99 protein-coding genes, 2 tRNA genes and 1 pseudogene (2 of these 102 running past the window's edge) are annotated in these 115,343 nt (G+C 33.5%); 65 read left to right on the top strand and 37 right to left on the bottom strand.

Annotation, left to right across the window (positions count from 1 at the left end):
• Positions 1–245: the 3' end of an RNA polymerase sigma factor gene (locus ACQQ6V_RS08160; RefSeq protein WP_448845044.1), read on the top strand. The gene continues 313 nt to the left of window position 1, outside the view; only the last 245 of its 558 coding nucleotides appear in the window; its start codon lies beyond the left edge, outside the window; it ends in the stop codon at positions 243–245.
• A gap of 26 nt (positions 246–271) precedes the next feature.
• Positions 272–1,126 (top strand): lipoyl synthase, encoded by an 855-nt coding sequence (gene lipA / locus ACQQ6V_RS08155; protein ID WP_448845043.1) that lies wholly within the window; start codon positions 272–274, stop codon positions 1,124–1,126.
• Between the two features lie 46 nt (positions 1,127–1,172).
• Here the strand turns inward: lipA and ACQQ6V_RS08150 are convergent, their stop codons facing one another.
• Entirely contained in the window at positions 1,173–1,733 is a 561-nt protein-coding gene (locus ACQQ6V_RS08150) for a hypothetical protein (RefSeq protein WP_448845042.1), read from the bottom strand.
• 109 nt (positions 1,734–1,842) lie between these two features.
• Here ACQQ6V_RS08150 and pyrG point away from each other — a divergent pair, with 109 nt between their 5' ends.
• Both pyrG and yidC read left to right on the top strand, forming a co-directional pair.
• Complete coding sequence (gene pyrG, locus ACQQ6V_RS08145) at positions 1,843–3,456, top strand: CTP synthase (protein WP_448845041.1); 1,614 nt, start codon at positions 1,843–1,845, stop codon at positions 3,454–3,456.
• A gap of 207 nt (positions 3,457–3,663) precedes the next feature.
• A complete protein-coding gene (gene yidC / locus ACQQ6V_RS08140; RefSeq protein WP_448845040.1) occupies positions 3,664–5,451 on the top strand; it encodes a membrane protein insertase YidC in 1,788 nt (595 codons plus the stop codon).
• A gap of 415 nt (positions 5,452–5,866) precedes the next feature.
• Here yidC and ACQQ6V_RS08135 read toward each other — a convergent pair whose 3' ends face one another.
• Positions 5,867–6,499 carry a response regulator gene (locus ACQQ6V_RS08135; protein ID WP_448845039.1) on the bottom strand — a complete coding sequence of 211 codons (633 nt, stop codon included), beginning with the start codon at positions 6,497–6,499 and terminating at the stop codon, positions 5,867–5,869.
• Between the two features lie 4 nt (positions 6,500–6,503).
• Entirely contained in the window at positions 6,504–8,255 is a 1,752-nt protein-coding gene (locus ACQQ6V_RS08130; RefSeq protein WP_448845038.1) for a sensor histidine kinase, read from the bottom strand.
• Between the two features lie 302 nt (positions 8,256–8,557).
• Between ACQQ6V_RS08130 and ACQQ6V_RS08125 the strand changes: the two genes are divergently transcribed.
• A complete protein-coding gene (locus ACQQ6V_RS08125; RefSeq protein WP_448845037.1) occupies positions 8,558–9,214 on the top strand; it encodes a TrmH family RNA methyltransferase in 657 nt (218 codons plus the stop codon).
• 1 nt (position 9,215) lies between these two features.
• Here the strand turns inward: ACQQ6V_RS08125 and ACQQ6V_RS08120 are convergent, their stop codons facing one another.
• The gene (locus tag ACQQ6V_RS08120; protein WP_448845036.1) at positions 9,216–9,914 is read right to left on the bottom strand and encodes an RsmE family RNA methyltransferase; all 699 of its coding nucleotides are present in this window, start codon (positions 9,912–9,914) and stop codon (positions 9,216–9,218) included.
• Between the two features lie 105 nt (positions 9,915–10,019).
• Positions 10,020–11,036 carry a tRNA (adenosine(37)-N6)-threonylcarbamoyltransferase complex transferase subunit TsaD gene (gene tsaD, locus ACQQ6V_RS08115; protein ID WP_448845035.1) on the bottom strand — a complete coding sequence of 339 codons (1,017 nt, stop codon included), beginning with the start codon at positions 11,034–11,036 and terminating at the stop codon, positions 10,020–10,022.
• A 3-nt stretch (positions 11,037–11,039) separates the two neighbouring features.
• On the opposite strand from tsaD, the gene ACQQ6V_RS08110 reads away from it, so the two are divergent.
• The 3 genes from ACQQ6V_RS08110 to ACQQ6V_RS08100 all read left to right on the top strand — a co-directional run bounded on the left by ACQQ6V_RS08110 (position 11,040) and on the right by ACQQ6V_RS08100 (position 16,751).
• A complete protein-coding gene (locus ACQQ6V_RS08110) occupies positions 11,040–15,701 on the top strand; it encodes a translocation/assembly module TamB domain-containing protein (RefSeq protein ID WP_448845034.1) in 4,662 nt (1,553 codons plus the stop codon).
• A 132-nt stretch (positions 15,702–15,833) separates the two neighbouring features.
• Positions 15,834–16,304: an Lrp/AsnC family transcriptional regulator gene (locus ACQQ6V_RS08105; RefSeq protein WP_448845033.1), complete on the top strand. Its 471-nt coding sequence runs from the start codon at positions 15,834–15,836 to the stop codon at positions 16,302–16,304.
• Between the two features lie 66 nt (positions 16,305–16,370).
• Complete coding sequence (locus ACQQ6V_RS08100; RefSeq protein WP_448845032.1) at positions 16,371–16,751, top strand: hypothetical protein; 381 nt, start codon at positions 16,371–16,373, stop codon at positions 16,749–16,751.
• Here ACQQ6V_RS08100 and ACQQ6V_RS08095 read toward each other — a convergent pair.
• Together ACQQ6V_RS08095 and lnt are read right to left on the bottom strand one after the other, a co-directional pair.
• Positions 16,744–17,586 (bottom strand): hypothetical protein, encoded by an 843-nt coding sequence (locus ACQQ6V_RS08095; protein WP_448845031.1) that lies wholly within the window; start codon positions 17,584–17,586, stop codon positions 16,744–16,746. The genes ACQQ6V_RS08100 and ACQQ6V_RS08095 overlap by 8 nt on opposite strands.
• A gap of 5 nt (positions 17,587–17,591) precedes the next feature.
• Positions 17,592–19,253: an apolipoprotein N-acyltransferase gene (lnt, locus tag ACQQ6V_RS08090; protein WP_448845030.1), complete on the bottom strand. Its 1,662-nt coding sequence runs from the start codon at positions 19,251–19,253 to the stop codon at positions 17,592–17,594.
• A gap of 88 nt (positions 19,254–19,341) precedes the next feature.
• Between lnt and ACQQ6V_RS08085 the strand changes: the two genes are divergently transcribed.
• Entirely contained in the window at positions 19,342–19,770 is a 429-nt protein-coding gene (locus tag ACQQ6V_RS08085) for a VanZ family protein (RefSeq protein WP_448846187.1), read from the top strand.
• On the opposite strand, the gene proC is transcribed toward ACQQ6V_RS08085, so the two are convergent.
• The 8 genes from proC to ACQQ6V_RS08045 all read right to left on the bottom strand — a co-directional run bounded on the left by proC (position 19,760) and on the right by ACQQ6V_RS08045 (position 30,280).
• Positions 19,760–20,563, bottom strand: coding sequence for a pyrroline-5-carboxylate reductase (gene proC, locus ACQQ6V_RS08080; protein ID WP_448845029.1), 804 nt, complete (start codon positions 20,561–20,563; stop codon positions 19,760–19,762). The genes ACQQ6V_RS08085 and proC overlap by 11 nt on opposite strands.
• A gap of 98 nt (positions 20,564–20,661) precedes the next feature.
• Positions 20,662–21,810 carry a cytochrome-c peroxidase gene (locus ACQQ6V_RS08075; protein WP_448845028.1) on the bottom strand — a complete coding sequence of 383 codons (1,149 nt, stop codon included), beginning with the start codon at positions 21,808–21,810 and terminating at the stop codon, positions 20,662–20,664.
• Between the two features lie 4 nt (positions 21,811–21,814).
• Positions 21,815–23,335 carry a DUF6850 family outer membrane beta-barrel protein gene (locus ACQQ6V_RS08070; RefSeq protein ID WP_448845027.1) on the bottom strand — a complete coding sequence of 507 codons (1,521 nt, stop codon included), beginning with the start codon at positions 23,333–23,335 and terminating at the stop codon, positions 21,815–21,817.
• Between the two features lie 39 nt (positions 23,336–23,374).
• Positions 23,375–24,604 carry a DUF4876 domain-containing protein gene (locus ACQQ6V_RS08065; RefSeq protein WP_448845026.1) on the bottom strand — a complete coding sequence of 410 codons (1,230 nt, stop codon included), beginning with the start codon at positions 24,602–24,604 and terminating at the stop codon, positions 23,375–23,377.
• Between the two features lie 27 nt (positions 24,605–24,631).
• Positions 24,632–27,373: a TonB-dependent receptor gene (locus tag ACQQ6V_RS08060; protein ID WP_448845025.1), complete on the bottom strand. Its 2,742-nt coding sequence runs from the start codon at positions 27,371–27,373 to the stop codon at positions 24,632–24,634.
• Between the two features lie 167 nt (positions 27,374–27,540).
• Positions 27,541–28,557, bottom strand: coding sequence for a UDP-N-acetylmuramate dehydrogenase (gene murB / locus ACQQ6V_RS08055; protein ID WP_448845024.1), 1,017 nt, complete (start codon positions 28,555–28,557; stop codon positions 27,541–27,543).
• A 56-nt stretch (positions 28,558–28,613) separates the two neighbouring features.
• A complete protein-coding gene (locus ACQQ6V_RS08050) occupies positions 28,614–29,063 on the bottom strand; it encodes a hypothetical protein (protein ID WP_448845023.1) in 450 nt (149 codons plus the stop codon).
• An 11-nt stretch (positions 29,064–29,074) separates the two neighbouring features.
• Positions 29,075–30,280 (bottom strand): pyridoxal phosphate-dependent aminotransferase, encoded by a 1,206-nt coding sequence (locus tag ACQQ6V_RS08045; protein WP_448845022.1) that lies wholly within the window; start codon positions 30,278–30,280, stop codon positions 29,075–29,077.
• A gap of 270 nt (positions 30,281–30,550) precedes the next feature.
• Between ACQQ6V_RS08045 and ACQQ6V_RS08040 the strand changes: the two genes are divergently transcribed.
• Complete coding sequence (locus tag ACQQ6V_RS08040; RefSeq protein ID WP_448845021.1) at positions 30,551–31,120, top strand: YiiX/YebB-like N1pC/P60 family cysteine hydrolase; 570 nt, start codon at positions 30,551–30,553, stop codon at positions 31,118–31,120.
• Between the two features lies 1 nt (position 31,121).
• Here the strand turns inward: ACQQ6V_RS08040 and ACQQ6V_RS08035 are convergent, their stop codons facing one another.
• Complete coding sequence (locus ACQQ6V_RS08035) at positions 31,122–31,637, bottom strand: DUF4833 domain-containing protein (protein WP_448845020.1); 516 nt, start codon at positions 31,635–31,637, stop codon at positions 31,122–31,124.
• A gap of 103 nt (positions 31,638–31,740) precedes the next feature.
• Here ACQQ6V_RS08035 and ACQQ6V_RS08030 point away from each other — a divergent pair, with 103 nt between their 5' ends.
• From ACQQ6V_RS08030 to ACQQ6V_RS08020, 3 genes are all read left to right on the top strand, one after another.
• Complete coding sequence (locus ACQQ6V_RS08030) at positions 31,741–32,295, top strand: LemA family protein (RefSeq protein WP_448845019.1); 555 nt, start codon at positions 31,741–31,743, stop codon at positions 32,293–32,295.
• A gap of 4 nt (positions 32,296–32,299) precedes the next feature.
• The gene (locus ACQQ6V_RS08025; RefSeq protein ID WP_448845018.1) at positions 32,300–34,243 is read left to right on the top strand and encodes a DUF2207 domain-containing protein; all 1,944 of its coding nucleotides are present in this window, start codon (positions 32,300–32,302) and stop codon (positions 34,241–34,243) included.
• 125 nt (positions 34,244–34,368) lie between these two features.
• Positions 34,369–35,280, top strand: coding sequence for an IS982 family transposase (locus ACQQ6V_RS08020; RefSeq protein WP_448843791.1), 912 nt, complete (start codon positions 34,369–34,371; stop codon positions 35,278–35,280).
• 80 nt (positions 35,281–35,360) lie between these two features.
• On the opposite strand, the gene ACQQ6V_RS08015 is transcribed toward ACQQ6V_RS08020, so the two are convergent.
• Positions 35,361–35,912, bottom strand: coding sequence for an NADPH-dependent FMN reductase (locus tag ACQQ6V_RS08015; protein WP_448845017.1), 552 nt, complete (start codon positions 35,910–35,912; stop codon positions 35,361–35,363).
• A gap of 300 nt (positions 35,913–36,212) precedes the next feature.
• Here ACQQ6V_RS08015 and ACQQ6V_RS08010 point away from each other — a divergent pair, with 300 nt between their 5' ends.
• Together ACQQ6V_RS08010 and ACQQ6V_RS08005 are read left to right on the top strand one after the other, a co-directional pair.
• Positions 36,213–36,794, top strand: coding sequence for a hypothetical protein (locus ACQQ6V_RS08010; protein ID WP_448845016.1), 582 nt, complete (start codon positions 36,213–36,215; stop codon positions 36,792–36,794).
• A 1-nt stretch (position 36,795) separates the two neighbouring features.
• Positions 36,796–37,086 carry a hypothetical protein gene (locus tag ACQQ6V_RS08005; RefSeq protein ID WP_448845015.1) on the top strand — a complete coding sequence of 97 codons (291 nt, stop codon included), beginning with the start codon at positions 36,796–36,798 and terminating at the stop codon, positions 37,084–37,086.
• Between the two features lie 182 nt (positions 37,087–37,268).
• On the opposite strand, the gene murA is transcribed toward ACQQ6V_RS08005, so the two are convergent.
• The 3 genes from murA to ACQQ6V_RS07990 form a co-directional block, all read right to left on the bottom strand.
• On the bottom strand, positions 37,269–38,576 hold the full coding sequence (gene murA / locus ACQQ6V_RS08000) for a UDP-N-acetylglucosamine 1-carboxyvinyltransferase (RefSeq protein WP_448845014.1): 1,308 nt from the start codon (positions 38,574–38,576) through the stop codon (positions 37,269–37,271).
• Positions 38,576–39,253 (bottom strand): DUF4290 domain-containing protein, encoded by a 678-nt coding sequence (locus ACQQ6V_RS07995; RefSeq protein WP_448845013.1) that lies wholly within the window; start codon positions 39,251–39,253, stop codon positions 38,576–38,578. The genes murA and ACQQ6V_RS07995 overlap by 1 nt, the downstream gene beginning before the upstream one ends.
• A 91-nt stretch (positions 39,254–39,344) precedes the next feature.
• On the bottom strand, positions 39,345–39,764 hold the full coding sequence (locus tag ACQQ6V_RS07990) for a thiol-disulfide oxidoreductase DCC family protein (protein WP_448845012.1): 420 nt from the start codon (positions 39,762–39,764) through the stop codon (positions 39,345–39,347).
• Positions 39,765–40,537: 773 nt separating this feature from the next.
• Between ACQQ6V_RS07990 and der the strand changes: the two genes are divergently transcribed.
• The 3 genes from der (at position 40,538) to upp (ending at position 42,966) form a co-directional block, all read left to right on the top strand.
• Positions 40,538–41,845, top strand: coding sequence for a ribosome biogenesis GTPase Der (der, locus tag ACQQ6V_RS07985; protein WP_448845011.1), 1,308 nt, complete (start codon positions 40,538–40,540; stop codon positions 41,843–41,845).
• 58 nt (positions 41,846–41,903) lie between these two features.
• On the top strand, positions 41,904–42,248 hold the full coding sequence (locus tag ACQQ6V_RS07980; RefSeq protein ID WP_448845010.1) for a four helix bundle protein: 345 nt from the start codon (positions 41,904–41,906) through the stop codon (positions 42,246–42,248).
• 67 nt (positions 42,249–42,315) lie between these two features.
• On the top strand, positions 42,316–42,966 hold the full coding sequence (gene upp, locus ACQQ6V_RS07975; protein WP_448845009.1) for a uracil phosphoribosyltransferase: 651 nt from the start codon (positions 42,316–42,318) through the stop codon (positions 42,964–42,966).
• Here upp and ACQQ6V_RS07970 read toward each other — a convergent pair.
• Positions 42,963–43,619 (bottom strand): ComF family protein, encoded by a 657-nt coding sequence (locus tag ACQQ6V_RS07970; RefSeq protein WP_448845008.1) that lies wholly within the window; start codon positions 43,617–43,619, stop codon positions 42,963–42,965. The genes upp and ACQQ6V_RS07970 overlap by 4 nt on opposite strands.
• Before the next feature lie 472 nt (positions 43,620–44,091).
• Between ACQQ6V_RS07970 and ACQQ6V_RS07965 the strand changes: the two genes are divergently transcribed.
• From ACQQ6V_RS07965 to ACQQ6V_RS07860, 22 genes and pseudogenes are all read left to right on the top strand, one after another.
• Complete coding sequence (locus tag ACQQ6V_RS07965; RefSeq protein WP_448845007.1) at positions 44,092–49,923, top strand: RemA C-terminal-like gliding motility protein; 5,832 nt, start codon at positions 44,092–44,094, stop codon at positions 49,921–49,923.
• A gap of 74 nt (positions 49,924–49,997) precedes the next feature.
• Positions 49,998–50,249, top strand: coding sequence for a hypothetical protein (locus ACQQ6V_RS07960; protein WP_448845006.1), 252 nt, complete (start codon positions 49,998–50,000; stop codon positions 50,247–50,249).
• Between the two features lie 48 nt (positions 50,250–50,297).
• Positions 50,298–50,903, top strand: coding sequence for a sugar transferase (locus ACQQ6V_RS07955; RefSeq protein ID WP_448845005.1), 606 nt, complete (start codon positions 50,298–50,300; stop codon positions 50,901–50,903).
• Entirely contained in the window at positions 50,896–51,510 is a 615-nt protein-coding gene (locus ACQQ6V_RS07950) for an acetyltransferase (protein ID WP_448845004.1), read from the top strand. Before ACQQ6V_RS07955 ends, ACQQ6V_RS07950 begins: the two co-directional genes overlap by 8 nt.
• On the top strand, positions 51,500–52,060 hold the full coding sequence (locus ACQQ6V_RS07945; protein ID WP_448845003.1) for a sugar transferase: 561 nt from the start codon (positions 51,500–51,502) through the stop codon (positions 52,058–52,060). The genes ACQQ6V_RS07950 and ACQQ6V_RS07945 overlap by 11 nt, the downstream gene beginning before the upstream one ends.
• Before the next feature lie 162 nt (positions 52,061–52,222).
• Positions 52,223–53,376 (top strand): annotated as a pseudogene (locus ACQQ6V_RS07940) (DegT/DnrJ/EryC1/StrS family aminotransferase).
• Positions 53,377–53,495: 119 nt separating this feature from the next.
• A complete protein-coding gene (locus ACQQ6V_RS07935) occupies positions 53,496–55,430 on the top strand; it encodes a polysaccharide biosynthesis protein (RefSeq protein WP_448845002.1) in 1,935 nt (644 codons plus the stop codon).
• A gap of 41 nt (positions 55,431–55,471) precedes the next feature.
• Entirely contained in the window at positions 55,472–56,278 is an 807-nt protein-coding gene (locus tag ACQQ6V_RS07930) for a polysaccharide biosynthesis/export family protein (RefSeq protein WP_448845001.1), read from the top strand.
• Positions 56,279–56,683: 405 nt separating this feature from the next.
• The gene (locus ACQQ6V_RS07925; RefSeq protein ID WP_448845000.1) at positions 56,684–59,041 is read left to right on the top strand and encodes a GumC family protein; all 2,358 of its coding nucleotides are present in this window, start codon (positions 56,684–56,686) and stop codon (positions 59,039–59,041) included.
• A 140-nt stretch (positions 59,042–59,181) separates the two neighbouring features.
• Positions 59,182–60,474: an oligosaccharide flippase family protein gene (locus ACQQ6V_RS07920; protein WP_448844999.1), complete on the top strand. Its 1,293-nt coding sequence runs from the start codon at positions 59,182–59,184 to the stop codon at positions 60,472–60,474.
• Between the two features lie 2 nt (positions 60,475–60,476).
• On the top strand, positions 60,477–61,637 hold the full coding sequence (gene wecB / locus ACQQ6V_RS07915; protein WP_448846186.1) for a non-hydrolyzing UDP-N-acetylglucosamine 2-epimerase: 1,161 nt from the start codon (positions 60,477–60,479) through the stop codon (positions 61,635–61,637).
• Between the two features lie 92 nt (positions 61,638–61,729).
• The gene (locus tag ACQQ6V_RS07910) at positions 61,730–62,992 is read left to right on the top strand and encodes a hypothetical protein (RefSeq protein ID WP_448844998.1); all 1,263 of its coding nucleotides are present in this window, start codon (positions 61,730–61,732) and stop codon (positions 62,990–62,992) included.
• 64 nt (positions 62,993–63,056) lie between these two features.
• Entirely contained in the window at positions 63,057–64,181 is a 1,125-nt protein-coding gene (locus tag ACQQ6V_RS07905; protein WP_448844997.1) for a glycosyltransferase family protein, read from the top strand.
• Between the two features lie 26 nt (positions 64,182–64,207).
• Positions 64,208–65,335 carry a glycosyltransferase gene (locus ACQQ6V_RS07900; RefSeq protein WP_448844996.1) on the top strand — a complete coding sequence of 376 codons (1,128 nt, stop codon included), beginning with the start codon at positions 64,208–64,210 and terminating at the stop codon, positions 65,333–65,335.
• Positions 65,336–65,354: 19 nt separating this feature from the next.
• Positions 65,355–66,179 carry a glycosyltransferase family 2 protein gene (locus tag ACQQ6V_RS07895; RefSeq protein ID WP_448844995.1) on the top strand — a complete coding sequence of 275 codons (825 nt, stop codon included), beginning with the start codon at positions 65,355–65,357 and terminating at the stop codon, positions 66,177–66,179.
• On the top strand, positions 66,176–67,078 hold the full coding sequence (locus tag ACQQ6V_RS07890) for an NAD-dependent epimerase/dehydratase family protein (RefSeq protein WP_448844994.1): 903 nt from the start codon (positions 66,176–66,178) through the stop codon (positions 67,076–67,078). The genes ACQQ6V_RS07895 and ACQQ6V_RS07890 overlap by 4 nt, the downstream gene beginning before the upstream one ends.
• A gap of 2 nt (positions 67,079–67,080) precedes the next feature.
• Positions 67,081–68,040, top strand: coding sequence for an MraY family glycosyltransferase (locus ACQQ6V_RS07885; protein ID WP_448844993.1), 960 nt, complete (start codon positions 67,081–67,083; stop codon positions 68,038–68,040).
• Between the two features lie 27 nt (positions 68,041–68,067).
• Positions 68,068–68,613, top strand: coding sequence for a dTDP-4-dehydrorhamnose 3,5-epimerase (rfbC, locus tag ACQQ6V_RS07880; protein ID WP_448844992.1), 546 nt, complete (start codon positions 68,068–68,070; stop codon positions 68,611–68,613).
• A gap of 85 nt (positions 68,614–68,698) precedes the next feature.
• Entirely contained in the window at positions 68,699–70,003 is a 1,305-nt protein-coding gene (gene rimO / locus ACQQ6V_RS07875; protein ID WP_448844991.1) for a 30S ribosomal protein S12 methylthiotransferase RimO, read from the top strand.
• 531 nt (positions 70,004–70,534) lie between these two features.
• Positions 70,535–70,903, top strand: coding sequence for a septal ring lytic transglycosylase RlpA family protein (locus ACQQ6V_RS07870; RefSeq protein WP_448844990.1), 369 nt, complete (start codon positions 70,535–70,537; stop codon positions 70,901–70,903).
• Between the two features lie 88 nt (positions 70,904–70,991).
• A complete protein-coding gene (locus ACQQ6V_RS07865) occupies positions 70,992–71,210 on the top strand; it encodes a hypothetical protein (protein WP_448844989.1) in 219 nt (72 codons plus the stop codon).
• Between the two features lie 128 nt (positions 71,211–71,338).
• The gene (locus ACQQ6V_RS07860) at positions 71,339–73,420 is read left to right on the top strand and encodes an outer membrane beta-barrel protein (protein ID WP_448844988.1); all 2,082 of its coding nucleotides are present in this window, start codon (positions 71,339–71,341) and stop codon (positions 73,418–73,420) included.
• 23 nt (positions 73,421–73,443) lie between these two features.
• On the opposite strand, the gene ACQQ6V_RS07855 is transcribed toward ACQQ6V_RS07860, so the two are convergent.
• The 7 genes from ACQQ6V_RS07855 to ACQQ6V_RS07825 all read right to left on the bottom strand — a co-directional run bounded on the left by ACQQ6V_RS07855 (position 73,444) and on the right by ACQQ6V_RS07825 (position 79,878).
• A complete protein-coding gene (locus ACQQ6V_RS07855) occupies positions 73,444–74,253 on the bottom strand; it encodes a sensor histidine kinase (RefSeq protein ID WP_448844987.1) in 810 nt (269 codons plus the stop codon).
• A 584-nt stretch (positions 74,254–74,837) separates the two neighbouring features.
• Entirely contained in the window at positions 74,838–75,548 is a 711-nt protein-coding gene (locus ACQQ6V_RS07850) for a hypothetical protein (RefSeq protein WP_448844986.1), read from the bottom strand.
• Between the two features lie 4 nt (positions 75,549–75,552).
• A complete protein-coding gene (locus ACQQ6V_RS07845) occupies positions 75,553–76,185 on the bottom strand; it encodes a response regulator (protein ID WP_448844985.1) in 633 nt (210 codons plus the stop codon).
• Between the two features lie 332 nt (positions 76,186–76,517).
• Positions 76,518–76,590, bottom strand: a tRNA-Phe gene (locus ACQQ6V_RS07840).
• Positions 76,591–76,623: 33 nt separating this feature from the next.
• Positions 76,624–76,696: transfer RNA gene (locus tag ACQQ6V_RS07835), tRNA-Phe, on the bottom strand.
• 97 nt (positions 76,697–76,793) lie between these two features.
• Complete coding sequence (locus ACQQ6V_RS07830) at positions 76,794–78,638, bottom strand: bifunctional lysophospholipid acyltransferase family protein/GNAT family N-acetyltransferase (protein ID WP_448844984.1); 1,845 nt, start codon at positions 78,636–78,638, stop codon at positions 76,794–76,796.
• A 1-nt stretch (position 78,639) separates the two neighbouring features.
• On the bottom strand, positions 78,640–79,878 hold the full coding sequence (locus ACQQ6V_RS07825) for an aspartate kinase (protein WP_448844983.1): 1,239 nt from the start codon (positions 79,876–79,878) through the stop codon (positions 78,640–78,642).
• A gap of 366 nt (positions 79,879–80,244) precedes the next feature.
• Between ACQQ6V_RS07825 and fbp the strand changes: the two genes are divergently transcribed.
• The 7 genes from fbp (at position 80,245) to ACQQ6V_RS07790 (ending at position 88,196) form a co-directional block, all read left to right on the top strand.
• Complete coding sequence (fbp, locus tag ACQQ6V_RS07820; protein WP_448844982.1) at positions 80,245–81,264, top strand: class 1 fructose-bisphosphatase; 1,020 nt, start codon at positions 80,245–80,247, stop codon at positions 81,262–81,264.
• 62 nt (positions 81,265–81,326) lie between these two features.
• Positions 81,327–82,334 (top strand): o-succinylbenzoate synthase, encoded by a 1,008-nt coding sequence (locus ACQQ6V_RS07815; protein ID WP_448844981.1) that lies wholly within the window; start codon positions 81,327–81,329, stop codon positions 82,332–82,334.
• A gap of 133 nt (positions 82,335–82,467) precedes the next feature.
• Complete coding sequence (locus ACQQ6V_RS07810; RefSeq protein ID WP_448844980.1) at positions 82,468–82,746, top strand: co-chaperone GroES; 279 nt, start codon at positions 82,468–82,470, stop codon at positions 82,744–82,746.
• Between the two features lie 115 nt (positions 82,747–82,861).
• Positions 82,862–84,487, top strand: a complete 1,626-nt coding sequence (groL, locus tag ACQQ6V_RS07805) for a chaperonin GroEL (RefSeq protein ID WP_448844979.1) — start codon at positions 82,862–82,864, stop codon at positions 84,485–84,487.
• A gap of 275 nt (positions 84,488–84,762) precedes the next feature.
• Positions 84,763–86,166: an aspartate ammonia-lyase gene (gene aspA, locus ACQQ6V_RS07800; RefSeq protein WP_448844978.1), complete on the top strand. Its 1,404-nt coding sequence runs from the start codon at positions 84,763–84,765 to the stop codon at positions 86,164–86,166.
• Between the two features lie 104 nt (positions 86,167–86,270).
• Positions 86,271–87,113 (top strand): glycosyltransferase family 2 protein, encoded by an 843-nt coding sequence (locus tag ACQQ6V_RS07795; RefSeq protein ID WP_448844977.1) that lies wholly within the window; start codon positions 86,271–86,273, stop codon positions 87,111–87,113.
• A gap of 36 nt (positions 87,114–87,149) precedes the next feature.
• A complete protein-coding gene (locus tag ACQQ6V_RS07790; RefSeq protein WP_448844976.1) occupies positions 87,150–88,196 on the top strand; it encodes a hypothetical protein in 1,047 nt (348 codons plus the stop codon).
• 42 nt (positions 88,197–88,238) lie between these two features.
• On the opposite strand, the gene ACQQ6V_RS07785 is transcribed toward ACQQ6V_RS07790, so the two are convergent.
• Positions 88,239–89,927 carry a CotH kinase family protein gene (locus tag ACQQ6V_RS07785; RefSeq protein WP_448844975.1) on the bottom strand — a complete coding sequence of 563 codons (1,689 nt, stop codon included), beginning with the start codon at positions 89,925–89,927 and terminating at the stop codon, positions 88,239–88,241.
• A 137-nt stretch (positions 89,928–90,064) separates the two neighbouring features.
• On the opposite strand from ACQQ6V_RS07785, the gene ACQQ6V_RS07780 reads away from it, so the two are divergent.
• From ACQQ6V_RS07780 to ACQQ6V_RS07725, 12 genes are all read left to right on the top strand, one after another.
• A complete protein-coding gene (locus ACQQ6V_RS07780) occupies positions 90,065–92,398 on the top strand; it encodes an ATP-dependent helicase (RefSeq protein ID WP_448844974.1) in 2,334 nt (777 codons plus the stop codon).
• A 16-nt stretch (positions 92,399–92,414) separates the two neighbouring features.
• Positions 92,415–93,080 (top strand): ABC transporter ATP-binding protein, encoded by a 666-nt coding sequence (locus ACQQ6V_RS07775; protein WP_448844973.1) that lies wholly within the window; start codon positions 92,415–92,417, stop codon positions 93,078–93,080.
• A 16-nt stretch (positions 93,081–93,096) separates the two neighbouring features.
• Positions 93,097–93,774 carry a RadC family protein gene (gene radC, locus ACQQ6V_RS07770; protein ID WP_448844972.1) on the top strand — a complete coding sequence of 226 codons (678 nt, stop codon included), beginning with the start codon at positions 93,097–93,099 and terminating at the stop codon, positions 93,772–93,774.
• A gap of 2 nt (positions 93,775–93,776) precedes the next feature.
• Entirely contained in the window at positions 93,777–94,679 is a 903-nt protein-coding gene (locus ACQQ6V_RS07765) for a hypothetical protein (protein WP_448844971.1), read from the top strand.
• A 119-nt stretch (positions 94,680–94,798) separates the two neighbouring features.
• Positions 94,799–95,308 carry a DUF7935 family protein gene (locus ACQQ6V_RS07760; RefSeq protein WP_448844970.1) on the top strand — a complete coding sequence of 170 codons (510 nt, stop codon included), beginning with the start codon at positions 94,799–94,801 and terminating at the stop codon, positions 95,306–95,308.
• 21 nt (positions 95,309–95,329) lie between these two features.
• Entirely contained in the window at positions 95,330–95,941 is a 612-nt protein-coding gene (locus ACQQ6V_RS07755) for an inorganic pyrophosphatase (protein WP_448844969.1), read from the top strand.
• A gap of 127 nt (positions 95,942–96,068) precedes the next feature.
• Positions 96,069–97,151 carry a DNA polymerase III subunit gamma/tau gene (gene dnaX, locus ACQQ6V_RS07750; RefSeq protein ID WP_448844968.1) on the top strand — a complete coding sequence of 361 codons (1,083 nt, stop codon included), beginning with the start codon at positions 96,069–96,071 and terminating at the stop codon, positions 97,149–97,151.
• Positions 97,152–97,375: 224 nt separating this feature from the next.
• On the top strand, positions 97,376–97,762 hold the full coding sequence (locus tag ACQQ6V_RS07745) for a DUF8439 domain-containing protein (protein WP_448844967.1): 387 nt from the start codon (positions 97,376–97,378) through the stop codon (positions 97,760–97,762).
• A gap of 467 nt (positions 97,763–98,229) precedes the next feature.
• On the top strand, positions 98,230–99,306 hold the full coding sequence (locus ACQQ6V_RS07740) for a chorismate mutase (RefSeq protein ID WP_448844966.1): 1,077 nt from the start codon (positions 98,230–98,232) through the stop codon (positions 99,304–99,306).
• A 117-nt stretch (positions 99,307–99,423) separates the two neighbouring features.
• Positions 99,424–100,347 (top strand): ribosome small subunit-dependent GTPase A, encoded by a 924-nt coding sequence (gene rsgA / locus ACQQ6V_RS07735; RefSeq protein ID WP_448844965.1) that lies wholly within the window; start codon positions 99,424–99,426, stop codon positions 100,345–100,347.
• A gap of 38 nt (positions 100,348–100,385) precedes the next feature.
• Positions 100,386–100,739 carry a DUF805 domain-containing protein gene (locus tag ACQQ6V_RS07730; RefSeq protein WP_448844964.1) on the top strand — a complete coding sequence of 118 codons (354 nt, stop codon included), beginning with the start codon at positions 100,386–100,388 and terminating at the stop codon, positions 100,737–100,739.
• A gap of 193 nt (positions 100,740–100,932) precedes the next feature.
• Positions 100,933–101,352 (top strand): nucleoside-diphosphate kinase, encoded by a 420-nt coding sequence (locus ACQQ6V_RS07725; protein WP_448844963.1) that lies wholly within the window; start codon positions 100,933–100,935, stop codon positions 101,350–101,352.
• 86 nt (positions 101,353–101,438) lie between these two features.
• On the opposite strand, the gene rpe is transcribed toward ACQQ6V_RS07725, so the two are convergent.
• Both rpe and chrP read right to left on the bottom strand, forming a co-directional pair.
• Positions 101,439–102,089, bottom strand: a complete 651-nt coding sequence (gene rpe / locus ACQQ6V_RS07720; RefSeq protein ID WP_448844962.1) for a ribulose-phosphate 3-epimerase — start codon at positions 102,087–102,089, stop codon at positions 101,439–101,441.
• 98 nt (positions 102,090–102,187) lie between these two features.
• Entirely contained in the window at positions 102,188–103,264 is a 1,077-nt protein-coding gene (gene chrP, locus ACQQ6V_RS07715) for a chryseobasin maturation metalloprotease ChrP (protein ID WP_448844961.1), read from the bottom strand.
• A 56-nt stretch (positions 103,265–103,320) separates the two neighbouring features.
• Here chrP and ACQQ6V_RS07710 point away from each other — a divergent pair, with 56 nt between their 5' ends.
• Entirely contained in the window at positions 103,321–104,031 is a 711-nt protein-coding gene (locus ACQQ6V_RS07710; protein ID WP_448844960.1) for a DUF4294 domain-containing protein, read from the top strand.
• A 3-nt stretch (positions 104,032–104,034) separates the two neighbouring features.
• Here the strand turns inward: ACQQ6V_RS07710 and ACQQ6V_RS07705 are convergent, their stop codons facing one another.
• Both ACQQ6V_RS07705 and mnmC2 read right to left on the bottom strand, forming a co-directional pair.
• Positions 104,035–104,445 (bottom strand): NUDIX domain-containing protein, encoded by a 411-nt coding sequence (locus ACQQ6V_RS07705; RefSeq protein ID WP_448844959.1) that lies wholly within the window; start codon positions 104,443–104,445, stop codon positions 104,035–104,037.
• Between the two features lie 57 nt (positions 104,446–104,502).
• Positions 104,503–105,177, bottom strand: coding sequence for a tRNA (5-methylaminomethyl-2-thiouridine)(34)-methyltransferase MnmC2 (gene mnmC2, locus ACQQ6V_RS07700; protein ID WP_448844958.1), 675 nt, complete (start codon positions 105,175–105,177; stop codon positions 104,503–104,505).
• A gap of 84 nt (positions 105,178–105,261) precedes the next feature.
• On the opposite strand from mnmC2, the gene ACQQ6V_RS07695 reads away from it, so the two are divergent.
• From ACQQ6V_RS07695 to ACQQ6V_RS07685, 3 genes are all read left to right on the top strand, one after another.
• Positions 105,262–106,329 carry a branched-chain amino acid aminotransferase gene (locus ACQQ6V_RS07695; RefSeq protein ID WP_448844957.1) on the top strand — a complete coding sequence of 356 codons (1,068 nt, stop codon included), beginning with the start codon at positions 105,262–105,264 and terminating at the stop codon, positions 106,327–106,329.
• 104 nt (positions 106,330–106,433) lie between these two features.
• Positions 106,434–106,943, top strand: a complete 510-nt coding sequence (locus ACQQ6V_RS07690; protein ID WP_448844956.1) for an FKBP-type peptidyl-prolyl cis-trans isomerase — start codon at positions 106,434–106,436, stop codon at positions 106,941–106,943.
• Positions 106,944–106,955: 12 nt separating this feature from the next.
• Complete coding sequence (locus ACQQ6V_RS07685) at positions 106,956–108,050, top strand: peptidylprolyl isomerase (RefSeq protein ID WP_448844955.1); 1,095 nt, start codon at positions 106,956–106,958, stop codon at positions 108,048–108,050.
• A gap of 90 nt (positions 108,051–108,140) precedes the next feature.
• On the opposite strand, the gene ACQQ6V_RS07680 is transcribed toward ACQQ6V_RS07685, so the two are convergent.
• From ACQQ6V_RS07680 to ACQQ6V_RS07665, 4 genes are all read right to left on the bottom strand, one after another.
• Complete coding sequence (locus ACQQ6V_RS07680) at positions 108,141–109,385, bottom strand: DUF1015 domain-containing protein (protein WP_448844954.1); 1,245 nt, start codon at positions 109,383–109,385, stop codon at positions 108,141–108,143.
• Entirely contained in the window at positions 109,385–110,344 is a 960-nt protein-coding gene (locus ACQQ6V_RS07675; RefSeq protein WP_448844953.1) for an NAD(P)-dependent oxidoreductase, read from the bottom strand. The genes ACQQ6V_RS07680 and ACQQ6V_RS07675 overlap by 1 nt, the downstream gene beginning before the upstream one ends.
• Before the next feature lie 176 nt (positions 110,345–110,520).
• Positions 110,521–111,576, bottom strand: coding sequence for a 3-phosphoserine/phosphohydroxythreonine transaminase (serC, locus tag ACQQ6V_RS07670; RefSeq protein ID WP_448844952.1), 1,056 nt, complete (start codon positions 111,574–111,576; stop codon positions 110,521–110,523).
• Positions 111,577–111,614: 38 nt separating this feature from the next.
• A complete protein-coding gene (locus ACQQ6V_RS07665; protein ID WP_448844951.1) occupies positions 111,615–111,965 on the bottom strand; it encodes a 4Fe-4S dicluster domain-containing protein in 351 nt (116 codons plus the stop codon).
• Positions 111,966–112,014: 49 nt separating this feature from the next.
• Between ACQQ6V_RS07665 and ACQQ6V_RS07660 the strand changes: the two genes are divergently transcribed.
• Together ACQQ6V_RS07660 and ACQQ6V_RS07655 are read left to right on the top strand one after the other, a co-directional pair.
• On the top strand, positions 112,015–113,052 hold the full coding sequence (locus tag ACQQ6V_RS07660) for an acyl-CoA reductase (RefSeq protein WP_448844950.1): 1,038 nt from the start codon (positions 112,015–112,017) through the stop codon (positions 113,050–113,052).
• Between the two features lie 290 nt (positions 113,053–113,342).
• Positions 113,343–115,343 carry the 5' portion of a M16 family metallopeptidase gene (locus tag ACQQ6V_RS07655; RefSeq protein ID WP_448844949.1) on the top strand. Its footprint extends 915 nt past the window's final position, so the window shows 2,001 of its 2,916 coding nt (coding positions 1–2,001); the start codon lies at positions 113,343–113,345; the stop codon falls past the right edge of the window.

Below are 115,343 nucleotides of genomic sequence, written 5' to 3'. Positions count from 1 at the left end.
ATGTCTATGCCAAATCGCCAGAAGAGCTTCTGATCTCCGCAGAAGAACAACAAAAAATTCTTCAGATTATTGCGACAATGGATGCGAAAAATCAAGATATTATAAGATTGAGATTTTTTGAGGAAAAAAGTATTAAAGAAATTGCAGAAGAGCTTAATCTTTCCGTGGCTAATACCAAAGTGAGGATTATGCGAGCCAAGAAAGTATTGGCAGAATTGCTTAAAGATAATGAAGCGGATTTCTAATCCCTATTTTAATTTTTTTAGATAAAATGGAAGATACAACGACACAAAAACCCAAGTGGATTCGTGTAAAATTACCAACCGGAAAAAATTACCGAGAGCTAAGAAGCTTGGTAGATAAATATAAACTGAATACCATCTGCCAAAGTGGAAGTTGTCCCAATATGGGAGAATGTTGGGGAGAAGGGACGGCAACCTTTATGATTCTGGGTAATATCTGTACCAGATCTTGTGGATTTTGCGGTGTAAAAACTGGGAAACCTCTGGATGTTAACTGGGATGAGCCTGAGAAAGTAGCCCGTTCTATCAAATTAATGAAGATTAAACATGCCGTATTAACTTCTGTAGATAGAGATGATCTTAAAGATATGGGATCTATCCTTTGGGCAGAGACGGTTAATGCTGTAAGAAGAATCTCTCCAGGAACGACGATAGAAACTCTTATTCCGGATTTTCAGGGGGTGACTAAGCATATCGATAGATTGATAGAAGTAGCACCAGAAGTTATTTCTCACAATATGGAAACCGTAAAGCGATTAACCAGAGAAGTGAGAATCCAAGCTAAATACGAGAAAAGTCTAGAAGTCTTACGTTATATGAAAGAAGCGGGACAACATCGTACCAAAACGGGATTAATGCTAGGATTGGGAGAAGAAAAAGATGAGGTTTTCCAGACGATTGAAGATATTAGAAACGCTAATGTTGATGTCATCACCATGGGACAATATCTGCAGCCAACCAAAAAACATTTGCCTGTAAAACGTTTTATTTCTCCAGAAGAATTTGATGAATATGGAGATTTTGCAAGAAGTCTAGGTTTCCGTCATGTAGAAAGTTCGCCGTTGGTAAGGAGTTCTTACCACGCAGAAAAACATATTCATTAATTATAAAGTAATGAAGAATCAAAAGCGCTCTAATCAGAGTGCTTTTTTATTGAGATAAAATGTTAATACATTCTTCTCGGATTTTCCATAATTCTTCTAAAGAGTAGGGGATTTCTGGATGTTGGTCAAGATAATCTTGCAAGAAGTTTTGATGAAATTTAACTTTAAAATCTGTGATTTGTTCTGGCTGAATTTCGATTTCCTTTAGAAGAAAAGGCTCGAAGTTCTCTTTGCGCCAAGTTGTGCTTGTGAAATCTATAATCTGATGATGCCATTTTAGATAATTGTGAGCTTCGGGGATTTCTGATAATTGATATTGATCTAATACAGATGCTACTTTAGGCGTATTATATCTGTTCATGGTGAAAATACCTAACATCAATTGGAAATCTGATTTTTGATTTTCATCTGCTAGACGTTTTAGCAAAGCATGTTTTGTGCTGCAAGTCCCGTAACCATCTTCCAAAACAGCAAGTGGATTGGTTTTGTCAGAATTTCGTTTGTAGTTTAGACTTTGTATATACGTTGCTGCTTGCCAGAAATTTTCTTTTTGAAGTTCTAAAAACACTGAAGAAATAGCTTTGTCCGATTGAATATCGAAATTCATGTTAAATATTTTCAGCTAAAATAGGCTATTACGAAGAATTATAAAATATTTAAGACTGCTAAATTGCTTATTAAGTCCGTATGTTTTAACTTTGCACAAACCTAATCTAATGAGTAAAAAAGAAACGAAGTACATCTTTGTAACAGGAGGTGTAACTTCTTCACTGGGTAAAGGAATCGTCTCCGCGTCGCTGGGACTTTTGTTAAAATCTCGCGGTTTTAACGTTACTATCCAAAAACTAGATCCTTATATCAACATAGATCCCGGGACGCTTAATCCTTATGAACATGGCGAATGTTATGTGACTGAAGATGGTGCAGAAACCGACCTTGATCTTGGACATTATGAAAGATTTTTGGACAGCCAAACTAGCCAAAACAATTCTGTAACCACAGGGAAAATTTACCAAACCGTTATCGATAAAGAACGCAAAGGCGAATTTCTAGGGAAAACCGTGCAGGTTATTCCGCATATTACCAATGAAATTAAGCGTCGTGTCAAGATTTTAGGAAAGAAAAATTATGACATTATTATTACAGAAATTGGTGGTACTGTTGGCGATATAGAGTCTTTGCCTTATATCGAAAGTGTAAGACAACTACAATGGGAGTTAGGTAAGAATAACTCTATGGTTATCCATCTTACGTTGTTGCCATATTTATCCGCAAGTGGAGAGCTGAAAACAAAACCATCTCAACATTCTGTTCGTCAATTGATGGAGAGTGGTATCCAGGCGGACGTTTTGGTTTGTAGAACCGAGCACAAGATTTCTAAAGATATCAAGTCGAAACTTGCACAATTCTGTAACGTTGCATTAGAAAATGTCATAGAATGTAAGGATATGGATACGATTTATGAAGTGCCAGTTGACTTGCAAAAACAGAACTTTGACGAAGTTGTTCTTAAAGAGCTTAATCTTCCTATTAATAAAGAAGCAGATCTTAAAGATTGGAAAAGCTTCCTTAAGAAATATAAAAACCCAAAACGAAGTGTGAATATTGCTTTGGTAGGGAAGTATGTATCGCTTCAGGATTCTTACAAATCTATTGCAGAAGCTTTTATCCATGCAGGCGCAGATCAAGAAACTGAAGTTAATGTAAAATGGGTATATAGTGGAGATCTAAACAAAGATAATCTAGCAGAAACATTTAATGATATTGACGGTATGTTGATCGCTCCAGGTTTTGGCGATCGTGGCATAGAAGGCAAAATCATTGCAGCTCAATATGCTAGAGAACATAAGATTCCTACATTAGGTATCTGTCTTGGGATGCAGATTATGACCGTAGAATTCGCGAGAACTGTTCTTGGGCATGAGAAAGCTAACAGTACAGAATTTGATACAGCAACGCCAGATCCAGTTATTTCTATCATGGAAGAACAGAAAAATGTTGTTGATAAAGGTGGAACCATGCGTCTTGGCGCTTGGAAATGTGCTCTGAAACCTAATTCTAAATTAGCAGAAATCTACGGCGCTAAAACTATTGCTGAGAGACACAGACATCGTTATGAATTTAATTCTGATTATAAAAAAGAATTCGAAGATCACGATATGATTATCTCTGGACAAAACCCGGAAACAGGTTTGGCAGAAACAATAGAATTGAAAGATCATCCTTTTTATATCGGCGTACAATATCATCCAGAATATAAGAGTACGGTTGCAACACCACATCCACTCTTTAAGGCATTGATATCTGCTGCTGCTAAAACTAAAAAGTAAAAACTAACACAATGACCTAAAGTAATTCTTTAGGTCATTCGTCTTATTATGAGGGTGATAAAGATTAGTGAAGTAAAGGTCTTTATCTGAAAAATAAATCTTATTTTTGTCATCTTAAAAATTTCAAATACTAAGTTTGATTTTGAATAATAAAATGGAGTGATATTCATTTTAAAATCCGAAATCTAAAATCTAAAATTCATATTAATGCAACAGAACAAAGGACTGGACAAAAATCAGCTTATAAGCTTCGGAGTATTGTCGATGATCTTGATTGGCTTTATGTTTTATTTTCAAAATAAGCAAGCTTCTACAGAACAAGAACAAATTGCCCAACAAGCGCATAAAACTGAACAAACTACCGCATCTAAGCCAAGTACGGCTACTAATCTTAATGATAATGTGTCGCCCAATGCGATCCAAAAAGTTAACCTTAACAATAATGAGCTTAGTCTTGAGTTTTCTAGCGTTGGAGGTCAGGTAACTTCTGTTAGACTTAATCAGTTTAACGCTTATGATAAAGTTAAAAAAGATAAACCTCTTTACCTTTTCAGTAATAATAATGCAGAATATGGTTTCGAGTTTAAAGATAAAACAGGTAAATTAATTAATACCAAAGACCTTGTTTTTACGCCAACGGTTGCAGGTAATACAGTAACATTATCTAGCCAGTTAAATGGTGCGGTTATCCAATTTATCTATACTCTGAATGCTAAATATGCTTTAGATTTTAAAGTAAGAACACAAGGTCTTGCTAATGTAACATCTGATAATAAAGCTACATTTAAGTGGAATTATAACGTTAGAGAGTCAGAAAAAGGTCGTGCACAAGAGCAGACACATACAGAGTTTGTTTATGCTTTCAATAATTATAAAAAATATGATTATGATGCACGTTCTGATATGGATGAGACTAAAGAAACGCTTAACTGGATTGGTGTAAAACAACAATTCTTTACAGCAGTGATAGAAGCGCAACATGGTTTTACGCAATCTAAAGGTTTTCAGGAAAATATTGAAGAAGGAGAATTCTTAAAGAAATTTAATTACGATGGTCAAGTTGCTTTCTCAGGCGGCGAGTTTAACCAAGATTTTACATGGTATTTTATGCCATTAGATCTTCCTTTACTTAAATCTTACAATAAGAATTTTGAAGAAATTTTACCATTAGGATGGTCATTAATAGGATCATTGAATAGACATGTTTTCATCCCGATGTATGATCTGATTTCATCTTGGGGGATTGCAGCAGGTTGGGTAATTTTCTTAATGACGATCTTTATTAAGTTGATATTGTCACCAATCATGTACAAGCAACATAAGCTAAGTGCAATGATGAAGGTGATCCGTCCAGAGATTGACGAGGTTAACAAAAAATATAAGGATGCAGATCCTATGAAAAAGCAGCAAGAAACAATGGCTGTCTACAGGAAAGCAGGTGTTAATCAATTGGCTGGATGTTTGCCGGCGTTGGTTCAGATTCCTTTATTCTATGCTTTATTCCGTTTCTTCCCGAATATGTTAGATCTTAGAGGGAAAAGCTTCTGGTTTGTAGATGATCTTACGGCTTATGATGACTTAATAAAATTACCATTTAATGTACCATTGTTGGGAGATCACTTAAGTGTTTTTGCAATTGCGTGTACGGTTGTTATTTTGATTTATACAATGATGACTGCTGGTAATATGCAGCAACCAACTCAAGAAGGGATGCCTAATATGAAGGTATTAATGTACATCTTCCCGATTACATTCTTATTCTTCTTAAATACGTCTGCTTCTGGTCTTTCTTGGTATTATTTTATCTCCAATGCAATTAACATTCTAATCATTTTGGTGATTAAATATTTTATCTTGGACGAAAAGAAAATCCATGCTCAGATCCAGGCAAATAAACAAAAGGCGCCTAAACCTGAAGGTAAATTCCAGAAACGTATGAGAGAGATGATGGAGCAAGCTCAGGAACAACAAAAGAAACAAGGTGGGAAAAAATAATTCCTAATCTTGATTATTCAAAAAATATAAAAAAGCGAAATCGAAAGGTTTCGCTTTTTTTAGTTAAGAATTTTATTTGAACTCAGATTGGATTGCTTATGGGCTAACGAAGTTATACATTGAATGAAAAGCAGAAGTCTTAAGTCAATCATTGTGTATCTAAAGTAAACTAAAAGTGAATACAAAAAAAATCCTGCGAAAAGTTTCGCAGGAATCGTTCCATCATTTGTGTTAGTAGAACCTTTATCAAGTGTTTGTGTTTTTAGAATCCGGACTAACGTATTGCTTTGTTAGACTTTTTCGATACTGCAAATTTATTAAGTTCTTGATAAAGTTTTATTATAAAACCTTTAGATAAATGTCGCGCGGTTTGTAGATATTTATCTACAATAATAAAAGGCTAATGACTGTTAGATTAGTGATGGTCTTTCATTAGATCGATAAGCTCTACAATATTATCGATATTTAATTTATCGAATATTCTTTTTTTGATGGTGCTTACCGTATTTTGTTTGATATTAAGGTTGTTTGCAATTTCTAGATTACCATAACCTTTGGCGTACATTTTCGCGATTTCTAGTTCTCTTTCTGTTAAGCTAAAAAGAGGATTTACAAGACTGCGATTTCTGATAGAATTCATGAGTAAGGATTGTACGGACGGCGAAATGTATTCTCCGTCTTCCTTCATCTTGAGAATGGCTTGCATGATTTCTTTTTCGTCGCTTAATTTACTGATAAAACCATTAGCCCCAGCATTAATATATTTAAGAGCTTGTGTGTTCTCATCAACTCCTGTAAACATCATGATTTTGATATCAGGTTTTATACGTCTAATTTCTGGTAATATGTTTAGGCTATTCCCATCCGGAAAATGGGCGTCAATAATAGCGATTTCTACGGGGTGTGTTGTTACAATTTCTAATAATTGTGATAGGTTAGAGGCGTGTAAAATATTACCTTTAAAACCAACATCTTCTATAAGAATTTCTATGCCTTGTCTTATTAGGCTGTGGTCATCAGCAAGTAAAAAAGTGGTAGTTTTATCCAAGTGACTAATTTTTAAGATTTAATTTAATAGAGAACGTTACAGTCGTTCCTTTGTTTGTTTTACTGGTTACAGATATTTTGCCAGCATATAATTCTACAATTTCTTTGCAAAGGCTTAAGCCTAATCCTGCGCCTAGATTTTCGATTTTATCAGACAATACGCCTTGATAATAAGGTTCGAAGATTTTTTCTAGATCAGACTCGGAGATTCCTACGCCTGTATCTGTGATTGTCGTATTGAGAGATATTGTAGAGGTATCAATTGTTTCGGTAGTTGTGGTGACAGAGATTTTTCCGTTTTCTGTAAATTTATTAGCATTCCCAATAATGTTCATAAAAACCTGATTAATCTTATTGTTGTCAGAAAATACAGTGATATTAGGATCTATATTGTCTATAATGATTAATTGATTATTTCTTGTTTCTATGTAAGGCTCTATGGATTTTAAAATAGATTCAATTTCATTTTTTAAATTGAATGTTACCGGAATTAATTTGTTCTCTATTTGTTGGTTTTTTGTGTATTCTAAAATTTGGTTAGCCTGTATCAGTAAGGTATTATTGGTGAAGCTAATTGACTTTAAATAATCTTTTATCGTGTTGTCTGTGGTTTTTTTATTAATTCTGTTGATGAAAATATCAATAATTTTAAGCGGTGATCTTAGCTCATGGCTTAACATACCCAAAATTCTATTTTTGAAATTAAGATTTTCTTTGATTTGTGCATTCGCTTCATCTTGGTTTTTCTCATAGATGAAAGCCATTCTGGTAAAATACATGATTAATATTGAAACAATAAACATCAATACAATCAACCCAATTGCAAGATACATTCTGATGGTATTATTAATAGAAGTCTGCTTGTTGTGTTCTTCTTCTAGATCAGATTTGGCTGTTTTAATCCCGAATTCATATAGATTCATGAGATTATTGGTGTAGAGTAGAAGGCTTATTGAGGCTTTATGAAAATTGTCGCTATTATTTTTATTTAGATTATTTAGGTTGTCTTGTTTTTGATTATTTTGTATTGTGACTTCTACTTTATTAACTTGCTTGGTATAATATTTATCAACCGAGTTAACGAGGCTATCTAGATCGCTTTTCATTTTAGAAGCATCTTTAGCTTTGTTCTGCTTCATTGTTATAACAGTACTGTCTTTTCTAACATTTTCTGTACCTGTTATAGCATCCTTCAACCTACCAAAAAGACCTTTTTTTTGTATTGTATCTTTATACGTTTCTGTTTTTATATCGTATTGATCTAGATCGTAATCAAAATGATATTTTTTTATTTTCGGTAATTGCTTCGGTTGACTTTTGGTTGTGTTTTGCGTGTAATTTTGCGTAGAATCAATAAGGTATTTAATCTGCTTTAGCCCGGAAGCATCTTTTCTTTGTACGATTAAAATTTTATTCAGCTCAGGATTTTTAAACTTAAAACTGTTAATACTATCCAAGCTTTTTGATAATTTGTTAACAGTATTAAAATAAGACTCCAGATATTTTTCGTCAGAGGTTGATAAGTATTTTTGGAAATATTCTTGAGAAATAAAAAGCTCATCTCTAGAGTTATCCGTAAGATGTTCTAAGGATTGTACATCTTTTAATTGATTTTGCAAAAAAGTTAGATTCTTTCTGCTGTCGAATTCTGTATAGATGAATCCTGCAATAGCTATTTGAATCAACAAAATACACAGTATTAGAGAATAATGTACTGTTTTTCTAATTTTGGGATCGAATAATTTAGAAACAATCATGCTTGGATTTTTCTTGATATTAAGATGGATAATTCTATTTGTAAGATTGTATTTAAGGCCAAATAATTAATCTTTTTTTATAGACGTAAATTTACAAAATCTATTATTATTATCGTGTAAAATTATAGATTTATAATAATGACTTTGATTGACTATGATGTTTTATTTTATATGAGATTTTTGTTTTCTGTTTCGCAATTATATTAAGATTTAGTTTGTTTTTTAGACTTTATTATTGATATTGATTTTGATATTTAGGCTTTAATATTTAGAGATTAAAGTCTAATCTTTATATTTGCAGTATGAATTTAGAAGCTACTTATCAGTATTTACAGCAATTTTTGACAGAAGAACGACTTACTAAGATTAATCATTTTTCATCAGAGAGTTCTGATTTTATTTTACCTGTCGTAGAAGATGTTTATCAATTTCGGAATGCTGCTGCAATTTTGAGATCTGTAGAAGCTTGTGGTTTTCATAAAGTAGTAGCTTTAGAAAAAGAAAATATTTTTGATCCTAATCTTCGCGTTACAAAAGGCGCAGACACGTGGGTGCAAGTAGAGAAAATGCCAAGAGAAATCGCATCTCTTCAAAAAGTAAGAGATAGAGGTTACAAGATTGTTGCTGTGTCGCCTGAGCGTAATGCCACGATGTTACCAGATTATCAACCTACAGAGCCACTAGCTTTGGTTTTTGGGACAGAGTGGGAAGGGACAACGGATGAATTATTGGATTTTGCAGACGAAACTTTAGCCATCCCAATGTATGGTTTTACACAAAGTTTTAATGTCTCTGTTGCGGCTGCAATTTGTATGTATGACCTCAAGCAAAAACTGATTAATTCTAATATTGATTATAAATTAAATCAAGAAAAATTACTACAAACCAGAATTAATTGGGCTGTTAATTCTATCAAAAGTGGCAAAGAAATCTTAGAACAATACCTTAAAGAGTCCTAGTTTACATCAAAGAATAATTCCATGCGGCAACAAAAACACCAGCGGTTTCTGTTCTCAATCGTTGATTGCCGAGTGACACAGCTTTGATATTTTTTTCGGCTAAAAGAGCAATTTCCTTTTCAGAAAAATCACCTTCGGGACCAATGAGAAAAGTGATGGATTTATGATTAAGATTTTTGATATCATTAAGGTTAATTCTCTCAAGATTCTCGTGGCAATGCGCTACGTAAGTGTTTTGTTGATCCAAAGAATTAATAAAATCAGAGAATTTTGTTAAATCATTAACTATGGGAAAATGAAATCTCAAGCTTTGTTTAGACGCCGCAATGCTTTGTTTTCTCAATTTGTCGATATTGATATTTTTACGTTCGGTCTTTTCTGTGTTGATTAGCGTAATCTCAGAAATACCCATTTCTGTTGCTTTTTCAATAAAAAATTCGATACGATCAATATTTTTAGTTGGCGCAATTGCAATATGAAGTTTCGGCGAAAAATCGGCTTGGTTTTCTTTAATCTCGATAACATTAAGATGGGCTTTTTTACCTTCTAATTTTAATGTTCCGAGGGCTAATTTTCCCTTTCCGTCCGTCACATAGATTTCTTCGCCGTCTTTTATACGAAGGACTTTGATGATATGTTGTTGCTCTTCATCATTGATGGTAACGGTGTTGTTGTCTATGGTTCCGAAGAAAAGTTTCATGGTTTAGAATTTATTTTTATTGAATTTTTTTAATGTTAAAAGAAGAGTAATTGAGTTTTTGACTTGGTGCAACTAATTATCAATCAAAAAGTCATCATATCAACTTTACAAATCATATTTAGACGTTGCTGTCGTTCTTAGATCTGTAAACTCGCCACGTTCGTATTTCAATTTGGCAACCATTGCGATCATTGCCGCGTTGTCGGTGGTGTATTCAAATTTCGGAATGTAGATATTCCAACCTAGCTTTTCATGATTGTCTTGCATCGCTTGTCGTAACGCCGAGTTGGCAGAAACGCCACCTGCAATCGCCACTTCTTTAATATCAAGATCTTTACTTGCTTTTTCTAACTTTAACATTAAAATTTCTATGATTGATTTTTGCACCGATGCACAAAGATCATTAAGATTTTCTTGGATGAAATCAGGATTTTTCTTCACTTCTTTTTGAATAAAATATAATACAGAAGTTTTAATCCCACTAAAAGAATAATCGTAGTTTTCTAATCTCGGTTTGTTGAATTTGAAAGCGTCAGGATTACCTTCTTTCGCTAATTTATCAATAATAGGCCCTGCAGGATAATCGAGGTCAAATATCTTTCCGATTTTGTCAAAAGCTTCTCCAGCAGCGTCGTCTATGGTTTTTCCGATGATTTCCATATCGAAATAATCTTTAACCAAAACAATCATTGTGTGACCTCCACTAACCGTCAAACATAAAAACGGAAATTGTGGAGGTACAGGATTAGCATCATCTATAAAATGTGCCAAAATATGCGCCTGAAGATGATTGACTTCTATCAAAGGAACATTAAGACTCATAGCCAAAGATTTAGCAAAGGAAGTTCCTACTAAAAGTGATCCTAATAATCCTGGTCCGCGTGTAAAACCTATGGCGCAAATGTCATTTTGTTGTATATTTGCTTTGGAAAAAGACTTTGTAACCACAGGAATTATATTTTGCTGATGCGCTCTGGATGCTAATTCTGGTACAACACCGCCATATTCATTATGAATAGATTGATTGGCAGCAATGTTGGACAAGATTTGATTTCCTTTTATAATTGCAGCAGAAGTATCGTCGCAAGATGACTCAATTCCTAAAATAATTGTTTCGCTCATAGAATGGCAAAGTTAGAAAATAAAAAAAACACTAATGAAACAAATCCTGAAAAAACGGATTTGATAGACAAAAAACATAAAAAAAGCTCATTGTGGGTAAGAATACCTTTGTACTTTATTCTTAGTATTTTGGGCTTATTGTTCTTGATTTTTATTACGCTTAATCTCCCTGTAACCAAAAAGTATATTGCCGATAAAGCTATAGAATTTCTTAATAAAGATCTCAATATGGGGCTTAAGGTAGACGATATAGAGATTAATTTCTTTGGAGATGTTGTCCTAAAGGGAGTTCATATTAAAGATTATAAGAATTTCGAATTCATTACGGCTAAAGAATTACAAGCCAATTCTGATTGGTTTGCGTTGGCTTTTAATACCAATGATCTTAAGTTTAATAAAGCCAAAATTGTTGATCCTTCTTTTAAAGTTATTACTTATAAGGGTGATAGTATTAGTAATTTCATCCGTTTTATTGATAATTTTGATGACGGAAAACCAAGAAATCCTAAGAAGAAACCTTTCCAGATGAAAATGTTTGTGGATATCATTAATGGTAAAGCAAGCATTGTTAATGAGAATCATCCCGGAGAAGAAGGGCGTTGGTTAGATGCTCACGATATTAATATCAGATCGCAAGAGATAAAAGTTGTAGGACCTAATGTTACTGCTGATATTGGTAATTTCAGTTTTGTAACAAAACGTTGGGGTAAGGAGCATATTGTAGATGCTTTTTCTACCAAGTTTGAAATCACAAAAAAACACTTGAAACTAGAGGATTTGGTTTTTCATACCGATCATTCTTTATTAATGGGACATGCTATTCTTAATCTGGATCATAAAACAGGTTTTGGAGATTTTAGCAATAAAGTTAATTGGGATGTAGATTTTAAGCAAGGAAGTTTTTTCAGCGGTTATGATCTAAGTTATTTTATGCCAACTTGGGATAATTATAAGCCGATGAGTATGTCTGGTGCTATGACTGGACCTCTTAATAAAATGGCTTTAAATAATTTTCAGGTTAAAGCTCAGGATATTAATTTACACGCTAAAAAATTAAAAATAGCAGATGTTCTTAAAGGTCAATTTTTAATTGAAAGTGAGCAATTAGATGCAGATTTTACATACAAAGCGCTGAAGGCAGTTTTGCCTAGTTTTATAGCAAAAAATTTAGGAAATGTTGCGGATGACTTTGGAAGATTAAAGTATAAAGGCGCTGTAAGGGCTCAGCCAAAAGAGATATTTGCCCATGGAGAAGCCATCACAGGTATTGGTCAAGCTAAGATTAATCAATTTTATCTTACGGATTACAGCACAAAACTTCCTAAGTATAAAGGTTATTTCGATGTTAAAGATCTTAATATAACCGCGTTTACCAAGAATAAACAAGTTGGGTTAATCACAGGGAAATTTAATGTAGAAGGTCAAAGTTTTGATCTTAATACAATGCATCTCCGTACGAAATCTGAGATCCAACGCATCCAATTACTAGGTAATGATATCGCTAATGTTGTACTAGATGGTACATTGGATAGAAAACAATATAAAGGACTTGTTAATATTAATGATCCTAATGCCAAAGCTAAGATTAATGGTTTGGTTGATTTTAGCACTAGTCGTCTAAAAGCTGATATTACAGCAGATCTTCAGTATGTAAATTTAAAGCATTTTGGAGTTTCTGCAGGTGGGATGAACAGTGTTAGTGGTTTTGTCTCGGGTAAATTTGCAATGACTAACCTTAACGATTTGGATCTTGATGCCAATCTTAAAGAGCTTACTTTGACTTCTGACGATCAAAAATTAATACTGCCTAATTCTGATATCAAAGCTTTCTTCGAAAATGGAAATCGTGTAGTTTCTGTCAATTCTCCAGGTGCTGTTACAGGACAGATGGCTGGGAAATTTAATATTGAAGATCTTGGCAAGATGTTCAGTAATAGTATTAATAAAATTATGGTAGGCAATCCGCCTAAGAAGACCTATAGCGGACAATATTTTAATTTTGATTTTGATATTAGACAAGGGTTGGTTGCTTTCTTTGTTCCGCATCTTAAAATTCCTAATGGCGCTATTGTCTCTGGTAATTATCAAGGCAGCACCAATGATCTTATACTTAATGCTGATGCACCTTATATTAAGTATATAATGACTAAGGAAAAAGAATTGTCTGAGGCAGAAAAATTCTTAGCAGATACCGACGAACATTATAAGCCAGACATGCAGAAGTCTATAGATAGCGCAATGGTGGATAGTCTAATGATTCGTGTTAATACGGCTAATCTGGAGCAGCAAGTTTTAGCAAATATAAAACGAGGAGAATACAGTAAAAATGTCTTAAGAGATGTGAGCATTAAGGCAAATAATGATAATGGTCAGGTTCTCCATGTAAAGACAGGGTTCCAATTAGGATCTCTTGATGAAGAAAAAGCTAACAAGCTGAAGGATTATGCAATTAATCTTAACCAAACAACCAACTCACAAGGTGATTATATTTTAAGATTTGAACCTACTCAGGTTAAGATTAATAATATGGCTTGGAGCATAGATACCAGTGCAGAGTTGGATCACTCCATTACTTATCGACAAAAAGAAAAGGATTTTGTTGTTCACAATCTCAAAGTTTTTTCGGATGATAGTGCTTTGTTGATAAAATCTGCCACCTTTAAGTCTGCTAAAGATTTTGAAGCGGATGCAGAGGTTACCAACTTTGATATTTCAAAATTAATAGCATTGACTTCCTCTTCAGATTCTCAGGATAACATGCAGTTGAAAGGTATCGCTAATGGGAATATTCAGATCGTTATGAATGAGAAAAACCTAGAACCTCTGGTAAATCTTGAGGTTAAGGATATCGAAATGAATGGCGAAAAAATGGGCGATCTAGTGATTAATGCGACCAAAAGTTCTCGGGCTAATGTTTTTGATATTGATATTAAAGCATTGTCGTCAGAATTATTAGGCGGCAACAAGCTTCATGTGAGTGGGACAATAGATAATAATACCAAGTCTCCTACTTTGGATATGAATGCGGAGATGTCTGATTTTGATCTTAGATTTGTTCAGGAATTTGTTAAGAGTATTTTTGGTAATTTTAGAGGAAAAGCCACGGGAGATCTTAAGATTGCTGGGACATTTGCAGATCTTGATTATAGTGGTGATATAGGATTGAAGGGATTTGGACTAAAATTATTATTCACAGGAGTAGATTATAGCTTTGCTGATACTATAATCAGTTTGTCCAAAGGTCAAGCCTTGCTTAATGGTATAGAGGTGAGCGACGGAAGAGCTAATTCTAAAGGTAGAGTTTCTGGTTCTATCCAGTTTGAGACCTTGTCGTCTATGGCGATTAACCTCCTTTTAGAATCTACCAATCTTATGGTTCTTAATAGTACCCAAGAGGATAATGATTTGTTTTGGGGCAAAGTTTATGGTAAAGGCGATTTATATGTATCTGGCCCTGTCTCTGGATTAGAGATTTCTACACCTAATATGCAAGCACTAACCAATAGTGTATTTACATTTAACAGTAACTCTACTTCTAATGTAGAAGAATTTAAAATGTTACGATTTCTTCAGAGAGATGAGACAGGACTTATCACCGTAGAAGAAAAGAAGCAACATGGTGCTAATATGATTGTCGATTTTAACCTAAAACTAGATAAAGGAACTACGGTTAATGTTTTGGTTGGTGATGGTATTGGTGATATTAATGTAAGAGGAGATTCTGATAATTTGAAGTTTAGGATGGAGCGTAACGGTAATGTCAGCATGAACGGAACTTACATCGTAGACAGCGGCATCTTTGAGTCCAAAGCAATATTAAGTCGTAAATTTCAAATCACAAGAGGAAGTGGTATCCGTTGGGGAGGTAATCCTATGACACCAGATCTGGGTATCGCTGCTACCTATTCTCGTACGGTGAGTAATGCTGGAGATTATCTTGGTATGACATTACAACCTATTAATGTATTGTTAGGAATTAAAATTTCTCAGACATTAACTAATCCCAAAATAGAATTTGATGTTACAGCACCTGATGTTTCTGCACAAGTGAGAGAGACATTAGCCACTAAGATGAGTAACGAAGATGAGAAAGTTATTCAGTTTGGGTCTATCTTGGCGCTTAATACTTTTAATGTTACGAGTGCGGGAGGATTAGATATTAATCTCGGAAAAACTGGAGAATCTATCGGTTACGGCATGTTATTTAAACAATTAGGTTCTGTGCTTAATACTATTAGTAGTGAGTTTCAGGTAGATTTAGATTATATAACAGGCGATGTAGGTTCCAATACTAGCGATAGAGCTAATACCAGTGTGAGTTTTGCAGTGTCGCCAAGAGTTAAAATTAAAACTGGTCTTGGGATTCCTATTTCTAAAAATGATGCGACGTCTCAAAATTACCTTTCGGGAGAAGGGATAATAGAATATGATTGGAGTAAAGCTAATAATGGAAGTAGACTCTTAAGAGCTTATTCTAAACCATCCAATTTGGGACTTGGTGTGACCTCTGCGGGCGCCAATCAAAGCTATGGTGTTGGAGTTGTGTATAGTAAAAGTTTTAATTCGTTTAAATCTTTGTTCGGAAAACGCAATAATTCACAAAAAATTAAGGAAGATAAAAAGAAAATTATAAAAGATTCCTTAAAGAATGATAGTGTAAAATAGTTATATTCTAAAGAAAATCGTAAATGAGTTAAAACTTGTTAAATTTTTAATAAGTTTTCGTGTTCTTGTAATTTTTCTTAAATTTGTAAAAAATATTTTATTTTTTTAGTAAAACAATAAAGTTAAGTTATTATGAACTACCAATTAGACGAAATCGATAAGAAAATACTTGATTTTCTAGTAGAAAATACAAGGATGCCTTTTACGGAAATCGCTAAACAAATGGACGTGTCAGCAGGGACCATCCATGTTAGAGTAAAAAAAATGGAAGACGCAGGGATAATCCTTGGTTCTTCTTTAAGCATTGATTATGGTAAATTAGATTACCATTTCACAGCATTTATCGGTATCTTGCTTACCAAGTCTAACAGAACTCAAGAAGTTTTGAAAGAATTGTCTCAGATCCCAAATGTTGTAGAGGCTAGTGTTATCTCTGGAAAATACAATATCTTCTGTAAAATGAAAGCAAAAAATACAGAAGATGCTAAGCGTATCATTTATCAGATTGATGATATCCAAGATGTAATGAGAACTGAAAGTATGATTTCTATGGAAGAATATATCAGTGACAAAAACAGATTGATTAACGCTGTTTCTGTATAATATTTATCAGGAAAAAACTTACATAAAGGGCTTTGATTATTCAAAAGCCCTTTTTATATTTATACCATGGAAAACCAATCAAAATCAATCGATAAAAGTTTTAAAAATAACCCGTTTTTTTATGGTGTTTTAATCTTTTTGTTGTTGCATTTTTATCTAAGTGTCAACACAGATTTGTTAGAATATAGCCAACATAAGGATATTAATATTCCGTTTTGGTATTTCTATATTATCTTTACGATAGATATATTGGTCGTTATATCATTAGCGCTCATTGCACTTTATAAAAAAGTTGGAGTGATTACAGTGCCTCTTTTTGTGATGTTACATTTTATTTGTCACAATTATTTCTTGAGTACTTTCTTATATTCAGATGTGAGTTTCTTATCTTTTTATGTCGGACTAGGATTATTAGTGGTGATCCCGAGATGGAAAGAATTTAACTAAATTTCTTCTCTATCGAATAATTTAAAGTTAAAAATTGAATACCCCAAATCCTGAATTGATGTTTTGCCCTCAATTCATCGGATGATGTTTCGTATACTTTTAGTTCTTCGTGCATGCTTCTCACGAACTTAGACCAATATTGACCTTTGTGATTGGTTAATGTGAAATAAAATCCGCTATCACCAAATTTTTTGCCTTCTGATTTTAAGATTAAAGAACCATCAGCTAGGATTTCTTTAGTCATAATAACCGATGCATTTCCGTTAGGCAAAGGAAATATTAATTTGAATAATGGTTCTTCGTAATTAGGATTTTTGCATTGCGTGTAGATGCCAGAAAAGATAACATTTTGACTTTTTTTGGCAATTCGGTACCATATTGTCCAGATGTTTTGCTTTGTTTCGTTAGATTGTAATTTTATGATTTTACTTTCGATGCCGTCAGAGAGATCACTTTTTTTTATTGGTAAATTAAGTTGTTGTAATCTATTACTGAACAACAATTGTAAAACAAATCCAAAAGGCAAAAACAAAGGATGCCAGTTGGCTTTAACATCCAGATTATAATTAGAAGTATGGAGATAGAAATCTTCAACTTTTTTGTTAAGTCCATCATTGTTGTTAATCCCGATAGACTCAAGACTTTCTAACAAACCAACATCAGGCAGGTTTTCTTGGATGCTAAGATTCTGTTCTTTGGCTAAAGTTTTGACAAATTTATTTTTAATAACATCAGTATTCCCGATAGGACCAATTAACCAATCATGCGTTTTAGGGTCAATATTCTGTCCCCAATTCTTAACCCAAAATTGCGTCAACCAATCTTGTATTGCCATTAATTTTATTTTTTACGATTAAGATAACGTCGCCCAGGAATGAAACAAATCAAAAATCCAATCATAAACATGGATATTCTAGATAAGAAATCACCACTTCTTACATAAAACGTTTCGCCATCTATCAAGTTAGCTTTTACCGTTAATGCGCCTTGAGCGCCGTAAGGTAACTCATCCAAGATGTCGCCTCGTGAGTTGATATGGGCACTTGTTCCGCTGTTGGCGGCACGGACAACTTCTTTTCTTGTTTCGATGGAGCGAAGTCTTGCATAGGCTAATAATTGCTTATGACCTTGAGAGTAACCCCACCAAGAATCGTTAGTCACAATGGCGAGAAGATTAGCTCCTTTTTTAACATAATCTCCAGTAAATTCTCCATAAATACTTTCGTAGCAAATGATAGGCGCTAGTTTTGCTTTGTTAAAAGGGTTAGAAAAAGCCAAACGTTCTTTATCGGTGCCCAAAGAACTTACAGAACCTCCCATATCTAACATTGCATCACCCAATAATGGTTTCAATACAGACATATAAGGGAAAATTTCTACACCTGGTACTAACTTTCCTTTGTGATACACTTCAACGTTTTGATTCGGAATAACTTGTACCGCAGAGTTATATTGATCTACCCAGATGTCAGCATTGGGGATAAAAGAAGCTGTTGTAGATTTTTGTTTTACCTCGTCTTCATTGGTAAAAACATAGTGGCTGGAGATTCCGCCCATCCAGAGAGATTTAGGATGTTCTGTTAGAAAAGATTTGACTTGATGGAGAAGTAAACTACTCTGGAAGCCTCTTTCGCTGATGCTTCCACGGCCAGGCAATGAAGTTTCTGGAGATAAGAAAATATCTACATTTTCGGTTTTATTTCCAACTTTTAAGGTCGAATGTTGTTTAGCAATAGTCAGTAAGTCGCCTAAAATCTGAAGGCTATCTTTTTGATATTTTTCGTTATAAGGATCAAGCTCTGGTTGTAGCATCGTTACATTAACGTTGCCAACTACTTTTGCGTTATAATTTTTATATTGAATTAAAGAAATGAGCATCGGCAAAGCAATTAAGCCCAAAACAATTGAAGAATTAATGATTAATGACCGTCTTTTTCTGCCAGCTTCCCAAACTCTGAAACCGTAAAAAACCATCACGTTAATGATTAAAATCCAAAAACTACCGCCAGTAGCGCCTAATGTATCATACCATTGTACCAATTCTGGATAATTGGCGAAGACATTGCCGAGATTAAGCCAAGGCCACGTTAACTCCCAACTGAGGTGGAATTTCTCAAAAGCCATCCATATTCCGACAAAAAATACCAATCCGAAATACGTTCCTTCTAGCTTTTTATACCAATGGAAACACATAAATGTTAATGACATCAATGCCGAATTAACAATAACAGGAAATAACACTGCCATTAAAGAATGACTTCCATCGGGATTAAGCGCATTATAAAGCCAGCCTGTTGTAATGATGTTCCAGATGATAAAAGAAAGGTAAGATAACCCGAAAACAGCAAGAGATTTTCTTTTGATCGTACTGAATTTCATTATGTCATGCTCAGCCAATAATAATGGGACAAAAGCAAAAAATATAAAAAACGGAACGCCATAAGTGGGCCAAGAAACGCAAAATAACATTGCAGAAATTAAACTCAGAATAATGTATTTCATACAGCAAAATTGTACTCAAAAATACGACTTTAAAAACTTTTAAACTTATATTTTTGTAATAGATTTAGTTTAATTAAAAAGGATTGTGATTCTGAAAAAAATATACCGTACGCTGATTATACCATATACTGTGATGTTGCTCTACTTCATGTTTCTGGGATTTGGGAGAACTCAGATGAACATCAATATTGTAAGGTTGAAACCTCTTGCCTCTACCATCGACTTTGTGTCTAAGAGTTTATTTTGGAAAGATATTATCATTAATCTCGTAGGGAATATTGTTATGTTTATTCCATTTGGATTTCTTGGATGGGTTTTCCCGAAACTTAATCATTATAAAGCTTTAATTATCAATTTTGTTTTTGTCTTGATTATTGTAGAAAGCATGCAGTATTTTACACGATTAGGGGTTTTTGATATTGATGATATTTTGCTTAACAGTATTGGCGTAAGCATTGGTTTTTATATTAAACAGAAATTAGAAAAATTATTTAAAATAGATATTTTTAAGAATTAAGTTCTTTAGCACGTGCTTCCGCAGAAAGAATACCATGTTGTAAGTGATCTTTGAGATGGTTTTCATTAAAACTCCTGAGTGCAGCCTCGGTTGTTCCGCCTTTGGATGCGACATCTTTTATAAGGTTGTCTAATGATTTTTCAGAATTATTAATAAGATGATAAGCTCCTAACATGGTTTGTTTTACAAATAATTTGGATAGATTTTCTTCAATTCCCATTTGTATTCCGGCTTTTATCATAGCGTCTACAATATAATAAAAATAAGCTGGTCCGCTCCCAGAAAGCGCTGTAACGCCATCTAATAGATTTTCATCTTCTAGATATACAGATCTTCCGGTGCTGTTTAGCAATCTTTCGATGTTGATTAATTGGTTAAACAAAATACCTTCTGCAGCCGTATAACCAGTAATTCCCATGCCTAGCAATGTAGGAGAGTTCGGCATACAACGCACAACTAAAGAATGATTAAAAGCTTTTTGTATATTTTCGATTTTGATGCCTGCCATGATAGAAAGTATCATTTGGTCAGGTTTTAATTCAAATAAAATATGTTGGGCAACAAAGTTAAAATCTTGAGGCTTTACGGCAATAATGATGAGGTCTGCGTCTAGTTGCGTGACTTCATCAAAAGTTGAAATTTTAGAACTAGGAAAGTCTAAAGTTAATTTCTCTTTAGTAGCTTGACTTCTGGTGATAAGATGAAGGTCTTCTGGCTTTAATAATTCGTATTTGAGGAAAGATCTTGAGAAAGAAATACCCATGTTGCCAGCGCCCAAAATCGCAATTTTCATAGTTTACAGAGATTAGATTAAAGATTAAAATTACTTCAATAAAATGAAACAGACTTTAATTATTTAAAATAATCTACAAGAAACATCCGAGAATTAAATTATTCTATCGGGAAATCTGGTCGTCTCATTTTGAATTTAGTTCCATTAAGCGCTTCTAGAAATAAAATTAATGCTTTTTTCTCATCAACTGTTAGATCTAATTTTTTCATTAAAGGATCAGTTACAGGATACATGGGATCTTTCAGTTTTTGCTCTGGTTTAGGATCTATCATGTGCATACCACTGTTGTAAATATTGATAATACCTTCTAGATCGTCAAACAATCCGTTATGCATCCATGGTCTGGTTAGGTTAAGATCTCTAAGTTGAGGCGTACGGAATTTCCCCACATCTTCAGCTTTTTTAGTTACGTCATATAATCCTAAATCCTGATATTGTCTTTTGTAATAGGTTAATCCAATGTTGTGGAAAGATTCGTCGGTGAGATATTGTCCGTTATGGCAGTTCATACAACGGGCTTTGGTGCGGAAAATGTGCATACCGTAGATTTCTTGATCGGTCATCGCTTTATAATTTCCTTCCAGAAACTGATCGAACCTGCTTGGTTGGCTTTTTATCGTTTTTTGAAATGCTGCAAGCGCCGTGGTAATCCTGTTAAAAGTCACAGATTCTGTCCCAAAAGCATCTTTGAAGAGTTTTTTATAATTTTTAAATTTTTCAAATTTATCAGGAAGGGTACTTGGATCCATAGCCATCTCGTGATGAGCGGCAATGGGAGAAATGGCTTGGTCTTCTAAGGTTGATGCGCGACCATCCCAGAAAAAAGATTTGCGTTCTGCAATATTAAGGATCGTAGGCGTATTGCGCGTGCCCATAAGGTGATCGTTACCTAGAGAAACACGTCTGCGATCCGTCCAACCCATTTCTGGATCATGACAAGAACTACAAGATATTTGGTCGGATTTTGATAATTTAGGATCAAAGAATAGCATTTTTCCTAAGATAACTTCTGGCTTATCTTGGTTTTTGAAAAAATCAACATCTCTTTTGATTGGTGAAAACTCTGACCATTTTGCTTCCGGATCTATGGTTGCTTTTGGCCATTGAGAAATTGCTTTTTTATAACTATTAACGATATCTTCAAAAGTTGGATCTTGGATATTCATAAGATCGCGATTGACTTTTGGGGCGAAATTTAAAAATACAAAAACAACGCTAATAGCAGCAACATAAACAGTTTTCTTCATTTTTCTAAAATGTTATTCCTAGGCTTAAAGCAACAAAGTTATTGTTTTTTTCTTGTATTTTTTGGCTTTGATATTGTGCATTAATATAAAACGCGGGTAACTTCTCTAGTTTTACGTCATATCGTAAGCTTGCACCAATTGTTGTTGCATCACTAGTCAGGAAATAATAATCCTCTAGAACCCAATCTAGAATGGAAGATCTAATGTCTTTAGAAATTGCATTAATAGCTTTATTGATTGTTTTTTTAGAAAAATAAGGGCTGAAGCTTAAGACTTGGTTGCTTGTTATTTCTTGTTTGTAATGAGCTTCTAGACCTAAGGTATAGGCATCAAACTTTTGACCTGTAAAAGGTAAACGTTTTTGCTCAGTAGTTTCTTGATAGATAAAAAAAGGAATAACAGCAAGGTTAGATTTCTCCCAATTGTATTGATAAAATCCTCTAATCTTGGTAGTGTAATCTTCTTTTTTGTAGGTTTTTCTTTTGTAGATCTGTTGTGTTAACTGTGTATTATTGGTGTAGCCATATTCGCTACCCGTTTTTGTACTGGCATTATAATTAGCGAGTATTCCGAAGCGATGATTTTTGATAGTGAAAAATTTAGCTGCTTCCAGATCGTAAGTTTTGCTTTCTAAATCTGAAGCGTCAAAATCTGTATTACCTGTATTAATACTCTTTACATTGTTAGATTGTCCAATACTACCTTGCAGATAGAAATCTTTAGATTTTTTGCTAAAGAGTTGACCGCCGATTTTATAGGCGTGTTCTTGATAAATTGCTGCAGGATTTTTGGTACTGAAAAAATAATTAGAATATCCCAAACCTGTCATGTGATAGGTAAGCGGTTGTCCTAGTAGATTAACAAAAGAGATGGATGTATTCTGGGTATATTTATTAAACTGCCCGAAAATGCCTAGCTCATAATCTCTATAAACTTTATAGTTAATCCCGAGATTGATGGATAGATCTGAGGTTGTACTGTTAACTCTAGGATCCTTAGACCTTGACCCTAATTGAGCAAGATAATTAGCTTCTAGCCCGATAGTCCAACGGTTAAAGCTTTGTGCCAATCCACCAGAAAATTGATAACGTTCTACCTTAGTTGTTCCTCCAATAGAATCTGCAATGGAGTAGGGCGCAATTCTGTCATAATCTAAAGTCTCATTCCATTTTATAGAATTAAGTTTTAGGTTTTGATAGCTTGCACTTCCCCAGATAGATCGGTTAGATTTTTGTTTTTTATAAGAACTGACATTAACGCCGAGTCCTTCGCTTCCTGATCCTAATTGTTGCCTGTAGATTTTCTGATTGCCTTTGTGATAAGAAACCCCAAAATCTGTGAAAGATAAAGAACTATAATCCGACTTGGCCGCCGGATTATAGTAATAGGATTGTTTAATATTTCTTTCTATATCAAACTGGTTATTAATAATTGGATATAGCCTAAGGCTGTCCTGAGCTTTGGCAGAGATGACTCCGAAAACTAATACTGATAATAGTGTATAGAAAGATTTATTTTGAAACATTAGATAGGTTTTAATGTTTGATTATTTTTTAATTTGAAATTAATGAATGATACCATTCTTTAAGCTTGGCTCAGAATTTTTGATAAAATCTTCTGTAGAGTTATTAGTGTCCTTATATTTATCTTTACCATTACTTAGTTTACCATCTACTTTTCTTCTTACGGATTTCCCTAGGCGATTAGCATCATTCCAAAAACTACCAACACCTGTCCAACCAGAATCTATGGAAGAAGAAGTTAGCATTTGTAATAGTTTATCTTGTACGGCATTGTTCATCCCATCAAGAATCCAAGAATTAGGAATTTGATATGTACTTCTAGTAGTTGTACCGCCAGCAGAGTTAGTATAAGAGTAAGTGTACTTATTTTTTTCTAAGAAAGATGTAGAAGTCTCACCTTCTGGGAAACGTGCTAACACATAAGATTCTACACCACTACTGTGCAAGAAGAACATATTAAAATTCATCTGAGTGTATATAATATCGGCATTAGGAACTAATGGATTATCTACCTGACCTAAAGCTGGATTAGTGGATGGAAACTCAAAATCTGCTTTACTTAAGTCAAATGCAGTACTAGAATGTTTAGTATGATCAACTGCATTGTCTGCTACAACGATAAAGTCACCTGGCTGTACCGGGTACTGATTACCACTTCCTCTAAGAACCATAACACCTTTTACAGGAAATGATTGGTCAATATTATAAGGTGTAACATTGTTATTAACTGAAGTCAAAAATTCTGACTGACCAATAATTAGATTATCAGCATACAATACTTTATTAGTATTATTTACAATTTTGAAATAACGGCTAGAGTTATAGTTTTTACCCTCTGGAGTTTTTACCCCTGTGTAGAAAGCCTCTTCTATGATAAAACTATCTGTAAATTGTTTAATAAGCATAGGAGATTCCATAGAAATTAATCCTGATTTCATATCTACAGAAATAGTTGTTCCTGTCTGTACACCATCTCCTGTATTATTAATAGCAGTACCATTTGCAGAAATTTTGTAAGATCCATAAGGTAACTCTAATTGTATAGAAGACGTATTTTGAAAAGCTTTCTTTACCACAGCACCCGTATTAATTTCTAAAGCTTCTACATCCAAAGTTTTATAAGAAACGATATTTTCGCTTTTAAAGTTTAAAGATAAAATACCTTTTTGCTGTATGGTTTCTGTGCCAAAATCATCATCTTTAGAACATGATGTAATTGTGGTAGCAACAGTTGCTGCTAATAGACTGATAATTAAGAGTCTTTTTTTCATTGGTATAAATTTTTATGATATTAATATTTAAAAGTTATAGTTAAGCTCCATCCCGAAGTAGGGTGTCGCAGAGTTTTTTCTAGTTACTCTTACACCATTAAAGTTGTAAGGATGCGCATAATTGAAAAGCCTATTCACAAACATTGATGTCTTTAAAGATTTATAAATTCTTTTCGAAATTTTTAGATTTGCGCTGATGGTGTAGGTCAGGTTAGTAGCTAGATTATCAGTGGTCGATACATCTCTAACTAACCATTGTTTGTAAAGATCTGTACGATCTGCATCTGTAAATTGATGCACAATACCATCTATTCCGTAATAAGAAATTGGTTCTGGTATTCTCTGGTCTTTAGTTCTGTCATTAAATATCACTCCCTGAATTGATGCCGAAATATTCATGTCCAGACTTGGTAGATACGTGTCGACAAAGAAGTTGTAATTAAGGTTAGAGTTAATATAGCCGTCAGCATTTTTATAAATTCCATAATAAGGGAAATTATTGCCAGCAAGCGAAATATTTGGTTTTTCTATGACAGGAACTGTGTTGCGATATTGGGTTCTAAACCAAGCACCTGTCAAAGTAAATTTGGTATTAATAGAAGGGAATCTTGGCGAGCTATAACCGAATTCTATTCCCTTTTTTAAGGTCGCACTTCCGTTTTCTGTTATGGCATAACTTCCAAATTCCGATCGTATTTCGTAAGGAACATTGGCAAGATTAGGGCCGTTATTCCAGTCGTTGAGATCAACAAAAGCAGCATTGTATCTTTTAAAGGTATGAACAGCATTCTGTAATGTACTTCTAAAACCATTGTCCATATCTTCTTGGAAAAACGTCGCAAAAAACTCGTGGTTGCGATAACTAAGATCTATACGGATTTCGTGTTTTGTGTTTTTAGCTGCGGTTAGATTTTTATTTTCAACATTTTGAACGTAAGTCATGTAGTTGACATAGCGATAACGTTCGTCATTATGGAAATAGTTAAGCTGTGTGTAATCTGTATAGCGCTGGTTAGGATATAACATAAGCAATGTTGGCTGCTTGTAGAATAATCCATAACCCATGGTAAAATCTGTTTTCAAAGGATGTCCCAGTACCATAATACTAGGCAAACTGTATTGGAAATTAAGTCGTGGTTCTAAAAATACCTTTTTGCTAATGCTGTAAGAAGCATCCATACCTAACAACTTAGACGCTCTTAATCCTGCATATAAATTAAGTTGATGACCATCGATATTATAACTCATCTGATCTCCAATAAATGTTGCAAGATTCTGATAAGCAGGGATATCATTATAAGCTCTTGGCCTGGTTGACATATTAGCCGTTGGTGGCGTAAGCATATCGTATTGTTGACCTTTTCCGTTGTTTTTAGAATATCGCCAATCTAATCCGGCTTCATATTGATGCGTTAGTCCGCCTGCTTTTTTAGTTCCATTTAATTGGAATAATGCGGATAAGTCTAACGGTTTCCCGTCTGTGGTAAATTCTGATACATATCGTAAAACTGGGAAAACACCCACGTTTTCGCCTTGTGCGGTGGCTAGAGAAATAGATCTTGGACCAGATTGTTGCATTAGTTTTACTTGTTCTATCTTTTCAAAACCTTGACGCACGGCTGTGTTTAATATAATTTTGTTGAAGAAATTATCTTTCTTTAACTGATAGATAAAATTATTGGTAAGGCTTAATCTGTTATTGCTTGATTTATAAGAGTCTATGCTTGGATAGCCATTGTCGGGATCATTTTTAATCTTATCAATATTGCTAGAAAGGTCTATGTTAGAGCGCCATTCTAAAGGATTGTTCCACAATTTAGTTTTTAATTTTGACCTTATAGAAGCGGTAATTCTTTGATAATTTTCGAAGTCGTCGGTAGGATTTTGCTTAGCGTCTAATAAGTCTGCACTAGCACTCAACTGCCAGTTTTTATTAAGGTTAAACCCTTTACTTACATAATATTGTTTGCTAAATCCATCTGCCTTAAAACGCGCTTGAAGGTTAGAATAACCAATTTTTCGTTCAATTTTAATAACACCAGATGTCAGATCACCATAAGCAGCAGACGGAATCCCGCGGATGATTTCTACTCTTTCTATATCATTGGTAGACAACGTTCTCATATCCACACCAATGCCTGCGGTAGCTCTTTTTCTTGGTCCATCTAGAAACTGAGAGTCACTAGAAGAAATTTGCATATCAGCATTGGTATTCCATACATTATCGTCAATCATAAATTGTACACCGAGAGACGATGTATTATAAGCACTAGGACCGCCAGCATTTTCGCGGATTAATGTTTTATTAGTAACAGTAAGATTGGGATTTCGAGCAAGGCCACCAGGCAGAAGTTCCATAATGTCTGCAAAGCTGGATGGTTGCAGGTGTTCCATCGCTTTCTGGTTGATGATAGATTTGCTGGTTAAGCCTTTACCTTCTTTTGCAGTTATAATAACTTCGTCTATCTTATGGTCGGTAGAGAGTTTTATGTTGAGGTTTTTAGGCATCCCCAGAAAGACAGTCACTGTTTTCTGTAGGTAAAGTGGATGCTTTATGGTAATCTTTTGTGTAGAAGAAGGAAGTGATATTTTGGATTTTCCGTCATCGTTGGTTGTTGAGAAAATCTTCTGATCGACAATGATAGAAGCGTTTTGCAAGACTTCATTGTTGTCATTAGTAACGCTAATGTTAAGAAAGATATTTCCTGATTGGGCATTGAGACCAACAGAAAAAAGACTTATTATAAAAAGAGCTAAAAATCTACCCACAGTTATTTTTTTTAATTCATTTCTCAGAAATGAGTTTGCAAAAATACAACGATGTTTTAGCTTAAAAGAATTTATTTAGAATAAATATAAATAATTGACAAAAGTCATTGATTGACAGTGGGTTTAATTTTTATTTTAATGTCAAATTAATGTTCATATTAAAAAAACTACATGATATTAACCTCGCGCTCTAGCATAATCCCGAATTTTTCTTTAACTGAATTAATAATCATCGTAGAAAAATCAAAAATTTCTTGCCCTGTTGCTTGTCCTGTTTTATTAACAATAACTAATGATTGAAGATGATGTGTTGCTACATTGCCAATTTGTTTTCCTTTCCATCCGCATTGTTCTATAAGCCAACCCGCAGGGACTTTTACCACATCGCCATTAGGATAACCTGGAATATTGTCAAATTCTTGTTGTAAAGCTTCGAACTGAGCGATAGCGATTGTAGGATTTTTGAAAAAACTTCCAGCATTACCTATTTCTTTTGGATCCGGTAACTTGCTTTGGCGGATGTTGATAACTGCTTTAGATATATCTTGGATGGTAGGATTTATAATATTGAGATTCTCTAGCTCGCTTCTAATAGCGCCATAATCGGCTTTAATGTTATGTTCTTGGGAGCTTAATCTAAAAGTAACTTCCAAAATGACATATTTTCCTTTCCCTTCTTGTTTAAAAAAAGAATCTCGGTAACCAAATTGACACTGGTATATATCAAAAGATTCTATGTTAAATGTTTCTAGATTGAGAACTTTACAACTGTGGAAAGTATCTTTAATTTCTGTGCCGTAAGCGCCAATATTTTGCATTGGAGATGTGCCGACATTACCCGGAATTAAGGATAAATTTTCTAATCCTCCATAGTTTTTGTCCAGACAATATTGCACAAATTGATGCCAGTTTTCGCCAGCTTGCGCCGTGATCAGAATTTGATTATCGCTGATAATGTCTTCCGAAATTCCTTTTAAATTTAATTTTAATGCCAATCCATCAAAATTCTTGGTGAACAAAATATTACTTCCACCACCTAAAAATAAAACCGAAAGGCTATGGCTTTTAGAAAAATTGAGAGCATCAATAAGCTCTTCTAGATTATGGATTTCGGCAAAATATTTTGCAGTAACATCAACGCCAAATGTGTTAAAAGCTTTTAAAGAAAACTGTTCCTTTATCATTAATTAATAAGATTCTTGATTATAAACTGTTAAGGAGAAAGCAATAAGTTAGAGACTTAATTTTTATATTTTGAACGTAGATTATTTAGACTGTTTCTCAATTCATTCAATTGTTTGTAGCCTTGTGTACTTTCTTTTGGATTATAGATTTCGTACTCTTTATCTCTTGTTTTGATTCTAAATATAGCATCAGGCCCATCAAAAATACCTTGTTGTCTTCCACTTTCTGTTTTTTCTAAATCAGAAATATTAATTTTAGAAACTAATTGATCCCAATCTTTAGAATTAATTTTCTTTTTAAAATTTGGGACATCCTGAAAACGACCACCCACTGCACTTGATTCTAGAGAATCTATAGTTGCTGTTATAGAAGATGAACCTCCTCTGCCAGCGGTATGCATGTAAGATACAGAAAGGATATTGGATTTCTGAGCCACAGTTTTGCAACTTATCGCAAGAAGCAAAACAGTGGACAGAAGTAGACTTATTTTAATTATTTTCATCATCGTGTTTTTTTTTATTTAGATGTTTCTAAATTATATTTTTCTATGGCATCCTTTAGGATTTCTGCGCTTCTTTTAAGATCTTCTTGCTTTAGAACATAGGCAATTCTTACTTGCTTTTTACCTAATTCTGGATTGCTGTAGAAACCTCCTGCGGGTGCAACCATGATAGTTTCGTTGTTGTTAGAGTATTTTTCTAATAACCATTGTGCAAAAACTTCTGTGTCGTCTACGGGTAATTCTGCAACACAATAGAAAGCGCCTTTTGGCTTAGGGCAAATAACACCTGGGATTTCATTTAGTAATTCAACTAAAAGGTTTCTACGTTGTGTATATTCTTCTCTAACAGAATTAATGTAAGCAGAATCATTTTGGTGTGCAGCGGTTGCGGCGATCTGACCAATTAATACTGGGCTTAATCTTGCTTGCGCGAATAACATTGCTGCATCATGGATTTTTTTAGACCTTGTAATCATACAACCAATTCTTGCGCCACACATAGAATAACGCTTAGATTCAGAATCTATGATGATACAGTTTTCTGCCAATTCTGGGAAAGCTAACATGGATATTTGCTTTTCTCCATCATAGACGTATTCTCTATATACTTCGTCAGAAATTACAACAATGTCGTGTTTTAATGCGATATCAGATAACTTTTGTAATTCTTCTTTGTTATAAAGATAACCAGTAGGATTACCAGGATTACAGATGATAATCGCTCTGGTTTTATCCGTGATTTTCTTCTCGAATTCTTCCATTGAAGGTAATGCAAAACCTGTATCAATAGTAGATGGCACAGCAACTACATTAACATTAAAAGCATTGGTAAAACCATTGTAATTAGCATAATAAGGCTCTGGGATAATGACCTCATCTCCATCATCACATAAGGTCGAAATAGCAAAGTTTAATGCTTCTGATCCACCATTGGTTACAATAAAGTTATTAGGCGTGATATCATCAAAGCCTAAAGAATTATAATAAGTAGACAATGCTGTTCTGTAGTCTAGATTACCTTCAGAAAGGGCATATTCTAGAACTTTAAGATCGATATTTTTTATAGCATTAAGAGCAGTTTCTGGCGTTTCTATATCGGGTTGCCCGATGTTAAGATGGTATACGCTGATTCCTTTTTTCTTAGCTTCTATCGAGAAAGGAACTAATTTTCTTACGGGAGAAGCAGGCATGTGCTCTGCTCTGTGAGATATTTTTGGCATGGTTTAACTATTAATATGGCAAAAATAACATTTAATTTTTCAATATTAAAACTCTACATTTGTTATTATCATAAAAATCTGAAGTGTGATTATCACGACAAGCTTTATAGTAGATTATATTTCTAAAATTATTGAAGAAAGATAAGCAGCTTTTTAGTTAACTATTTGATTAGATTAATAGAGATGAAAGTCATTGTAAAAGTTAAAAAATATATTAAAATAAGTTTCTTTTTTTATCTAGTTTTGCAGCTTATTTCTTGCAAAAGCAATATGCATAACGATTTACAAAACGGAGATTTGATATTTATAACCGCCAAGCAAGAAGGATTGTCTGGCGCGATTAATAATGTAACACAACAGCAGGATAATGCTAATTTCGATCATATTGGGATTCTAGAGAAAGAAGGTCGTCATTATCATGTTTTGCATGCTGCACCCAGAGGCGGTTCTCAGAAACAAACGCTGCAAGCTTTTATAAAAGATCAACATCAGAATCAACAACAGATGGTGATTTATCGATTGAAATCTAATTATCAAATGGCAATTCCTAAAGCTATCGTAAAGGCTAATGCAATGCTTGGTAAGCCGTATAACTTCGATTATATTTTAACGGATGATTCTTATTATTGTTCGGATTTTATAGAGAGAGCATTTCGGGAGAATCATATTTTTCAGTTAGAGCCAATGACTTTTATAGATCCAAAAACTGGCGTGACCAACACGTTTTGGAAAGATTTTTATGACAAAAAGAACATTGAAGTTCCGGAAGGAAAACCAGGTTGTAATCCTAATGGACTCGCTGCTTCTGACAAGTTAGAAAGAATAAAAATCCTTAATTAATCTACATTTCTACTTTCTCGGTAATGGTTTTTCCGGTGAAGAAATCCTTTCCTGTTAGCAATATGTAATCTGCAGTTGGTTTTATTCCACCTTTTTTAAGCTGGACATACATTTTATCCAAGAACATTTTTTTGTTGTTAATGGTCAAGAAAACTGAGGGTTTTTGACTGGTATTTAATCCTAAAAATAGGCTGAGTGTTTTGTTACCTTTTAAATTAAACTGAAAATAATTATCACTTATTTTTTTGAAATTAATGCCATAAGCCATTGAGTTTTGCATCGCGGTGAGCGGTTTTATAGCACCTCCTTCTTCATATAAAATTCTGTAGGTTTCTATAGGTTTTTTATCAGAAATATTTTTGCCATCCATATTGGCATCGTACATGAAGGTATTTTTGCTATTGCTGTGTTGGATGTAGAAAAGGTGTTCTGCATTTTTTACAGGAACAGGATAATTATCTTGACACCTGATAGAGATTATTATTAAAAAACAAAAAAGAGAAAAAAGAGTTTTCATGGTATGGTTAATAGTTTATTCTCAAAAATAAACAATTAAAATTAATTTCAAAATTCTTTTAAAGTTGTATAAAAAGCATATCTTTAATTCAAATAAATAAAATATGATTCCTTTATTAGTTGTGGTTGCCCTTGTGGTAATTGTTTTGTTTTATGGTGTTTCGGTTTATAATAAATTGGTAAGACTCAGAAACTTGGTGCAAGAAGCGTGGAGTAGTATTGATGTGATGCTTAAGAAACGTCATGATCTCATCCCTAACCTTGTAGAAACCGTAAAAGGTTATGCCACGCATGAGCGAGAAACCTTAGAAAGTGTTGTTAACGCGCGTAATTTTGCAGCTAATGCTAATTCTGTTCCTGCTACAGAAGCGGCGGAGAAGAATCTTAACCAAGCGATGATGAATCTTTTTGCAGTCGCAGAACAATATCCAGATCTTAAAGCCAATACTAATTTCCAACAACTTCAATCAGAATTGACTTCATTAGAAGGTGATATTGAGAAATCTAGACGATATTATAATGGCACAGTGCGAGAAAATAATACAACCGTAGAATCTTTCCCAAGTAATATTATTGCTAATATGTATAAGTTTGAAAAATCACCATTCTTCGAGCTTCAAAATATTGCCGAAAGAGAAGTGCCTAGCGTAAAGTTTTAGAAGAATGAAAAGACTTCTTTTATTTCTAACGGTTTTTTGTTCCTTTTTAGGATTTGCACAATTAGAAACCGCGACTTCTTCAGATTATGGCATTGATTTGACAATTGATCGCGAGCGGATTATTAATTTCCATTCGGTGATTGATGTACAAAAAGATGCCAGCATTTTTGTAACCGAATTGATTAAAGTTCACAGCGAAGGTGACGATATCAAGCGTGGGATTTTTCGTTCTTTACCAACTTCCAGAAATCTTAATGGATCTTCTCATAAAGTAAAATACGATATTGTTTCGGTTAAGAAAAATGGTGCAAAAGAAGATTATCATACAGAATCCGAAGGTGGTTTTCTCAAGATCTATGTAGGACAAAAAGATATTATTTTGTCGCCTGGTGATTACGAATATGAAATTAAATATTCTGCTAAAAATCAGGTCGGTTTTTTTGATAAATATGATGAGTTTTATTGGAATGTTAACGGTACCGAATGGGGTTTTGATATAGAAAAGATCTCTGCCAAAGTTAACCTTCCTCAAGGCGCCAATATTCTCCAAAGCTCTTGTTATACTGGTGCTGCAGGTAGTAAAGAAACCAATTGTAGTAGTAATGTTCTAGGAAATCAATCTATAGAATGGACGGGCAATTCTTTGTCTCCACATGAGAATCTCACCATAGCAGTGGGTTTTACAAAAGGAGTTGTATTGCCACCGCCACCACCAACTTTTTTAGAGAAATATGGCATCGCAATATTTCTAACTTTGGTGATGTTAGGCTTGTTTGTTAGTGGTTACAGTACATGGCGAAAATATGGTGTAGATCCTGTAAAACCGACAGTTTATCCACAGTTTAACGTTCCTGATAATATGTCTCCGGCAGCTTTAGGTTATTTAAAATTTGAGAGTTTTAAAGATTCTTATTTGACAGCAAGTTTGGTTAATTTAGCTATCAAAGGTTTTATCCAAATTGTTGAAGAAGAAGCGTCTTCGTTTTTTGGAATGTCAAAGAGTAAAACATTTAAAGTTAATAAGCTTAAAGAGCCCGATCAATCATTACCGAAAGAAGAAATCGCTGTGATGAATAATCTTTTTCAGAATAGAGATGTTGTTAATTTTGATAGTCAATATGATTCTAAAGTAGAACATACGGTGGATGATTATAAAGCCAATCTTCTTTATCAGTTTAAAGATTTTTTGACAGCAGGTAATAATTCTAAATTGGTTATTGCTCCTGCTTTGATCGTGTTTGGGGTATTTATTGCATCTTTTATTTTTTCCAATTGGATTAATGATACAATGACTTTTGCTGGTTTTGGTATGTTTGGGCTTGCGTTTATTGCTATTTTTGGAGTTATCGTTTATGCGGTTTTAAATAATGTTAAAAATGCAGGTTGCTTAATAGCCGCAATACTGATATTCTTTTTCCCGTTTATAGGAGGGATTATTTTATTTATGTTCGTGGCAGATTTGGATTTCAATTCTAAGGCGTGTATAGGATTTTTAGGAATAGGTATTATTTATTTAATCATTTTCAAAATTTTGATAAAACGTCCTTCTGAAGAAAAATTAAGAATTCAATCTTTAATAGATGGGTTTAAGATGTATATGGGCGCAGCAGAAAATGAGCAATTAAAATTCCATAACTCACCTAAAATGACTCCAGAAATTTTCGAAAAATACTTGCCTTATGCAATGGTGTTGGGCGTAGATGATATTTGGGGAAAGAAATTTGAAGCCGCATTAGCCGCAATGGCAATTGGTTATACAAGCTCTTGGTATATGGGAAGCATGCTTAATATGAACAGTTTTGGCAGTGCGCTCAATTCTAGCCTCACCAACTCTATAAGTTCAGGATCTACGGCACCATCTAGCTCAGGATCTATTTCTAGTAGCGGCTCTGGTGGTGGTGGATTCTCCGGCGGCGGCGGCGGCGGCGGCGGTGGCGGCGGTTGGTAACTTCTGCTTTCCATTTTAATTTAACGTGAGTTCGATGTAAGAAGTGATAAATTATAATAGAAAAAAGCGAAAAAATTAGTATATTTAAGCTATTGAAAGTCAAATATTTAACTAAAATTTCCGCTATGATTTCTGATGATAAAATTACAACTATTTATTACATTGTTGATGAGTTTTTTAAAGAATTTAACCATATTCTGAAAGATTACGCTCTGAAAGACCCCAAAATCAAGACCAGAAACAGAAAATCTGCGATGTCTCAAAGCGAAGTGATGACTATTATGATCCTGTTTCATTACGGTGCTTTCAAAAATCTCAAGCACTTTTATCAGGGCTACGTTCAAAGACATATGAAGAAAGAATTTCCTGTAACGGTTTCCTACAACAGGTTTGTAGAGCTCCAAAAGAAAGTGAATGTACCCATGGCAGTTTTCGTAAAAATGATGTGTCTGGGAAAGTGTACCGGCATATCTTTCATCGATTCAACACCCATCAGGGCTTGTCACATCAAAAGGGAAAAGCAGCACAAAACCTTCAAAAATATCGCTCAGAAAGGACAATGTTCTCTGGGTTGGTTTTATGGTTTTAAACTCCATTTGATTATCAATGACAGGGGTGAGATTCTGGATTTTATCCTGACAACAGGCAATGTAGACGACAGAGAACCCCTGAAAAGTATGGATCTGCACAAATGGATTTTCGGAAAACTTTTCGGCGATAAAGGCTATATTGGGAAAGATCTGTTTGAGCAACTTTTTATAGATGGAGTTCATTTAATCACAAAAATAAAGAAGAATATGAAGAATTGTTTAATGCTTCTCCAGGATAAAATTATGCTTAGAAAAAGGGCATTAATAGAATCTGTAAACGATGAGCTTAAGAATATTTGTCAGATAGAACATACCCGTCACAGAAGTTTTGACAACTTTGTTCTCAATATTTTGTCTGCTTTGGCAGCCTACTCTTTCTTTGATAAAAAACCATCAATCAATACAAATTGTGACATTATTGATCAAGATAGATTAATCGCAGCTTAACTCGAACTCACGTTAATTTAAAATGATAAAAAATCCCTAAAGCATTAACGTTTTAGGGATTTTTATATTTGAATAGGGATTTAAAAATTTTTAAACCATTCTGCATAAGCATTAATAAATTTTTGCAAATAAGCAGTCGTACGGTCGTCTATTTTACCAGATTCATCCAGAGCCTTTGATATTTGACTAAGATAGATTTCTGGTTGTTGCATAGTGTATACATTGACCGAGGTTAAACTTTGTCGCAATTGATGATGCGCTCCAAAAGCACCTATCATACCTGGAGAGTTACTAATCACACCGCCAGGTTTTTTATCCCAAACTCCTTTCCCAGAAGGACGAGAGGCAACATCTATGGCATTCTTAAGGACGGCAGGCAAGCCACGGTTATACTCAGGGGTGATAAAAATAACACCATCTAGATTTTTTACGGTTTCTCGAAATTCTAGATAAGAATTGGGTACTTCATTGTAATCATCGTAATCTTGATTATACAACTCTAATTGTCCAATCGGGATGATGGTAAACTCGAATCCTTCTGGAGCCATTGGGATTAAGCTATTAGCTACTTTTTTAGAGAAAGACTCTCGTCGCAGACTTCCGACAAAGATTCCAATTTGTTTTTTGCTCATAGTTTTGTGATTTGATAACATTAAAATTACAAGTTTTTTATGAATGTTCAATGGGATTTATAAACAAAAAAGACATCCTTCCATTTGCCTAACATTTCTGAATTTATTCTATGTTGTGGATGTCAAATTTCAACTTTTTTATGTGTTAATATGTCCCAGCTTTATAATTTTCTTAACTTGGCTTCATTGAAACTAGAAGAAGTAGAAAGGTGAAATTAAAATGGATTAATGATCTCTGAATAACCGAGGATTGCTTATATTATTTTTATTAACTAATCTATCCTGATAAAAACTCGCTAAATGAAAATATCTGAAAAATCTAACCGAAAAATTATCGAACAACTGATTGGAATTGCAAATAATTTTGATACTACTAAAGAAAACTATCTGCTTTCCTATCCTCATTTTTTGAACTATTTCAAAAACTTACCAGTCATAAAGTTGGAGAATTTAATCATAGGGATAAGTTTTACTTATTCTTGGATGCCAACAATTTTGAAATCAATAAAACTCGAAGAGTCTGAAAAAGTTCTCTCAATTTTAAATAATGTGAAAAACGGAAAGGAAATAAAGGCAGATCAACTTGCAATTTTGAAAAGTACATTTAATAATTCTCTTGTAGGAACTTCTAAATTATTACATTTTATAAATCCAGAACAATACGCAATTTGGGATAGCCGAGTTTTTCGTTTTTTAAATAATGAAGAACCTCATAAATACAAACTTGAAAAGCCAAACGCCTATATCGAATACATTAAGCTCATTGAAAGTTTAAAAAGCGAAAAGACTTTTGAAACTTTTTTCAAATTGATGAAACAAAAAGTTGGCTATGAAATTACAGAATACCGAGCTTTGGAACTTGCATTTTTTAAAGGCGAATGATATGAAAACTTATAGAGAACAGATCATTGAAAAAATTAATAATTTAATTGAAGCGCGAGAAATAATCTTTGAACAAATTGTTAATCTCACAATGTTAAATGAACTCAGTCATTTAGAAGGAGCATTTGACAAAGGCGATATTTATTCATTTTCCTTAAAGCATTTTAAGGATGTAGAAGATGTAAATGTTCAAAAAATGTTAAGACTTTGCAAAATAACAGAAGAAACAATTTTTACAATTATGGACTTAAACGGGATTAGCGAAAACGAAGTAAATTTAAGTGAGGAATAAACACTTCAACTAAGAATAGGAAATCGCTACATAACTCAATTTTTTTGTAAAAATTACAGAAAAATGATTTAGTTAATCCTGCAATCCATTACTTATATTATTTTTTAATAGCGTTCAATATTGTTTATAAACAAAAAAGACATCCTTAATAGAATGTCTTTTGTTTATTTTTTAGAACTGAATTAGATTCTTGTAATGTCTGCACCTAGAGCTTTCAGCCTGCCATCGATGTTCTCATAACCTCTGTCGATTTGTTCGATGTTATGGATGGTAGATTTTCCTTCTGCAGATAAGGCGGCAATTAATAGTGCGTTACCAGCTCTAATATCTGGAGAAACCATGGTTGTGCCACGTAATGGATTTTCTTGATTAAGACCAACTACAGTTGCACGGTGCGGATCACAAAGGATGATCTGTGCGCCCATATCAATTAACTTATCTACGAAGAATAGCCTTGATTCAAACATTTTTTGATGAACAAGAAGTGTTCCTTTAGCCTGAGTAGCAACCACCAAAATGATAGATAACAAATCTGGGGTAAAACCTGGCCAGGGCGCATCAGAAACTGTTAAGATAGATCCATCTATAAACTTCTGAATTGTATAATTCTCTTGAGCTGGGATAAAGATGTCTTCTCCGCTACGTTCTAATTGGATACCTAACTTTCTGAAGGTATCAGGGATGATACCTAGTTGATTCCAGTTAACATTTTTAATCGTGATTTCGGATTTCGTCATAGCCGCTAGACCAATCCAAGAACCGATTTCTACCATATCAGGAAGCATAGTGTGCTCTGTCCCTCCAAGATATTCTACACCTTCTATCGTTAATAAGTTAGAACCGATGCCAGAGATATTAGCACCCATTCTGTTAAGCATTTTGCAAAGCTGTTGCAGGTAAGGCTCACAAGCGGCATTGTAGATTCTTGTTTTTCCTTTTGCCAAGACTGCTGCCATTAAGATATTGGCTGTACCTGTTACAGAAGCTTCTTCTAGCAAGATGAATTTACCGTGAAGCTCTTTGGCTTTTAAAGAATAATATTGTTGTTCTTCATCGTAAGAAAACTCAGCACCCAACTCTACAAAACCTTGGAAGTGCGTGTCTAGACGTCTTCTTCCAATTTTGTCACCACCAGGTGTTGGCATATAAGCCTCACCATAACGCGCGAGCATTGGACCTAATAACATTACAGAACCACGAAGCTTAGCGCCATCTTTTTTGAACTCAGAAGATTTGATATAATCAAAATTAACTTCGTCTGCTTTAAAGGTATAATCACCGTGACCATTCTTAGTTACTTTTACATTAAAGTCGCCTAAGATCTCTATCAATCGGTTAACATCATGGATGTCTGGGATGTTATTAATTCTAACTTCCTGATCCGTTAATAATACAGCACATAAAATTTGCAATGCTTCATTTTTTGCACCTTGAGGCGTAATGTCCCCATGCAATCTTTTTCCTCCTCTGATTTCAAATGCTCCGTTCATTATTTTCTGTTTTTCTGATTATTTTGGTTGTTTTGATTATTGTTATGGTGTCTTTTCTTGGCTATATTGTTATTGCTGTTAGAATTTTGGTTTCTGTTATTTCTATTTTGGTTATTACGGTTGGTGTTGTAATAGATTTTACTTCTGTCCAGAGATTCTAGCCCTGTAAGGTCTAATCTGTTTTTAGATAGATCCTTAAGATGTCTAACAATCACATCATCTTGTACGTGCTCTTTATTATAAACATTGTAAGACTTCTTCATGTTATTAGCAATAACCTGTATTAATGCTTCCTTTTCGTCGCCTGGTTCTAGCTCTATCGCACGTTCTATCAACTGAAGAATACTTTTCCCATAGAACTTATAAGCATTATCAAAAGTAGGATAAGGCATGGTCTTAGGTTTGGTTTTCAGTTCTTCTTCAGAAAGAATCGGGTAGGGAGAGTCTACATCTAAGTCATGACTTGCTAAGATGAAAAGGTGATCCCAAAGTTTATGTTTATAGTTTTCTTCGTCGCGAAGATGTGGATTGCGTTGTCCCATAAATTCTATGATAGAAAGCGCTGCACTATTGCGTTCTTCCTTTGTAGGAAGGACTTTGCACTGTTCTACCATCTGTTGTATTAGACGACCATATTCTGGCATCTGCAACTGGGTTCTTTTGGTGTTATATTCCATAGTTTGCAAATATAGGAAATTATAGATTTTTATAATAAATCTTGATGAAATACTCTTGTTAATTAAACTTTAAATACAATCGAATATAATCTTAATCGATAAACTTTTTGCGCTCTTCTGCGGTTGGGAGAAGACATTGTCCTGTCATAAGGCTTTTCCTGCGTTTTGCAATATTATCGTAGATGCCGTCTCTTATAGAAAGGGATAAGATTTTGCCCGCGACAGAAATCTGATATATGCCACCCAATAGTTGTCCTATCTTTATTGCAGCATCGGATTTTTTAAGATAATAACTTTCTGGTTTCCAAAGATAGATGCTATCAAAATTTTTTGCTTCTAGATGTCTTTCTGATAAAAACTGCTGTCCTAGCTCTGATTGTAACGCCGAAAATAAAAATTGATCTTTGCTGTCTCTCTTCAGAATCCATTGTACCCAGAAGTTGCAAAATCCACAATCACCGTCGTAGAAGATGATATGTTTATCCTTAAAGCTTGCAGAGAGATGATCCATGCTCGTGATTGATGAATTTTTAAATTGTAAGTGACAAAGGTAGAGAATTTTAATGTGTTTTTAATTGGTTGTTTGGCAATAATAAGTGTTTGTCGTTATTAATGATTGATCGCTCGTTGTGCATTTAGGGAAAAACATTTAATTAAGTGAAATCCTCTTCTTTTGTATTGAAACAAAAGAAACAAAAATTCAAGACTTGGAAACTCAGCTAAAATTTCATTTGATTAAAGTTTTGAATGTCCTTTTTTGTGCATAATGACTTCGACAAGCTCAGTCTGACAGTACCAAACATGAGATTTTACTTGTCAAAATTGTCACGCTGGGCGGAGTCGAAGCGCCTGAGATAATTAAAGTTTTGAATGTCTGTTTTAGTACGTAATGACTTCGACAAGCTCAGTCTGACAGCGCTAACAATGAAAGAATTATTGATTATTCGAGTTGTCACGCTGAGCGAAGTCGAAGCGCTTCGTATAAAAAATGTTTGTGTGGTTTTGCGTTGCGGGTGCAATCTTGCGTGAGGGCGAAGGGCATTGTTGGAGCTCGTTGTTTTTTTAGGTTTATGTGTAGGTGAAAACAACAGCGACTGCCCGTAGACCGACCTGTTTTTTGTGGTGACCCTATGATATAGGGTCAAAATAAATGGACTTCCACAAAAACAGGTCACGCCAAAAAAATAAAAAGGTTATCTTTGCAAAAAAATTGGGCTCCAAAAGTTGGAGTAACCCATTAATAATCTAGTCCTGAGCTTGTCGAAGGATTATTAAACGTTTTTTATGTCAAATATTGTGGCTATTGTAGGCCGTCCTAACGTGGGTAAATCTACCCTGTTCAACCGATTATTAGAAAGAAGAGAAGCTATTGTAGATTCTACAGCTGGTGTAACAAGAGACCGTCATTACGGGAAATCTGACTGGAATGGTGTGGATTTTACTGTGATAGATACAGGAGGTTATGACGTCGGTACGGATGATATCTTCGAAGAAGAGATCCGTAAGCAAGTACAGCTAGCGGTAGATGAGGCGACTTCTATCATCTTTATGGTGAATGTAGAAGAAGGTCTTACTGATACAGATTATGAAATCTATCAATTACTAAGAAAAGCTAATAAACCTCTTTATCTAGTGGTTAACAAAGTAGATTCTGCTAAAGGAGAATTGCCAGCAACAGAGTTCTATCAATTAGGAGTAGAAAAATATTACACAATGTCTTCTGCAACAGGAAGTGGATCTGGAGAATTGTTGGATGATGTTGTAAAGGATTTTCCAACGACGGATTATGTAGATCCTTTCGAGGGCTTGCCTAAGATTACGATTGCAGGTCGTCCTAACGTAGGAAAGTCTACACTGACTAACGCTTTGTTAGATAACGAGAGAAATATTGTTACAGATATTGCTGGGACAACTAGAGATAGTATCCAGACATTATATAATAAATTCGGGCACGAGTTTGTATTGGTAGATACAGCAGGTATGCGTAGAAAATCTAGAGTTTCTGAAGATCTAGAATTCTATTCAGTAATGCGTTCTATTAGATCTATTGAGCATTCTGATGTTGTAATCTTGATGGTAGATGCTACTTTAGGGTGGGAATCTCAGGATATGAACATTTTTGGACTGGCTCAGAAAAACAGAAAAGGTATCGTAATCTTGGTTAACAAGTGGGATCTTGTTGAGAAAGAAACTAATACGATGCGTGATTTCGAAGAAGCTATTAGACATAAAATCGGGATGTTTAGTGATATTCCTATTTTGTTTACTTCAGCTTTAACTAAGCAAAGAATCCTTAAGGCTGTAGAAACGGCTATGGAAGTCTATGAAAACCGTAAGCAACGTATCAAAACATCTAAGCTTAACGAGCTGATGTTGCCGATATTAGAAAATACACCGCCACCAGCATTAAAGGGTAAGTATGTGAAAATCAAATATTGTGTGCAGTTGCCTACGCCATCGCCACAGTTTGTATTCTTCTGTAACTTGCCACAGTATGTGAAAGAGCCTTATAAGCGTTTTGTGGAAAATCAATTGCGTAAGCATTTCAACTTTTCTGGAATTCCTATTGAGATCTATTTCCGTCAAAAATAATAGACGATTCGTTAATTCGAAAATTAGATGAAATTAAATTAATATCTTGAAAGCTCTTATGGAAACCAAAAATGAAATATTAGCCTTGAGTATTGATTTTGCAAAGACCATCATCAGTTATACCGAGTTATTAGAATCTCATAAAAAATATGTTATCGCCAACCAACTTCTAAAATCTGGAACGTCGGTTGGCGCTAATGTTTTTGAGGTACAAAGTTCTGAGAGCAGAGTTGACTTTATTCATAAGATGAAAATCGCCGACAAAGAAGCCAAAGAAACCGAATATTGGTTGCTCTCATGTAAGGATAGCGACAGTTATCCCTTTGATGATAGCTTACCGATTAAGTTATTGAGCATTCAGAAGTTGCTTTCTAAAATAATATCGACAGCCAAAAAACATTAGCCCAGCATCACATTATCCAATCAAAACATCATCACATCAACAAATCAACAAATCATCCCATCAACTTATGATTACAGAATTATCACAACAATTTTCCCTAGTTAACTCATGGATCAATGATCTAAGAAATGTAGAAGTACAAAATGACCGTATGAAGTTCCGCAGGAATCTGGAGCGTATAGGTGAGATTGCTGCTTTTGAGATTAGCAAAGGATTGCCGCAGGTAGACGTAGAAATAACGACACCTCTAGATACCATTAAAGTTAAAGAGATTGCTGTACAACCTGTTATTACAACTATTCTGAGAGCTGGAGTACCATTGTTTCAGGGGATTCTTAACTATTTTGATAAGGCAGATTGCGGATTTGTTGCCGCTTACAGAAAGCATGATGCCAATGATTATTTCTCTATCAAACAAGATTATTTGACTTGTCCTAATCTGGATGGTAGACCGCTTATTGTTGCAGATCCTATGTTAGCAACAGGTGCATCTCTTATAGAAGCAATCAAGGATTTGCTAACCAATGGTACGCCTACAGAAATCCATATTGTTGCAGCTATTGCCAGTCAACAAGGTGTGGATACTATTGCCGAAGCTTTTCCTAATGCTAAAATCTGGACAGGTGTGATAGATCCGGACTTGACTTCTAAAGGTTATATTACCCCAGGGTTAGGCGATGCCGGAGATCTTGCCTACGGAGAAAAGCTACAACGCTAGACATCCATTGCCATCACCATGATGCTTATCTGATGTTGAGGATTGCTTTTCAGTATTTCCCAAGCGATAGTAGATAAGGTATTGCCAGTGGTGTAGACATCATCAATTAATAAGATATGAGCAGCGTCCATATTCTCGGTAACAGAGAAGATGGACGCTGTTTGGTTTCTGTGCAGTTTGTCTTTCTTCGCCTGTTCTGAGGTGTGGCTATTTCTTTTTAGGAAATTATGATTAATTGGGATGTTGTAATACTTAGACAATTGATCCCCGAAAAGATGCAGCTGGTTATAACCTCTTTTCTTTTGCTTTTTAGGATGCAGAGGCACGCTAACGATAAGGTCTGGCTTGGATGCTTCTAGCAGAACACGATCTGTTATCCATTGGGCTATAAAGTGACCAACTTTCTCTTGCTGACCATACTTAAGAAGGTGAATAATCTTTTGGGATAAACCATTTTTTTGAAAGAATAACAGCGCATAGCTATGTACACAAGGAAATAGAAGTTGCGTGCGCTCTTGCAGTATGTTATTGCTGTAAAAGTCCATTGCACTAAAGCTTATCTCATCATAACAAAGTTCACATAGTAATTCTGTAGTCTCAATAAGTCTATTGCAGTGCAGGCAATGATTAGGGAAGAGGATATCTAATAGCATGAGATTGTGTTTTTCGCTAATAAAAATACATAATAATTAGATTCCGTTGGTTGATATACAAGCTTGGAGCATACTAATTTTATTTTGTGAGCGGTAATCTCATGTAATAGTGAAGTTCTGGAGGCTAAGTTGTTGTTATAGAGTAAGAATGCTTGTAATCCTCATGGATAAAGGGTTGATGGTGATAATCGTAAGCTATGAATTTAACATAATGTAATGTTTTGATGTAATTTTTTATAATTTGTGATTCTACGTAGTTGGGATTTGTGCTGATGTTTTTATGGTTTTGTATTGATAATAGTTAAAGCTTTATGTATTGATAATAAGAGTTTAATATCGTTTATTAATTGATGTATAAAGGTGTTTTGTGTTATCGTTGATTGGTTTTACGTTGGTTTGTTAATTTTATATTAATAAGTGTAATTGATTGAAGAAAAAGTATATATTTGTGCGCATTTTATGATGAAAAACAATGAAACAATTTTTACAATCTACTAAAGTATTAGTATTAATACTTTTTTCTTTCTTCTCTAATAACACTTTTGGGCAGTATACTGGTACTGGTACTTTTACTAAGGTTACAGCTTTAGCTAATTTAACAGATGGTTATTATGTTATAGTCAATGAAACAGATGAGTTTGTAATGACTAATGGTAGGACTGGTAGTGCTACAGGTGGTTATTTTACTAGTGCTAATATTACTTTGACTTCTGGGTCAATAGTTAATCCTCCTACAACGCAAGTATGGAAGATTGAAACTAATGGTAGTGGAAAAACTATCTATAATGAAACTATTGCGAAATATGTTGGTTGGAGTTCTGGGAGTTCTGCTTCCATTGAAGATGTACCTGCTAATTCTAATAGATGGACGTTTTCATATGGAGCTTCAAAATGGACTGTTAATAATGTAGCTACTGCAGTAAGGCAGTTGTCATATAATAGTAGTGCTAATCCAAGCAGATTTGCAGCATACGGTAATACAGGTCAGGAAGAATTACAGTTATATAAGTTAGCTGGTCCTTCAGGCAAAACCGTAACTTTTAATGGGAATTCAGGGACGAGTACAATGGCGCCTCAGTCTTCTGGAGTTCCTGCTAATCTTACGCTTAATCAGTTTCTTAAGACGGGGTATTCTTTCCAAAACTGGCATACTATCATGTCTGGGACTGGGGGTATCTCTTATGCTGATGGTCAACAATATGACTTTAGTGCAGATATGATCTTGTATGCACAATGGAAGATTAATCAATATAATATTACGTATAATGCTAATGGTAGCACAGGAGGCGCTGTACCTGCAACACAGACTGCAGACTATAATACCAATGTTACCTTAGATAGTAATAGTGGCGCGTTAGTAAGAGCAGGATACACCTTTAATGGATGGAATACTAATGCAGCAGGTGGTGCTGCAACACATTATAATGCGGGAGCATCTTTTATGATTCCTGCTAATGATGTGACTTTGTTTGCGGAGTGGGTTTCTAATGCGCCATCGCTTACCACTACGGGTACTATTACAGCTATGACAACAACCTATGGTACGTTATCTACTGCAAGTAATTTTACTCTCAATGGTGTTAATCTTACGGGGGCTAATATTACTGTTACGCCGCCAACAGGTTTTGAGTTGTCTACTACCTCTGGGGGTACTTATGCTTCTGCGCTTAGTTTACCTATTGCTGCAGGAAGTGTATCTAGCCCAGTCTATGTAAGATTGACAAGTACGACTAATGCAGGTAATTATAATGGTAATATTACCTTAACAGATGGTGCTACATCTGCTACTATTGCGATACCTAGTTCTACAGTTAGTCCAAAAGCTTTGACTATAAGTGGTCTTACGGCGGCTAATAAAATCTATGACGGTGATACATCAGCTACTTTAGTTGGTAGTGCTGCATTAGTAGGTATTGTTAATAGTGATGCTGTGATACTGTCTGGTTCTGGCGTAGGTGCTTTTGCTAATAAAAATGTTAATACTGGCATAGTGGTTAGTGTTACAGGTTATACCTTATCCGGTACTAAAGCAAGTAATTATACTTTGACTCAGCCTACATCAACAGCGGATATCACAAAAGTATCAATAACAATATCAGTGCCTACTATTGCTTCTAAACCATATGACGGATTTGTAACGACAGGTACAATAACAAAAGGTATTGTGTCTGGTACGGTTGGAGGAGAAACATTAACGATAACGCCAACAGGTAATTTTACAGATGCTAATGTTGGTACAGCTAAGCCTGCAACTATTTCTTATACTGTGGAAGACGGGACTGGTTTAAAAGCTAATTATTCTGAATTGGCAGAAAGTTCTGCTGCAGGTGATATTACCGCAGTACCGCCTAAAATTACACTAACTGCCATGAACCTTAATGTTAATGGCACTGCTAATATTACCTCTAACTCTACAGGAGCCATGGTTTATACATCGGCTAATCCTGCTATTGCATCTGTTAGTACTAGTGGTGTGGTGACGGGTCTTGCTTTAGGATCTACTACCATTAGTGTTTCTCAGGCGGCTCAAGGTAACTATACTGATAAAACAGAAACGATAACAGTGATGGTGACAGATGTCACAACGGGTACTTACAGAACAACTGAAGGAGGATCATGGCCAGGTGGTACTAAGGCAGCAAAATGGGAGCGTATGACAACTACTGGATGGAGTGTGGCAACGCCTGCATCTGGTGCAACAGATTTGTTAATCATTAGACATGCGGTGACATCCAATGGTAATATAGCAGCATCGGGAGGGATAGGGACTAAAATGCAAATTGATGACCAAGGAGCTATGGCCGTATCGCAATCTTCTACATTTGCTTCTTTGTTGATTAAGAAAGGCGGGACGTTTGATGCAGCTGCAACTGGTATAACTTTTAATACGAACGCTCCGTTGGATGTAGAAGATGGAGGTAAGCTTATTATCTCTGCGGCTCTAGCGAACTCTAGTGCTTTGTGGAAGGCTAAAGAAAACTTTGCAAAAGGTTCTACAGTAGAAGTTTCCAATTATAGTGGTGCTTTCTTTGCTAATCCTCCTCAGATTGATACTAATGCTGATGGATATTATTTTGGTAATCTTACATTCTCAGGAAGTACAGCAATTACGCTTATTGGTACTAATGCTGTTACTGATTTTAAACTTACTGAAGGTGATTTGTCTGTTCTAAGTTCGGCTAATAGTATTCTCGTGACAAGTCAGAATAAAAGTGTAGATATTACTGTAAACGGGAGTGTAAATGTTAATGCTGGTTTATTAAGAATTGGTGGGGGAAATGGTAGTGCTACATTAACGGTAAATAATAATTTCAATCTTAATGGGGGTGTTTTAAATATAGGTCCTACTAATAATAATTCTCTGCAACATTACTTGAAATTAAAAGGTAATCTAACTACAGCAACAGGTACTACACTTCAAAGTACTGATATTGATAGTGATATTGACTTTATTGGTAATCATGTACAATATGTAGATGTGGCAGGGGTAACCAATACTGCTCGTTTCAGGATAAAGAAAGGTGCATCTGTAGAGTTAAAAAATAACTTAGTTCTTAATAATAACTCTGAGTTTTCTGTAGAAGATGGAGCAACTCTTAACTTTGGTTATAAAACATCAGATTCTTCTCCTTCTATTATTTCAAATAGTGGTACCGGGACTAATAAATTTGCTTTAGAAGATGGAGGTACTATAAAAATTACCCATCCAAAAGGAGTGGTCAAAAGTGTTGCTAATGATGGTAATGTACAGCTAGCAGTTAGTAACAAAACTTTTTCTAGCAATGCTACATACCATTATATTGGTAAAGTTAATCAAGAGATGGGTGATGCGCTTAGTACTTCTTCTACAAAAAATGTATTTGTAGAGTTAGCTAATAACGCATTGACGATATCTCCGTCAGCACAGTTCGGGGTTACCAATTCAGGTGTATTAGATATTAGAGTAGGGAGATTAATTGAGAATGATGTTAACTTTATTACGGGAGGCTCAACTTCTGCTAATGCTGGTATATTAAAAATGGCAACGGGAACTCAATATTATATTACCAAAGCTTCTGCTACCCCTGGAGACTCAGAGTATGTTCCAAGGTTTTACAATATTAATTTATCAGGAGGAGAGATTGTTTTGGCATCTACAGGTAATCAGACATTAAGAGGAGGGCGGACTTACAAGAACCTTACGTTTAGCAACGGTGGAGAGAAAGGGGTGTCAACGGGTACTGCATTAATAGATAATGTTTTAATTAAAGATAATACGATTGTTAATACCGGTGATTTTGAATTTGGTGGGACTTCTACAGCATTAACAATGCAAAATACAGCTTTGTTAAAAATAAGTGGTGGTGGTACTAAACCAGATATGGGTGGAGCTTATACGCTAGCACCTACAACCAAGATAGAGTTTGCGGGAGGTTCTGTTAAAAACATTAGGTTAGCTCCAACTTACGCTAACATTACGGTGTCAGGAGATAACGTAAGTGTTAATTCTACGTTAGGAGGATTAACGTTGCAGTCAGGTACTAGCTTTCATGTTGCAGATACTGGGGTTTTCAAGTTGCAAAATGAAAATGGATTTAGTGGTGCTAATAATACTGCGATTAAGAATACTAATAATCCTAGTATTGTATTGGATCCATTGTCTGTTATTGAGTATAATGGTAATAAGCAAGTGGTAAGCCATGCTATGGTTGTTTCTCCTGCAGATGCGCATTATCAAAATCTAAGAGTGTCTAACGTGGGCGTAAAGACAGCGACAGGTACCACAAAAGTAAAAGACAAAGTCTATGTTGTGGGTGGAGAGTTGAAATTACCAGGAACAGCTAATAATATAGCGCCTAATGTATTGTGGGCAACTAATGGTATTCAAAATACGGGTGGTGTTGTAACTTTTGAGAATAATGCTATATTGATGCAGGCTAATACAGCTAATAATAATGGTGATATAAAAGTACTTCGTAAGGCTCGTGTACCTGCTAAGCAATACAACTTATGGGCGTCTCCGATAGAAGGTCAAGATCTTTATGCGTTATATGCTGCGATAGCTACAGTTCCTAAAGGTAAAGTAATGGAATATATTACTAAAACTGATTTCTTTGAGCCAGTTGCTGTTGGGACAAGATCGGTAGTTGGAAAAGGTTATTCTGTTATTGGTCTTAGTGTGTCGGATGTTATTGCTAATTTTGTAGGGAAGCCTAATAATGGAACTATACAGACGGTATTGAGTACTGAAGGTAACCGTTTCAATGCAGTGGGTAATCCATATCCTTCTAATCTTGATCTTGGGGCGCTTTATACATCTAATGCGAGTGTGTTGGATTTTGGTAATGCTATTGCGCCAAGCACTTTGCTGCCAACAATGTATTTTTGGGATAATAGTAATAATACACAGTTAGTACAGCAAGGAAGTGGCTATGAAGGACAGAATTATGCCGTTTATAATGCATTACTAGATGTTGGGATTGCTGCAACAAATGGGGATTCTAGTAAAAGACCTAATGGATTAGTAAAGCCTGGTCAGGGTTTTATAGTTTCAGCAAAGGCTAATTCTGGTAATCCATCTACTTTAGTATTTGATAACACTATGAGAACAGAAAGGTTTCATAATGCGACGGATGCACCTTATTTTAAAACTGTAAATGATAATAATAAATTCTGGCTAAAATTAGAATCTTCTACAGGTATTTTTAATACCCTTGTTGTAGCCTATGATAGTAGGGCGATTAATGATTATGATTTGTTTGATAGTCTTCTTCTTAACCCTTCTGGTGATGATTTGTTTTTCACAATGAGTGACGATAATGAAGAGCTTGGGATACAAGGAAGAGGTCGTAGTTTTGATAAAGATGATGTGGTTAAGTTGGGTTTTAAGAACTTTAAGCCAGGAGTTCATACGATTTCTCTACAAGAGAGATATGGTATTTTTGATGAAAGTCAAGCAGTTTATCTTAAAGATAAACTGCTTAGTACGGTCGTTAATCTTTCTAGGGGAGGTTATAGTTTTCAAGCGAGTACAGGGACTAAGATTAGTGATCGCTTTGAGATTGTATATAAAGAAAGCTCTTTAGGTGTTTTAGACTCAGTTAAGATTGGTATTGAAGTCTATAAAACCAAAGATCACTTTACTGTAAAATCTGATCAGAAAATAACTAAACTAGAATTGTACGATATCACAGGTAGATTAATTGCTATAAACGATAGAGTTTCTAATGAAGCTATTTTATCTCATGTTGGTGTCAATAATGGTGTTTATGTTCTTAAGATTTATCAAAATAATAAAGTAATTATTAAAAAGGTAATAAAATAGTAATATTGTCTTCTTGTTGTATGGTTAGTTTTATAAATGAAAGTTTATATTTGTAATATAATTTAAGAAATTAAATGAGAAAATTAGTAATAGGAATTATAGTGTTAATTGGGTTGAGTGCTCACGCACAATATGCAAGTCAGGATAATAGGTTTGAGCAGTCTAACGCTGAAGCACCTATACAATCGCAAGTAGAGTCTAGTAATAAAGGTCCTGGTAATGTGGGTGAAAATTCTGCACCTATTAGTGACTATGTACCAATATTAATGCTTGTGGGCATTTTCTTAATCGTTGTAATTCAAAGAAAGAAAACAAATATTAATTAATCCATAAATCCGAAATGAAAATTTTGGATTTGTTATAGGTAATGAGTTATGTATCAGCGGTTTTTTAAAGTATTTTTTGATTTCTTTTTAGCGTTTATTGCGTTAGTTCTGCTAAGTCCAATCATTTTATTAGTAAGTTTTTTGTTAATGATTAGTAATAAGGGAAAGGTTTTCTTCTTACAGAAAAGACCAGGTAAGTATGAGAAGATTTTTAGCATTATCAAGTTCAAAACGATGACGGATGCTAGGGATTTTAATGGTTCTTTGTTGCCTGATGACAGAAGACTTACTAAGGTTGGTCGTTATATACGGCAATTTTCTCTGGATGAAATTCTGCAACTTATCAATGTTATAAAAGGTGATATGAGTTTGGTGGGACCTAGGCCATTATTAGTGGGGTATCTGTCTCTTTATACTTTAGAGCAGAAGAAGCGACATAAGGTAAAGCCTGGTATAACAGGATGGGCACAAGTTAATGGGAGGAATCATATTAGTTGGGAGAAAAAGTTTCTGTTAGATGTGGAGTATGTAGAGAGAGTTTCTTTTCTTTTGGATCTGAAAATTCTTTTTATGACGGTCAAAAAAGTGTTTTTACAAGAAGCTATTAACCAAGATAATCAGGTCGGTACAGAGCGTTTTAAAGGATATGAATAAGAATAAAATAGATATATTGGGGGCTGGTGGACATGCTAAAGTAGTCATAGAAATTGCAGAACTTTCACATCTAGAAATCAATAAAATATATGACTGTAATTCTGCACTTCAAAATATTTTAGATTATGAGGTGAGTGATAATTTAAAGGAAATGGCTTTATCAGAAAGTCTTTTTTTTGCTTTAGGTAATAATAAAGCAAGAAGAGATAATGCTATACTATATCCAAGGCATTTTATTAATCTTATTCATCCTGCAGCTACGTTGTCTAAAAGGGTGAAAATTGGTGCTGGTAATGTGATTATGGCAGGTGCAGTGATTAATAGTAGCGTTAGTATTGGAGATCATTGTATTGTTAATACATGTGCTAGTATTGATCATGATTGCAACATTGGAGATTACGTGCACATTTCTCCCAGAGTAGCACTTGCGGGCAATGTGCATATTGGAGAAGGGAGTCATATCGGTATTGGTGCAACGGTTAATCAGCAAGTCGTTATCGGAAAATGGTGTACAATAGGTGCAGGCTCTGTGGTTATTAATAATGTAGAAGATTATGGTGTGGTAGTTGGTAATCCTGGAAAAATGATTAAATTTAATGATGAATAAATTTGTAAAAAGATTATTTGATTTCTCATTTTCCTTATTGTTATTAATAATACTCTGGCCTTTGTTATTATTGGTATTGATTTTCTCGGCGGTAGATACAGGATCTAATGGTTTTTTTGTTCAAAAGCGAGTTGGTCAATATGGTAAACTGTTTAATATTTATAAAGTAAGAACCTATCATAAGAGGCATCATAAGGTTTCTAGATTCGGATTATTACTTAGAGGTTCCAAGTTAGATGAGTTGCCACAGCTTATCAACGTTTTAGTTGGTGATATGAGTATGGTTGGGCCACGGCCTGATATCGAAGGTTATTATGATAAGTTAGAAGGGGAAGATAGGTTAATTCTTAATTTGAAACCAGGTATTACCTCCGAAGCAAGTATTAAATATAGAAAAGAAGATCAGTTATTATCTCAACAGGGTTCCCCTTTAGAATATAATGATACAGTTATTTTTCCGGATAAAGTAAAGATAAATATGGAATATTATAGAAATCAATCTTTTATCGGAGATTTAAGAATTGTTATTAAAACGTTAACTTCTAGATAATATTGAATATAATTTATTAATATTGCAAAAATAATAAAAAATATAGTTGTTATTTGTTTGTTAAAGTCTACTTTTGTCAATCTAAAAAAGTGATGTAATTATCAGTAGTGAATCCTTCATGAGAATTAATCTAATATATCTTGAAGGTATAAGTGTATAAGAATGGGAAATAAGATTTGGCTTTCTTCGCCTCACATGGGTGGAACAGAAATGAAATATATAAAACAGGCATTTGACGAAAATTGGATTACGCCCTTAGGTCCTAATGTAGGCGGATTTGAGACAGACCTCGAAGAGTTTTTAGGAGAAAATGTCCATGTTGCAGCGCTTGTCTCTGGGACATCTGCAATACATATTGCCTTGATTCTATTAAATGTTAAACCTAATGATGATATAATTTGCCAAACTCTTACTTTTTCTGCTTCTGCTAATCCTATAATTTATATGGGAGCTAACCCTGTTTTTGTTGATAGCGAGATAGATACCTGGAATCTTTGTCCAGTCGCTTTAGAAGAAGCTATTCTAGCAGGTATTAGTAAAGGAAAGAAGCCTAAGGCTATTGTTGCTGTAAGTATCTATGGGATGTCCTATAAAGTAGATGATGTTAGGGCTATAGCAGACAAATATGATATTCCTATTATTGAAGATAGTGCAGAGGCATTAGGTAGTGCTTATAAAGGGGTTAAGTGTGGTACTTTTGGTGATTTGTCCGTACTTAGCTTTAATGGTAATAAGATTATTACAACGTCAGGAGGTGGAGCTCTTGTTGTTAAAGATAAGAAGAGTAAAGAGAAAGTAGTTTTTTTGTCTACACAGTCTAAAGATGATGCACCTCATTACGAGCATTCGGAGTTAGGCTATAATTATAGGTTGAGTAATATCTGTGCTGGTATTGGAAGGGGGCAAATGGAGGTTTTAGAAGATAGAATTGTACAAAAAAGATCTAATCATGAGTTTTATATATGTTTAAAGGTGTAGATTTTGTAAGTGTACATAAAGAGCCTAACGATGATTATTTTTCAAACTACTGGCTTACTACTATTCTTGTAGATGATAATAATGAAGAAGGTATAAGTAGAGAAGCTTTAAGGTTAGCTTTACTAGAGCGAAATATAGAATCTAGACCCTTATGGAAGCCTTTACATTTACAACCAGTATTTAGAAAATATGATTATTACGGGAGTAATATTGCAGAAAAACTATTTGAAAAAGGGCTTTGCCTTCCTTCTGGATCTAACTTAACAGAAGAAGAAAAAATGCGAATTCGAGATGTTATTGAGTTTTTTTTAATGAAAAAGAACATAGGGGTCAAATAATTAATATTTTTTTTAAAATTAGATTAATTGTCTTTAAAATTCATTAAATTTGATCCATAAATTTGTTTTCTATGCATTGTATAGTGCTAGGGGATGAATACTTTTAAGAAAAAACTCAAATGTTAAATAAAAGCACTTTCAAATCAAAAATCTATAAAGGAGATAACATAATCAATCTAACAGATATACGATATTTACCGAGATGGGTTATTTTTGTAATAGATATTTTATTTTCCATTCTTTCTATTTATGTGGCCTATTTTATCATGTTGAAGTTGACTTTAAGGCCTTATGATTCAGTAGAATTATTCAAAAAATCTTTTCTGGTTTTAGGGATTAATGTCTTTTTTATGTATGTATTTAAGACATATGCAGGTATTATAAGACACTCTACATTTATTGATTTGTTTAAAATTATGTTGGCTAGTATATGTACCTGCCTTGTAATTATAGGGTTTAATTTCTTTTTTGTCATTTTCGAAGGACAGAAATTAATTCTTAATTCATTCATAATCATTTATTTTTTATTGTCTTTTATGTTACTATTCACGTTTAGATTAGTAGTGAAAGAAATATTCCATTTTGCGAGAGAATTTACGAGAAGTAGCCTGAAGAAAAACATTATGGTTTTAGGTTTAGACGAGCAATCTGTTGCTATTGCAAGAGCAATATTGGATAATCCTAAGTTACCTTATAATGTAAAAGGATTTGTTTCTCTAAATAATAGTAGTAGTGATAAAGCAAAGTTATTAGGAAAGCCTATTCTGAGTAAAAATAAGTTTCTAAGTGATTCTTCAGATGAGTTGCTGATTGATGGTATTGTTCTTATAAAAGATTCTTTATCCAAAGAAGAAATGGATGAGTGGGTTAATATTTTATTAGAAAAAAATCTAAAAGTATATAAGGCGCCATCTGTTCAAAAGTTAAGAGGTACAGAAAATGCTAATTTTATTAAGACGGTTCAGATAGAAGACCTTCTCAACAGAAAGCCTATTAAGCTTAATAATGAGGAAGTGCAAAAAAGACATTTTGAGAAGCAAGTACTGGTAACAGGTGGAGCAGGATCTATTGGTAGCGAAATTGTTAATCAAGTTGCAAGCTATAATCCATCTTTAATTGTTATTATTGATCAAGCAGAAACACCTCTTTATACAGAAGAATTGGCTTTAAAAGAAAAGTTTCCTCATATTCAATTTAAATTCGTTTTAGCCAATATATCTAACATAGAAAGGATAGAACCTATTTTTAAAAAGTATAATTTTTCTATGGTCTATCATGCTGCTGCTTATAAGCATGTACCATTGATAGAAGAAAATCCTCACGAAGCTGTTAATGTAAATATATTAGGCTCTAAAAATCTAGCACTTTTAGCAAGTAAATATCAAGTTAATAGATTTGTAATGGTATCAACGGATAAGGCCGTAAATCCTACTAATGTTATGGGTGCTTCGAAAAGAGTAGCAGAGCTTTTTGTGCAATCACTTCAGAATTTGCCTAATAATAAAACTAAATTTATTACAACAAGATTTGGGAATGTACTAGGCTCTAATGGCTCTGTTATTCCACATTTTAAAAAATTAATAGAAAAAGGAGGTCCTATAACCATTACGCATCCTGACATTGTAAGGTATTTTATGACCATTCCAGAAGCTTGCGAGTTAGTATTACATGCTGGTACTATGGGTAATGGAGGCGAAATTTATGTCTTTGATATGGGAGAGCCAGTTAAGATATTAGATCTAGCGACAAGAATGATAAAGTTATCTGGTTTTGAACCTAATACAGATATTAAAATTATTTTCACAGGATTACGACCAGGCGAAAAACTTTATGAAGAATTGTTAAGTGATGACACCAAAACTTTACCAACTTCTCATGATAAAATATTGATTTCCAAAGATCCAACCATGGACTTTGAAGAAATAGAACAATTAGTTAACGAAATTGTAATTTCAGTATTACAACAAGATAAAGTTAAAATTGTAAAATTGCTAAAATATATTGTAAAAGATTTTAGAAGCAATAATTCTGTCTATGAGTCGTTAGATAAATAAGTTTATATTATATTTGCAATTCTACAAGAAAACGTAGCCTAATGAGAAAAATTTATTTGAGCCTAGTTCTAGGTACAATATTATCGCTTGCATCATGCACTACAAAAGATAATATTAATTATATGAGAAGTGTGGATAATGAGATTGCCTCACAAGTTGCTTCTCAATCTTCAATTAATACTATTCAGCCAGGAGATCAGTTAGTGATTACCGTAATAGCAAAAGATGATGATGTTGTAAGACCTTTCAATAAAAATTACTCATCAACTGAGGGAACTCAATATTCACAACCTAACAGTAATCAACCAACACAAGCTCAGACAAAAGCGTCTTATGAGCCTACCTATATCGTAGGTTCTGACAATAATATAGATTTTCCGGTAATTGGTACAATTGATACAAAAGGAAAAACTATAGAACAGCTTAAAGAGGATTTAAAAGCAAAAATTTCTAAATATGTTATTAACCCAACGGTTAATATTAGAAGTAATAATTTTAAAGTAACTATACTGGGAGAGGTTACTAAGCCAGGTCATATTATTATGCCAGAAGGACAGGCTGTCACATTACTAGCTGCGTTAGGTATGGCTGGCGATCTAACCATATATGGAGAGAGAGATAAAGTTATGATCATTAGAAATGTTGATGGTCAGATAACCCAACAATACGTTGACCTTAGAAGTAATGATTTTGTTAAGTCTCCATATTACTATCTTAAACAAAATGATACGATAGTTGTTAGTGCTAATAAAGCAAAGAGAAACTCTTCTTGGTTTGGCCCTCAGACTGGTATTTGGATTTCTGTCGCTTCTATTATTGTGACAATACTTGCACTAGTTCTTAAATAGAAAAAGATAATTAATATTTAAGTTTTTATATAAAATTACTTAAATAATTAATGAAACAATTTGATATTATTTTTTATAAAGTAATATAAGATTGTGGAGAATTTACAAATCATGTAATGGAGTGTTATAAATAGAATGAGGTAAAAGATGGTGTTGCTTTTTGATTTTAATACGTGAAACTATTAAAAACAATGGTCCACTAGATGTAAAATTACATAAGCCAAAAGTGTTTATTTACTAATGAAGTAATAATTGTAAAGATGATATTCCAACATTTGTCTTAGTTTATTAAAAAACACGCTTTATCATATGAAGGTTAGTAATTAATCTTTAAAGAAAACTAACTATTAAAATTATAAAAAAGAAGGGAAAAGTAATTTCTTCGTAAAAGATATATTAAAAAGAATGGAACAACAGACTAATAACCAGGAAATTAAAGTTAAAGAAATGATTACGCCCTACCTAAGGAAATGGCCTTGGTTTGTAGTTTGTGGTATATTAGCTGTATTAATTTCTTGGGCTACTTTAAAATTTGTTACTCCTATATATAAGATACAAAGTAGTGTATTGATAAAAGATTCTAAAGGCTCTAGTACATCAGGAGACTTAGGGATGTTGCAGGAGCTTAGTGGTTTAGGAGGAATGAAAACTAATAGTGTGGATAATGAAATTGAAATTTTCAGATCTAAGGAAATAATGAGAGAAGTGGTACTATCTCAAAATTTGCAGACTTCATTATTCGTTAAAAGTGGTTTTCAAACGGTAGAACTTTATAAAGAGTCATCACCTGTTACTGTAAAGGTTCTATATGAGATTCCTGATGAAGATTTTCCTAAAGAACCTATATTAATGAAAATTGATAAAAGTGGGTTTACTTTATCATCAAAAGAATTGAAAAATCCTATTAAAGGACAATATAATCAGACTATTTCTTTACCTTATGCTAAATTATTAATCACCAAAAACACTCACTTTAATCATAAAAAAGTAAAAAACGCAGATTTTAATAATCTAGAATTATATGTTTCAAGTTTCGAGGGAAAGGTAGGAGAATTACAAAATATCGTTAATGTAGGCTTGGCAAGTCGAGAAGTGACAGTGCTTAATCTTTCTATTAATTATCCACAGATTGAGAAAGCCAAAGATATTATTAATGCCTTAGTTAGTGCTTACAATCAGGACGCTATATCAGATAAAAACTCTGAGTCAAAAAAGACTTTAGATTTTATTGACGATAGAATTGGTAAAATTTCTGTTGAACTTGGCGATGTAGAGATTAGAAAAGAAGAATTTAAAAGTAAAAATAAGATTACAGATATTGCGGTAGAGACAAAAATAGATTTAGAAAGTTCTGCTGCTGCTAGGATAAAACAACTAGAAATAGATTCGCAATTAGAATTAACTAATACATTATTAGATTTTGTATCAAAACAAGATAAGTATTCATTATTACCTACTAATGTAGGTCTTAATAGTACAGAAGCTTCTAATGGTATTAATAATTATAATCAATTAGTGCTTCAACGTAATAGATTACTAGAATCTGCTACACCAGAACATCCAGCGATAGTTGAAGTTACCAAACAAGTTAACGGCTTAAGATCTACAATTGTACAAAGTTTACAACGTAATAAAGCAGGATTGGAGCTTGCAAGTGGGGAGTATGTCACTGAGCAAAACAAAGTTGCTGGTAAAATTTCTAATGTTCCTAATTTAGAAAAATTGTATCGTGTAATAGAAAGACAACTAATGATCAAGGAGAGTCTATACATGTTGTTATTGCAAAAGAGAGAAGAAACTGCAATTTCTATGGCTATTGCTGCGCAAAAAGCAAGAGTAATAGATAAGGCGTATGCTTCTGATAAACCAGTTTCTCCCAAGAAAACACTTGTATATTTAGGGTCATTATTTATAGGATTATTAGTTCCATTTGGGATAGTTTATGTTAGAGAATTATTAAATAACAAAATTACCACTAAGAGCGATCTTGTAAAATTAACCAGTACATCCGTCCTTTCTGAGTTACCTTCCTTAGAGAGAAAGTCTTCGGAGATTGTGGAGTTAAACGATGTTACTCCTATGGCAGAAGCCTTTCGTATATTGGTTACTAATCTTAAATTTATTTTGCCCAAAAAAGAAAGTGGTAAGATTATTTTTGTTACATCCACTGTTAAGGGAGAGGGTAAGACCTTTACATCAGTTAATCTAGCGCTTACATTAGCCACCCCGTCCAAAAAAGTTTTAATTGTTGGTTCTGATATTAGAAATCCACAATTACAACGTTATGTTAATGGTAGTAAAGGTTTCTTAGGATTAACAGAATATTTATTTTCTAATCAAACTTCCAAAGAAGAGATTATTAAACATAACTTCTTTAACCCTAGTTGCGATGTAATTTACTCAGGAATTATACCACCTAACCCGACAGAATTATTAAGTAATGGTAGGTTTGAACAATTGATGGATGAAGTAAAATCGGATTATGATTATATTATTATAGACACAGCACCACTATTATTAGTTACAGATACCTTCTTGATATCAGATAATGCAGATGCAACGATATATGTTACAAGATCGCAATATACAGAGAATGCACTTATAGAATTTGCAAACAATAATATTGCAGATAAAAAAATTAAAAATGTTGCATTTGTACTTAATGATGTTAGTAAAAATAATTTTGGGTATGGTAATAAATATGGTTATGGTTACGGATCCGAAGAAAAAAACTGGTTTGATAAAATAAAGGCTAAGTTTTAAATAGCAATAAATTAACTCGTTGCTTATGTAAAAATTTAGAACTGATTAATAATAAAGGATATATTGATTTAATAAATTAATATATAAAGAGAAATAAATGTTTTAGTATCTATAATTAATTGTTAATCAAAAATATAAAATTGAAAAGCAAAATAAATAATATCCTACTTTTACCGCATGTTCAGAGGTTTGTTAAGAGTGCTTCTTGGTCTTTAATTGGAACAGTTTCTGGGAAGTTTCTAATGTTAGTAGCTTTTATCATTATTGCAAGGATTATCGGTAAAGAAGAATATGGTAAGATTGGTGTACTTAGATCTACAATTACTATGTTTATGGTTTTTTCGAGTTTAGGTATGGGATTAACATCTGCTAGATATGTTGCATTTTATAGGAATAATAACAAAGAAAAAGCCTATCAGATTCATGTTGCATCTAACCTGGTTGCTATTATTTTTGGATTGGTAATTTCTTTTATTGTTTTTATTTTCAATACAACAATTACTAATTTATCCTTTGGTTCTGATGAGTTAGCATTTTCTTTAAAATTGTGTATTATAGCTTTGTTTTTTAGTACAGTTTCTAGTGCACAAAGCGGTACTTTAACTGGTTTTGAAGATTTTAAAAGATTAGGAATCAATAACTTAATATATGGTATTGTACAGTTTTTTCTAATTATTTTAGGCGCATATTTTTGGGGAACTAATGGGGTGATTGTTTTTTTGGGGATTTCTGCTTGTGTTTTTGTTATTCTTAATCAAATTTCTATTAAAAAACATTTTGGATTATCATTTAAAAATATTAGAATATTTACTCCTGATATAAAAAGCATTTTCATTAAGTTTTCTCTCCCAGCAATGCTTTCTACATTTGTTGCGTTGCCAGTATTATGGTATGGCAAAGCTATATTAGTAAGAATAGGAGGGTATGGGGAAATGGCTGTTTTTGACGTTTCAGAACAATGGTATCTCATGGTATTATTTATACCTAACTCTATTGGCGCAATTATACTACCAATGCTGTCTAATGCACTTTCTGAAGAATCAGACTCACAATATCATAAGTTATTAAAACTTAATTTATTAGTCAATTGTGGTGTTGTATTAATTCTTGCATTAATAATTATGTTATTAGCCCCTTTTATTTTGAAGTTGTATGGTAGTAACTTTACAAGCTACTTACCTTTAAGAATTTTGTTATTGGCAGCAGTATTACAAACCATTAATAGTGTATTAGGACAAGTAATAGCTAGTAAGGCGAAAATGTGGCTTGGATTTGCTGTAAATTTATTATGGGGTGTTGGTTTTCTCATTTTAGCTTATATATTCGTAGGATATCTTCATTTAGGAGCATTAGGGTTAAGTTATGCTTTTTTAATTAGTTACCTTCTACATTCGATAGTTCAGGCTTTTATAACCTATAAAATTACAATTTAGTGATGAAAACAATTCTGATAGTATTTGGTACACGTCCGGAAGCTATAAAAATGGCGCCATTAGTAAAAAAATTAGAACAATATAAAGAGCAGTTTAAGGTGTCGGTATGTGTTACTGCTCAGCATAGACAGATGCTTGATCAGGTTTTAAGGCTCTTTGAGATAGTTCCTGATTATGATCTTAATATTATGAAAGAAGGACAAGATTTATATGATGTTACATCTATAGTTCTTGTTAAGATGCGTGAAGTATTAACTCAAATAAAACCAGATATAGTTCTTGTGCATGGAGATACAACAACTTCTATGGCAGTTGCATTGGCTTCTTTTTATCAAAAAATACCTGTAGGACATATAGAAGCTGGGCTAAGAACTCACAATATATATAGTCCTTGGCCTGAAGAAGTAAATCGTCAATTAACAGGGCGTATTGCAACATATCATTTTGCACCGACTCAACTAAGTTGTCAAAATTTATTAGATGAGAAAGTTAAAGAGAGTAATATTATTATAACTGGTAATACGGTAATAGATGCATTGCATTGGGTTGTTGACAAGATAGATAATAATCAGAAAATGTCAACTGAAATTGGAGATATGCTAATTAGTCTTGGCTATGATTATTTACGACTTGATGATAATAAGCGAGTAGTATTGATAACTGGACATAGAAGAGAAAATTTTGGAGAAGGATTTCTTAATATATGTAAAGCATTGAAAGAGTTAACTAAGTTATATCCATCTGTTGATTTTATTTATCCAATGCATTTAAACCCTAATGTAAGAAAGCCTATTAATGATATCTTTGGAAGTGAGAAACCAGACAATATATTTTTTATAGAACCTCTAGATTATTTACCGTTTATTTTTTTAATGAAAAAAAGTTTCTTAGTCTTAACAGACAGCGGAGGTATTCAGGAAGAAGCACCAGGATTAGGTAAACCAGTTTTGGTAATGCGAGAAAATACAGAACGCCCAGAAGCAGTAGAGGCGGGTACTGTCCAATTAGTTGGTACCCAGTATGATAGGATTGTAGAGGGCGTGTGCTTGTTATTAGATAATGAAAATCATTATAATGCAATGGCAAGAGCAAGCAATCCTTATGGGGATGGGAAGGCTAGTGATAAAATAATACAATTTCTTATTAATAAATTAAACAATTAGTAATGACATTTGCAGGATATTTTGCAATTTTTTTTCTAATAATTATTATAGTTAAAAAAGGTTTTAAAGCAATAACAGATCCATTGTTTTGTATGAATCTGATTTTCTTATTTTTCTTCGGAATAAAAGATAAAGTTGAGCTTACAGAAACATCAGAACTACTATTATTTTTCTCTTTTATAATTTTTATGTCTGCTGCTTACTTTAGCAGTAAGAGATCACATAAAAAAATTATTGATTTTATTAATAATAAAAATAAATCCTTCCATAAGTTTGAAATAAAGCCATTAAAGCCCAGGCAACAACTTTTTCTTTTTATAATTGTTTTGTTATATGTTGTAATAGATTTTAGTTTTAATGCTTGGTTATATGGATCTTTTGAAAAGGCAGTTACGCGTTTTTACTATAGATTACCAGATAAAGAAGATATACCTTCTTTTTTAACAATAATTGTTTTTTCATTATATTCTGTTTCGTCTTTAATATTATTTGTATTAAGTTATAATAGTGCGCGTTTTAAAACAAACTCATTATTTCTTAATCTTAGTTTTTTTGCATTGGCATTGGCTGCATTCCCGAGAGGAACAAGAGGGGCAATAATATCATTATTAATTATTATTGTATTGGCTAATATTATTGTTGCTATTAGAAATGATAAATTTGGATTAAGAAAATTATTGTTTAATCCAAAATTATTATTTCCTGCTGCTATCGTTTTGTTATCTTTTTTGGCGTTGTCATCTATTAGAAATAAAGAAATAGATAATCTGGAGATGTTGCAGACAACCATTGCAGAAATGGACTTTTCTAAGTCACAGCAAGACTACAATTCTGCTGAAGGAGATTTATTATTAGTCGATTATCAAAAGTGTATTGAGAGTTTTGGTACTGCTGTTACTTTTTTACCTATAGATTATACTTTAAAAGCAGTTGTATTTAACCCTATCCCAAGAAGTATATGGAAAAATAAGCCAGTTGGTTTTGGTGTCGCATTAACAGAGGTAAAAGCAGGAGGGCAAAACTTCGATTACGAATATCTGGCAAAACACACATGGTCTAATGCCGCAGGAATAGCAGGAGAAGGTTGGGCTAATGGAGGTATTTTAGGTTTAATATTATATTCGGTCTTAATGGGGATATATGCGGGTATATTGGCTAAAGTCGTCAATACATTCTTATTGTCAGATAACTATGTGTCATTATTAATTGCTTTGTTATGTTTTCTAGCATCTCTCTTAACTGTAAGAGGAGATATATTATCGGGTATTACGCAGGGATTTTATCCAATACTTTTTTTTCTAGTAATTTTATTCTTTCTTCAACCTTTTGTAAAATATAAATACAGATTTTCATAATTTTGAAAACAAAACGTTAGGGATTAATTTTTAAGTTAAAATAATTAGTTATAGACTTTGATAGATGAAAAAAGTATTAATAATTCATAAGAATACTGTTGAAAATGAGCCTCCAACACAGATGGTTATTCAACATTTAGTTGATTTAGGAGTATCTGTTAAGTTGGTGACTTTAGGCTTAAATGATTATTGGAAAAAAAATCTTAATGATAAAGGGGTTGATGTAGTAGATTTGGGACTAAGCTCTTTCATTAGTTTAAAAAAACGATCTATAACTAAAAAAATTAAGACTTGGTTGCAATATAGAAAACAAGTTGTACTAGAATTATCAAAGGCAGAAAACAAAGATTCTTTGATCTGGTTTGTAGATGCTGATAGTATTGCGCCACTTTTATATACTAATATTTTAAATAAATTAGATTTTGTATTACATATTTTAGAAATGTATGACCACTCATCTTTTTATAAATATGTATTGAAAAAATATATTAATAAAGCCAAAAAAGTAGTAGTTTGTGAGGAGAACAGGGCGGCTATTTTTAACGTATGGTTTACTCCTTCTCTATATCCAATTGTACTTCCTAATAAACCATACCAATTATTAGATAATAAAGAATCAAAGCTTTTTTTAAAGAACAACTATCCTGATCTTTATGATGCCTTAACAAGAAGAAACAGTAAAATTGTATTGTATCAAGGTGTGATATCTCCAGAAAGAGATTTATCATTTATCTTAAAAGCGATTAGCGAGTTAGGGGAAGATTTTATCCCAGTTATCATGGGTAGAGATTTTGGGATGTTGGATCATTATAAAAAAATATGTCCAGGCTTAATACACATTTCATTTATTCCATCACCACAGCATTTATATATAACTTCATTAGCGAGAGTTGGTATATTAATCTATGATCCTATATCATTAAATCAGATTTTCTGTGCACCTAATAAAATATTTGAATATTCTGGATATGGAGTACCTATGATCGGTAATAATATCCCTGGTTTATCTATGCCTTTTCAAAAATTCGGTTGTGGTAAGATATTTGGAGCAGTTAATGATACAACAGAAATAAAACAGATGATACTGGAGATTGATAACAATTATGATCAATTTTCAGAAAAAGCGTATGCATTATATAATGCAGTAGATAATAAAAAAACAATCCAATCTATTTTAAAAGATTTATAATCTTTATTAATATATAATTCATCAAGATGAACCTAATTATCAATACAACCACATTAAGTGGAACTGGCGTTACGCAAGTTGCTGTTTCATTTATTTATGAGTGTATTGCTTTTTCAGAAAATACATACCATATCTTTTTAAGTAAAGCAGTTTCTAAAGAAATTAATGTTAATGATTTTCCTATTAATTTTAAATTTTATCAGTTCGAAAATCATCCTTTATATGGATTTAGAGGGATTTCTATAAGAAAACGATTAAGACAACTGGAGAGTTATATAAAACCCGACATTGTATTTTCTGTTTTTGGTCCAGCTTGTTGGACTCCCAAAACTAAACATTTTACAGGTTTTGCTAATTCTTATTATGTTTACCCAGAATCTCCATTTTTCAAAAAAATATCTGTTAAAGATTTTGTAAGGATTAACTTAATGAAATTGGCGCATCGTTATTTTTTAAAAAGAAATGGGAAGTATTTCTTTTGTGAAACAGAGGATATGTCCAAAAGATTAGCTAGATTTTTAAATACCGATAGTTCTAATATTTTTACAGTTAGCAATACTTATAATAAATATTTTGAAAAAGATGCTTCGACATCGGATAAGCAGTTGTTGCCAGATGTTGTTAATAAAGAATACAGATTTTTGTCATTAGCATCTTTTGATATTCATAAAAACCTTACTGTAATAAATGAAATTGTACCAATCTTAGATAAACAAGATCTAGAAAAAAATATAATGTTTATTTTAACGATTGATCCTCAAAAATATGAACTGCATTTTACGGATGAAGCCAAGTCAAGAATAATTAACCTTGGGAGAATAGATGTAAAAGATTGTCCACAATTATATTCAGAATGTCAAGCTCTTTTTTTACCAACTTTAATAGAGTCATTTTCTGCTAACTATCCAGAAGCCATGAAAATGGAGATTCCTATTCTTACATCACATTACTCATTTGCTACATCTATATGTGACAATGCTGCACTTTATTTTAACCCTTTGGATCCAGAAGATATTGTCGAAAAAATAATCCAAATTGTTAATGATCATGAGCTTTCTAACCAATTGGTTAATAATGGCAAAGAAAGACTTGTTACATTTGGAAATGCAAAAATAAGAGCCAAGAAATATCTGGATGTACTTAATTCTATTTAATATAAATTAGTCAATTAAAATGTTTGTAACCGCTAGTATTGTTTGCTATAAAAATAACAGAGAAATTCTTTTGGAAGCTATTAATAGTTTCCTTAATTCTGCAACAGATTATCCAATATTTTTATATTTAGTAGATAATTCGCCAACAGATGAGCTTAAGACAATTGTAGAACATCCTAATGTCGAATATATTTTTAATCCTTCTAATCCAGGATTTGGAGCAGCACATAATATTGCTATTAAAATGGCAATGGAGAAAAATAGTACGTATCATTTGGTTTTAAATCCAGACGCTTATTTTGATAAGGATGTCATTAGAAAGATTACCGATTATCTAACAGTTTCTCCGGAAATAGGAAACATAATGCCTAAAGTACTCTATCCTGATGGTACAATCCAGCGCTTATGTAAACTTCTCCCTACGCCATATGATTGGATTGGAAGAAGATTTAACCCATTAAAAAAAATGGTTGAAAACAGAAATGAGATTTTTGAAATGAGATTTACTGGCTATAATAAGATTATGGAAGTACCTTATCTTTCTGGCTGTTTTATGTTTTTGAAAATTGAAGCTCTACATCAAATTGGTTTTTTTGATGAGAAAATTTTCATGTATGGGGAAGAAACGGACTTGTGTAGAAGATTGATAAAAGGCGGATATAAGACAATTTATTATCCAGAAGTAAATATATATCATCATTTTGAAAAAGGATCTCATAAGTCATGGAGATTGACTAAAATAGGAATGCAATCTGCTATCTACTACTTTAATAAATGGGGATGGTTTTTTGACCGTGAGAGAACTAAGATTAATAGGAACATTCTAAAGTCTTTAGGTAGATGAAAATAGCAATTTTTGGAGCCACAGGATTTATAGGTAAAAATCTATTGAAAAACCTAGATAATAATTACGAAATAAAAGCAGTTTCGCTACGTGATAAAAATTGGAAAAGTGAAAATTACGAATATGATGTTTTTATTAACCTAGTTGGTAAAGCTCACGATCACAAAGGGACAGCTACAGAGAATGATTATTTTTTTGTTAATGTAGAATTGATCAAGCAGATTTTTGATGCTTTTCTTCGGTCAGAAGCAAAAGTTTTGATTCATATTAGTTCTTTAGCAGCCTTAGAAGAGTTTGAAAGTACTGTGGATCTAACAGAAAATCATACGCCAAACCCACAGTCTTTCTATGGTAAATCTAAAAGAGAAGGAGAAAAATGGTTATTAGAACAAGACATACCTGAGAATAAAAAAGTTATTGTTATACGTCCTCCGATGGTACACGGAGCTGGAGATAAAGGAAATTTAGGACTTTTATATAAATTGATTTCTAAGGGAATTCCTTATCCATTGTCTAGCTTTGATAATTCTCGATCATTTATTTCCATTCATAATTTTTCATTTTTTATTAATGAAATTATTAAAAATACAGATAAATTAGATACAGGTATTTATCATATTTCTGACGATGAAGCTATTTCTACAAAAAGAATTATAGACCTTATTAAAAAAATCGAAAATAAAAAAGTTATCAATCTTGCTTTGCCAAAATTTATAGTAATGTCAATTGCCAAAATCGGTGACATTATTCCTATTCCACTTAATACCAAAAGATTGAAAAAAATGACTAGTAATTTAAAAATATCCAACCAAAAAATAAAAATAGCTTTAGGTATAGAAAAACTTCCCTTAACTGCTGAAGAAGGATTAGAGATTACTATTAAAAGTTTTAAAAAATAACTATGATATACTTATTAATCATAATAGCGCTATTCGTTTTAGAGTTGGTATATTTCAAAATTGCCGATAAGTTTAATATTATTGATAAACCCAATGAGAGAAGTTCGCATACGCAGATTACCTTGCGTGGAGGAGGTATAATATTTTATATAGCAGTCTTACTTTATTTCGTAATTTCTGGTTTTCAATATCCATATTTTTTCTTGGGATTGACAATGATAACGATGGTTAGTTTTATGGATGATATCATGACTTTATCTAATAAAATTAGGTTATTGGTACAGCTTATAAGTATGTTATTAATGTTTTATCAGGTCGATATGTTCTCTTTGTCGTGGTGGATTATTCCAATAGCTTTGGTGGTTTCTATTGGGACAATTAATGCTTATAACTTTATGGATGGTATTAATGGGATAACAGTTTCTAATAGTTTGGCAGTGCTTATTTTGCTAGCAATCGTCAATTATAACATTTCTTTTGTAGATGTTGATGTTATTTATTATACCATGTTGTCATGTTTAGTATTTGGTTTTTTTAATTTTAGGAATAAAGCTAAGGCTTTCGCTGGCGATGTAGGGTCAGTGGCAATAGCTTTTATTATATTATTTCTTTTGGCAAAATTAATTGTATCTACTAATAATATAATATATATCTTATTTCTTTTGGTTTATGGCTTAGACGCGGTATGGTCAATTGTGAGACGTATTCTCAGAAAAGAAAATATCTTTGAAGCGCACAGATCACATTTATATCAATTTTACGCTAACGAAAATAAAAGCAATCGTCTATTAATTTCTTTTGTTTACGGGATTGTTCAATTATTAATAGGGATTGTAATTATATATGTTTCTCAAGAATCATTAACTTGTCAGTTGCTTTTTAGTACTGTGTTGCTGGTATTAGGAAGCTTGATTTACTTGTTTTTAAAACAAAACTTAATTAAAAAGTTTGATATTAAATAGACTATAATTTTCAAAAAAAATAAATAAATGAAAATAAAAGAAACACCACTTAAAGATTGCTACATCATAGAACCAACAATTTTTGAAGATGATAGAGGTTACTTTTTCGAAAAATATAATGAAAAAAAATTCGAAGAACTAACTGGCATTAATGGGCATTTTGTACAAGATAATATTTCGAAATCATCTTATGGTGTATTAAGAGGCATTCATTTACAAAAAGGAGAACACGCTCAAGCAAAACTAGTCTCTTGCCTTGAGGGTAAGGTCTGGGATGTTGCAGTAGATCTGCGTAGAGAGTCACCTACATTTGGACAATGGTTTGGTATAGAATTAACAGAAGAAAATAAGTTGCAGTTGTATGTTCCTCGCGGTTTTGGTCACGGTTTTGCGGTGTTGAGTGATACGGCGATATTTGCGTATAAATGTGATAATTTCTATAATAAAGAATCGGAGGGAGCTGTTGCTTGGGATGATGCTGATCTTAATATCGACTGGCGATTAGAAAAAGAAAAAGTTATTTTATCAGAAAAAGATAAAAATTCTCCTAGTTTTAAAGAAGCTAATTTTTGAATTAATACAAATAACATTATTATATAAAGAACCAATTTTAGGTTCTTTTTTTTATACCTAAATTTGCAATCTCAAAAATAATATAATGCGTACAAAATCAGTTGGTAAAAAGAAAATCAATATTGTAACACTTGGATGTTCTAAAAATGTCTATGACTCAGAAGTTCTTATGGGACAGCTTGAGGCTAACGGAAAACAAGTTGTACACGAGGAGAAAGGTGACGTTGTTGTGATTAATACCTGCGGATTTATAGATAACGCAAAAGAAGAAAGTATTAATACCATTTTAGAATATGTTGATCTTAAGAATCAAGGTATTGTTGAGAAGGTTTTTGTGACGGGATGTTTATCAGAAAGATATAAGCCAGACTTAATTAGAGAGATTCCTGATGTGGATCAATATTTTGGGACGAGGGATCTTCCTATTTTATTAAAGCATCTAGGAGCAGATTATAAACATGAGTTAGTTGGTGAGAGATTAACGACAACGCCTAAACATTACGCTTATCTTAAAATCTCGGAAGGTTGTGATAGGCCATGTTCTTTCTGTGCTATTCCGCTAATGAGGGGCGTACACACTTCTACACCTATCGAAAAGTTAGTGATAGAAACTCAAAAATTAGCAAAAAAAGGTGTCAAAGAATTGATCTTAATTGCTCAGGACTTGACATTTTATGGATTAGATATCTACAAGAAAAGAGCATTAGGCGATTTATTAAAAGAGTTAATTAAAGTTGAAGGCATAGAGTGGATTAGATTACATTATGCTTTCCCTACGGGTTTTCCAGAGGATGTACTGGATATTATAAAGTCCGAGCCTAAGATTTGTAATTATATTGATATTCCGCTACAGCATATTAATTCTGAAATTTTGAAAGCAATGAAACGCGGAACAAGCTTTGAAAAAACCAACGCTTTGTTGGATAAGTTCCGTGAGAAAGTGCCAGATATGGCCATTAGAACAACGCTTATTGTTGGTTTCCCTGGAGAAACTGAAGAGCATTTCGCAGAACTGAAACAGTGGGTTAAAGATCAGAAATTCGATAGATTAGGATGTTTTACGTATTCTCACGAAGAAAATACGACTGCCTTTGTGTTGGAAGATAATGTGCCAGATGATGTTAAACAAGCTCGTGTAGAAGAGATCATGGAAGTCCAATCACAGATTTCTTGGGAAAAGAATCAAGAGAAAATTGGTAAGGTTTTCCGTTGTATTTTTGATCGTAAAGAAGGCGAGTATTTTGTGGGACGTACAGAATATGACTCTCCTGATGTTGATAATACGGTTCTTGTATCCGCTGAGAACACGTATATCTCTATTGGAGATTTTGCTAATGTACATATTACCAGCGCAGAAGAATTTGACCTTTACGGCGAATTAGTAGATTAAAAATCATATAAATGGTAAAAAGCTCTGAGAAATCAGGGCTTTTTTTATGATGAAAATTGTCTTTTTCTTAATTTTTCTATTGTGGATGGTTAAGGTGTTGTTTATTAGTTAGTTATGTTTTCTATAATCGATTTAATTTTAATATTTTAGTGTATTTTGTCTTTTTGGTGTTTATTATTGATAATAATCTGGTTTTTTTTAAAATTTAGTTAGAATAATTTTATAATTATGATATTGTTTTGTAATATATTGTTTTTTATAAAAATTAAGTATTTTTTATAAAGTGTTTATTTATAGTTGTTTATAATGTTTTGTTGATGTTGTTTTTTAAAAAACATTGTATTTTTTTTAACAAAACTCTTTAAAATTTAACATTCATTAACATTCTTTATAGAAGCCTATGATTAAGCAGAATAGCGTAATGATTAATTTAATTTTAACATTTCATTAACGTATGTGCCCCGAAAAGTTGTCATGTAGTGGTCAATCAAAATATCTTTGCAGAGTCAAAACAAAAAAAATATGTTCAAAATGATAAAGAGATTCATTCTTGCAATCATAATGATGATTTCAACACTTGGTATTTATTCTTTCAAAAATAATACCACAGATGCCAAAACAAGTTTTGCATCATTCTACCATAGTAAGTTTGATGGTAGAAAAACGGCTAGCGGAGAAACTTTCGATAATGATGAGCTTACCGCAGCTAACAGAAGCATCCCTTTCGGGACTAAGGTTAAAATTACTAATCTTAAGAATGGGAAAAGTGTGGTTGTTAAAATTAATGATAGAGGGCCTTTTACAAAAGGAAGAGCCTTCGATATGTCACAAGCAGCCTTTAAAGCAATAGGAAGCCTAGCCGCTGGTCATCTTCCTGTTGAGTATGAAATTGTTGATTAAGAGAGAGTTTAAAGTTAGTAAGCCACCTTTGTAAAGAGGTGGTTTTTTATTTTTATGATAATCTTATTTTAGTTCAAATTAAATTGAGATGAATAATAGTATAGAAGATGAATTTATCACTTTTAAGTCAGAATTATCAAAATTAGGGATTAAGGTAATTTCAATTAGTAAAGTTGGTAATGGCAGTATGTCTTTTCATGAGGTTTTTTATAAATCTCCAAAATATGATGAAGTGAAGAGAGTATATGTACAGCGACAAGATTTAGATCTTTGGGTTGAGAAGTTTAAGAAAGCTTATTTGGATTAAAATATTTTGACTTTATAGTGTTCTAGATGTAATAGATTTTAGTTTTCGGTTGTTTTATTATTAAATCAAATCTTTTATACAGTTTTCATTGTGAGAGAGGTTTATGGTTTTAGATGATATTCAACGTTATGAAAAGAACTTTTACATTGGCTTTTGCAATTTTTGGGCTATTCGTTTTTGCACAAGAAAAAACCGTTTCTGATACATTATCTCAGATTAAAGAAATTGAGCAAATTATTATTAAGTCTCAGCGCAAAAAACAATTTGCTGATAAGTCCGTCTATACCTTTGACGAAGAAGCTCTTAAAAAGGCGCGTTACGCTAATGATTTACTTAAGACCTTACCAGAGTTACAATACGATCCTATTTCTAGGAATGTAGTCAGTATAAAAGGTGGTACAACTCTGATGTTGATTAATGGCATTGAGGCTACAGATCTGCAGATAAGAACCATTAGACCAGAGAATGTTGTGCGAGTGGAGTATTATGACAATCCGCCAACAAGATGGGCTAATAGAGCAGATCAGGTGGTTAATGTCATTACGAGAAATCCTGAGATGGGTTATGTTTTTGGTTTGGAAGCTAATTCTGCTTTAACAACTGGCTTTGTAGATGGATCTATGTATGCTGGATTTACGAAAGGAAAGAATGATCTGGGCTTAGAGTATAGTCTTAATCTGAGAGATTATGATGATAGAAGAGTTAGTAAGATTTACGATTATTCTCTCAATCAGCAGCATTATCGATCAGAAGAAAATAAAGTAGATCATTTCGGGTATACCAATCAGGATATCGCGATGCGTTATAGTAACGTCGAAATGGGGAAATATGCTTTCCAGGCGAAGTTTAACATGAATATCTTTAATAGCTTTTCTAAAGGATTAGGCAATAGTCTTTTTACGAAAGATGCCTTGTTAGAGCAGCATGGTACCTCTCAATATAACGGAGAAAATTACATGATACCAAAACTAGATCTCTATTTTTCTAAAAACTTGAGTAAAAAAGATGAGATTAGCGTCAATATTGTTGGTTCTGCTTATCATACCAAATCTTTTGAAGTTGCTAAAGAATGGATGAGTCTTACAGGAGAAAGTGTTTTTGATAATGATATGAATCTTCGTGCAAAACAAAAAAGCATTGTTGGAGAAGTGGCTTATTCTCATGATTTCAAAGTTGGAAAGTTGAGTTCTGGATATCGGATATCAAGTAATGTTGTGGATAATGTGTTAGAAAATCTAATGGGTTATTCTCAATATAGCGTCAACTACCTTACACAATATATGTACTCAGAGTTTTCTGGAAAGAAGAATAAATGGATGTATCGCCTTGGATTAGGATTGACTAATATCCATAACAAAAGTGCAGAATCGGTAGAAGACCAATGGACACTCACCCCGAAAATAATTGTCGGCTATCAGGTTTCTAATAGTCAAAGTCTAAGATTTACGAGTAGTTATACGCCGTATAGTCCAGGAAGTGCGGCGCTAAGTAGTAATATCAAACAAGTGGCTCCCAATATTGTGTCGCGCGGAAATCCTTTCCTGAAATCTCAAACACGATGGGGGAATAACTTGACTTACTCCATGAGTAACAAATATTTTGATTTTAATGTCAATGCTTTTTATTGGTACACAAAAGGAGCAATTAATCAGATGTATGCTATGGATGAGAGCTTTGGAGGTTATATGTTAACTTACGAAAACGCGCAGTATTCTCTGCAATACGGGGTACAATTGTCGGGTTCTGTAAAACCTTTTGGGACGAGCATTCTTGTTGTTAAAGCGGTTATTGCTCCAGCTTCGGAAATGTTGAAGACAACTTCTGGAGATATTATTAAGAATAATTATATTGGCAATAATTTCGTGTTATCATCAGAGTACAAATCCTTTACGCTTCAGTATCATTTCAATGTTCCTGTGTATAATTTGAGAGGTGCTTTTCTGTCTACTAACGAAAATAAAAGCTCGTTATTCGCGAGTTACAAGCATAATAATTGGACTTTTTCTTCGGGAATATATTGGCTAGGAATGCCTTCTCGATACAAAACGAAGAGCTTACCAGAAAGTATGGTTAATTATACAGCGAAAACAGAAATTATGAATAATAAATCAATGTTCCTTATTGGGGCGGCTTTCGATTTTGCTAAAGGTAAAAAGAATGATATTGATAAAAAATTGAATAATGATACTGCGCCACCAGCTACTTTTTAAGGTTTTATATTGGATTGATTTAGCTAAAATCGATCATGCTTTAACGGAATGCTAATTGATATTCTAGTTCCTGATTCTTCCGCTGTAATATTGAAAATCCCGCCAATACTCTCTGTACGGGATTTCATTGTCGTGAGTCCGTAGCCTTCTGTGCGTACATTTTGTAATCCTACGCCATTGTCTTTGATATTAATCATCAGGAGGTTGTTTTCTTCTGTTGCGCAGAAATTAACTTCTGTGGCTTTGCTGTGTTTGATAATATTGTGACAAGCTTCTTTGATAGCCAATAGAATATTTCTTCTAATTTCAGAATTGATATCATTATTTGGATTTTCTATGGCAACTTGTTGTGTAAACAGAATCGTTGTTTTAGAAAAATAATTTTCCATATAATGTCGACAATAGTCAATCATGTGGCGGATGTTGTCATTAGAAGAATTGAGCGACCACAATATCTCGCGCATTGCCAGGTTGATTTCTTCGGAAATATGGATTAACTCGTCAATTTCTGTTTTGCTTATATTTTGATTATCTATGTTTTGCTTTAAGATTTCCGATTGCAGTTTTATAGCGGATAGTCCTGCGCCAATCTCGTCGTGCATATCATGAGAAATCCTTTCTCGTTCTGTTTGAAGAGATTTTTGTTTTTCAATTTCTTTTTGAAGAATCGAATTTTGGTGTTCTACTTCTATAATTTGGTTTTCTTTAATATGATTAATTTGATTTTTGTTGTAGAGAATAATTATAAAAATTATAAAACCAACAAAAAGTAATAGAAGAGCTACGGCAAAGAAGAATGTTAATTTGACTTCGTATGCAATGGTGAGGGTCATACTTTACAAGTTGTTGCTTTTAAGAATAGTAAATACGAGATAATAATTGAGTATTGAAAGCCTTTGTTAATTAATAAAAGAAAGCTTTTGTCTGTGACTTCAAAAATGTTCATTGGGGTCATTCTGAATATAAAAATAATACCCATTAATAATAATGATGTTGATACCCAAAAACTTTGCTTTCTATAAATTGGGATTAAACTTGGATTTTTTAACTGTTTGAAAAACCAAATTAAACTGAGTAAAATATAAATAATACTCATTGTTAGAGCCATGATTATTTGACTATTATCATCAGAATTATAAAATAAAATAACACTACTAATTATAGCAAATAATGCTAATGCGTAATGACTATATTTTTTCTTATAACTGAGACTATAATAAAAAATAAAAAAAATGGTATAAATAGGCATTGCTAAGGTGTAAAAAGAGTATGGTAGTAATTTATACAAAATGCCTATTTCAAAAAGTAAAACTAACCCAAAGTATATCCATAAAAAAGTTTGCCTTGCTTTTTGATTGATTAACGACATGACAAAACAGATGATTGCTATGAATAAATAGATGTATAATAATTTCATTTAAAAACAGTTACCAGGAGGACATACTTGGAATACATCATAATACGTAGTAGATCCAAGAGGAGATGATGTTTTTTCTTCAAAATACATTACAAATGTAATCTTGTGAAGTTTGTCTTTGTCTTCCGTTTTATTATCGATTGCAGGAATTAACACGATGCCACTATATTTTTCTGGATCAAATTGATCAAAATTACTTTTATAAGGGATTGTAATTTGTCTTGTGTTTTCGTGTGTTTCCCCATCATTAAACATTTTTGTAATGCTTGCATCTAATTTGCTTTTAAGTCCTTTTTTAGGGTTATAAAAGTTCTTTCGCAATGCATCTACCGCATCTTTGGTGAGTTCTATGGATGATTCTTGATTAATTATTAATCTTTGGTTACGGTTTTCGTCTTGATACAACAGATTAAGTTCTACGTCTAATTGAGCAAACTTCAAAATAAGATCTTGTTGATTCTTGATTAATCGACTAATCAATTTGTAATCAATTCTAAAAATTTTATTAGTAATATTCTCATTACCGAATTCTTCTTGATAGGCTAGAATCATCTCTCTGGCCTTTTTATCAGAAATAGGAGTGTGTAGATTATCTGTAAGTTTTGTGCTAAGTTGGCAAATGGTAGATGTGATTTTGTCTAAATCGTTGTCTGTAATTTTACCTTCTTTATACTGTTCTGTGATTAAGTTTAGTATTTTCTCTAAGCTCATGGTTTTATGCCTTGTTAAGGTTTAGTTTGTTGATGGCTTCAACTTTATTGTTGACATCTAGTTTTTTGTATATGTTGGCAATGTGTTTTTTTACGGTTTCGGTAGAAATGTTTTTTTTAGCAGCAATTTCTTTATACTGAAGGCCATCTGCGATGCTCAAGAGGATTGTTTTTTCTGTGGGTGTTAGATCGTTAATGAGCGATAGGTCTTCTTCTTGATTTTGAAAATGCTTGAGAACTTTTTTAGCAACATGATTACTCATGGGTGTGCCGCCTGCAAAAGCATTAATAATGGCAGATGTTATGTTTTGTAAGCTTTCTCCTTTTACAAGATATCCAATAGCGCCAGAGCGCAGAGCATCAAAGATTTTATCATTATCATCATGGTTGGTACACACGATGAAAATCATTTTAGAGTTCTGAGATTTGAGTGTTCGGATGATATTTGTGCCCCAAGAGTCATAAAGCTGCAAATCCATAAGTACAATATCAGGATTAAGAGTGGGGAGATGTTCCAAGGCTGCATTGCCAGAGAAAAACTGACCTACGCAACACATGTTATCATTGTAATTAATAACTTTCTTTAATGTGTTGTTGTAGTTCTTGTCATCTTCGACAATGGCAACTTGGATTTTCATGGTTATTAGTTTATACAAAGATTGTAAAATAGTCTATATAATTAAATACCGAATTAGGGGTATATCTTTATTATTTTTTTAAAGTTAATAAAAAATAAGGATATTCTGTGATGGCTTTGTTTTATTTTTCATTAATAGCGATAATTAATGAAGTTGAGATCTGGATTAGTTATCTGTGATGATTTCAGTAATCAATAAGTTCTTTGTGAGATGACTAATTAATGAGGTATGTTGGGTTGTGAGGAATTCACGGTAAATAAGCTAAAATTAAGTTGGAGAAGCTTCTGTGTTTATTAAAATAAAAAAACCACTCTAAAAAGAGTGGTTTTAAGTGGTTTCTCCAGGAATCGAACCAGGGACACATGGATTTTCAATCCATTGCTCTACCAACTGAGCTAAGAAACCTTTGATTTCTTTTAAGTTAAAATTTAACTTTTGTGGTTTCTCCAGGAATCGAACCAGGGACACATGGATTTTCAATCCATTGCTCTACCAACTGAGCTAAGAAACCAAACAAGCTGTATCGTTTGTTTTAAGTGATGCAAAAGTAAGAAGTTTCTGCATATCACACAAGCCTAAAGTGTTTTTTTTCTTACACTTTATTGAAATCACTGATTATCAGGAGATTTTTTTTCAGTTTCATTTTTGAAAAAATCACTTAATTCTTCTAAAACTGGCTTTATTGTATCAGCCGGCAGCTCACTAATCCTAATATACATTAACCCATCTATGGCATCATTGAAGTTAGGATCTACATTAAAGGCAATAACTTTTGCATTTTGCTTAATATATTTCTTAATTAAAACAGGTAATCTTAGCTCTGGCTCTAGGTCATCAATGATTTTGTCCAGCTTATTAAGGTCAGCGTCCATATCTTCGAAAAACAATGCTCTATCTCTTTCTCTAAGGATAACTTTGTAATCATTTTTTGGATGCACGTATTGCGCTACTGCTGCATCGTAGTAATGTGATCTCATAAATTCTATCATTAGAGATTTTGAGAACTCAGAGAATTTATTACTAATACTTACGCCACCCATTAGGAATTTGTGTTCTGGATTTCTTAAGCAGACATGTACAATGCCTCGCCAAAGTAAAAATAATGGGAATGGCTTCTGTTGGTATTCTAGTGAGATGTAGGCGCGTCCCATTTCTATAACTTTTCTAAAGAAAGGTTGCAATTCTTGATCGTACTCAAATAATGAACTGGTGTAGAATCCGTCTATACCATATTTTTTCATCACCTCTGCGCCAAGTGCCATTCTGTAAGCGCCTACTAATTTATTATTAGACTTATCCCAAAGAAAAAGGTGGTGATAATGTTTGTCATACTCGTCTAGGTCAAAGGGTAGGTTAGTACCTTCTCCAATCGCACGGAAAGTCAATTCTCTTTGACGTCCAATCTCTCTCATGATATGAGGTATCTCCTCATACTTGCTAAAGAAAACATCATAATCACCATGAGAAAAAAGATGCTTGCCGTCTGTGTTTTTAAGATTTTCGATTTCTTGGATAATGTCTTCGGCTGGCGTCTCATCTATGATGTTTTGCACCACATTTTGTTGCTTTGCCAAAGGTAATTTCAAGGCTAGATTCGGGATCTTAAGTGTCTCTGCAATACTTCTTCTTTTTTCGTAATAAGACTTAAGCATATAGACTTTTTTCTTTAGATAGTCTCCTAGTTCTTCTATGTTGTCTGTATCATCAATTTGCTTAACAGATATAGGTTTGCCAATTCTTACTCTTATTGGATGGTCTCTTTTCTTCATCATTTCCGAAGGCAACATTAATGTTTGCAAATCTGGATGAAGTTTTGACATATTATAAAAAAAACGACTGTTGCGCGCATGGAAATACATTGGCACCACGGGTACTTTTGCTTTTTTAATTAGCTTAAGTGCGGGTACTTCCCATGCTTTATCTAAGACTTCGTTATATTCATTATTTTTATTAGACACTTCTCCAGCAGGGAAAATACCTACGCAGCCACCTGCTTGTAGATGCTTAAGAGTTTCTCTCATGCCAGAAGAGCTGCTGTAAGCCTCTTTTCTACCTTCGAAAGGGTTAACCGAAATTACATAAGGCGACATGGGTGCAATTTTGTCTAACAAAAAATTACCCATAATCTTGAAATCAGGTCTAATCTGAGACACAATTTTAGCCATTAATATACCATCTATCGCTCCTAGTGGATGATTAGAAACCAAAATAAATGGTCCTGTTTTTGGGATTTTTGCTAAGTCTTCTTCAAAAGCAACATATTTTAGATCTAATTCTTTTACAAAACTGTTGAAAAAATCTTGATCTTTTTTATCCTTTAATATATCGTATAAGGCATTAACCTTGTCTATTTTTGTAAGACGGATTATTGCAGATGCTACTGGATTTTTCATAAATCCTAATTTGGTAAGCCCTGCAGCTTTTATCAAATCTTCTTTAGATATTAAACTCATCTTATTGAATTACCATTTGTAATGTTTTGTTGGACAATTGCTCGAACAAGACTTTTTTATTATTATAAAATTTTTCCAAATCTTCTATGTTTGCGTTTCTAACTGTAAATAGTGAAGCTCCAGTCACTAATTTGGTTTCGAAATTAAGCTGTAAATCCTGAATTAATTCTTGGATGTGACCAAATTTATCCTCCAAACAAAGTTCCAAAGAAATTGCAGAATTCTGCATTAATGAAACCTTGATATTATATTTTAAAAGTAGTGAAAAAATCACACTCATGTGCTCTTCTGCTATAAAAGAAAAATCTCTAGTTTCTACCGTTAGATAATCCTGATTAGTCTTGAGTATAAATGATTCTACAGACTGATTATTGTCGGCATTTCCTATTTTAGTTCCAGATTGTGTAGGATCTATAAAAGACTTTACGTAAAAAGGAATGTTCTTCTGCTTAAGTGGTTGCAATGTTTTCGGGTGGATAACAGACGCTCCGTAATAGGCCATTTCTATGGCTTCTTCGTAAGAAATGTTTTTAAGCAATTCTACATTGTCAAAAACTCTTGGATCTCCCGTCATCACACCTGGCACGTCCTTCCAGATCGTCATTGCTGTAGCATCAAAAGCAAAGGCAAATATAGCCGCAGAATAATCCGAGCCTTCTCTACCTAAGGTTACTGTAAAATGATTATCATCCGAACCAATAAAACCTTGCGTGATGTAGTTATTAGAAGCGCTTAGTTTTTTAATGTTATCTTCTGTTGCTTTCCAATTAACAGCGCCCTCTCTATAAGTACTATCTGTTTTTATATAATCTCTAGCATCTAACCATTGATTAGTAAAATTGATGTCATTAAGATATTCGCTAACGATTTTAGAAGAGATCATCTCACCACAACTTACCACTTGGTCATAGACGAAGTTATAATTAGGTGATTTATTCCTTCTTAAAAACGAATCAATATCACCAAAAAACAAATTAATCTCAGCAAAAACGGGATGGTTTTCTGTAAAAAGTCCCATTGCGATATCAATATGCAACTGTTTGACCGATTGTATTTCTGCTTGGTAATCCTGTTTATCAAAGTACAACGCCACTACTTTTTCTAAAGCATTGGTCGTCTTTCCCATGGCAGAAACTACCATTAAACAATCCTGAAAGCCTTGATTTTCTAAAACCAAAGCCACATTTTTTACGCTTTCGGCATCTTTTACAGATGCTCCTCCGAATTTAAATACTTTCATCGATATGTAAATTTGTGATATTCAGTCTGTTAATTAAAAATTATGTTTTGTTAACAAACTTTGCAAATCTATTAATATTGAACGAGTTAGAAAAGGCGAGACTTCAATTTATTTATGATTAAAATTAATTTTTTAGGATACAATTCTTTCTGCATATATTTTTTAGTTATTATAATTTTAATATTGTTGTAATTTGGGTTTAATATAAGACAGTGAAAACATATTATTTGTTACATTATTGTTAATTAAAATATTGATTAATAGTATATAATGTAATCAAATTATAGTAGTTATTGACTATTGAAAAAAAATTTGGTGGGAATTAAAAAACTGTTAAGTTTGTGCTAATCTTCTAATAAAACAAAAATGAGTCAAGAACCTTTACAAACCTTAGGCGAATTTATCATCGAGAAACAAGATGATTTTAAATATTCTTCTGGGGAACTTTCAAGATTATTAAGTTGCATCCGTATGGCTTCAAAATTAGTTAACCGAGAAGTTAACAAAGCTGGGATAGCCGATATTATTGGCATTGCAGGCAAAGAAAACATACAGGGAGAACAACAACAAAAACTGGACGTGCTTGCCAACGAAATCTTTATTACGGCACTTTCGCAGAGAGAAGTAGTATGCGGTATTGCCTCCGAAGAGAATGATGATTTTATAGAAATCGTAAGCAAGGGCAACGCTCACCTCAATAAGTATATTGTATTAATAGATCCGCTAGATGGTTCTTCTAATATTGATGTTAATGTATCTGTTGGGACTATTTTTTCTATTTATAGAAGAGTGACTAACCCGGGAGAACCTGTAGAGCTGAAAGATTTTTTACAAAGAGGATCTCAACAGGTTGCCGCTGGATATGTGGTGTACGGATCATCTACTATGATTGTTTACACAACGGGTAATGGTGTTAACGGATTTACTCTGGATCCTGCAATTGGTACTTATTATCTGTCGCATAAAGATGTTAAAATCCCTACTAATGGAAAAATATATTCTATTAACGAAGGTAATTACATCAAGTTTCCTCAAGGTGTAAAAGATTATATCAAATATTGTCAAGAAGAAGAAGGTGACAGGCCATATACATCTCGATATATTGGATCGTTAGTTTCTGATTTTCATAGAAATATGTTGAAAGGAGGTATTTATATCTATCCTTCTACGTCGCAATCACCTAGTGGGAAATTGAGATTGTTGTATGAGTGTAATCCTATGGCGTTTTTGGCAGAGCAGGCAGGAGGGAAATGTAGTGATGGTTTCAAAAGAATAATGGAAATAGAGCCTACAGAATTGCACCAGCGTGTTCCTTTTTTCTGTGGTAGCGCAGCGATGGTGACTAAGGCAGAAGAATTTATGACAAAAGCTGTAGATAAAAATTAATTATAAAAACATTAAAATTCTATTAAAGACCGATTTCTTCGGTCTTTTCTTATTTTTGTAAAATGAAAACAGCAACATTCCAGCAATATATTCTTAATTTCAAACGCCCTAGCGGGACTTCGCGAGGCGTTCTTAATACCAAAGAAACTTACTTCATAGAAGTTTTTGAAGATGGTAAAAAAGGCATTGGTGAGTGTAATCTTTTTAGGGGATTAAGCTTTGATGACGATCCTGACTATGAAGAAACCTTAAGTTGGGTTTGTCAGAATATAAATCTTGGCTTAGAGAAGTTGCAGGAAGAACTGATCAATCATCCGTCTATTCTTTTTGGAGTGGAGCAGGCGTTGCTTAATTTAGAACATCAAGAAAATATTTATTTTCCTAGTGATTTTACAGATGCTAAAGATTATATCAATATTAACGGATTAATCTGGATGGGTGATGTTGATTATATGAAACAGCAGATTGAAGAAAAGTTATCTAACCAATTTCACTGTATAAAACTTAAAATAGGCGTTGATTGGGATAAAGAAAAACAAGTCATTGCAGATCTGCGTCGTCAATTCCCGAAAGATATTTTAGAGTTGCGAGTAGATGCTAATGGCGCTTTCTCTACCGAAAAAGCAAAAACAGTTTTAGAAGAATTAGCACAATTGGATATTCATTCTATAGAACAACCTATAGAAGCTGGCGACTGGAAGGCGATGTCAGAGTTATGCGCAACAACGCCCACGCCCATTGCGCTTGATGAAGAATTAATCGGAATTCTGAATCCTGGTTCTAAAAAAGAATTACTTTCAGCGATAAAACCTCAATATATTATTTTAAAACCAGCTTTGATAGGAGGGTTTTCTGGTAGTGACGAGTGGATTTCTCTAGCCGAAAAACAAAACATCGGTTGGTGGATTACTTCTGCTTTAGAAAGTAATGTTGGACTTAATGCTATTGCTCAATACACTTATCTCAAAAAAAATCCAATGCCACAAGGCTTAGGCACAGGAGGATTGTTTACCAATAATACAGATTCTTCTTTAGAGTTGAAAGGCGATAAACTTTGGTTTAAGAACTGAAATTCTGCCAAAATTTCACACTAAAGGAAAAACTCTGCCATTTTAATCTAAAATATAGAATCTAAAATCTAAAATATCAAATGGCATAATCTTGGAGACATGATAAGGAGAAAATAAATAAAAAATTATAATTATGTCAATTAACTTCAAACCATTAGCAGACAGAGTTCTTATAGAGCCAATTGCTGCAGAAACTAAGACAGCTTCAGGTATTATTATCCCAGATACTGCAAAGGAAAAACCACAAGAAGGTACTGTAGTTGCAGTTGGTCCAGGTAAAAAAGACGAGCCAACAACTGTACAAGTTGGTGACAAAGTTCTTTACGGAAAATACTCTGGTTCTGAATTGAAATTAGACGGAAAAGATTACTTAATCGTAAAAGAAGGAGATCTACTTGGAGTAATCGGGTAAGATTTGTAAAAAGTACGGGGTACAAAGTACAACGCATTTTAGCAAGGTTTAATCAAATTATTTAAAATTAAAAAAGTACATTTTACATTGTACATCATACAATAATACTATAAAAATGGCAAAAGAAATAAAATTCGATATAGAATCAAGAGACGCTCTTAAAAGAGGTGTTGACGCATTGGCTAATGCAGTAAAGGTAACTTTAGGACCAAAAGGTAGAAACGTTGTTATCGAAAAATCTTTCGGAGCTCCTCACGTAACTAAAGACGGTGTGTCTGTTGCAAAAGAAATCGAGCTAGAAGACAGAGTAGAAAACATGGGTGCTCAGATGGTGAAAGAAGTTGCTTCTAAAACCAATGATATCGCTGGAGATGGTACAACTACCGCTACAGTATTAGCACAAGCTATCGTAAGAGAAGGTCTTAAGAATGTAGCTGCTGGCGCTAACCCAATGGATCTTAAAAGAGGAATTGACAAAGCTGTAACTGCAGTTGTTGCCAACCTTAAAGAACAATCTAAAGAAGTTGGAGATTCTACAGAAATGGTAAAGCAAGTAGCTTCAGTTTCTGCTAACAACGACGAAACAATTGGTACATTAATCGCTGAGGCTTTCGGGAAAGTAGGTAAAGAAGGTGTTATCACTGTAGAAGAAGCTAAAGGTATCGATACAACTGTTGATGTTGTAGAAGGTATGCAGTTTGACAGAGGATACCAGTCGCCTTACTTTGTGACTAATCCTGAGAAAATGTTAACAGAGCTTGATAATCCTTACATTCTTTTAGTTGAGAAAAAAATCTCTTCTATGAAAGAATTACTTCCAGTTCTTGAGCCAATTGCACAAGGTGGAAAATCTTTATTAATCATTTCAGAAGAAGTAGAAGGAGAAGCTTTAGCTACTTTGGTGGTTAACAAGTTGAGAGGATCTCTTAAAATTGCTGCTGTTAAGGCACCAGGTTTTGGAGACAGAAGAAAAGCAATGTTAGAAGATATCGCAATCCTTACAGGAGGTACTGTTATTTCTGAAGAGCAAGGTTTCACAATGGAGAACATCACTTTAGAAATGTTAGGAACTGCTGAGAAAGTAACTATCGATAAAGACAACACAACAGTTGTTAACGGTGGTGGCGAAGAAAGCAAGATCAAAGGTAGAGTTAACCAGATCAAAGCTCAGATGGAGACTACAACTTCTGATTACGATAGAGAAAAACTTCAAGAAAGACTAGCTAAGTTAGCTGGTGGTGTTGCAGTACTTTACGTAGGAGCAGCTTCTGAAGTAGAAATGAAAGAGAAAAAAGACAGAGTTGACGATGCTCTTAACGCTACGAGAGCAGCTGTAGAAGAAGGTATCGTTGCTGGTGGAGGTGTTGCATTAGTAAGAGCTATCTCTGCTTTGGCTAATCTAACAGGTGAAAATGCTGACGAAACGACAGGTATCAAAATCGTAAAAAGAGCAATCGAAGAGCCATTACGTCAAATCGTTGCTAACGCAGGAGGAGAAGGTTCTGTAATCGTTGCTAAAGTTGCAGAAGGTACAGGTGACTTCGGATATAATGCAAAAACTGACGAGTATGTTAACATGCTACAAGCAGGTATTATTGACCCAACTAAAGTAACAAGAGTTGCCTTAGAAAACGCTGCATCAGTATCAGGTATGTTACTAACAACTGAGTGTGTAATCACTGAAGTGAAAAGCGCAGAACCAGCTATGCCAATGGGCGGCGGGATGCCAGGTATGATGTAACAGTCAACGACTGAAACAATATAAAATCAAACCGTTCAGATTTTCTGAGCGGTTTTTTTATTAGCTTATAGGTTTAGTAAAGTAATGGAGTTTTGTGTGCTAAGGTTTAAAGCTCAATTAACTTGTTTTTTCTTTTTTTATTGAATGGTCGTAGAAGTTTATTTACTAACTAAAAGAATGATGCCGGTTTAGTCTATGATTTACTGTAAAGCTGATTATATTTATCTTGTCAGAAATCTTTAAAAGTTTTAACTTTCCCTTTTAAAAAAAGTACGATGAGTAACTATAGAAATGAAAGTGATTTATTAGGAGAATTGCAAGTTCCAGCTAATGCTTATTATGGTGTACAGACACAAAGAGCTATTGATAATTTTAAAATTTCTGGACAGACATTGTCACAGTTTCCAGAGTTTATTAAAGCTTTAGGGTATGTTAAAAAAGCAGCTGCAAAAACTAATTATGAACTAGGCTTATTAGACGAAGAGCTTTATAAGTTGATTGCAAAGGCTTGTGACGAAATGATTGATGGCAAGTTTAACGATCAGTTTCCTATAGATATGATACAAGGTGGCGCTGGTACTTCTGTTAATATGAATGGTAACGAAGTCATAGCTAATCGCGTATTAGAGATGATGGGGAAAGAAAGAGGAGATTATCAATACTGTAGTCCTAACGATCATATTAATCTGTCACAATCTACCAATGATGCTTACCCAACGGCTATAAAAATTGCCCTTTTTAATATGAATGCACACTTAGTGCAGAAATTAATTAAAGTTATCGCTGCTTTTAGAGCAAAAGGAAAAGAATTTCACGATGTCATAAAAATGGGTCGTACACAGCTTCAGGATGCTGTACCTATGACTTTAGGTCAAGAATTCGAAGCTTTTGCAGCTAACTTAGAAGAAGATATTTCAAAATTAAATAATAACGCACTTCTTTTTGTTGAAGTTAATATGGGTGCAACAGCAATTGGGACTGGGCTTAATGCTCCTCCAATGTATGCTAAACGTTGTGCGCTTAACTTGGCAGAACTTACCGGTATGCCTATCGTATCTGCGCCGGATCTAGTAGAAGCTACGCCAGATACGGGATCTTATGTGATATATTCTTCGGCAATGAAACGTCTTGCTGTAAAATTATCCAAAATATGTAATGATCTAAGATTATTGGCGTCTGGTCCTAGAGCAGGTTTCTTTGAGATTAATTTGCCAGCAATGCAACCGGGATCTTCTATTATGCCGGGTAAGGTAAATCCAGTTATTCCAGAAGTTGTTAATCAAGTTTGTTACAAAGTAATTGGTAATGATTTGACAGTGACTTTTGCGGCAGAAGCAGGGCAGTTACAACTTAACGTAATGGAGCCAGTATTATGTCATTCTATCATGGAGAGCAATAATTTCTTAGGTAACGCAATAGATACTTTAAGAGAAAAGTGTATCGTTGGCATCACTGCTAACAAAGAAGTTTGTCTTAATATGGTAAAACACAGCATCGGGATTGTAACGGCTCTTAATCCTTATATTGGATACAAAAACTCTACAAAAATTGCCAAAGAAGCTTTAGAAACAGGTAAAAGTGTTTATGATCTGGTGATAGAACATCAACTATTGACACAAGAAAAATTAGATAAAATTCTAGATCCTGCCAATATGCTTAATCCTCATAATTTGGTGTAATTAAATTAAATATTAGATTCTGATTATCTTTGCAACAAGTTTATTAATTGTTTAATAAGCCAATTGAGAAGTTAATCAGAATTTTTTTTATTAAAAATAGCACATTGAAATTTATCATCATCATTCCCGCTCATAACGAAGCCGAAAATATTATCGATTGTCTAACATCTTTGTCTAATCAAAGTTTTCAAAATTTTGATGTCATTGTGGTTAATGACGGTTCTACCGATAAAACGCAGGTTTTGGTTGGTAGATTTTGTGATAATCATTCTCAGTTTCGAGTGGTTAATTTGGTACAGTCTTCTCACGAGCCAGGCGCAAAAGTGGTGAGGACTTTCAACAAAGGATTAGATGAAGTTAGCCTTAACGATTATGATATTATTTGTAAATATGATGCGGATATTATCTTTCCGAGTCAATATTTAGAATTGATTAATCAAGGTTTTTTAGCCAATCCAAAAATCGGAATGTTAAGTGGTTTGGTTTATATTCAAAATGAAAATGAGGATTGGATCTTCGAGAATTTATCGTCCAAAGATCATGTAAGAGGTCCTATTAAAGCTTATAAAAAAGAATGTTTTCTGGATATGAAAGGACTTAGGCCAGTCTTAGGTTGGGATAATCTTGATGTGATGTTAGCGCAGAAATCAGGTTGGGAAGTGTCTACTATTAAGGATCTTTGGGTAAAACATCTCCGTCCGACAGCTTATAAATATAAATCTCAAAAAGCAGAAAAACTAGGTCAATACTTTTATAATATTGGACTAGATATTCCGTTAGCAAGTATTTCTTCGGCCAAATCTTCTTGGAAAAACAAGTCTTTTTCTGAGTTTTTTATTACGATGAAAAGTTTTTTAAAACAAAATTCCCAAAGAGAAATATCTCAAGAAGAAATCATGTACATTAGAAAATTGCGTTGGAGCAAAATGCTTAATAAACTAGCTTGATTTCTTACATTTGCTTAATCAATTGTTATTGTTATTTTGAAGAATATCGCATACATAGAATTAGACACACACGCCGAAATTGCGCTTAATTTCTATAAATTAATCAAGGATTCTCTTCATGTAACTGTTGATTTTTTCTTTTCAGAAAGAATTTGTAAAACACTTGATTTACAATGCGATAATGTCAAAATTTCTACACCTGAGTTGATTCTCAATCAACTATCAGTGAAGCAATATGATCTCGTAATTATTGGGACGGCGCATCGTTATTTTAATGTATTTGAGAGGATTACAGAGAAATATTCTACGGCAATTATTGTTCATAATCTTAATTTTTCTCAGGCTAAATTTCCTCAAATCCTAAAAAATATTTTTAATAAAGATTGGAAATTTCGCTTAAAATTATTGTTGAAAGAGAATCTTTATAGATCTCATCAAGTTTATCAAAAAGCCAATTATCTGTTTGTTTTAGATAAAAGTTTGGCTGATGCAAGATTTCAGTTTTTACCATTACTGTTTAATGAATTTAATTCTGAAAAATCAATCAGTAGAGATCTGGCAATTGCCATTCCGGGTGCTGTTTCTCAACATCGGCGAGATTATCAATCGATCCTTATCCAGTTGAAAAATCTAAGACATTTTGATCATAATATCAATGTTGTTTTTTTAGGAAAAGCCCAAAATACTGAATTGAAATGGCTCCAAGAATCTGAAAACGAAATGCCGAGTTTTATCAATTTGGTTTATTTTAAAGAGAAAGTTTCGCAGGCGATTTTTGATGATTGGATGCAGCATGCTGATTTTCTTTGGTGCCCAATCCAGAGGCAAACAGAATTTCTCGGCATCGAAGAAACTTACACAGAGACTAAAATGACTGGTAATTTTGGAGATGCGATAAAGTATGGTAAACTCGCTATTTTTCCGTCGGATTATCAATCAGATTTTCCATTTTTATTTCCAGAACAGAAGGATTTGTTAAAGCAATTTCTAGAAATAAAAGATTTGACATTTGATTTTACAAAAGATTTTAATCAGGAAATTGTTTCCGCTCAATTGGAAAAAATTCTTTTAAGTTTATCATAAAAAAAAGAGATTGCCTTAATTGGGACAACCTCTTTTTAATGTTTATTTATTAACAATTACTTTAAATTTTTTAGAGCCTGTTTCTGTTTCGCAAAGTATATAATATGTTCCTGATGATAATGACGAGAGATCAATTGTATTGATTTTTTTGGTTGTGTTATGTGTTAAAACAATTTTGCCAGACTGGTCAGAAACAACTGTTTTCATGTTGGCTTTTTCTTCTAAAGTGATTGTGATATGGTTTTTGGCTGGATTAGGGTAATAACTGAGGTTGATTGTTTTGACGGGAGTGTTATCTACATTTAAAAATTTCCCCCAAAAAACATCTAGATAGTTTACTCTATTGGTTAACCAAGTTTTCATCTGATCTATGGCAATTTCATTTTGAGAGTAATCCCACGCTAATTCTTCTCTAGCATAGACATTATTTTTTTCTAAATATTGATAATTGGTGTCAAGAATAGATTCTATATTTTCAAGGGATAAAGTGTTTTTTCTGAGATCAAACCAGCGATTAGCTAATTTTTCTTTAAAAGAATTGTCTAATAGCCATTTGTCATACATTCCGTTTGTTAGGATATTAGGGTGTTTTTCAAGCAATGTACCGTCCCAGTTGTATCCAAAAGTAGCATCCAAGTCCCAAGGTACATAGAAGTATTTTTCGTTTGTATTATATTTGGCAATGTGTAGGTTTTTCCCTGTGTTATCTATGGCTAACGTGATATTCATGAAAATAAAATAATCAATGGCATTGTCAATTTCAAATTTGGATTCTATGTTTCCAACGAAGTTTTTTTGATTAGAATCTACCACAAAGCTTATAAAGGAGTGTAAGTTTTGCCAATTAATTTCTTTTTTAGGATGCTTATATTCGAAGTTAGACCAATTGCTGGATGTATTATCATAGATTTTATCATAGTTATACATTGTTGGTGCACCTGCCCAATGATTCCCTTTGTATAGTTCTCCTTTTATTGATCCATTGTGTTTTTTTAGTTTTAAGTTTTTACGATTTACTTTTTCGCTTAAGGCATATAAGCCAAAGTAGGTGTCATTCATAAATACTTCTACAAATCTCGTATTGATGCCATTTTTAGCTTCTGGTTCTTTGGAGTGATATGATAAAGTGCTCATTTCTAACCAAAGATCATTAGCTGTTTTACTTCTTATTCTTGAGTCTTCATTATACATGGCTTGCAAGTTGAAAGCGTCGTGATTCATCATGCCAAGAATCGGAATATCAACTGTAGAATTTCCTGTTGGATCATCCCAAAATTCTATTTCCATGGATTTTTTAGGATAGGCTTGCGAGCTTTTTCCTCTATATTCTATCCCCGCATAGGTGTTTATTTCTTCTTTATCACTTTCTATAAGTTTGAAATTAGATAGTACTTTAGGAGTATCTTTAATTTCAAGATCAGTATTAATTTTCGCAATTGGTAATTCTGTAAAGTATAAAGTAAAGTTATTGTTTTCAGTATCAGTTAATATATAAGGGTTTCCTACTTTAAGATTAGATTGAGGTGTTTCAAAGTTATATAATCTATCGAGTACAATCTGAGAAATGGGATCGCTGTTATTTTTTATATTCGTCAGATTGTAGTTAGAAAGAATAATTTTTTTGTTTTTATCTACATGATAATATTGCTCAGGGATCTCTGCAGTTATAGCTTTGCAGAATGTCAAAATAGACAAGAACAGTAATAAAAATAATTTGTTAATTATATTCATGTTTTTTCGTTTTTAGATGTAGTAAAGTTAATGATTATAATCTATTAAGTTGATTTTATTTTTTTTCTTTCTTTTTATTGTCGTTTGATAAACTCAAAACAAAAGCTTATTTTTGTTATCCGAAATTTACAATGGAAATGGATTATTTAAAGGGCTTAAACGAGTCTCAATACGAAGCAGTAGTTACTTTACAAGGACCTTTGATGGTTTTAGCAGGCGCAGGATCTGGGAAGACTAGAGTATTAACCATGCGTATCGCTCACCTAATTACTAATGGTGTAGATCCGTTCAATATTTTGTCGTTAACCTTTACTAATAAAGCAGCGCGCGAGATGAAAGAACGTATTGCAAAAGTCGTTGGCGAAAGTGATTCTAAAGCACTTTGGATGGGGACTTTCCACTCTGTTTTTGCTAGATTATTGAGAAGCGAAGCGCATTATATAGGATTTCCTTCTAATTTTACGATTTACGATACACAAGACAGTCTTAATGTCTTGAAAAAAGTCATCAAAGAAATGAGTCTTGATGCAGATCTTTACAAAGCTAAGAAGGTCATGAATCGTATTTCTCAATATAAAAATAACCTTATAACAGTTAATGCCTACTTCAATAATCCAGAGTTGATGGAAGGTGACGAGAAAGCCAATATGAAGATGATGGGCGAGATTTATCGTCGTTATGTCGATACTTGTTTCCGTTCTGGAGCGATGGATTTTGATGATTTATTGTTAAGAACTAACGAGTTGTTGACGCGGTTCCCAGAAGTGTTGATGAAATATCAAGATCGCTTCCGTTACATTTTGGTAGATGAGTACCAAGATACCAACCATTCTCAGTATTTAATTGTTAAAGCTTTGGCTTCAAAATTTGAAAATATCTGTGTTGTAGGAGACGATGCGCAGTCTATCTATTCTTTCCGTGGGGCTAATATCTATAATATTCTTAATTTCAAAAAAGATTATCCCGATGCCAAAACAGTGTCTCTGGAGCAGAATTATCGTTCTACCCAAAACATTGTAGATGCTGCTAATGTGGTTATTTCTAAAAACTTACAACAGTTTAAGAAAAATGTTTTTAGTGAAAATGAAGTCGGAGAAAAAATAAAAATTTACCGAAGTCTTTCTGACGCCGACGAAGCTAACTTTGTGGCTTCTAACATCTGGGAAATCAGAAATAGAGAGCAAAGAAAGTTCGAAGATTTTGCAATTTTATACAGAACCAATTCTCAGACAAGAGCTTTTGAAGATGCTCTGAGAAAACGAAATATTCCGTACAGAGTTTACGGAGGATTATCATTTTATCAACGTAAGGAAGTTAAAGATTTAATTGGTTACTTGAGGCTTTTGGTGAACGAAAATGACGCCGAAGCACTACTAAGAGTTGTTAATTACCCTGCGCGTGGGATAGGTGATACAACGCAAAATAAGTTAATTGTTTTTGCGGATCAAAACAATGCTTCATTGGCAGAAGTTCTTAATAATTTAGGATTTTATGCGCCAAGATTGGGGCTTAATAATGGTGTTTTGACAAAGCTGTCGGATTTTTGGTCGATGATAAAAGCTTTTCAGGTCATGTTGAAAAATGATACTGCTTACAATGTTGCTATGGAAGTAGCTAAGCGAAGTGGTTTTATCAAAATGTTGAAAGACGACCAGACACCAGAAGGTATTTCTCGTGTAGAAAACGTACAAGAATTACTTAACTCTATGCAAGGTTTTATCGAGGAGCAACAACAGATTGAAGATGGCGATCCAAGTCTTTCTAACTTCTTAGAAAATATTGCATTGTCAGCCGATACACAGACCAAAGGTGATGAAGAGGAAGATATGGTGTCATTAATGACCATTCACTTGTCAAAAGGATTAGAATTCCCGGTGGTGCATTTGGTAGGTCTAGAAGAGAATTTGTTTCCGAGCTTTATGAGCAGCTCTACGAGAGAAGAGTTAGAAGAAGAAAGACGTTTATTTTATGTCGCTTTAACAAGAGCAGAGAAGCAAGCCTTCTTTACTTACGCGATTTCTAGGTTCCAATGGGGGAAAATTACAGATGCTGAGCCTTCTCGATTTTTGAGCGAAATTGATTCTAAATATTTAGAGTTTATCAATCCAGCTTTAGAAAGACAAGCCATTAACAGATCTGGCTTAAGTTCTTCTATTTTTGATGAAAATCCATCTTCTGATGGTCGATTCTTCAAGAAAAAAGAAGCTAAAAAAAGTATAAATTCTTCACCAGCTAAAGATGATACGCCCAAAAATCTGAAACCTGTTGCTACAGCTAGGATTATTAATCCTTCTGGGCAATCTTCCCAAGATATAGAGGTTGGAGATCGTGTGCGCCATGACCGTTTCGGGATTGGGGAAGTTTTATTTTTAGATGGTACAGATCCTCAAAATATCAAAGCTAAAGTTCATTTTGCCAATGAAGGCGAGAAGAATTTGATTTTAAAATTTGCCAAATTGACCAAGATTTAATTCTTATATTGCATCTATGATTATTGCTAAAAATATCCATAAATATTACGGTAACCTAGAGGTGTTACGAGGTGTTGATATCCATGTAAAACACGGAGAAGTTGTGTCTATCGTTGGAGAATCTGGCGCGGGGAAATCTACCTTGCTTCAGATTTTAGGAACATTAGATTTACCATCAGATTCGGCTAAATATAATACGTCTATAACGATAGATGGACAGATGTTTATCAATATGAAAGATAAAGAACTGTCAAGATTTAGAAACCAGAATATAGGTTTTGTTTTTCAGCATCATCAATTGTTACCAGAGTTTACGGCATTAGAAAATGTTGTCTTACCAGCTAGAATTGCTGGGAAACCAGAGAAAGAAGCGATAGAAAAAGCTTATTCTATTTTCGAAGATCTGCATATAGAAGCAAGGCTTCATCATAAACCTGGCCAACTCTCTGGAGGAGAAGCACAGCGTGTAGCGGTGGCAAGAGCATTAATTAATTCTCCGAAAATTATCTATGCAGATGAGCCAACGGGGAATTTGGATTCTAAAAATGCGGATGATCTACATCAATTATTTTTTGATCTAAGAGATAAATACAAGCAGACTTTTGTCATTGTAACTCATAATGCTGTTTTGGCAGATTCTACAGATAGAAAGTTGGTGATGAAGGATGGATTAATTCTTTAATTTTCAAACTGATGAGATGAGTATAAAATTCCTTGCTGAAGATGATCGCCCCCGAGAAAAGTTTTTATTAAAAGGTAAAAATGCTTTGTCAGACTCGGAGTTGCTTGCTATAATTATGGGAAGTGGCAATAGGAGTGAGTCTGCTGTGGAGTTAGCAAGAAGGATTTTAGAATCTGTTAATAACAATTGGCATCAGCTGAGTTTGATTTCTGTACAAGATTTAATGAAATTTAAAGGAATTGGAGAAGCTAAAGCCATTTCTATCGCAACAGCTTTAGAAATAGGAAAAAGAAAGTCAGCACAAGAAGTACCAGAGAAAATTCAGATTGCTTCTAGTCATGATGCATACAAGGTTTTACACTTTCACTTATCAGAATTAAGAACCGAAGAGTTTTGGGTAATTTTCCTTAATCAAAGCAATAAAGTCATTCATAAAATGGGGATTTCTAGAGGGGGTATTGCACAGGCTGTAGTGGATATTAGAGTCTTGTTTAAGCAGGCTTTGGATCAATATGCAACCTCTATCATTGTCGCACATAATCATCCATCTGGAAACCTGAAACCAAGTCAAGAAGATATTAAATTAACTAAAGATATAAAAGCTGCTGGAGAGTTATTAAAAATCCCGTTGTTGGATCATCTTATTATTTCTCAAGAGTCTTACTTTAGTTTTGCAGATGAAAATTTGCTTTAGATATGATAAAGAAAATTAAGTATCAAGATTTAGATTTAGATCAATATATACGTTGCTTAGATACCTCTGATCAGAAAAAAAGCTATGCTTATCCACATTATTTGGATGTAGTGTGTGGTAATAATTGGGATGTCTTGGTATATAACGATTATGAGGCTGTGATGCCTGTACCTTTTGTTATAAAATTAGGCGTGAAGTTTGTTATTATGCCAAAGCTTACGCAGCAGTTGGGTGTGTATTCTAAGGAAGATAAGACGGAGATTAATGATCTTTTTTTAAGTTTTTTACAAAAAGAATACGCCATTTGGTATTACGCTTTCAATGATGTTAATCGCTTTTCTCAAGCACTGAAATCGCGTAAGAATTTTCTGATCCATCAAGGAGATTATGAACTCATTAGACAAAAATATTCGCCTAAGCGTAAAAGGAAATTAAGATTAGATCCCGACGTTTTACAAGGCTCTGAAAGAAAACTAGTAACAGATTTTGGCCAGATAGATGTTTTTATGCGAGACAATTATGCTGGCGTAGAAGGAAAAGATTTAGATGGATTTATTAAGATTTTCAAAGCTTTTTTTGATGATAATTATTTAAAAGTGTATGGTTTTAAATATCAAAATCAATGGGTTAATATGATTGCTTTGTACGAAGATGATCTTAATGCTATTCTTCTAGGTACTTTTAATAAAAAAGAATTTGTGAAGTTGAGCGGTGCTTGTGTGTTGATTGACGATGCTATTCGGGATAATGTGGCGATGAGAATATTTGATTTTGAAGGTAGCGAACTGTCTAATGTAGAAGAGTTTTTCAGAGGATTTCGTCCAGAATTAAAACCTTATCACTGCATAGACAACACAAGAAAACAAGCTGTATTACAAGCTTTGAAAAAGTTTTTCTTGCCATAATATTATTGTTTTTTTTGGGTTTTATAATTTAAACTTTTGTAATCTTACAAACTTTTATTGCCAATCCTATAGAATAGATGTATATTTATTAGTAGTTTTGCATCCTCAATTATTAAAAAATGCTTGATTCGGATTATCTACCTTATGCTGTTGCAATAATTATTGCTGTACCTTTTTTGGTATTTGCTAAGCAGTTTGTATATGGTTTCTTGAGTCTTAAGAAAAAAGAACTACATCTGCTGTCTGCTAAATCTAATAATGAAATCAAGTTGCAGGCTTATGAAAGGATGACTCTGTTTTTAGAAAGACTAAAACCATCTAACCTGGTTATGAAGTTTGATAAAACCTTACAACCTCATGAGTTTTTGTATTTGATAGAGAAAAGCATCAACGAGGAGTATGAATATAATGCTTCGCAACAGCTTTATATTGATGAAAATTCATGGCGAAATATCTTATCAAGTAAAAATAATATTATTCAACTTATAAGAACAACTTATGAGAAATTGAGTAATGAGGCTTCTCTAGAGGACTTTAAAACGGTGTTGTTAATGAATTATCTTAACAACGAAGATTATATATCCGACAGTATTTCAGAATTAAGAAATGATGTCAATCAATTAATTTAAATAAAAAATTATATCAAAACAATGATTCCAAATTTTAAATCGCATCCTTGGCATGGTATTCCTGCAGGACCAGATGCGCCTAATGTGGTAACTGTCTTTGTGGAAATTGTTCCATCAGACACTATAAAATATGAAGTAGATAAAGAAAGCGGTTTTCTAAAAGTAGATCGTCCACAAAAATTCTCTAATATTATACCTGCACTTTATGGTTTTATCCCAAGAACATATTGTCATGATGAGGTGAAAAGATTAGCCATAGAAAGCGGATCTGTAGATGTAACAGAAGGAGATAATGATCCTTTGGATATCTTAGTTCTTAGCTCTCACAGTATCCACTCTGGAGGTCTATTAATGAATGCTATTCCTATCGGTGGTTTCAAAATGATTGATAAAGGAGAAGCAGATGATAAGATTGTATCTGTAATGGTAGATGACCAAGTTTATGGACATATCAGAGATATTTCTGAACTTCCTAAAGCTGAAGTTGCTAGATTGCAACATTATTTCTTGACCTACAAAAATCTTCCTTTCGAAGAGCAAACTTGTAGAATTGATGAGATTTACGGAGTACAACATGCTAAAGAAGTAATTATTGCTTCTCAAAAAGATTACGCAGATCAATTCGGAGGTTAAGATTATACACATAATTTGATCCTGAAAAACTCTAATCCCAACCTTATTCATTAAGGTTGGGATTTTTTTTGGAATATTAATGGTTTTAGTTTTTTCAAAATTCATTTTAATTCATTATTTTTGACTCATGGAAAATTTCGTTGTATCTGCTAGAAAATATCGTCCACAAGAATTTGACACTGTTGTTGGGCAATCTCACATTACAGATACGCTAGAGCACGCTATTGAGGAGAATCAATTGGCGCAAGCTTTACTATTTTGTGGTCCTAGAGGTGTTGGCAAAACAACTTGTGCTAGGATTTTGGCAAGAAAAATCAACGAAAAATCTGGAGCTTCAGACGAAGATGGTTTTGCTTTTAACATTTATGAGTTAGATGCAGCATCTAATAACTCTGTGGATGACATCCGAGAATTAACCGATCAGGTAAGGTATGCACCGCAAGTAGGGAAGTATAAAGTTTATATTATAGATGAGGTTCATATGTTATCTCAAGCAGCTTTCAATGCATTTCTTAAGACTTTAGAAGAACCACCAGCGCACGCTATTTTCATATTAGCAACCACCGAAAAGCATAAGATTATTCCGACAATATTGTCGCGATGTCAGATTTATGATTTCAAGAGAATCACGATAGAAGACATCCAAGAGCATCTTAAAAAAATTGCGGAAAAAGAAAATATCAAGTACGAGGACGATGCTTTGTATCTTATTGCTCAGAAAGCAGATGGTGCATTGCGTGATGCGTTGTCTATTTTTGATAGATTGTCAACTTTTTCGCAGAAGAATATCACTTTAGAAAAAGCAGCCGAAGTTCTTAATATTTTGGATTACGATCAATATCTTAAAATTGTAGATTTAGCTAAAGATAATGACATCCCGAGTGTTTTAACAGCTTTTGATGATATCGTTAAAAAAGGTTTTGATCCGCATATTTTTATTGCTGGATTAGGTAATCATTTCCGAGATCTTATGATGGCACAAAACCCGAAAACATTATCATTGATAGAAGTTGGAGAGAAAACCAAACAAAAATTTGGCGAGCAAAGTGCCAAATGGTCTGCTCAACAATTAATAGACGGAATTGAGATTTGTAATTTTGCGGATATCAATTATAAAAATTCTAAGAATCCTAGATTAACCGTAGAAATTGCTTTGATGCAATTGTCAAGTCTTACAGCAGGCTTGGATGCGAAAAAAAAAAATTCTTAATTCTAGCACCGCTTCTTAAAGCGAACCTGAAATCTGAAGGAAAACCGGCAACGAAACCAACGCAGGCTGCTGAGGCTAAGGTAGAAAAACCAAAATCTGTTTTTGAAGAACCAAAAGCCGTCATCCAGAAAGCTTCACAACCGTTATCTAGAGGACAAAAACCGTCTGAGTTTAGCATCAAGGCTTTTATCAATAAAAAAGAAGAAGAGAAGGATTCTTTTGTTTTGCCTAACGAAGAGGCGCTTCCAGAAAGTCATTTTACACAAAGCGATCTGGATAAAGAATGGTTGATTTTCCTTAATTCTTTAGCTAAGAGTAATTCTGTAGCTTATAATGCGATTAGTAATTTCAAATTAAAAAAAGCGCAAGAAAGCCTTATTCATATTAACTTTTCTTCTACAACTGCTAAGGTAGAATTTGATAAAGTAAGTGGTGATTTCCTCAACCATTTTAAGCACAAAGTCAATAATTTTAAGATTTCATTCGAGTTTTTAAAGGATGAAACCTTGAAAGCCGAAATTCTTACCAAGAAAAAATTATTCGAAAAATTTGCTGAGATTAATCCTATTTTAAAGGATTTAGATGATTTGATGAAATTCGATTTGTCTTAATGTTTAGTTTAATTTCAATTAAATAAATTTCTTAAAGTTTGTAGAATTTTTTTTCAACCCGAAAAAAAATAAAAAAAATAAGCTTGAGTTTGTCATTAATTTATATATTTGTCCAATATTTCTACAGGACTTGTAGAAAATAATTAACTAAAAAAGCAATAAAAGCCTTCTAATAAGGACTTATAAAATGGAACCCAATCAATTTCCATATTTTTTAACTTCTAAATCTGCCATTAATTTTGGTGGATTGTTTAGCTTTTTTGGTACTTATTATAGAAATTTTACAAGCTATTACCGATATTATTGGTTTAGCTAAATAAATTTCTTTCTCAAAAAAACAATGCGAATTACTACGAACATTCGCGTCTCATTTAAAATTTTTAAACGGCATTTTTTGGTAAAGAATTATAAATTAAATTTTATAACGATTCTGCCATTGTATTAATATAAATAAATAATTAGATAAAATGAACTTAAACGAATTAACAAATGATTGGATAAAAGATTTTGCAAATCCAATGATTATTGCAGGACCTTGTAGCGCAGAAAGCGAAAGCCAAATGTTAGAAACTGCAAAAAGACTTAAAGAAAGTAACGCTCCAATTTCTGCATTCCGTGCTGGGATTTGGAAACCAAGAACCAAACCTAATGGTTTTGAAGGCGTTGGCGTAATTGGTCTTAACTGGTTGAAAAAAGTTAAAGAAGAATTTGGTTTCAAAACGGCGACAGAAGTTGCTAATGCACACCACGTTTTCGCAGCGTTAGAAGCGGATGTTGATATCCTTTGGATTGGTGCAAGATCTACCGTTAACCCGTTTACTGTACAAGAAATTGCGCAGGCTTTAAGAGGAACTAAAAAACCAATTTTGGTGAAGAATCCTGTTAATCCAGATTTAGCACTTTGGATTGGCGCTCTAGAAAGATTACTAGGACAAGGTGTTGAGAATGTTGGTGCGATCCATAGAGGGTTTTCTACTTACCAAAAAACAAAATACAGAAATATCCCAAATTGGCAGATTGCTTTAGATTTTAAAAATCAATTTCCTAATATCCCATTATTTATCGATCCATCACACATTTGTGGTAACAGAACGGGCTTGGCAGGCGTAACGCAAGAAGCTTTCAATGTTGGTTACCAAGGTGCTATTATAGAAAGTCACTGTAATCCAGACGAAGCTTGGAGTGATGCTTCTCAACAGATTACACCAGAAGTTTTGGCAGAGATGATTAATAATATTCAGATTAGAAATACGGGGATTTCTGGCTACGAAGACGAAATGGGGAAACACCGTACTTTGATTAGTGATCTGGATTTTCAATTAATTGAATTGTTATCTCAAAGAATGAAAATTTCTGAAAAAATAGGAACTTTGAAAAAAGAAAATAACATTGCAATCTTCCAACCAGAACGATGGAAAATCATTGCTGAATATGCAGCGCAAAAAGCCAACGAATCAGGAATGGGGCAGGAGTTTATAGAAAAAGTTTTTAAAGCAATTCACGAAGAATCTATTGAGGTTCAAAACGGAATTATGCTAAAGTAAATCCTGTTTTTAGTCTTTATTACAAACTTCGCTTTTGTTTGTCCGACATTGTAGAACCAATTTTAAAATGGTAACTTTGTACGAATGAACAATAGTGAAGTTTTTTTATTTTAACCAATGAAAGGGATTGTTATAAAATCTACAGGAAGTTGGTACCAAGTTTTGGAGGACGATTCTAAAACCATCTTCGAAGCACGTATCCGTGGGAAATTCAAATTGATAAAAACGCGACTTACCAATCCTTTGGCAGTAGGCGATGAGGTGGAGTTCAGCCTAGAGCAGGATGATGTTGCCTGGATTACTAAGATTAATCCAAGAAGAAATTATCTTATCAGAAAATCGGTTAATCTTTCTAAAGAAGCTCACATTATTGCATCTAATATCGATTTGGCTTGCTTTATTTTTACCTTAAAACATCCCGAAACATCTTTAGGGTTTTTGGATCGATTTTTAGCCTGTTGCGAAGCTTATAATATAGAAGTTTTAATATTGTTCAATAAAATGGACGTTTTGTCTGATGAAGAAAGAGAGATAAGTGCGTACATCGAAAGTATTTATCAAAATATTGGTTACAAAACATTAGAGATTTCATCTTATTCTCAACTCAATTTTGATGTTTTAATATCTCAAATTAAAGATAGAACCTCTGTGTTTTTTGGACATTCTGGCAGTGGAAAATCGACTTTGGTTAATGCGTTGCAACCAGATCTTAATCTTAAAACCTCTGAGATTTCTACAAGTCAACTTAAAGGGAAACATACGACAACCTTTGCACAGATGCATTTTTGGCATTTTGGAGGCGCCGTTATTGATACGCCTGGCGTGAGAGAATTTGCGATGATTGATGTTGAAAAGGAAGAAATACAACATTATTTCCCGGAAATTTTCGCCAAAAAATCTCAATGTAAATTTCATAATTGCCTTCATGTCAACGAGCCAAAATGCGCCGTTCTGGATGCTGTAGAAGCAGAAGAAATTCAGGAATCTCGATATTTCAATTATATCAAACTGATGGAAGAGTCAGAAGAAAATATTAAATAAATTTAATAATCAGCGTTATGACGAAAATGCAATATTTTATGCACTCACTCAAGAATGTTTTTAACTTCACGGGGAGAGCGAGTGTTGATGAGCTTATATCATTTATTATTGTGACAATGTATTTTGGGGTTCCTTTTATCGTAGTTAAAGTCTCACTTACGATCTTTAATCTTAATCCCAGTTTTATCCCAGCTTTTCTTAGCTCTTTTATAGCAATAGCTTATTATGCGATAGCGATCTATACTGCATTATCTTTTGTAAGCCTTATGCTTAGAAGAATGCATGATCTAGGGAAAAATTTTATATTCCTCTTAGTACCTCTTTATAATATTGTTCTTTTGCTAGAAGATGGAGAAGCTCAAGAAAATGAATATGGTAAAATTCCGGTTTAGTTTTACATAAAAAAACCCCAACCGAAGTTGGGGTAAAAACTAATAACCATGAAAACTCAAATTAAACATGAGAATCGATAACAGTTAAGCAAATGGTATGCCAAAAAATTATCGAGTTCTACAATGAGAATTTTCGATACAAATATAATAAAAAAAAGTGTTAACTTTGTAGTCTTATAAATTATTAAATTAAATGTCAGGAAAAATCACTTTTACCATGATTAAACCAGACGCTGTAGCGGATGGACACATTGGTGCAATTTTAGGAAAAATTTCAGAAGCAGGTTTTAAAGTTAAAGCTTTAAAATTAACTCAGCTTACACTTGCTGATGCGAAAAAATTCTACGAAGTACACGCAGAAAGACCTTTCTACGGAGAATTAGTAGATTTTATGTCTTCTGGACCAATCGTAGCTGCAGTTCTTGAGAAAGATAATGCTGTAGAAGATTTCAGAACTCTTATTGGTGCGACTAATCCAGCTGATGCTGCAGAAGGAACAATTAGAAAAATGTTCGCAAGAAGCGTTGGAGAAAATGCGGTACACGGTTCTGACTCTGATGAAAATGCGTTAATTGAAGCGCAATTCCATTTCTCAGGAAGAGAGATTTTCTAATCTTACTTCTTTAGATTGTAAAAATAAAAAAGATCGAAGAAATATTTCTTCGATCTTTTTGCTTTATTAGATGTATTTTTCCAGAATTATACTTTCATTAATTCTATGATTCTTTCAGGGTTTTCTGATGAGAAAACAGCGTTTCCTGCAACTAAAACATCAGCACCAGCATCAAATAGTTTTGCAGCGTTATCTATATTAACCCCGCCGTCTACTTGGATTAATGCAGTAGAGTTATTACTTAAGATTAAATCCTTTGTTTCTGCAATTTTTTTGTAGGTATTATTAATGAATTTTTGACCTCCAAATCCTGGATTAACACTCATTAATAGAACTAAATCCACATCAGCAATAATATCTTCTAGCATCAATACAGGTGTTGCAGGATTAAGAACGATACCAGCTTTTGCGCCTTTACTTTGGATGAGGTTAATTGTTCTGTGTAAGTGTGTGCAAGCTTCGTAGTGAACGGAAATTAGATCTGCTCCGTAATCTATAAATTCTTCGACATACTTCTCTGGTTCTACAATCATAAGATGTACATCAACAAATTTTTTAGAATGTTGTTGTACAGTTTTCATCACCGGAAAGCCAAAGGAAATATTAGGGACAAATCTGCCATCCATAACATCTACGTGAAGCCAATCAGCTTGAGAATTGTTGAGCATTTCTATATCTCTTTGCAGGTTTCCAAAATCTGCTGCGAGTAGTGAAGGTGCAATTAATTTAGTTTTCATTTTTACTTTTTACTTTTTAGATTAGATTTGTTATAGATGCCAAACATTAGATTTCATTTTTTTTTCTAAAATCTATTATCTGATATCAAAGTCTTCATTTAGTGGTATTTCAATTTCATGTCTGGTTTAATTTTTAGAAGAGTTTCATAAATCAACTGAATGACATTAGAAACATCTTCTTTAGAAACCATTTCTACCGTAGTATGCATATATCGCAATGGCAAAGAAATTAGAGCACTTGGTACGCCGCCGTTAGAGTGGGCAAAAGCGTCGGTGTCAGTTCCTGTAGCACGACTTGCGGCTGCACGTTGATAAGGGATTTCTTTCTCTTTAGCTGTATCGATAATCAGTTCTCTTATGGTATGATGTACACTTGGTGCAAAAAATACCACAGGACCATCACCACATTTTTGATCGCCTTCTTTTTTCTTTTCGATCATTGGCGTTGTTGTATCATGAGTAACATCTGTGACAATGGCGATGTTTGGCTTTATCGTGTCAGCAATCATATCTGCACCGTAAAGACCAACCTCTTCTTGTACAGAATTGGTAATATATAAGCCAAAAGGAAGTTTCTTTTTATTCTCTTTAAGTAATTTTGCCACTTCTGCAATCATAAAACCGCCGATTCTGTTATCCAAAGCACGACAAACAAAATATCTATTGTTCATCTCGAAAAACTCATCTGGATAAGTAATCATACAACCTACGAAGATGCCTAATTCTTCTACTTCTTTTTTGCTTGTTGCACCGCAGTCTATAAAAATATTATCGATTTTTGGCGTTGGTTCGTTTTGATTGGTACTTCTTGTGTGGATTGCTGGCCAGCCGAAAACACCTTTGACAGTGCCCTTTTCGCCGTGGATGTGTACAACTTTGGATGGAGCAATCGTTTGGTCAGACCCTCCGTTTCTAATCACATAGATTAGTCCGTCGTCTGTGATATAATTAACGTACCAAGATATCTCGTCTGCATGGGCTTCTATAACGACTTTGAAGTCAGCTTCTGGGTTAATAATGCCATAGCATGTGCCATAATGATCGACTTCAATTTTGTCTACAAATGGTTTGATATAGTCCATCCAGACTTTTTGACCTTTGTGTTCGTAACCTGTTGGTGATGATGTGTTTAAATATTCTTCTAAAAACTTTAAGGACTTCTTTTCGAATTTCATATTGCTTAGGAATGATTTTTGATAGTAAAACGAATTAGATTTATGACGTAAAAGTAATGAAATTTTATAAGTTAGTTTTAATTCTTAGTTTCTTTGTTGGTGTTAATGTTGTTGCTCAAAGTTCTCAAGATACATTGGTTCCTAAAGCATTAAGCGAAATTCCTCGTGATCGATTGCAAAAAGATGATCAGGGTAATTTTTATTACTATGATGCGCGTCAAAAAGCTAAGATATATGATATAAATGGAGAGCAGGTGATTGTTATGGATGAGTTGGTTCTTAAGGCTGGGCCTCACTTTAATAATCAACTGGATAAGAATTACTATTTTTTTCTAAATAAAAAACTTAATCGTGTTTATCCTCTTTTTTTACATGCGCTTCAGCAGTATAGAGATATCGAAAAAGACCTTAACGCATTAGATTCTAACGAAAAAAGAAAGTACATTAAGAAAAAACAAGAGTCTTTGGCGTCAGAATATGAAACTCAGTTGAGAGATCTAACTACGTCTGAGGGACAAGTTTTTGCAAAGCTTATGAACCGTGCAACTGGTAAAACCGTTTTTCAGATTATTAAAGAATTACGTGGTGGTTGGGTTGCATTCTGGTGGAATGTTAAAGGAAATATGGCTGATGTTGCTCTTAAGACACCATATGATCCTCATAAGTATAGAGATGACTTGTTTGTAGAGTCTATTCTGCAAACTAATTGGAGTTATGGTTATCTGCAACCTTATCCAGGAGCAGAAAATTATAAAGTTAGCAAGTAGTTATTATAACTGTTTTCTCACTTTTTCAAAAACTATTTTGTCGATAGGTAATTGGAATGGATTGTCGTTATCTAAGGCTAGCCAGTCTGCGCTTTCTATACAAGGATCTATAATTAAGAGATCTTCTTCATTTTCTATCTCGCAAAGATAATAGATGGTTAAAAGTTGTTCGTTATCCTTGAAACGAGATACTAAAAACTCTTCTTGGGTGTAAAAATGTTCTTTAATACTGATTTTAAGATTTAGCTCTTCCATAAATTCTCTCTTTAAGCAATCTATGGTGCTTTCTCCGTATTCTAATCCTCCGCCAGGTAATTTGGTAAGAAGTTCTCCGGCATATTCTTCATGTAGTGCAAGGATTTTTTTATCTTTAATACAAACTCCGTACACTCTAATATTAATTTTATCAATCATTTTGGATTTTAATTTGTTATAAAAGTAAGCTTTTTTATTGATTTTTAGGGCTTTTCGTTATTTTTTCCAAGCGGTAATCATTTCTCTTTTTCCTGGAGGACCAGGCACTTTTTTAACATCAAAATTAAGATCTATTAATGCTCTTTTGACACTTCCTTTAGCAGAGTAAGTTGTGAATAGACTACCAGAATCCATAGTATTGGCAACAATTTCAATCAATGGTTTTTCCCAAAGATCCGGCTGTACTTTTGCGCCAAAACAGTCAAAATATACCAAATCAATCTTTGGAAGATCCATAGATTTGATGTCAAAAAAATCAGCTTTTATTTTTTTTAGATAAAAATTAGGCATTATTTCTTCTAAAGAATCCCAGTTACTTTTATGAATTTTGAAATAAAAATCTTTTATTTCAGGATTATCAAAAGCTTTATAGTAGTCTAAATGATTAATTTCTGTTTCGGTTATTGGGTATTTTTCTATGCTAAAGTAATTAATAATATGATTTTTGTCATTTTTCAAAATCTCATTGATTGTTACCAAAACGTTAAGACCTGTTCCGAAACCGAGTTCTAAAATATTAATTTCACACTTATTTGATAATATTATTCCATTATCAATAAAGACGTGTTGAGCCTCTTGTAGTGCACCGTGTATAGAGTGGTAGGTTTCATCTAATGTATTGATGTATAGTGTTTTACTGCCGTCTTCGGTCTCTATTATTTCTCTTTTCATTTTCTTTTTTTCAAATATAAAGTTAAAATTTTGATTATAAAAAAATTATTATATATTTGTAAGACATCATAAAAATTTTAAAAAATGATAATTCAAAAGACAGAAAATTCTCGACTATCAACTTTTGATCCTAATAATTTTTCATTCGGTGATACTTTTATAGATCATATGATTATTTGCGAATATGAAAATGGAAAATGGGGCGATGTTAGATTGGTTCCTTACGGACCGCTTCCTTTTACTCCTGCAATGATGGGTGTTAATTATGGGCAAGCATGTTTTGAAGGTATGAAGGCTTATAAAGATAAAGAAGGTGATGTTTTCTTGTTCCGTCCTGAGAAGAACTTTGAGCGTATCAATAAATCTGCTAAGCGTCTAGCAATTCCAGAAGTACCTAGAGAAGCCTTTATAGATGGGCTTAATGCTTTGGTTAATCTAGATAGAGATTGGATTCCTGATGGTGAAGGTACATCTTTGTACTTAAGACCATTAGTTTTTGCAACAGAAGAGGCTTTAAAAGCTAGAGTTTCTAACAAATATATGTTTGCAATCGTTGCAACACCTGCAAAGAGTTATTATTCTGCGCCTGTATCTGTGAAAATATCTGACTATTATTCTAGATCGGCTAATGGTGGAGTAGGATTTGCGAAAGCTGCGGGTAATTATGCAGCATCTTTTTACCCAACACAGTTGGCTATAGATGAAGGTTATGATCAGGTAATCTGGACAGATGATGCTACGCACGAATATTTTGAGGAAAGTGGTACAATGAATGTTTTTGTAAGAATTAATGATGTAATCTACACGCCAAAAACGTCTGAAAAGATTTTGGATGGTGTGACTAGAGATAGCTTTATCAGTCTTGCAAAGCATAGAGGATTAGAAGTAGTTGTAGGTGATATTAAAGTAACAGATGTTATTGCAGCGATAAAGGATGGCTCTCTTAAAGAAATTTGGGGTGTTGGTACTGCTGTTGTAACAACAAGATTTGAGGCTATTGGTCACGATGGTGAAAGATTAGAATTGCCAAAATTAACTGAAGAAGAAAGTTTTGCAGGAACATTGAAAAAAGCTTTAGTAGATATCCAAACTAATAAAGTAGAAGATCCTTTTGGGTGGAGAGTTCTTGTGCCAGAAAAAGTACTTAGCTAAGCTATAGTTATTATAGAATACTAAAACCGGGTTATGCTCGGTTTTTTTGTTGGTAGATAGATGCCTAAGTTTTGCTTTAAATTTCTTATTTTCGCAAAAGATTTATGAAAAAATATCTTGTTATCATTGCGCTTATTGCAGTATCTTGTGCTAAGAAATCTCCTGTGTACGAGTCGGGGAGTGTTATTATGTCTTCAGACGAAGTAGAAATTTCTAAAAATAGAAGCAAGAATCTTAATATCCAAGAGCGACATCAGATCGAAGATTGGATAAAAGCCCAATCTCAAAATTATTATCCAATGGGCATGAATTATTGGGTAGATAAAGAAAATTTAGATAAAAATCACAAGAAAGTAGATGGTGACAAGGTCTCTTATGAGTATGATATCTATGATTTTGATATGGTGAAATTGTACGATAAGCCTAAGGTTAATAAAGATGCAGTGCTAGGGAGATTTGATGAATTGAGACCTATAGAAGATGCCTTGAGGTATTTAGATAAAAACCAATCGGTTACATTGCTTTTACCATCTATCCTTGCATTTGGGACTTATGGCGATAACCATAAGATATCCAACGATATGCCGTTGATAATTAAACTAAGAACATTTTAATCAAAAATATACATGAGAAAACTAGCATTAATACCTATATTATTAACATTAATAAATTGTAAAACATTGGAAATAGACAAAGAAACTTATAAGAGTTTATCAGACGGTTTGTATGCTAATTTGCACACGTCTAAAGGGGATATGATTGTTAAATTTGATGACAAAGATGCACCTGTGACTGTGGCTAATTTTGTAGGGCTTGCAGAAGGGAAAATCGAAAACAAATCAAAAGCAGCGAAAGTACCTTATTACGATGGGACTATTTTTCACAGAGTTATAAAGGATTTTATGATTCAGGGTGGAGATCCTCAAGGTACAGGTATGGGAGATCCAGGTTACAAATTTGATGACGAAAAGAACGGATTAAAACATACTGGTAAAGGTATTTTATCTATGGCTAACTCTGGGCCTAATACTAATGGTTCTCAGTTTTTTATCACAGAAGTTGCGACACCTTGGTTAGATGGTAGACACACTGTTTTTGGGAAAGTAGTAAAAGGATTAGAGGTAGTAGATACTATTGCTAATGTAGAAAAAGGAGCTCAAGATAAACCTAAAGAAGATATTGTATTGCAAAAAGTAAGCGTCTTTACTAAAGGTGATGCTTATAAAAAATATGATGCTGCAAAAGTTTTCAACGAAGGGAAATCTAAAATCCAGGATAATAACAAAGTTTATTTAGAAAAAGCTGAAGCTGATCGTATTAAAAAGTTGAAAGAATTTCAAGATAATCAAGACAAATTGGTTAATGATATGAAAGCAACGATGACTTCTACACCATCTGGATTATTCTATAAAATTACGAAAAAGACAGAAGGTGCTGCGCCTGTTGCTGGTGCTAATGTAGCAGTACATTATGCAGGTAAGTTGATTGATGGAGAAGAATTCGATAATTCTTTCAAGAGAGGTGAGCCTATTGAGATCCCTATCGGCGTTGGTCAGGTGATCAAAGGTTGGGACGAAGGTATCATGTTAATGAAAGAAGGCGAAACAGCGACCTTGTTAATTCCACCAACTTTAGGTTATGGAGAGAGAGGTGCTGGCGGTGTAATACCTGCAAATGCTTGGTTGATATTTGATGTAGAATTAGTAAGCGTTGGTAAATAATCCAATCTCTAATAAATAAAAAAAAAGAGTAGAAATTTTCTACTCTTTTTTTTATGCTTTAATCTGAACTGTAAATAGCTCTATGCTCATTTACTTCATGTCATACATCATCAATGCAGTCACCAATTTAGGTTCTATATAAGTGCATTTAGGAGGCATTTTTATCTTTCTATCAGATATTTTTATCAAATCACTAAAGCTTACTGGGTAAATACCAAAACCAACTTTATATTTCCCAGAATCTACCTTTTCTTTGATTTTTAAGATGCTTTCTATTTTAGAATTCCCTTTGATGAAATCTGTTTTTTCTGCACGAATTTCTTCTGTGTCAAGTTTTAATATATTATCAAAAATATATTTTTCTAGAAGATAGTGATCCATGTCATTTTGGTCTTTTGCTTCTGATCTGATATCGTATTTAACATGCAGACTGTAGAATTTACCATCAAGATACATGCTGATGTGAAATTTCTGAGAAGGAAAATAAGGCTCATTTCCTTTGTCATGAATCTGAAAATAGTCTTCTAATTTTGTTAAAAGTTCTTCTGATGACAACCCATTAAGGTCTTTTAGGAGTCTATTATAATCATGGATTTTTATAGACTGATTGGATACAATAAAACTGTATACGTAGTTGTAGTGTTCTATACCAGAGTGTCGCTTATTTTTTTCTTTCAGCTTTTTGTAATGCTCACCTACGGAGCCAATACGGTGGTGTCCATCTGCGATATAAAAAGAATCGATAGGATCTAATACTTCTTTTAATTGTTGAAGCTTTAGACGGTTGTCTATACGCCACATTTTATGTCTTACGCCTTGGTCGTCTGTGTAGTTAATGATAGGAACGTTTTTTTGTTCGTGATTCATTAATAATTCTACTTTAGAGTTGGCGTTGTAAGTTAGCAAAACTGGTTCTGCCTGTAGGTTTACTTTCTCTAGATAATGCGCCATTTTCATTTTGCGCTCTGTGATTGTAGACTCGTGTTTTTTAATTTTTCCGTTAAAAAAATCCTCAACACTTACTAGACCTAATAGACCTCTGAAACTAGATTTGTCAGGCATAATCTGCTCATAAAGATAATAAGAAGAGCTGTCTTGAAGGAGCTTTTTTTCGTCCAACATTTCTTCAAAATTAGTTCTTACTTTTCTTAAGTTTCTGTCTATGTCCTTAGATTTGCTCACAACAGCGGGCTTTATCATTTGGATGTAAGAGTTATCTTCTGTAGATTTTTGGTTAATTTCTTCCTGATTAAAATTATCCAGTGAAGGCGTAGGGAAAATCTCAATATAATCAGGATGAGGTCTTACACCTTTGAAAGATTTAAATGTAGGCATTACTCAATCTCTTTTTTGATGTTGATGATTTGATTAGCCAGTTCTAATCCGATACGTTCTTGTGCGTCTATAGTGTTTCCTCCGATATGTGGCGAAAGCGACAAGGAGGGATTCATCAAGAGTGGCAACTCTGGATTTGGTTCGTTTTCGAAAACATCTAATGCTGCGCCAGCAACCTTTCCGTTTTCTATATAATCAATTAATGTCACTTCGTTTATCACGCCACCTCTCGCTGCATTGGCTATAAATACGCCATCTTTCATCATTTCGAATTCTGGAGCGTCAATAATATACGAAGATAATTTGTTGGTATTAATACTGATGAAATCAGATTTTTTTAAAACTTCATCTAAAGTTACTGTTTTTAAGTCAAAATTCAAAGTTTGACCATCAAAAAACTGAAGTTCTACAGTTTCTATTTTGGGAGTTCTATTGTATGCTAAGACTTTCATACCAAGAGAAATTCCCATTTTTGCAATCTCGATTCCTATTTTTCCTAATCCAATAATACCTATAGTTTTTCCGGATAATTCTACGGCTTTAGAATATGATTTTTTTAAGATTTCAAATTGCGTTTCGCCTTCTAAAGGCATCATTCTGTTGGCGTCATGTAAGAATCTTGCTAAGGAAAAGAAATGTGCAAAAACTAATTCAGCAACAGATTTACATGATGCTGTTGGTGTGTTAATGACGTATAATCCTTTTTCTATGGCGTATTCTACATCGATATTATCCATCCCAATACCGCCACGTCCAATGATTTTTAGGCTTGGACATTCATCAATCAATTCGCTTCTTACTTGCGTTGCGCTTCTTACTAAAAGAACATCTACTAGATTCTCATTAATAAAGTTAGCAAGATGCTGTGCAGCAACTCTATGTTCTAGGACTTCTATGCCTGCTTGTCTAAGTGCATTGGCACCTTGTACGGAAATTCCGTCGTTTGCTAAAACTTTCATTGTTTGATTATTATTATGCTATATTGTTTGGACTTAAATAATCGTTTAATTTTAAATTTCACAAAAATACGAAAGTTTCAAAAATATTCAAAATCAAATCGTTAAGAATTTATTCTAAAAATAATGCTACCTAAATTAAATTAAGTAGCATTATTTACTTTGTATAAGAGTATGTGTTATAAATTTTTCATAACGTCTACTAAGACTTTAACACTTTCAATAGGCATTGCGTTATAAATACTCGCTCTATAACCACCAAGGCTTCTGTGACCATTAAGCCCACTTATGCCAGCAGATTTCCATGCGGTGTCAAAAGCTTCTTTCTTGCTTTCGTCAATTAATTTAAAAGAAACATTCATTAAAGAACGATCTTCTTTTGCTGCATAACCATCAAAGAGAGGATTTCTGTCGATTTCGTCATAAATTAATTTAGCTTTTGCTTCGTTTTTAGCTTCAGCAGCAGCAATGCCTCCATTCTCTTCAAGATGTTTTAATGTCAAATAAGATACATAAACAGCAAAAACAGGAGGTGTATTAAGCATAGATTCTTTATCAATATGCAAAGATAGATCCATATAAGTTGGTAAGTTACGACCTGTCTTATTAAGGATTTCTTTTTTTACAACAACCAAAACGGTACCTGCAGGTCCCATATTTTTTTGTGCACCGGCATAGATGAGATCAAATTTAGAAAAATCTAATTGTCTACTGAAAATATCCGAAGACATATCGCAGACCATTAAAGTATCTACTTCTGGGAAATCCTTCATCTGTGTTCCGTAGATGGTATTATTAGATGTACAATGGAAGTAATCATACTCTGATCCAACGCTGTAATCCTTAGGGATATAGTTGTAGTTAGTTTCTTTAGAACTGCCAACAATATCTATATTTCCTATTTTTTTAGCTTCCTTTATTGCGCCAGCTGCCCAAGTACCAGTGTCTGTATAAGCTGCTTTTCCGTTTTCGGATAGTAAGTTAAGGGCGGTCATCAAAAATTGAAGACTTGCACCACCTTGTAAATAAAGTACTTCGTAATCATCTCCAAGGTTCATTAATCTTTTGACAATTGCTCTAGCTTCGTCCATTACCTCCACAAATTCTTTACTGCGATGAGATATTTCTAATAAAGAAAGTCCCATCCCATTAAAGTCTAAGATGGCTTCTGACGCCTTCTTAAAAACTTCTTGAGGTAAGATACTTGGTCCTGCGCTGAAATTGTGCTTTTTCATTTTTTATATTTTAATTAGATTTGGTCTTAATTATAATTTTATTCAGCGTGAAGAAATGCTTTTTTCTCTAAAAGTGTTTCTTCTGATTCTACATGGTCATCATCAGGAACACAACAATCTACTGGGCATACTGCCGCACATTGAGGTTCTTCGTGGAAGCCCTTGCATTCTGTACATTTGTCAGCAACGATAAAATAAACATCGTCGCTTACTGGTTCTTGTGGTGCATCTGCATCTGTTGATAGTCCAGATGGTAAAACAATCATACCTTTTAGGCTTGTGCCTTCAGAAGCTTTCCAGTCTACTGCTCCTTCATAAATTGCGGTGTTGGGACATTCTGGTTCGCACGCTCCACAATTAATACATTCGTCTGTTATTTTGATAGCCATTGCTATATTATTTTTAATTTTGTGCAAAATTACAAAAAAAAGGGAAGTAATGGCGAACAATACCAAAATATTAGGGCTTGCTAAAGTCGGAGAATTTTTGCGAAATTATATAAAATCTACACCAGAAAACTATAACGAACAGGAAGAGCAATTTGCTGCATTAATAAGGAGATCAGAGCATGAGAATCCGTGGTTTGATAAAGCTAATATGTCTTTTGCTTTGCAAAGTTGGGCTGGTCTGCTGACGATAGAAAATATAGAAAATTGGTTGTCTAACTATCATTTTTTATCACAAGAAAAAAGAATTGGATTAATCTTGGCAGGTAATATCCCAATGGTGGGTTGGCATGATGTGATGAGTGTTATCTTGTCAGGAAATATTCCAATTATCAAATTGTCTTCTAAAGATCGTCTGATTATTCCTTTTCTATTGAATATCTGGAGTGAAAATACCGAAGGTCGTATTTCTTATGAATTGGTAGAACGATTGGATAATTTTGATGCAGTTATAGCAACTGGTAGTAATAATACGGCGCGGTATCTAGAGTTTTATTTTAAAGGTCATCAAAATATTATTCGTAAAAACAGAACATCTATTGCTGTTATAAAAGGTGATGAGACAGATGCCGAATTACAAAAATTAGCAGACGATATTTTTATTTATTACGGGTTAGGATGTAGAAATGTCACAAGACTTTTGATTCCCAAAGATTTTAAGTTAGATAGGTTATTTGAGAATTTCTTGAATTATCAAGAGGTTATTAATCATAATAAATATGTTAATAATTACGAATATAACAGAGCTGTATATCTATTAAATCAAGACGAATTTTGGGATAATAATTTTGTAATGATGAAGGAAGATGAGAAGTTGTTTAGTCCATTATCGGTAATTAATTTCACACGTTATGATAGTTTGGACGAGGTTAAAGCTTTTATTTCCGATAACGAAAATGACATCCAAGCTGTTGTTGCTAAACCAGAATTGGGATTAGACTCTGTTAATCTTGGCGAGGCACAAAAACCTGCGCTAGATACTTATGCAGATAATGTAGATGTGATGGTGTTTTTGGCAGAATTGTCATAACGTTAAGGTTACTAGAGGATACGATTTTATTTTTGTTTCAATGTAACAAATCGTGCTTTGTAATCGTCTTATTGCTAGATGGCGCGAGCGAAGCGAGCGTCGATATCCACAATCTTGGTGCGTGAGCGATGGTAGCGGATATCCTTTTTTGTTGATTAGATGCTGGTTAAGCCTAGGTGAAACAAAAAAGATAGCAGCGGACGTAGCGACAGTAGTAGAAGTGGCTATGCCAAGGAAAACGACGGACACGCCAAAAAAATACTTATATTTACAAGAGTTTAAATAATAATATGAAGAAATTAATTACATCCGTTTCAATTTTATTAATGATGACAGCTGTTAATGCACAAAAATTTGAATTGCAGCACCTTACAGATCCTAGCGGTTACCAATACGAAACCGTTAAGAATGATAATAATGGTGTTAGAATTTATACACTAAAAAATGGTTTGAAGGTATATCTGGCGAAAAATGAAGATGCGCCACGTATCCAGACTTATATCCCTGTAAGAACAGGTTCTAACCAAGATCCTGCAGATAATACGGGACTTGCTCATTATCTTGAGCATATGGTTTTTAAAGGAACGTCTAAGTTAGGAACTCAGGATTGGGCTAAAGAAAAAGTGATGATCCAGCAGATTTCTGATCTATACGAGCAACATAAAGCCGAAAAAGATCCGGAAAAGAAAAAGGCTCTTTATAAAAAGATAGATGAGGTTTCTCAAGAAGCTTCTAAATATGCTATTGCTAACGAATATGACAAAGCAATTTCGTCATTAGGCGCTACAGGAACTAATGCTCACACTTGGTTAGATGAGACAGTTTATAAAAACAATATCCCAGCTAACGAGTTAGAAAAATGGTTGAAAGTAGAGAAAGAGCGTTTTTCTGAGTTAGTACTTCGTCTTTTCCATACTGAGTTAGAGGCGGTTTATGAAGAATATAACCGTGCGCAGGATAATGATGGAAGATTGGTTAACTATGCTCTAATGGACGCTTTGTTCCCAAAACATCCTAATGGACAGCAAACGACTATCGGGACTTCTGAGCATCTTAAAAATCCATCTATGGTAGCTATTCATAAGTATTTTGATACTTATTATGTGCCTAACAATATGGCGGTAGTTTTAGTTGGAGACTTAGATTATGATAAAACGATTAAGTTGGTAGATCAATACTTTGGAACTTTCAAGTATAAAGAATTACCAGCAAAACAAATGGTTTCTGAGGAGCCAATGACGGCTGTTGTATCTAGAACTGTAAAAAGCCCTTCTGCACCAAGATTAACAATGGCTTGGAGAACGGATAGCTACGGATCCAAAGAAGCTAGATTAGCCGATATGGTCGCTACGATATTAAGCAATAATGGAGATGCGGGATTAATAGATCTTAATATTAACCAGCAACAAAAAGCTTTGGGAGCTGGTGCTTATGCGTCGCCTTTCAAGTATTATGGTACTGTTAATATGTCTATCGTACCAAAAGATGGACAATCTATGGACGAAGCGAAAAAATTATTGTTGAGCCAAATAGACTTAATTAAAAAAGGAGAATTCCCGGATTGGATGTTGTCTGCGATCATCAATGACATGAAGGTACAGCGTCTTAAAGGTTGGGAAACTGCAGACGGTCTAGCAACAACTCTTTACAGTAGTTATATCAAAAATATCCCTTGGGAAAATGAACTTAATGATATTAACGAATATGAGAAGATTACAAAAGCTGATGTTGTAAAATTCGCTAATGATTTCTTTAAAGATAATTATGTTGTTATCTACAAGGAGAAAGGAGTTAATGACAAGTTGGTTAGAGTAGAAAATCCAGGTATTACGCCAATTAAATTAAATCGTGATGCGCAGTCTCCATTCCTTAAAGATATTCTTAACTCTAAGGTAGCAGACAGCCAGCCTCAATTTATCGATTATCAAACGGCTATCAAAACTGATAAGATTAAAGATAAAAAAATTAGCTTCGTTCCTAACAAATACAATGAAGTTGCTCAGGTAACTTATGTATTCCCGATGGGATCTGATAATGACAAAGAAATGTCGTTAGCAGTATCTGTATTGCAATATTTAGGAACTTCTAAGTATACGCCAGAACAATTGAAAAGCGAGTTCTACAAATTAGGAATTTCTAACAGCTTCAGAACAGGGAATGATCAGATTTTTATCTCGTTAACTGGTCTAGAAAGTAACATGAAAAAAGGTGTAGAGCTTCTTAACCATTGGATTACTGACGTAAAAGCAGATCAAGCGATTTACAATAAGACAGTAAAAACAATCCTAGAA

Source organism: Chryseobacterium electrogenes (genome assembly GCF_053553015.1).
This window is presented reverse-complemented; position numbering and strand designations above follow the sequence as displayed.

Coding starts and splice junctions, on each gene's coding strand:
- lipA (WP_448845043.1), top strand. CDS start 272: ATGGAAGATACAACGACACAAAAACCCAAGTGGATTCGTGTAAAATTA.
- ACQQ6V_RS08150 (WP_448845042.1), bottom strand. CDS start 1,733: ATGAATTTCGATATTCAATCGGACAAAGCTATTTCTTCAGTGTTTTTA.
- pyrG (WP_448845041.1), top strand. CDS start 1,843: ATGAGTAAAAAAGAAACGAAGTACATCTTTGTAACAGGAGGTGTAACT.
- yidC (WP_448845040.1), top strand. CDS start 3,664: ATGCAACAGAACAAAGGACTGGACAAAAATCAGCTTATAAGCTTCGGA.
- ACQQ6V_RS08130 (WP_448845038.1), bottom strand. CDS start 8,255: ATGATTGTTTCTAAATTATTCGATCCCAAAATTAGAAAAACAGTACAT.
- ACQQ6V_RS08125 (WP_448845037.1), top strand. CDS start 8,558: ATGAATTTAGAAGCTACTTATCAGTATTTACAGCAATTTTTGACAGAA.
- ACQQ6V_RS08120 (WP_448845036.1), bottom strand. CDS start 9,914: ATGAAACTTTTCTTCGGAACCATAGACAACAACACCGTTACCATCAAT.
- tsaD (WP_448845035.1), bottom strand. CDS start 11,036: ATGAGCGAAACAATTATTTTAGGAATTGAGTCATCTTGCGACGATACT.
- ACQQ6V_RS08110 (WP_448845034.1), top strand. CDS start 11,040: ATGGCAAAGTTAGAAAATAAAAAAAACACTAATGAAACAAATCCTGAA.
- ACQQ6V_RS08105 (WP_448845033.1), top strand. CDS start 15,834: ATGAACTACCAATTAGACGAAATCGATAAGAAAATACTTGATTTTCTA.
- ACQQ6V_RS08100 (WP_448845032.1), top strand. CDS start 16,371: ATGGAAAACCAATCAAAATCAATCGATAAAAGTTTTAAAAATAACCCG.
- ACQQ6V_RS08095 (WP_448845031.1), bottom strand. CDS start 17,586: ATGGCAATACAAGATTGGTTGACGCAATTTTGGGTTAAGAATTGGGGA.
- lnt (WP_448845030.1), bottom strand. CDS start 19,253: ATGAAATACATTATTCTGAGTTTAATTTCTGCAATGTTATTTTGCGTT.
- proC (WP_448845029.1), bottom strand. CDS start 20,563: ATGAAAATTGCGATTTTGGGCGCTGGCAACATGGGTATTTCTTTCTCA.
- ACQQ6V_RS08075 (WP_448845028.1), bottom strand. CDS start 21,810: ATGAAGAAAACTGTTTATGTTGCTGCTATTAGCGTTGTTTTTGTATTT.
- ACQQ6V_RS08070 (WP_448845027.1), bottom strand. CDS start 23,335: ATGTTTCAAAATAAATCTTTCTATACACTATTATCAGTATTAGTTTTC.
- ACQQ6V_RS08065 (WP_448845026.1), bottom strand. CDS start 24,604: ATGAAAAAAAGACTCTTAATTATCAGTCTATTAGCAGCAACTGTTGCT.
- murB (WP_448845024.1), bottom strand. CDS start 28,557: ATGATAAAGGAACAGTTTTCTTTAAAAGCTTTTAACACATTTGGCGTT.
- ACQQ6V_RS08050 (WP_448845023.1), bottom strand. CDS start 29,063: ATGATGAAAATAATTAAAATAAGTCTACTTCTGTCCACTGTTTTGCTT.
- ACQQ6V_RS08045 (WP_448845022.1), bottom strand. CDS start 30,280: ATGCCAAAAATATCTCACAGAGCAGAGCACATGCCTGCTTCTCCCGTA.
- ACQQ6V_RS08040 (WP_448845021.1), top strand. CDS start 30,551: ATGCATAACGATTTACAAAACGGAGATTTGATATTTATAACCGCCAAG.
- ACQQ6V_RS08035 (WP_448845020.1), bottom strand. CDS start 31,637: ATGAAAACTCTTTTTTCTCTTTTTTGTTTTTTAATAATAATCTCTATC.
- ACQQ6V_RS08030 (WP_448845019.1), top strand. CDS start 31,741: ATGATTCCTTTATTAGTTGTGGTTGCCCTTGTGGTAATTGTTTTGTTT.
- ACQQ6V_RS08025 (WP_448845018.1), top strand. CDS start 32,300: ATGAAAAGACTTCTTTTATTTCTAACGGTTTTTTGTTCCTTTTTAGGA.
- ACQQ6V_RS08020 (WP_448843791.1), top strand. CDS start 34,369: ATGATTTCTGATGATAAAATTACAACTATTTATTACATTGTTGATGAG.
- ACQQ6V_RS08015 (WP_448845017.1), bottom strand. CDS start 35,912: ATGAGCAAAAAACAAATTGGAATCTTTGTCGGAAGTCTGCGACGAGAG.
- ACQQ6V_RS08010 (WP_448845016.1), top strand. CDS start 36,213: ATGAAAATATCTGAAAAATCTAACCGAAAAATTATCGAACAACTGATT.
- ACQQ6V_RS08005 (WP_448845015.1), top strand. CDS start 36,796: ATGAAAACTTATAGAGAACAGATCATTGAAAAAATTAATAATTTAATT.
- murA (WP_448845014.1), bottom strand. CDS start 38,576: ATGAACGGAGCATTTGAAATCAGAGGAGGAAAAAGATTGCATGGGGAC.
- ACQQ6V_RS07995 (WP_448845013.1), bottom strand. CDS start 39,253: ATGGAATATAACACCAAAAGAACCCAGTTGCAGATGCCAGAATATGGT.
- ACQQ6V_RS07990 (WP_448845012.1), bottom strand. CDS start 39,764: ATGGATCATCTCTCTGCAAGCTTTAAGGATAAACATATCATCTTCTAC.
- der (WP_448845011.1), top strand. CDS start 40,538: ATGTCAAATATTGTGGCTATTGTAGGCCGTCCTAACGTGGGTAAATCT.
- ACQQ6V_RS07980 (WP_448845010.1), top strand. CDS start 41,904: ATGGAAACCAAAAATGAAATATTAGCCTTGAGTATTGATTTTGCAAAG.
- upp (WP_448845009.1), top strand. CDS start 42,316: ATGATTACAGAATTATCACAACAATTTTCCCTAGTTAACTCATGGATC.
- ACQQ6V_RS07970 (WP_448845008.1), bottom strand. CDS start 43,619: ATGCTATTAGATATCCTCTTCCCTAATCATTGCCTGCACTGCAATAGA.
- ACQQ6V_RS07965 (WP_448845007.1), top strand. CDS start 44,092: ATGAAACAATTTTTACAATCTACTAAAGTATTAGTATTAATACTTTTT.
- ACQQ6V_RS07960 (WP_448845006.1), top strand. CDS start 49,998: ATGAGAAAATTAGTAATAGGAATTATAGTGTTAATTGGGTTGAGTGCT.
- ACQQ6V_RS07955 (WP_448845005.1), top strand. CDS start 50,298: ATGTATCAGCGGTTTTTTAAAGTATTTTTTGATTTCTTTTTAGCGTTT.
- ACQQ6V_RS07950 (WP_448845004.1), top strand. CDS start 50,896: ATGAATAAGAATAAAATAGATATATTGGGGGCTGGTGGACATGCTAAA.
- ACQQ6V_RS07945 (WP_448845003.1), top strand. CDS start 51,500: ATGATGAATAAATTTGTAAAAAGATTATTTGATTTCTCATTTTCCTTA.
- ACQQ6V_RS07935 (WP_448845002.1), top strand. CDS start 53,496: ATGTTAAATAAAAGCACTTTCAAATCAAAAATCTATAAAGGAGATAAC.
- ACQQ6V_RS07930 (WP_448845001.1), top strand. CDS start 55,472: ATGAGAAAAATTTATTTGAGCCTAGTTCTAGGTACAATATTATCGCTT.
- ACQQ6V_RS07925 (WP_448845000.1), top strand. CDS start 56,684: ATGGAACAACAGACTAATAACCAGGAAATTAAAGTTAAAGAAATGATT.
- wecB (WP_448846186.1), top strand. CDS start 60,477: ATGAAAACAATTCTGATAGTATTTGGTACACGTCCGGAAGCTATAAAA.
- ACQQ6V_RS07910 (WP_448844998.1), top strand. CDS start 61,730: ATGAATCTGATTTTCTTATTTTTCTTCGGAATAAAAGATAAAGTTGAG.
- ACQQ6V_RS07905 (WP_448844997.1), top strand. CDS start 63,057: ATGAAAAAAGTATTAATAATTCATAAGAATACTGTTGAAAATGAGCCT.
- ACQQ6V_RS07900 (WP_448844996.1), top strand. CDS start 64,208: ATGAACCTAATTATCAATACAACCACATTAAGTGGAACTGGCGTTACG.
- ACQQ6V_RS07895 (WP_448844995.1), top strand. CDS start 65,355: ATGTTTGTAACCGCTAGTATTGTTTGCTATAAAAATAACAGAGAAATT.
- ACQQ6V_RS07890 (WP_448844994.1), top strand. CDS start 66,176: ATGAAAATAGCAATTTTTGGAGCCACAGGATTTATAGGTAAAAATCTA.
- ACQQ6V_RS07885 (WP_448844993.1), top strand. CDS start 67,081: ATGATATACTTATTAATCATAATAGCGCTATTCGTTTTAGAGTTGGTA.
- rfbC (WP_448844992.1), top strand. CDS start 68,068: ATGAAAATAAAAGAAACACCACTTAAAGATTGCTACATCATAGAACCA.
- rimO (WP_448844991.1), top strand. CDS start 68,699: ATGCGTACAAAATCAGTTGGTAAAAAGAAAATCAATATTGTAACACTT.
- ACQQ6V_RS07870 (WP_448844990.1), top strand. CDS start 70,535: ATGATAAAGAGATTCATTCTTGCAATCATAATGATGATTTCAACACTT.
- ACQQ6V_RS07865 (WP_448844989.1), top strand. CDS start 70,992: ATGAATAATAGTATAGAAGATGAATTTATCACTTTTAAGTCAGAATTA.
- ACQQ6V_RS07860 (WP_448844988.1), top strand. CDS start 71,339: ATGAAAAGAACTTTTACATTGGCTTTTGCAATTTTTGGGCTATTCGTT.
- ACQQ6V_RS07855 (WP_448844987.1), bottom strand. CDS start 74,253: ATGACCCTCACCATTGCATACGAAGTCAAATTAACATTCTTCTTTGCC.
- ACQQ6V_RS07850 (WP_448844986.1), bottom strand. CDS start 75,548: ATGAGCTTAGAGAAAATACTAAACTTAATCACAGAACAGTATAAAGAA.
- ACQQ6V_RS07845 (WP_448844985.1), bottom strand. CDS start 76,185: ATGAAAATCCAAGTTGCCATTGTCGAAGATGACAAGAACTACAACAAC.
- ACQQ6V_RS07830 (WP_448844984.1), bottom strand. CDS start 78,638: ATGAGTTTAATATCTAAAGAAGATTTGATAAAAGCTGCAGGGCTTACC.
- ACQQ6V_RS07825 (WP_448844983.1), bottom strand. CDS start 79,878: ATGAAAGTATTTAAATTCGGAGGAGCATCTGTAAAAGATGCCGAAAGC.
- fbp (WP_448844982.1), top strand. CDS start 80,245: ATGAGTCAAGAACCTTTACAAACCTTAGGCGAATTTATCATCGAGAAA.
- ACQQ6V_RS07815 (WP_448844981.1), top strand. CDS start 81,327: ATGAAAACAGCAACATTCCAGCAATATATTCTTAATTTCAAACGCCCT.
- ACQQ6V_RS07810 (WP_448844980.1), top strand. CDS start 82,468: ATGTCAATTAACTTCAAACCATTAGCAGACAGAGTTCTTATAGAGCCA.
- groL (WP_448844979.1), top strand. CDS start 82,862: ATGGCAAAAGAAATAAAATTCGATATAGAATCAAGAGACGCTCTTAAA.
- aspA (WP_448844978.1), top strand. CDS start 84,763: ATGAGTAACTATAGAAATGAAAGTGATTTATTAGGAGAATTGCAAGTT.
- ACQQ6V_RS07785 (WP_448844975.1), bottom strand. CDS start 89,927: ATGAATATAATTAACAAATTATTTTTATTACTGTTCTTGTCTATTTTG.
- ACQQ6V_RS07780 (WP_448844974.1), top strand. CDS start 90,065: ATGGATTATTTAAAGGGCTTAAACGAGTCTCAATACGAAGCAGTAGTT.
- ACQQ6V_RS07775 (WP_448844973.1), top strand. CDS start 92,415: ATGATTATTGCTAAAAATATCCATAAATATTACGGTAACCTAGAGGTG.
- radC (WP_448844972.1), top strand. CDS start 93,097: ATGAGTATAAAATTCCTTGCTGAAGATGATCGCCCCCGAGAAAAGTTT.
- ACQQ6V_RS07765 (WP_448844971.1), top strand. CDS start 93,777: ATGATAAAGAAAATTAAGTATCAAGATTTAGATTTAGATCAATATATA.
- ACQQ6V_RS07760 (WP_448844970.1), top strand. CDS start 94,799: ATGCTTGATTCGGATTATCTACCTTATGCTGTTGCAATAATTATTGCT.
- ACQQ6V_RS07755 (WP_448844969.1), top strand. CDS start 95,330: ATGATTCCAAATTTTAAATCGCATCCTTGGCATGGTATTCCTGCAGGA.
- dnaX (WP_448844968.1), top strand. CDS start 96,069: ATGGAAAATTTCGTTGTATCTGCTAGAAAATATCGTCCACAAGAATTT.
- ACQQ6V_RS07740 (WP_448844966.1), top strand. CDS start 98,230: ATGAACTTAAACGAATTAACAAATGATTGGATAAAAGATTTTGCAAAT.
- rsgA (WP_448844965.1), top strand. CDS start 99,424: ATGAAAGGGATTGTTATAAAATCTACAGGAAGTTGGTACCAAGTTTTG.
- ACQQ6V_RS07730 (WP_448844964.1), top strand. CDS start 100,386: ATGCACTCACTCAAGAATGTTTTTAACTTCACGGGGAGAGCGAGTGTT.
- ACQQ6V_RS07725 (WP_448844963.1), top strand. CDS start 100,933: ATGTCAGGAAAAATCACTTTTACCATGATTAAACCAGACGCTGTAGCG.
- rpe (WP_448844962.1), bottom strand. CDS start 102,089: ATGAAAACTAAATTAATTGCACCTTCACTACTCGCAGCAGATTTTGGA.
- chrP (WP_448844961.1), bottom strand. CDS start 103,264: ATGAAATTCGAAAAGAAGTCCTTAAAGTTTTTAGAAGAATATTTAAAC.
- ACQQ6V_RS07710 (WP_448844960.1), top strand. CDS start 103,321: ATGAAATTTTATAAGTTAGTTTTAATTCTTAGTTTCTTTGTTGGTGTT.
- ACQQ6V_RS07705 (WP_448844959.1), bottom strand. CDS start 104,445: ATGATTGATAAAATTAATATTAGAGTGTACGGAGTTTGTATTAAAGAT.
- mnmC2 (WP_448844958.1), bottom strand. CDS start 105,177: ATGAAAAGAGAAATAATAGAGACCGAAGACGGCAGTAAAACACTATAC.
- ACQQ6V_RS07695 (WP_448844957.1), top strand. CDS start 105,262: ATGATAATTCAAAAGACAGAAAATTCTCGACTATCAACTTTTGATCCT.
- ACQQ6V_RS07690 (WP_448844956.1), top strand. CDS start 106,434: ATGAAAAAATATCTTGTTATCATTGCGCTTATTGCAGTATCTTGTGCT.
- ACQQ6V_RS07685 (WP_448844955.1), top strand. CDS start 106,956: ATGAGAAAACTAGCATTAATACCTATATTATTAACATTAATAAATTGT.
- ACQQ6V_RS07680 (WP_448844954.1), bottom strand. CDS start 109,385: ATGCCTACATTTAAATCTTTCAAAGGTGTAAGACCTCATCCTGATTAT.
- ACQQ6V_RS07675 (WP_448844953.1), bottom strand. CDS start 110,344: ATGAAAGTTTTAGCAAACGACGGAATTTCCGTACAAGGTGCCAATGCA.
- serC (WP_448844952.1), bottom strand. CDS start 111,576: ATGAAAAAGCACAATTTCAGCGCAGGACCAAGTATCTTACCTCAAGAA.
- ACQQ6V_RS07665 (WP_448844951.1), bottom strand. CDS start 111,965: ATGGCTATCAAAATAACAGACGAATGTATTAATTGTGGAGCGTGCGAA.
- ACQQ6V_RS07660 (WP_448844950.1), top strand. CDS start 112,015: ATGGCGAACAATACCAAAATATTAGGGCTTGCTAAAGTCGGAGAATTT.